The organism is Flavobacteriales bacterium (genome assembly GCA_016715895.1).
In the GTDB taxonomy this organism is placed as follows: Bacteria; Bacteroidota; Bacteroidia; order Flavobacteriales_F; family PHOS-HE28; genus PHOS-HE28.
The window spans coordinates 1308618-1407500 of record JADJXH010000003.1; the positions used below are offsets into that span (position 1 = coordinate 1308618).

Sequence of the window (98883 nt, forward strand, 5' to 3'; positions counted from 1 at the left end):
GCAGACCTACGCCACCAAGCCCGGCATCGTGGAGACCGACGGCGACATCGAAGGGGTGGTGGTGCGCGGACTGGGCGGAGACCTTGACCCCTCCTACCTCACGCGCCATCTGGTGGAAGGCCGGCTGCCTGTGCTGGGTGCCGCCGAACGCCCGAACGAGGTGCTCATCAGCGCCTACCTCGCCGAACGGCTGCGCATCGCCGTGGGCGACACGATCACCATCTACCTGGTGAAGGACCGCGACGACATCCGGCCGCGCAAGTTCACCGTCACCGGCACCTACCGCACCGGCCTCGAGCAGGTGGACCATCAGGTGGTGGTGGTGGACATCGGTCACCTCCAGCGCTTCGCCCAATGGGGACTGACCGCCGAGATCCTGCTGGACACCGTGAACGGCGTGCCGACCGTGGAAGGGCTCGGCTTCGGAGGCGACCGCGACCACCTCTTCGAATGGTCCGTGCCCGGCTGGGCCGGCAAAGGCCCGCATCCCGTGGACCCCGATCTGATGCACGAGCTGAAGGGACGGGTGATCTCGTTGGTCGTCTCCGATGCCAGTGGCACCCTTCCGGACACGGCCTGGCTGCGCTTTTCCCCGGTGGACGGCCTGGTGCAACGCGGCGGCGGACGTGGCAGCCACCACCGGTATGTGGGCGGCATCGAGGTGGACCTGACCTCGTTCGACCGGCTGGATGCACTGGAAGAGCAGGTGCACGCCCATGTGCTCGAGCCCGACCAACGGCTCACCACGGTGCGCGAGCGCAGCCCGGAGATCTTCGCCTGGCTGGAACTGCTGGACACCAACGTGGCCGTGGTGATCGTGCTGATGGTGGTGGTCGCCGTCATCAACATGACCAGCGCGCTGCTGCTCATCATCCTGGAGCGCACCACGATGATCGGGGTGCTGAAGGCCCTCGGCGCCACCAACGGCCAGGTGCGCCGCATCTTCCTGCTGGACGGCGCCTACATCCTGGGCCTCGGCATCCTGGGCGGCGATGCGCTGGGCGTTGCGCTGGCCCTGGTGCAGCGCTGGACCGGGTGGGTGCGGCTGCCCGTGGAGAGCTACTATGTGGACGTGGTGCCGGTCGACCTGGACCTGTGGCCCATGCTCCTGCTGAACCTGGGCACCCTTGGCGTCTGTGTCGCGGCCCTCGTGCTGCCCAGCATGCTGGTGACGCGCATCGCACCGGCCCGCGCCATCCGCTTCGACTAGACACACTGCGGGCCCGGAAGGCCGGGCTACCTTCGCAGGGCGATGCCTGCGCACAAGGCTGCGGCATCCGACCCATGCAGATCCACGAGAACATCCTGAGCACCATCGGCAACACGCCGCTCGTCAAGCTGAACCGCATCACCAAGGACGTCGCCGCCACCGTGCTCGCCAAGGTGGAAACCTTCAACCCCGGCAACTCCATCAAGGACCGCATGGCGATCAAGATGATCGAGGATGCGGAGAAGGCCGGCCTGCTGAAACCGGGCTACACCATCATCGAGGGCACCAGCGGCAACACCGGCATGGGCCTGGCCATCGGCGCCATCATCAAGGGCTACAAGTGCATCTTCACCACCACCGACAAGCAGAGCAAGGAGAAGGTGGACATCCTGCGCGCCTTCGGCGCCGAGGTGATCGTGTGCCCCACCAACGTGGACCCCGAGGACCCGCGCAGCTACTACAGCGTGAGCAGCCGCCTGGTGAAGGAGGTGCCCAACAGCTGGAAGGCCAACCAGTACGACAACCCCAGCAACGCGCAGGCGCACTACGAGACCACCGGCCCCGAGCTGTGGGAGCAGACCGGCGGCAAGATCGACCACCTGGTGGTGGGCGTGGGCACCGGCGGCACCACCTGCGGCACCGCCCGCTTCCTGAAGGAGAAGAACCCGAACCTGAAGGTCTGGGGCATCGACACCTACGGCTCCGTGTTCAAGAAGCTGAAGGAGACCGGCGAGTTCGACAAGAACGAGATCTACCCCTACATCACCGAGGGCATCGGCGAGGACTTCGTGCCCCAGAACGTGGACCTCGACCTCATCGACCATTTCGAGAAGGTCACCGACCGCGACGCCGCCATCTACACGCGGAAGATCGTGAAGGACGAGGCCATCTTCGTGGGCAACAGCGCCGGCGCGGCCATCGCGGGGCTCCTGCAGCTCAAGGACAACTTCAAGAAGGGCGAGGTGGTGGTGGTGATCTTCCACGACCACGGCAGCCGCTACGTGGGCAAGATGTTCAACGACGACTGGATGCGCGAGCGCGGCTTCCTCGTGGAGGAGAAGCCCACGGCCGGCGACCTATTGAAGGGCAAGGAGCTCGCGCTGCTGAGCGTGGAGGCCGAGGAGCCCGTGCTGGCCGCGATCGATAAGATGCGCAAGCACAACATCGACCAGCTGCCGGTGTTCGACGGCGGCAAGCCCGTGGGCACCATCACCGATGCCCGCCTGTTCGACGCGATCCTGGAGGACGCCGACGTGCGCACCCAGAAAGCCCGTGTGGTGATGGGTCCGGCCCTGCCCGTGCTGAAGGTGGACGCGACGCTGGACGAGGTGGCGGCCAAGCTGGGCAATGGTTCACCCGCCGTGTTGGTGGAACAGCCGAACGGGTTCGGGATCCTGACGAAACAGGACATCATCGGGAAATTGCGGTAGTCGCGACCTGGGCCATGCCTGAACTCTGCCGCTTCTATGGGATCATCATCCGGATGTATTTCATGGACCACAACCCGCCGCACTTCCACGCGGAATACCAGGGTCAACGCGCCGAGTTCGACATCCGCACCCTTGAGCTGATCGCCGGTTCCTTGCCGAGCCGTGCGCATGCGTTGGTGCTTGAATGGGCCGCGTTGCATCGGCAGGAACTGCTGGCCAATTGGAAACTCGCTGTTGAAGGAGAACTGCCTTCGCCCATCGATCCGCTACCTTAGTGGGCATGAACACCGTCGTCAAGGTCGAGGCACTGCCGTCGGAACGGTTGAAGTTGACCTTTGCAGATGGCTTCCAGGCCGAGGTGGACCTGAAACCACTGCTCACCAAGGGCATGGCCTTGCAGGTGGCCGCTCCAGACCTTTTTATGCAAGTGACCACGGAGCCTGGTGGCGGTATCGTATGGCCGAACGGGTTCGATCTGTGTCCGGAATTCCTTCGGGAATTGGCCGAGAAGCGGCAGGCGGCGGCGTGAAGGGCCATGTGGAAGGACATCATCGGGAGGCTGAAGTGGCAATGGGGTCTTGAATGAACCGCCGTGATCCTCGTTCGACCAGCCGCCTTCTTGCACAGGCGATACTGGTCGCTGGGTTGAGTAGTTGCACTCCCCCCGTAGAAGAGATCTCAGCCTTGCCTGAACCCAGTATCGATTCATCATTAATCGTCGGCGACTACCTGTTCGTTTCGAGAGATCAGGAAGCGCGAGTTCTTGGACCCTGCGATCACAGAATGATGCCGGTACTTGAGGTTGCAACCCCACTGGCACGCCGGATCGCATCAGGACAGGAATTCAGTCTTGCCAATGATACGGAGGCATTGGCACTGCTCGATAGCATGCTGCATGGCAGCGATGCCGATGTTCGGCGCTTCTATTTCTGGATCGTTACCAAGTCTTTAGCACGCTCCGATGGCTACTATTCGGAGGGTGTCGGATACTGGGGAACACAACACCTTTTCCATAACCCAGCAGAGTTCCTCACCGCATGGTCAGAGTGCATCTCCGAAGGTGAGCGTAAAAAATGGGCGTGGTACCTGGCCGCTGAAGAGCACATCGGTAGTGAGAACCAACCGACCGATGAGGTATTGGCAGAGTATCGACAACGTCTGGAGAGCGCTACATCGATGTTTCCTGAAGCTGTTGCGATCGGTCGGGAGCGGCTCCTTGTTATGGTGGACAGTATCTATCGCTCTTCTTGGGGTACAAAATCCACACAGCGTCAGTGAGACTATTTCTCGCCCCCCATGCGCTCCCTCACCGACCAAATGGGCCGAAAGGTCAGCGTGCCTGACGTCCCCCAACGCATCATCTCCCTCGTCCCCTCCCAGACCGAACTGCTGCATGACCTGGGCCTCGGCGACCGCGTGGTAGGCATCACCAAGTTCTGCATCCACCCGGAGGCTTGGTTCCGCAGCAAGGCGCGCGTGGGCGGCACCAAGCAGGTGGACCTGGAGAAGGTGCGGGCCCTTTCCCCCGACCTCATCATCGGGAACAAGGAGGAGAACAGTCAGGCCGACATCGAGACCCTGGAGCGCGAGTTCCCGGTGTGGATGAGCGATGTGCGCGACCTTAGTGGAGCCCTGGACATGATCCGCCGCGTAGGCGCCCTCACCGGCACCGACAGCATGGCCGTTCAGCTGAACTCCGACATCGAACAGGCCTTCTCTTCGCTCCGACCGCTCTCCCCTCCCCGCTCCGCCGCCTACCTCATCTGGCACGAGCCCATGTTGGTGGCCGGGACCGACACCTTCGTGAACGACATGCTCACGCGCTGCGGCCTCACCAACGCCTTCGCGCACCGCACCGAGCGCTACCCCGAGGTCTCCCCGGGGCAGCTCGCCGCCGCCGATCCGGATGTGATCCTGCTCTCCTCCGAGCCCTTCCCCTTCGCCGAAATGCACATCCTGCACTACACCATGCTCTGCCCGGGCACCCCCGTGCACCTGGTGGACGGTGAGCTCTTCAGTTGGTACGGCAGCCGCCTGCTGAAGGCCCCGGCCTATTTCAGCGGTCTGTTGGCCGGATGGCCGGCCTGAGCGCCGGTAACGGGCGGGCTACTTTTGCCCATCCACCATGCGCGCTCGGCTCCTGCACCTGCTTCTGCTGCTGCTGCCCTTCGGGGGCCAGGCCCAGACCGTGGGTGTGGTGCTCAGCGGTGGCGGTGCCTCGGCCATGACGCACATCGGCGTGCTGATGGCCTTGGAGGACCACGGCATCCCCATCGACTTCATCACCGGCAGCAGCATGGGGGCCCTGGTGGGCGCGATGTACGCCGCCGGCTATTCCCCGCACGAGATCGACAGCCTGTTCCGGACGGACCTCTACCGCACGATGGCGGAGGGCGGCGTGGAGGACCGCTATACCTACTTCTTCAAGCACGACCAGCCGGACGCCTCGGTGATCAACGTGAAGATCGACCTGGACACGCTGTTGCAGACCTCCCTGCCCACCAACCTCCGCAGCCCGGTGCTGATCGATTTCGAGCAGATGCGCGGCTTCGCCGGCGCCAGTGCGGCCAGTAGCCACGACATGGACAGCCTCTTCGTGCCCTTCCGCTGTGTGGCGAGCGACATCACCGCGCAGCGGCCGGTGCTGTTCCGCCGTGGCGACCTGGCGCGGGCCGTGCGCGCCAGCATGAGCTACCCGTTCTACTTCAAGCCGATCAGGGTGGACGGGCACCTGATGATGGACGGGGGCCTGTACAACAATTTCCCCAGCGACATCATGTACGAGGAGTTCCTGCCCGACGTGATCATCGGCAGCAACGTGGCCAGCAACTCCGCACCGCCCAGCGAGGACGACCTGTTGAGCCAGTTGAAGGCGATGTTGCAGGAACCGACCGATTACTCGGTGCGGTGCGATAACGGGCTCATCATCGAACCGCGCACCAGCACGGGCCTCTTCGATTTCAGCCGCATCGGTCCCACGATCGAGGAGGGCTACGCCGCGGCGATGGAGTGGATGCCGGAGATCGAGGCGCTGATCGCCCGGCGCACCGGTGCCGCGGAGGTGGCCGAGCGGCGCGCGGCCTTCCGGGCCCGCTGGCCGCAGCTCCGGTTCGGCGCCCTGGAGGTCACCGGCCTGCGCAAGGGGCGGGCCCGATATGTGGAACGCATGCTCACCGACCGCGACGGGGGCATCGACGAGCGCCGACTCAAGAGCCTGTACTTCCGGCTGCACGATGACGACAACATCGGGCGCCTTTACCCGTCCGCGCTCTACCGGCCCGAACGGGGCGACTTCGACCTGCGCGTGGACGTGGGCGCCGAAAAGGACCTGCACGCCCGGTTCGGGGGCATGTTCTCCTCACGGCCCATCAACACGGGCATGGTGGGGCTGCGCTACAACCTCTTCGGCCGCTGGAGCTCCTCGCTGCAGGCGCTCTCGTGGTTCGGCAAGTTCTATGCGGCCGGCCAGGTGCGCCTGCGCGCCGACCTGCCCACCGCGGCGCCCCTCTACCTCGAGCCGTTGTTCACGATCCACCGCATGGACCACTTCCGCAGTTTCGCCACCTTCTTCGACGAGGTGCGGCCCTCCTTCGTGGTGCTGCGTGAGACCTGGGGCGGAGTGAACGCCGGCCTGGGCCTGGGCAACAAGGGCCGCATGCGGGTGGATGTGAAATACGGCCAGACACGGGACAGTTACTACCAGCGTATCGATTTCAGCCCCACCGATACGGCGGACGTCACCGAGCTCTCCCACTGGACGGGCGGGCTCATCGCCGAGCGGAACTCGCTGAACCGCAAGCAGCACGCCAACGCGGGGGAGCAGCTGAAGTTCGAGGCCCGGTACGTCTCCGGACAGGAACGTACGGAGCCGGGCTCGACCAACTCCCAGCGTGACCTGGTGCGGGACCAGCACGATTGGTTCTTCCTGAAGGCCACGCTGGACAAGTACTTCCTGCCGCGCGGCATGTTCAAGTTCGGCGGACTGGTGGAGGCGCTCTACAGCAACTATCCCTTCTTCGCGAACTATACGGCCACGGTGGCCCGTGCCCCGGTGTTCCAACCCACACCGGAGAGCAGGACCTATTTCCTGGAGAACTTCCGGGCCCAGCAGTACATCGCGGGCGGTCTGCGCACCATCATCGCCGTGGCGCGCAACCGGTTCGATCTGCGGCTGGAGGGGTACGTGTTCCAACCCTACCGGGCCGTCCTGCGCACGGCGGACGATGAGCCCGAGGCGGGCCTTGCCGTGAGCGACCGGGCCTACCTGGCCTCCGGTTCGCTGATCTACCAGAGCCCGGTGGGCCCCATCTGGTTCAACACCAGCTACATCGACGGCCTGCCCGAGCCGTGGGCCTTCAGCCTCAATTTCGGCTACGTGATCTTCGCCCAGCGCAGCTGGGAATGACAAAGCCCCGGGTGACCGGGGCCTTGTCCACGGTGATCGCCGGGCTCAGGCCTGCGCCGTGGGCCCGCCGAAGTTCATGGGCACCTCCGGCATCTCGCTCTCGCGGATGGGGCCGTGCACCTGCTCGAACTTCTGCACGTTGTCCGCCAGGGCGCGCATGAGCCGCTTGGCGTGCTGCGGGGTCAGCAGGATCCGGGCCCGCACCTTGGCCTTGGGCACACCGGGCATCACGCGCACGAAATCGAGCACGAACTCCGAGTTGCTGTGGGTGATGATGGCGAGGTTGCTGTACACACCATCCGCCACTTCCTCGCTGATCTCGATGTTCAGTTGGTTGGGGCGGGGTTGGTCCTTGGGGTCTGACATGATCTTCCGGATGTGGACGCTGAGGGGGCTGAACGAGGAATGAGCTTCCTCGTTCAGCGCTCCCGGTTCAGCGTTCGGCGTTACTCATCGATCTCCTGGGCGGCCAGGTTGTCCGCCATCATGCGGGCATACTCCTCCTTGTTGTACACGGTGACCTCCTGGAAGCGGCGGGTGCCGGTACCGGCGGGGATGAGATGGCCCACGATGACGTTCTCCTTGAGGCCGTTGAGGTGATCCTCCTTGGCGTTCACGGCGGCCTCGTTCAGCACCTTGGTGGTCTCCTGGAAGGAGGCGGCACTGATGAAGCTGTCGGTCTGCAGGCTGGCGCGCGTGATGCCCTGGAGCAGGGTGCGGGCCGTGGCCGGGCGGGCGGCGCGGGCCTCCACCAGCTTCTGGTCCTTGCGCTTCAGCACGCTGTTCTCATCGCGCAGCCTGCGCATGGTCACCATCTGGCCCTCCTTCATGGTGCTGCTGTCGCCGGCGTCGGTCACCACCATCTTGTCGAACAGGTCGTCGTTCTCCTCCATGAACTCGGTCTTGTTCACGGCCTGTTTCTCCAGGAAGCGGGTGTCGCCGGGGTCCTCGATCTCCACCTTCCGCATCATCTGGCGCACGATCACCTCGAAGTGCTTGTCGTTGATCTTCACGCCCTGCATGCGGTACACCTCCTGCACCTCGTCCACAAGGTACTCCTGCACGCGGGTGGGGCCCTGGATGTCCAGGATGTCGGTGGGGCTGATGGAACCATCGCTCAGGGGCTGACCGGCCTTCACGAAGTCGTTCTCCTGCACCAGGATGTGCTTGCTCAGCGGCACCAGGTAGTACTTGCGCTCGCCGGTGCGGCTCTCCACGATGATCTCGCGGTTGCCGCGCTTGATCTTGCCGTAGGAGATGATGCCGTCGATCTCGCTGACGATGGCCGGGTTGCTCGGGTTGCGGGCCTCGAAAAGCTCCGTCACGCGCGGCAGACCGCCGGTGATGTCACCGCCCTTGCCGCTGGTCCGCGGGATCTTCACCAGCACGTCGCCGGCCTCGATCTTCTGGCCGTCCTCCACGATGATGTGGGCGCCCACCGGCAGGCTGTAGCTCTTCAGCTCCTCCTTGCCCTTGGGGTCCATGATGCGGATGGTCGGGTTCTTCTTCTTGTCGCGGCTCTCCACGATCACCTTCTCGGTGAAGCCCGTCTGCTCGTCGATCTCCTCGCGGTACGTCACGCTCTCCTCGATGCTCTCGAAGGACAGGCTGCCCGCCAGCTCGGAGATGATCACCGCGTTGTACGGGTCCCAGGTGCAGATCACGTCGCCCTTCTTCACCTTGCCCGGCTTGCCGTACAGGTAGGCGCCGTAGGGCACGTTGCTCGTGGTGAGCACGATGCCCGTGTTGCTGTCCACGATGCGCATCTCGGTGCTGCGGCTGATGACCACTTCGGCGTCGTCGCCCTTGCGGTCCTTCTTCTTCACGGTGCGCAGCTCGTCGATCTCCAGGATGCCGTCGTACTTGGCCGTGATCTGGCTCTCCTCGGTGATCTTGCCGGCCACACCACCCACGTGGAAGGTGCGCAGGGTGAGCTGCGTGCCGGGTTCGCCGATGGACTGCGCGGCGATGACGCCCACGGCCTCGCCCATCTGCACCTTGCGGCCCGTGGCCAGGTTGCGGCCGTAGCACTTGCCGCACACGCCCTGCTTCTGTTCGCAGGTGAGCACGCTGCGGATCTCCACCTCCTCGATGGGGCTCGCCCCGATGGCGGCCGCGATGTCCTCGGTGATCTGCTCACCGCCGGACACCAGCAGCTCCCCGGTCTGCGGATGATGGATGTCGTGCACCGCGGTGCGGCCCAGGATGCGGTCGTGCAGGGACTCCACCACCTCCTCGTTCTTCTTGAGGGCGGTGGCCACCAGGCCGCGCAGGGTGCCGCAGTCCTCGGTGGTGATCACCACGTCCTGCGCCACATCCACCAGACGGCGGGTGAGGTAGCCGGCATCGGCGGTCTTGAGGGCCGTATCGGCCAGGCCTTTCCGCGCACCGTGGGTGCTGATGAAGTACTCCAGGATGGAGAGGCCCTCCTTGAAGTTGGACAGGATGGGGTTCTCGATGATGTCCTGACCGCCGCCTCCGCCGCTCTTCTGGGGCTTGGCCATCAGGCCCCGCATGCCGCTGAGCTGACGGATCTGCTCCTTCGATCCGCGGGCGCCGCTGTCCATCATCATGTAGATGGAGTTGAAGCCCTGTTTGTCGCTCTTGATGCGCTCCATGAGGCTGAACGTCACCTTCGAGTTGGTGTGCGTCCAGATATCGATCGTCTGGTTGTACCGCTCGTTGTTGGTGATGAGGCCCATGTTGTAGTTGTTGGTCACCTCGTCCACCTCCTTCTGGGCGGCGCCGACCAGCTTGTCCTTCTCGTCGGGCACCACCACGTCCATCAGGTTGAAGCTGAGACCGCCGCGGAAGGCGCTCATGAAGCCCAGCTCCTTGATGTCGTCCAGGAACTGCGCCGCCTTGGCCGTGCCGCACTCCTTCAGCACCAGGCCGATGATGTCGCGCAGCGCCTTCTTGGTGAGCAGTTCGTTGATGAAGCCCACCTCGTCGGGCACCACCTCGTTGAAGAGCACACGGCCGCAGGTGGTCTCGATCATGCGCGACGTGCCCGTCTTGGGATCGGTCCAGCGCACCTTGATCCAGCTGTGCAGGTCCACCTGGCCCTCGTTGTAGGCGATGATGAGCTCCTCGGGGCTGTAGAAGCTGCGACCCTCGCCCTTCATGGTGCGCTCCTTGTCGCTCTTGCGGCCCTTGGTGATGTAGTACAGGCCGAGCACCATGTCCTGGCTGGGCACCGCGATGGGCGCGCCGTTGGCCGGGTTCAGGATGTTGTGGCTGGCCAGCATCAGCAGCTGCGCCTCCAGGATGGCGGCGTGGCCCAGGGGCACGTGCACGGCCATCTGGTCACCGTCGAAGTCGGCGTTGAAGGCCGTGCACACCAGCGGGTGCAGCTGGATGGCCTTGCCCTCGATCAGCTTGGGCTGGAAGGCCTGGATGCCGAGGCGGTGCAGCGTCGGAGCGCGGTTCAGCAGCACGGGGTGGCCCTTGAGCACGTTCTCCAGGATGTCCCACACCACGGGCTCCTTCTTGTCCACGATCTTCTTGGCGCTCTTCACCGTCTTCACGATCCCCCGCTCAATGAGCTTGCGGATGATGAACGGCTTGAAGAGCTCGGCGGCCATGTCCTTGGGCAGGCCGCACTCATGCAGCTTGAGCTCGGGGCCCACCACGATCACGGAACGGGCGCTGTAGTCCACGCGCTTGCCGAGGAGGTTCTGGCGGAAGCGGCCCTGCTTGCCCTTGAGCGAATCGCTCAGCGACTTCAGCGGGCGGTTGCTCTCGCTCTTCACGGCGCTGCTCTTGCGGCTGTTGTCGAACAGGCTGTCGACGGCCTCCTGGAGCATGCGCTTCTCGTTGCGCAGGATCACCTCGGGCGCCTTGATCTCCATCAGGCGCTTGAGGCGGTTGTTGCGGATGATCACACGGCGGTACAGGTCGTTCAGGTCGCTGGTAGCGAAACGGCCGCCGTCCAGGGGCACCAGGGGCCGCAGCTCGGGCGGGATCACGGGCACCACCTTCACGATCATCCACTCGGGCTTGTTCTCGCGGCGGCTGTTGGCGTCACGGAACGCCTCCACCACGTTCAGGCGCTTGAGGGCCTCGTTCTTCCGCTGCTGGCTCGTCTCGGTGTTGGCCTTGTGGCGCAGGTCGTAGCTCAAGCCGTCGAGGTCGAGGCGCTTGAGCAGTTCCTGCAGCGCGTCGGCGCCCATGCGGGCGATGAACTTGTTGGGGTCGGCATCGTCCAGGTACTGGTTCTCCTTGCCCAGCTGGTCCAGGATGTCCAGGTACTCCTCCTCGGTGAGGAAGTCCAGGTACTGCACGGGGTTGCCCTCCTTGTTCTTGGCCAGACCCGGTTGCACCACCACGTAACGCTCGTAGTAGATGATCTGGTCGAGCTTCTTGGTGGGCAGGCCCAGCAGGTAGCCGATCTTGTTGGGCAGGCTGCGGAAGTACCAGATGTGGGCCACGGGCACCACCAGCTGGATGTGGCCCATGCGCTCGCGGCGCACCTTCTTCTCGGTGACCTCCACGCCGCAGCGGTCGCACACGATCCCCTTGTAGCGGATGCGCTTGTACTTGCCGCAGTGGCATTCGAAGTCCTTGACGGGACCGAAGATGCGTTCGCAGAACAGGCCGTCGCGCTCGGGCTTGTAGGTGCGGTAGTTGATCGTCTCGGGCTTGATCACCTCCCCGTGGCTGCGCTCCAGGATCAGCTCCGGGCTGGCGAGGCTGATGACGATCTTGTTGAAGTTGCTGTTGAGCTTGACCTCCTTCTTCATGGTTGACTAGGCAAGGCGTTCGACGTTGGGTGACCGCATGGCGCTCCTCATTCGAGCGACACGTTGAGCGCGAGGCCGCGCAGTTCGTGAAGAAGCACGTTGAAGGACTCGGGGATGCCCGGGGTGGGCAGGGGTTCGCCCTTCACGATGCTCTCGTAGGCCTTGGCACGGCCCACCACGTCGTCGCTCTTCACGGTGAGGATCTCCTGCAGGATGTTGCTGGCGCCGAAGGCCTCCAGCGCCCACACCTCCATTTCGCCGAAGCGCTGGCCGCCGAACTGGGCCTTGCCACCGAGCGGCTGCTGGGTGATGAGGCTGTAGGGGCCGATGGAGCGTGCGTGCATCTTGTCGTCCACCATGTGGGCCAGCTTGATCATGTAGATCACGCCCACGGTGGCGGGCTGGTCGAAGCGCTGGCCGGTGCCGCCATCGTGCAGGAAGGTGCGGCCGAAGCGGGGCACGCCGGCCTCGTCCGTCTGCGCGTGGATCTCGTCCAGCGTGGCGCCGTCGAAGATGGGTGTGGCGTACTTGCGGCCCAGCCTCAGGCCGGCCCAGCCCAGCACGGTCTCATAGATCTGGCCGAGGTTCATGCGACTCGGCACGCCCAGCGGGTTCAGCACGATGTCCACCGGCGTTCCGTCCTCCAGGTAGGGCATGTCCGCGTCGCGCACGATGCGGGCCACGATGCCCTTGTTGCCGTGGCGGCCGGCCATCTTGTCGCCGATCGCCAGCTTGCGCTTGGCGGCCACGTACACCTTGGCCAGCTTCACGATGCCTGCGGGCAGCTCGTCGCCGATGCTCACCTGGAACTTCTTGCGCTTGTAAACGCCGCTGATGTCGTTGTGCTTGATGTTGTAGTTGTGGATGAGCTGACGGACCAGTTCGTTCACCTTCTTGTCCGCGGTCCAGTTGGTGGGGTCCACGGTGATGAAATCGATGGCCTGCAGGACCTTGGGGGTGAACTTGACGCCCTTCTTGATCTGCTCCTCCTTGTACTTGTTGTACACGCCGTTGGAGGCCTGGCCGTTCAGGAGCTGCATCATCTTGTCGATGAGCACGTTCTTCAGCTCGCCCAGCTCCTTCTCGTAGTCCTTGTCGATGGCCTCCAGCACGGCCTTCTCGTTGGTCTTGCCCTTCTTGTCCTTGATGGCACGGCTGAAGAGCTTCTTGTCGATGACCACGCCCTTGGTGCTCGGGGGCGCCTTCAGGGAGGCGTCCTTCACATCGCCGGCCTTGTCGCCGAAGATGGCGCGCAGGAGCTTCTCCTCGGGGCTGGGGTCGGTCTCGCCCTTCGGGGTGATCTTGCCGATGAGGATGTCACCCTCGTTGATCTCGGCGCCGATGCGGATCAGGCCGTGCTCGTCAAGGTCCTTCGTGGCCTCCTCGCTCACGTTGGGGATGTCCGCGGTGAGCTCCTCCAGGCCGCGCTTGGTGTCGCGCACCTCCATGATGTACTCATCGATGTGGATGGAGGTGAAGATGTCCTCGCGGGCCACGCGCTCGCTGATCACGATGGCGTCCTCGAAGTTGTAGCCCTTCCAGGGCATGAAGGCCACCAGCAGGTTGCGGCCGATGGCCAGTTCGCCATCCTGCGTGGCGTAACCCTCGCACAGCGTCTGCCCGGTGGTCACCTTCTCGCCCTTGCGCACGATGGGGCGCAGGTTGATGCAGGTGCTCTGGTTGGTCTTGAGGAACTTGGTGAGTTTGTACTCCTTCTCGTCGCCGTGGAAGCTCACGATGCGGTCCTCCTCGGTGCGTTTGTACTCGATCACGATGCGGTCGCTGTCCACGTACTTCACCACGCCCTCGCCCTCGGCGGTGAGCAGTACGCGGCTGTCGCGGGCCACGAGCTCCTCCAGGCCGGTGCCCACGATGGGGCTCTCGGGCCGCAGCAGCGGCACGGCCTGGCGCATCATGTTGGAGCCCATCAGCGCGCGGTTGGCGTCGTTGTGCTCCAGGAAGGGGATCAGGCTGGCGGCGATGGAGGCGATCTGGTTGGGCGCCACGTCCATGAGGTTGATCTCCTTGGGCGCCACCACCGGGAAGTCGCCCATCAGGCGGGCCTTCACCCGGTTGCTGTTGAACTCGCCTTCGGGGGTCACCTGGGCGTTGGCCTGGGCGATCATCTTGTTGTCCTCCTCCTCGGCGCTCAGGTACACCGGCTCGGCCTTCAGGTCCACCTTGCCCTCGGTCACCGGGCGGTAGGGTGTTTCGATGAAGCCCAGGCTGTTGATCTTGCTGTACACGCAGAGGCTGCTGATCAGACCGATGTTCGGGCCTTCAGGGGTCTCGATGGTGCACAGGCGGCCGTAGTGGGTGTAGTGCACGTCACGCACCTCGAAGCCGGCGCGCTCGCGGCTCAGACCGCCGGGGCCCAGGGCGCTCATGCGGCGCTTGTGGGTGATCTCGGCCAGCGGGTTGGTCTGGTCCATGAACTGGCTGAGCTGGTTCGTTCCGAAGAACGAGTTGATCACCGAGCTCAGGGTCTTGGCGTTGATCAGGTCGGTGGGCGTGAACACCTCGTTGTCGCGCACGTTCATGCGCTCGCGGATGGTGCGGGCCATGCGGGCCAGACCCACGCCGAACTGGGCGTGCAGCTGTTCGCCCACGGTGCGCACGCGGCGGTTGCTCAGGTGGTCGATGTCGTCCACATCGGCCTTGGAGTTCACCAGCTCGATCAGGTAGCGGATGATGCTGATGATGTCCTCCTTGGTGAGCACGCGCACGCTGAGCTCGCTCTCCAGGCCCAGCTTCTTGTTGATGCGGTAGCGGCCCACCTCGCCCAGGTCGTAGCGCTGCTCGCTGAAGAACAGCTTGTCGATCACCCCGCGGGCGGTCTCCAGATCGGGCGGTTCGGCGTTGCGGAGCTGGCGGTAGATCACCTCCACGGCCTCCTTCTCGGAGTTGGAGGTGTCCTTCTGCAGGGTGTTGTAGATGAGGGCGTAGTCGGCGGCGTTCACCCCGGCCTTGTGCAGGATGATGGTCTTGGCGCCGCTGTCCACGATCTGCTCCACATGGTGCTCCTCGATCACCGTCTCGCGGTCGATGAGCACCTCGTTGCGCTCGATGCTCACCACCTCGCCGGTGTCCTCGTCCACGAAGTCCTCCACCCAGGTCTTGAGCACACGGGCGGCGAGCTTGCGGCCCACGGCCTCCTTCATGGCGGCCTTGGTCACCTTCACCTCGTCGGCCAGGCCGAAGATGTTGAGGATGTCCTTGTCGCTCTCGAAGCCGATGGCGCGCAGCAGCGTGGTCACCGGCAGCTTCTTTTTGCGGTCGATGTAGGCGTACATCACCCCGTTGATGTCCGTGGCGAACTCGATCCACGAACCCTTGAACGGGATCACCCGGGCGCTGTAGAGCTTGGTGCCGTTGGCGTGGCGGCTCTGGCCGAAGAACACGCCGGGGCTGCGGTGCAGCTGGCTCACCACCACGCGCTCGGCCCCGTTCACCACGAAGCTGCCGCGCGGGGTCATGTAGGGGATCTGGCCCAGGTACACGTCCTGCACGATGGTCTCGAAATCCTCGTGCTCGGGGTCGGTGCAGTAGAGCTTCAGCTTGGCCTTGAGGGGCACGCTGTAGGTGAGGCCCCGTTCGATGCACTCATCGATGCTGTACCGCGGAGGGTCGATGAAGTAATCGAGGAACTCCAGCACGAACTGGTTGCGCGTGTCGGTGATCGGGAAGTTCTCCGAGAACACCTTGAAGAGGCCCTCGCTGACGCGGTTCTCGGGGAGGGTCTCGATCTGGAAGAACTCCTCGAAGCTCTTGAGCTGGATCTCGAGGAAGTCGGGATACGGGGTCGGCAGGGGGTTCGAGCCGAAGTCGATGCGCTTGCTCTTCTTGCTGATGGTCTTCGCCTGGGCCATGGGTTGCGATCGGGGAAAGGGAACGGGAAGGGACCGGGGAACTTCGGGTGCGGCCGGGCGCTGGGCGCCGGGCGGTGCACATCGGGGCGGGGAACGACGTGCGACCACGACGCATCCGATCAGGCCCCGCAAGGGGTCTGTCCGGAGCGCCGTGGTCGTTGCGTCGTCAGGGGCTTTACTTGACCTCGACCTCTGCGCCGGCCTCCGTCAGTTGCTGCTTGATGGACTCTGCCTCCTCCTTGGAGACGCCCTCCTTCAGCGGCTTGGGAGCGCCGTCCACCAGGTCCTTGGCCTCCTTCAGGCCGAGGCCCGAAAGTTCCTTCACCAGCTTCACCACGGCGAGCTTGTTCTGTCCGCCGGATTTCAGGATCACGTCGAAGCTGGTCTTGGCGGGGGCGGCCTCACCACCACCGGCGGCGGCGCCACCGGCGGCCACGGCCACGGCTGCGGCGGCGGGCTCGATCTTGTATTCGTCCTTCAGGTACTGGGCCAGGTCGTTCACCTCCTTCACGGTGAGGCTCACGAGCTGATCGCCCAGGGCTTTGATGTCTGCCATTGTTGCGGGTTGTTACTGAGTTGAGAGAAGGGAAGCTATCGGAAGTGCGTAACGCGTTCGTGGGGCGGCGGTCACACCGCCCTTGGTGTCTTGTTCTCAGGCGGCTCGCTCCTGCAGGGCCTTCACCAGGCCGGCGACCTTCTGGCCACCGGAGGCCTGGAGGCCGCCGAGCACGTTCTTGATCGGGCTTTGGAGCAGTGCGATGATGTCGCCGATGAGCTCCTCCTTGCCCTTGAGCGTGGCGAGCACGGCCACCTGGTCGTCGCCCACGAAGACGGCCTGGTCGATCCAGGCGCTCTTCAGCACGGGCTTCTTGTGGGTCCTGCGGAAATCCTGGATCAGCTTCGCGGGGGCGTTGCCCTTCTCGGCGAACAGGATCGACGTCTGGCCCTTGAGCGAGCCCACGAGCCCGCTGTAATCGCGGTCCTCGATGCGCTCCATCGCCTTCTGCAGCAGGGTGTTCTTCACCACCTTCATGCGGATGCCGGCCTTGTGGCAGCTGCGACGCAGGTTGCTGGTGGCCTCGGCCGTCAGTTCGCTCGTGTCAGCCAGGTACAGCACGTTGGTCGCCTTGATCTCCTCGATCAGGTCGGCGATCGCCTGGTCCTTTTCGGTACGGGTTGCCATGGTTCTCGGGGATCTGGGGTTACTGCACGGTACGGGTGTCCACCTTGACCCCCGGGCTCATCGTGCTGCTGATGGCGATGCTCTTGATGTACGCACCCTTCGCGGTGCTGGGCTTCAGCTTGATCAGGGTCTGGATCAGCTCGTGGGCGTTCTCGCTCAGCTTCTGGGCGTCGAAGGAGGCCTTGCCGATCACCGCATGGATGATGCCCGCCTTGTCCACCTTGAAATCGATCTTGCCCGCCTTCACCTCCTTCACGGCCTTGGCCACGTCCATGGTCACCGTGCCGGTCTTGGGGTTGGGCATCAGGCCGCGGGGACCGAGCACACGGCCCAGCGCACCCACCTTGGCCATCACGTTGGGCGTGCAGATGATCACGTCCACGTCCGTCCATCCGCCCTTGATCTTCTCCACGAACTCGTCGAGGCCGGCCATGTCGGCACCGGCGGCGGTGGCCTCCTCGCACTTGGCGGGGTCGGCCAGCACCAGCACGCGCACGTCGCGTCCCGTCCCGTGGGGCAGGCTCACCGTGCCACGCACCATCTCGGTGCTCTTCTTGGGGTCCACTCCGAGGCGCACGGCGATGTCCACCGTGGCGTCGAACTTGGTGCTGCTGATCTGCTTCACGATGGAGGCGGCCTCCTTGAGCTCGTAGCTCTTGGTGGCGTCGTACTTGGCCATCGCGGCCTTGCGTTTCTTGGTCAGGGTCGCCATGGCATCAAGCGTTCTCAAAGGGGTTCGTACCGGTCACCGTCACTCCCATGCTGCGGGCCGTTCCGGCCACCATGCTCATGGCGCTCTGCAGCGTGAAGCAGTTCAGGTCGGGCATCTTGTCCTCGGCGATGGCCTTCACCTGGTCCCAGGTGATGCTGCCCACCTTCTTGGTGTGCGGGACACCGCTGCCGCCCTTGATCTTGGCCTGCTCGATGATCTGCACGGCCGCGGGCGGGGTCTTGATGATGAAGTCGAAGCTCTTGTCGCTGTACACGGTGATCACCACGGGCAGCACCTTGCCGGCCTTGTCCTGCGTGCGCGCATTGAACTGCTTGCAGAACTCCATGATGTTCACGCCCTTGGCGCCGAGCGCCGGGCCGATGGGGGGCGAGGGGTTCGCCGCCCCTCCCTTCACCTGGAGCTTGATCAGCCCCGATACTTCCTTGGCCATTTCTCTGGTTTTGTGTCCTGATGGCGTCCCGCACAGGATGAGGGACTCGGACGGGTTTTGCTTCTATCGTTCGGGCGACGGTCCCGTCGCGTCTTCGTGTTCGTTCGTTCCTTGACCGGTGAGGGGTGAGGCATGCGCCTTCCCTACACCTCCTTTTCAACCTGCATGAAGCTCAGTTCCAGTGGGGTCTTCCTTCCGAAGATCTTCACCATCACCTTCAGCTTCTTCTTCTCCTCGTTGATCTCCTCGATCACGCCGTTGAAGCCGTTGAAGGGACCGTCGATCACCTTCACGCCTTCGCCCACATGATAGGGGTTGTGGATGGCCTCCTCGGTCTCGGCCAGCTCGTCCACGGTGCCCAGGATGCGGTTCACCTCGCTCTGGCGCAGGGGCACCGGATCGCCACCCTTCTCGGCGCCGAGGAAGCCGATCACATCGGGCAGGTTCTTGATGCTGTGGGCGATCTCGCCGGTGAGGTCGGCCTCCATCAGCACGTAGCCGGGGAAGAAGTTGCGCTCCTTGCTCACCTTCTTGCCGTCGCGGATCTGGTAGAACTTCTCGGTGGGGATGAGCACCTGGGTGATGTACGTGCCCATGTTGGAGCGCTTCACCTCGCTCTCGATCCGCTCCTTCACCTTCTTCTCCTTTCCGGAGATGGCGCGGATGACATACCACTTGCGGTTGGCGGTCGCTACGGCCATGGTCAGCTCATCAGTTTGTAGATGAAACCGAGGATCCCCTTCCAGAAGGAGGTGTTGGTCATGTTGTGCACGCCGAACACGTAGTCCATCACGAACACCACCAGGCTGATGATGAGCGCGGTGACGAGCACCACGATGGCGCTGCCCTGAAGCTCCTTCCAGGTGGGCCAGGAGACCTTGTTGACGAGCTCGTTGTAGCTCTCGCTCAGGTATGTCTTGAAGCTTGCCACGTTGTTCGCTTGCTTGGGCACGGGTGGCAGGAATCGAACCCGCAGCCTACGGTTTTGGAGACCGTCGCTCTACCAATTGAGCTACACCCGTTCGTTGTGTCCGTTTTCGGCGGCGAAGGCCGGTCCACCTTGCGGCGGACCGGCCCGGCCACCTGGGTCGTTGTGCTTACTTGACGATCTCCGTCACCTGACCGGCACCCACGGTACGGCCACCCTCGCGGATGGCGAAGCGCAGGCCCTTGTCCATGGCGATCGGCACGATCAGCTTCACGTTGATGCTCACGTTGTCGCCCGGCATCACCATCTCGCGACCGGCCTCGAGGGTGATCTCGCCGGTGACGTCGGTGGTGCGGAAGTAGAACTGCGGGCGGTACTTGTTGTGGAAGGGGGTGTGGCGTCCGCCCTCCTCCTTCTTCAACACGTAGATCTCGGCCTTGAACTCGGTGTGCGGGGTGATGCTGCCGGGGGCGGCGATCACCATGCCGCGGCGGATGTCCTTCTTCTCGATGCCGCGCAGCAGGATGCCGCAGTTGTCGCCGGCCTCACCGCGGTCGAGCAGCTTGCGGAACATCTCCACGCCGGTGCAGGTGCTGTTCATCTTCTCCTCCTGCATGCCGATGATCTCCACGTTGTCGCCCACCTTCACCACGCCGGTCTCGATGCGGCCGGTGGCCACGGTGCCACGACCGGTGATCGTGAACACGTCCTCCACGCTCATCAGGAAGGGCTTGTCGGTGTCGCGCGGCGGCACGGGGATCCAGTTGTCCACCGCGTCCATCAGGGCCATCACGGTGTCCACCCACTTGTCCTCACCGTTCAGGGCGCCCAGGGCGCTGCCGCGGATGATCGGGGTGTTGTCGCCGTCGTACTCATAGAAGGACAGCAGCTCGCGGATCTCCATCTCCACCAGGTCCAGCAGCTCGGCGTCGTCCACCATGTCCACCTTGTTCATGAACACGACGATCTTGGGCACGCCCACCTGACGGCCGAGCAGGATGTGCTCGCGGGTCTGGGGCATGGGTCCGTCGGTGGCGGCCACCACCAGGATGGCGCCGTCCATCTGCGCGGCACCCGTCACCATGTTCTTCACATAGTCGGCGTGGCCCGGACAGTCCACGTGGGCGTAGTGACGGTTGGCCGTCTGGTACTCCACGTGGGCGGTGTTGATGGTGATGCCGCGCTCCTTCTCCTCGGGGGCGTTGTCGATGGAATCGAAGCTGCGCTTCTCCGAGAGGCCCTTGGCGGCCAGTACGGAGGTGATCGCCGCGGTCAACGTGGTCTTGCCATGGTCAACGTGACCGATGGTGCCGATGTTGACGTGCGGCTTGGTACGTTGGAAGGTCTCCTTAGCCATTGTCGTTCGGTCGTTATGGGTGTTCTGTTGTCGATCTGTCCGTTCACCTGTCGCACGTGCCTCCCCGCTTGGGGCGGGATGGAGCCGCAGCCGGTCCGGCGGAGCCTTTGACGGGAATTGAACCCGTGACCTCTTCCTTACCAAGGAAGTGCTCTACCCCTGAGCTACAAAGGCCGATGTTCTGGTCGGAGGTGGTTCGGGGCCTTGCGGCGCCCTGACCTCCTCTGATCGTGGAAGAGCGGGAGACGAGACTCGAACCCGCGACATTCAGCTTGGAAGGCTGATGCTCTACCAACTGAGCTACTCCCGCTTGAAAGGAAGGCCGATCGGCGAGGCAGGCCGGCATCCGTGGCTCCGTGAGTGAGTGGTGGGGAGAGCAGGATTCGAACCTACGAAGCTGTGAAGCAGCAGATTTACAGTCTGCCCCCGTTGGCCACTTGGGTATCTCCCCTGTTCCGATCACGGAGCCAATGGACGGATTCGAACCCCCGACCTGCTGATTACAAATCAGCTGCTCTACCAGCTGAGCTACATTGGCACGTACAGCAAGCGAAAGAACGCCTTTCACCCGCCTCCCGGAGAGGCCTCCCCGGGAATTGGGCCTGCAAATGTAGGAAACTTCCCGGCACCTCCAAACATGCGCAGGGCCCCGCCTTCCGCGGAGCCCTGCTGCTGCGGTATGCCGACCGCGACTGGCGGCGTCGCCGGCCTATTTGGGGCGGGGCTTCGAGCGCTCCAGCTGGCGCCGGATCGCCTCGGCCACCTGATCGGTGGCCTCCTCGAAGCTCTTGCTGTTGCGCTTGGCGAAGAGCTCACGGCCGGGCACGGCCATCTTCACCTCCACCACCTTGTTGCGACGGTCGTCCCCGTCATGCTCAAGCCGGAGGAAGACCTCGCTGCTGAGGATGCGGTCGTGGAACTGGTTGAGCTTCTGCAGGCGTTCGCGGATGAAGCCGACCAGCTTGATGTCGGCGTCGAAATGGATGGAATGCACGTTCACGTTCATGGTCTGCTCAGGTCGTTTGTTCGGTTCCCTGCCCCCCGCCCCGCGGGTGGGCCTGCGCATGCACCTTGCGGAGCTTCTCCACCGTGTTGTGGGTGTACACCTGGGTGGCCGCCAGGTTGGCGTGGCCCAGCAGTTCCTTCACGGCGTTGAGGTCGGCCCCGTGCTCCAGGAGGTGCGTGGCGTAGGTGTGCCGCAGCACGTGGGGGCTTCGTTTCTGTTGTGTGGTGACGGTGGCGAGCACGCGGTGTACCAGTCGTTGTACGCTGCGCCGTGCCAGCGGTCCACCGTTGCCCCCCCTCAGCAGGGGGGCCGCCGGGTCCGTGGTCGGCCGCTGGGAAAGATACGCGCGAACGGCCTCCAGCGTTCCATCCGGCAGGGGCACGAGGCGCTCCTTGTTGCGCTTGCCCAGCACCCGGATGGTGCCCCGGTGCAGGTCCACCGCGCCCACCGTAAGGCCCAGCAGCTCTGCCAGGCGGATGCCGGTGCCGTACAGCAGCTCCAGCACCAACCGCTCCTCGGGGCGCAGCTCGGCCGCGGGTCCGGCGGCATCGAACAGGGGCGCCATACGGGCCTCCGGCACGAAGGTGGGCAGCCGCCTGGGCTGTTTGGGCGGCTCCACCAGCGCCGTGGGATCGCCCTCCACCGCGCCCACCGTCTGGGCGAAACGGTAATAGGCTCGCAGCGCGCTCAACTGCCGGTTCACCGTGCGCGCACCGGTGCCATCGCTCAGCCGCTGCATGATCCACTCCCGCACATCCCCGCCCTGCGCGGCATCGATCCCCCCGGCCCCCTGGGCGGCGAGGTGGTCGGCGAACTGCCGCAGGTCACGCCGATAGGCGGACAGGGTGTGGGGACTGCACCGTTTCTCGTAGGCCAGGTGCTCCAGGAAGCGGTCGATGGACATCCGGAAAGCAAGATAGGCGAAAGGTCCGGACGGACCCCTCGCCTATCGGTACGGCGAAGCGTGCGGGCTTATTGCTCGACGCTGTACGTCTTCAGCTTGTAGGCGGCGCGGATGATCTCCTTGCGGCGCTCCACGGAGGGCTTGGTGAAGCTCTGGCGCCTGCGCAGGGCACGCATGGTGCCGGTGCGCTCGAACTTCTTCTTGAACTTCTTGAGCGCCTTATCGATGCTCTCGCCTTCCTTGACGGGGATGATCAGCATGGGGTCCTTTTGTTCGAAGGGGGCGCAAAGATAGCGCCTTCGTTGATCCGTGCAAATGGGGTCACTTGAGCACCTCCCGGCTGATCACCAGTTTCTGGATCTCGCTGGTGCCCTCACCGATGGTGCAGAGCTTGCTGTCGCGGTAGAACTTCTCCACGGGGAAGTCCTTGGTGTAGCCGTAGCCGCCGAAGATCTGCACGGCCTCGTTGCTGGCCCACACGGCCACCTCGCTGGCGTAGTACTTGGCCATGGCGCTCTCCTTGGTCATCTTCTTGCCGCGGTTCTTGAGGTCGGCGGCCTGCTGGGTGAGCAGTTCGGCGGCCTCGATGCGGGTGGCCATGTCGGCCAGCTTGAAGGAGATGGCCTGGAAGCTGGCGATGGGCTGGCCGAACTGCTGGCGCTCCTTGGCGTACTTCACGCTGGCGTCGTAGGCGCCCTTGGCGATGCCCAGGCTGAGCGCCGCGATGCTGATGCGGCCGCCGTCCAGGATCTTCATGGCCTGCTGGAAGCCCTGCCCCACCTCGCCCAGCACGTTCTCCTGCGGCACGCGGCACTCCTCGAAGATCACCTCGGCCGTTTCGCTGGCGCGCATGCCCAGCTTGTTCTCCTTCTTGCCGGCCTTCAGGCCCTTGGTGCCCCGCTCGATCACGAAGGCGGTCATGCCCTTGCTGTCCAGCAGCTCGCCGGTGCGCACGATGGCCACCACCACATCGCTGCTGATGCCGTGGGTGATCCAGCACTTGGTGCCGTTCAGCACCCACTCGTTGCCCTCCTTGCGCGCCGTGCACTTCATGCGCATGGCGTCGCTGCCGGTGTTGGGCTCGGTGAGGGCCCAGGCGCCCAGCCACTGCCCGCTGGCCAGCTTGGGCAGCCACCGGCGCTTCTGCTCCTCGTTGCCGAAGGCCAGGATGTGGCCGGTGCACAGGCTGTTGTGCGCCGCCACGCTGAGGCCCACGCTGCCGCAGATCCGGGCGGTCTCCACGATGGTGTGGATGTACTCGAAATAGCCGAGCCCCGCACCGCCATAGGTTTCCGGCACCAGCACGCCCAGCATGCCGGCCGGACCGAAGTGCTGCTTGAACAGGTCGATGGGCATGTGCTGCCGCTCGTCCCAGTCCATCACGTGGGGGCGCAGTTCGCGTTCGCACAGGTCGCGCACGGCCTGCGCGATCATGGTCTGGTTCTCGGTGGTGGTGAATTCCATGCGGGTTCAGTAGGTCACCAGGCGGATGATGTCCGCGTCGTAGGGACGCAGGCGTTCAACACCCGCCAGGGCGGAGAGTTCAATGACGAAGGTGAAGGCGGCCACGCGGCCGCCCTGCATGCGCACCAGGTCGGCGGCGGCGGCGGCGGTGCCGCCGGTGGCCAGCAGGTCGTCGTGCACCAACACCTGCATGCCGGGCCGCACCACGTCCACATGCATCTCGATCTCGGCCGTGCCGTACTCGAGGGCGTAACTGGTGCTCACCGTGCGGTGGGGCAGCTTGCCCTTCTTGCGCACGGTGACGAAGGGGACGCCGAGCCTCAAGGCCAGCGGCATGCCGTAGAGGAAGCCGCGGCTCTCGATGCCGGCGATGGCATCGATGCGGCGGCCGTCCAGGCGTTCCATGAAGCCGTCCACCACCGCCTGGCTCAGGGCGGGGTCCTCCATCACCGGGGTGATGTCACGGAACAGGATGCCCGGCTTGGGAAAGTCAGGCACCGCGCGGATGGCGGCCTGCAACCGGTCCTGTAGAACCATTACTTCACGGAAAAATAGGGCGCGAAAGTACGGAGCGTCCCTTCATCCACCAGCGCACAGCCCCGGAGGTCGTCCAGGGTGCGGAACGGACCATGCTGGCGGCGGTAGGCCACCAGGGCCTTGGCCAGCTTCCACCGCAGGTAGGGGTGCGCGGCCAGTTCCTCCACCGTGCCGCTGTTCATGGGCACGCGGCGCACCAGGGCGGTGTCCACCGTCAACAAGGTACGCAGCTGCGCAAGGGCCTCGGGCTTGTCCTTCAGCACGTACACCTCGGCCAGTTGGTCCAGGCTGTGGTAGCCGCCCAGCTGGTCGCGGTAGCGCAGGATGCCCCGGGCGAAGGACGGCCCCACGCCCGGCAGGGCCACCAGCGCGGCGCTGTCGCAGCTGTTCACCTCGAGCGGCGCGCGCTCCGGGCGCGCCGGCCGCTCCGCGCGGGTCCAGGCGCGCGTGCTGTCCCTCGTCCATCGCCGCTCCGCACGCGCTGCTCCCCCACCCTCCGCCCGGTCGGGCAGTCGCACGTAGGGCAGCAGCCGCGCCACCTGGTCGGGATGCAGGCTGCGCAGGCGGGCCAGGTCCTGCCGATGCTCGAACGTGCCGCCATGCGCGATGTAGCTCAGCACGCCGCGCGCCTGCCGTTCGCTCAGGCCCAGGCGCCGCCAGTCCTGGGCCGTGGCCGTATTGGGATCGAAGGCGAAGAGGCTGTCTGCCGCGGCGTTGCGGTCCGTGGCGCCCCGGGTGCGCAGGCTGTCGGCGGCCCGCCGTTCGGCGAGCCACACGGCCAGTTGGGCTTCCGCAGCGGCCATCAGCGCAGGGTCGGGCGGACGCTGCCGTTCCCACGCGATCCAGCCCCCGAACGCGGCCATGGCCAGCACCAGCACAAAGAGGCCGCGCCGCTCGGCGCGGTGCATGCTGAAGGCATCCATCCAACGGGCGCGGCGCATGGATCTCGATGCGCACCAAGGTAGCCGATCGGCTCAACCGGCCAACTGGGCCTGCACCACGGCCAGTCCGGCCTCGAAACCGCGCGGTTCATACCCCAGGTCGCGGCGCGCCTTGTCCAGCACGAATCCCGTCCGGGGCGGGCGCCGGGCGGGCTGGCCCAGCGTGTGGCTCTTCACGGGCTGCACTCCGTCCAGCGGCAGGCCGAAGAACCGACCCACCCGGTGCACCAGCTCCAGGATGCTCATGCCGTCCGGGCCGCTGAGGTGATAGATCCCCGTGGCACCGCGCCGGGCGATGCGAATGCAGCCCTCGGCCAGGTCCTCCGCCAGGGTGGGCATGCGCCATTGGTCGTCCACCACCTTGATGGGCTCCCCCTTCGCCAGGGCGCTCCTGGCCCACAGCACCACGTTGCTGCGGCTCAGCCCCGGCGCCACGCCGTACACGATGATGGTGCGGGCGATCGCCCACTTCGCGAGACCGCCTTCGCGCACCACCCGCTCGCTGTCCAGCTTGCTGTGTCCGTACACGCTCAGCGGCGCGGGGACGTCGTCCTCGCGGTAGGGTCCCGCCGCTCCATCGAAGATGAAATCGGTGCTCAGGTGGATGAAGTGGCTGCCATGGCGGCGCGCTGCATGCACCAGGTGTTCGGTGGCCGTCACGTTCTGCAGCCGGCAGGCCACAGGGTCCAGCTCGCAGGCGTCCACATTGGTCATGGCCGCGGTGTGGATCACCGCCTCGGGGCGTACGGCATCGAACACGGTGTTCACCGCGGTGGCATCGGTGATGTCGAGGGACCTGTAGCGCTCGCCCAGGGGCTGCGGGCTGCGGTCGCCCCCCCGGCTGGTGGCGGTGAGCGTTACGGCCGGGTCGTTCCGCAGGGCGGCCACGAGCTTCTGGCCCAGCAGGCCATTGCTTCCGGTGATCAGGATGCGCATGCGCTGCGAAGAAAGCGCCTGGATGGGAATGGACCGCACGTGATGGCGCTCGGGCCTCGCCGGTGAAGTGTTTCCATGGACGGACCACCGATCGTCACCATGGGCTTATATTCGTCCGACGAATCTAAAGTGATCATGGAACATGGTCGGCTTGAAAAGACGTCCTGGGCCCGGGCGCTCAAACAGCCCTACGTGCACATCATCTTCGGAGCGCGGCAGACCGGCAAGAGCACGCTTCTGAAAGCACTCTGTCCGCACGCGGCGCTGTACCTGGACCTCTCGCGCCCGGCCCTGCGTGCGACCTACTTGCGCGACCCCGATCAGCTGGTGCGTGAATGCCTGGCCATGCCACGGGCGCGGCGCCCCTGGGTGGTCGTGATCGACGAGGCCCAGAACGTACCGGCCCTGTTCGACGCGGTACAGTACCTCTACGATGGCGACAAGGCGCGCTGGAGGTTCGTGCTGTGCGGTAGTTCGGCCCGGAAGCTTCGGATCACAGGAGCCAACCTGCTGCCCGGGCGGAGCATGATCCACCACCTGTATCCGCTGACGTTGGCCGAACGGCCCGCACCCGGCCGTCCGGCTCGTCCCCATCCCCCTCCGCACTGGCCGTGGACCCGCCCTGGATCGACCGTGGTGGCGCGGCCGTTCCCGATGGCGGACATCGAAGAGCGGCTGCTGTACGGCGAATTGCCCGGCATCGCCACGGCACCGATGGCAAGGCGGGCAGCCCTCCTGCGCACCTGCTCGCTGGTCTACCTGGAGGAAGAGCTCCGGCGAGAGGCCTTGGTGAAGGACTGGCCCGCCTTCGCACGCTTCCTGCGCCTGGCGGCCCTGGGGTCCGGCCAGATGATCAACTACACCGGCATCGCCAATGAGGCCGGGATGAGCCTGCCCACCGTGAAAGCATACTACCAGCTTCTGGAGGATCTGTTCATGGGGTTCACCGTGCCGGCCTTCAGCGGCAGCCCGCGGAAAAGCGCGCTGAGCACGGGGCGCTTCTTCTTCTTCGACCAGGGGGTGCGCAACGCCGCCGCCGAGCTTCCCCTGTCGCTGGACATGGTGCGCACCGCTCCGGGACCGCTGTTCGAGCAATGGGTCACCATCGAACTGTGGAAACGGTTGCGCTACCGGGCCGAAGGTTCGCTGCACTACCTGCGCACCAAGGCCGGTCTGGAGGTCGACCTCATCGTGTCCCTCGGCGGACAGCTGACCCCGATCGAGGTGAAGTGGACCGAGCGGCCCAGTACGAAGGACGCCCGGCACCTGCATGCGTTCTTGCAAGATCACCCGCACGAGGCCCGGCACGGGTTCATCGTCTGCCGCTGCGAGCGCCCCCAGGCCATCAGCGACACGGTGACCGCGATGCCGTGGTGGATGATGTGAGGGCCACCGCAGGACAGCCACCGGCCGCACCCTGCGCTTCCCAGGCGTTGCAACCGGCCGACACGTCCTATCTTCCCATCGCATGAGCCGGTGGTATCGCATCCTGGATCAGGAAGGGATCGGCGCAACCTTGGATGGGGCGAGGTCAGAGACTTCGCGAGCCGGGTTCGCGGATCCGCGACAGGTATCCAACGCACAAGTCTCCCCGCGCGAATCCAAGCGCGGGAAGAGGTGCGCGATATGGAGGCTGGACTCGTCAATGATGAAACTGCCTACATGTGGAGTAGCGCCAACGACCGATCGGGTGTCGATCTGGATGAGGCATGAAGACGGCTGGCAAGAATATTGCACGAGCGTGGATGCTCGCGCGAGGGGGGGATTTGACACACTTTAACGACGCAGACGCACACTAGTTATGGCAAGTCATGCGGCCAGATTCGTAATAATGGATTCAGCTCAAGTGAGTAAGATATTCGAATTGAATTCAGCAATTTCTGATTGGCTCTTTGTCTCTGGATTCTGGGAAAGACTTAATAAAAGGATGGGTGAACGATTTGACCACTTCGAACATGCCGAAGTCGCAATAAGCGAATTACCAATTGTGCGAGACGAAATTGCTATAGCCCAAGACGACCTTCGCAACAAGGATACGTCCTTTCAGTTTGTACGCGCGCAGATTCCGGACGGATCGCACGTGTATGAGCATATTAATCGGGATGAAGCAATTGAAAGACTGAAATCTTGGGATGATTTTCTGTTTTCAGCAGAGCGAACCGGACTATTGGTTGACTTTGAACTCTAAGGTATCAATGAGCCGCACGATCCCCCTCATCCATGCACCCCAGGCGTGCCGAAGATGGGACAGGGGGCTGGGACGGATGCCCCGCCTACCCACCAGCTGAGCCGAGCGAGAACATCCGCGTGGAAGGCGGGCCGGTGGCCCTATCGATCCCCCCACTCGGCACCCACGGCCTTCCCACGGGCTGAGCCGGGCGGGAACGACCCAACGGAGCGGCTGGGCGGTGCACCGGTCACTTCCGCAGGTCCTCGAAGTAGCCCTTGTTGCCGCCCAGGATGAAGAAGCTGATGAAGAGGGCGATGTAGCTGAGGTAGAAGAGCGATTGCAGCGCCACCACCAGCTTGCCCCAGCCGGTGACGGGGAAGTACTCGCCGAAGCCGATGGTGCTGGTGATCACGAAGCTGAGGTAGACCGCATCCGTCCACTGGTCGATGGGCCGGTTCATCGCCTGCATGGCCATGTGCAGCATGGCGAAGCTGAACACCACCTCCAGGTAGTTGAGGAAGATGAGGAGCTTGCTGCGGCGGTAACTGCGGGGCGAGCCGAAGGCATCCGAGGCGAAGATGAGCGTGGGGATGTACAGGATGGTCTCGGCCATGAGCCACAGCACCACGACGAGGGCCAGCGGGTGCCGCTCCCAGCCCAGGGCCAGCACCAGCAGCGGCAGCACGGTCTTCACCAGCACCAGCACCTCGATGGCGAAGTCCTGGTACAGCGGCCCCCTGCGCCAGAAGAGGTGCTTGATGTACATGCCCGGGAAGAGGAACTGGCTGGCGGCGAGCCCCAGCCTCACCAGCTTCTCCAGCCCGGCGTCCTCCTCGAAGGTGTTGTTCCAGACGGCGCGCAGATTGTCCCACCGCCTGGCGATGGTGGGTTGACGCTCACCGGGCCGCTGGCCCCGCCCGATGATGAGCTTGCGAACGGTGCTGCGCACGGCTCGAATGTAGGCGGCCGTTGCGGCCCGGGTGGGTGACGTGCGTCAGACGGGGTCCGCTAGAGCTCCCACACGGTGCTGCGCTTGGCGAAAGGCCGCTTGATGCGCTCCTTGTGGGCCAGCACGAAGGCCATCACCAGGTAGACCACCAGGTGCAGACCGGCGGTGACGAAGCTGAGGTAGATGAAGCTGAGCCGCACCTGCTCGGTCTTGATGTTGAGCTTCTCGCCCCACCACGCGCAGACCCCGAAGGCCTGGCGCTCGAAGGTGGTCTTGATGCGGTCGATCATGGTCTAAGGACGCGTGGCCCGCAAAAGGTGGCGTCCGAAGCCGCAAGATAAGCAGCGGCGGGGGGTGCAGTAGTGCCGCTGCAGTTCCAGCAGGGCCTGACCCCGGGCGGCGGAGTCGACGACCACGCCGCGGGCGGCCCATGGGGACAGCACGGCGTTGTGCTCGGGCGGCAGCTGTTCCAGCAGGGCGATGGCGCGGTCGCGCAAGGCCTGTTCACCGCGGGCGCGGCCCAGCACGAAGAGCAGGGGCACCACGGCATTGATGATGAGCTGATCCACCGTGGCGGCCCCGAGGGGCTTGGGCCGGGCGGGCGTGGCGTGGTCGAAGCGGTAGTGCGTGGACCAATAGGCCGAAGGGTCCGCCTGCAGCAGGCGGCGCAGCGCGGGCACATCGGGCGCGGCGGCCAGGTCGGTGAGGTCGCCCCGGATGCGGGCCACCAGGGCGGCGAGCTGGGCCAGGCGCACCGTGGGGAAGGCGGCGGGGCGCAGGCGCCCGAAGGTCCAGGCGGCCACAGGCGCGGGGCGCAGGCCGTGCAGGCGGGCCAGGGCGCGGTGCTCGGCCTGCAGGCGGCGGGGGTGCTCGTCCACGAAGTCCACCTGCAAGAGGCCGGCCTGGCCGAAGACGAGGGCCTCCACACGGAAGGCGTCGTCGCGCACGCGGCGCAGCACGCTCCAGGGCAGGGCATGGGCCAGCATGGCGAAGGGCTCGGCGTTGGCGCGCTGGCCGAAGGCGCGGCACAGCAGGTGCCAGGCGAGGGCGGTGCTGTCACGCTGCAGCAGGCCGTAGAGCTCCTCGGCGGCGGCGGTGCGGCGCACCAGGCGTTCCACGAGCACGCTCTCCAGCCAGGTGTGGAGGCGCTCCGGTTCGGCCGGGGGCAGGTGTGCGGCACAGGGCACATCGCCGCGTCCCCGCAACAGGCCGGCGAACACATTGAGGCTGGCGGTGCTCACGCGGGGCAGCAGCTCCACGGTGGGCAGCACGCGGCCGCCCACGGTGTGCACCTCGGCGTCGTGCTCGTACACCACGTGCAAGGCCACGTTCTCGTAGGCCGGGTCGTGCTGGTGCCCGTGCTGGGTCCATTCGCTGCTGCGCACATGCACCTCCACGGTGCCCGCCCACTCCTGGCCGTCGATGCGCACCCGGGCATCGCGCAGATCGGGCCCGGCGTCGCGCTGGATGCGGCCGGCATGGATCACCTCCACCGGCCGCCCGTCCACGGTGCGCAGGCCATGCCGGTCGAACAGCTGGGCCTCCCAGATGAACTGCAACAGGTCCTCGCCGTAGGGAAAGGCGGGGTCCAGCAGCAGGTCATGGACGCCCGGGGCCGCTGGATCGCGCACCACGTGCAGGGGGCCATGGTGCGGGGCGGACCGCCAGGCAAGGGGCGAAGGCTGCGGATGGAGGAACATGGCTTGACGTGTTTTTGATCATTTCGACGACGGATAAGATAACGACCGCGCGGGACTGACGGCCCATTGGTCCGCGGACCGTTCGGTGCGTCCGGCAGCGAACAGGGGGAGCTGCGTAGTTTGGCCCCATGCGGAGCTCCATCCTCTTGATCGGACTGGTGGCCGGCAGCGGGCTGATGGCGCAGCAGGTGGCCGACCCCGACTTCCGCCCGGTCTTTGCGGACGCGGCCTTTGCCGCCGGCCGGGGCCCGGTGGTGGCCATCGACCAGGCCCACGGCAACTTCCACACGCGCGATGGCCGCTACCAAGGCTGTACGCGGGTGCTGGAGGCGGACGGCTACCGGGTGCGTGCGTGGGAGGACGTGTTCGCGGAGGGGGCCCTGGACAGCGTGGACGTGCTGCTGATCGCCAACGCCCTGCACCCGTCCAACGCCGAACAATGGGCCCTGCCCACCCCGTCCGCGTTCACGGCCTGGGAGATCGCTGCGGTGCGGAGGTGGGTGGAGGATGGTGGCGCGCTGCTGCTGCTGGCGGACCATATGCCGTTCGCCGGCGCGGCCTCGGACCTGGCGTCCGCCTTCGGCTTCACCTTCAGCAACGGCTTCGCGCAGCGCCGTCGCCATCGGGGGCTGGATCACTTCACCGTGGGCGATGGCCTGGTGGCCGAGGGCTTCGCGGCCGGGCTGGACACGGTGACCACCTTCACGGGCAGCGCGTTCCGGCTCGCGCCCGGGGCGTCCCCGCTGCTGGAGCTGGGGCCTGACTGGACCTTGCTGGAGCCCGACACGGCCTGGCAGTTCACGGACGGCACGCCCGAGCGTTCCGGCGAAGGGTGGTTCCAAGGGGCGTGGATGGAGATCGGAAAAGGCCGGCTGGTCGTGCTCGGAGAGGCCGCGATGTTCAGCGCGCAGCTCGCCGGACCGGAGCGGTCGCCCATGGGCATGAACAGTCCCGGGGCCCGCGGCAACTTGGCGTTGTTGCGCCGGACCGTCGGCTGGCTCAGCGGGCGCTGAGCGCCTGGGCCATCACCTGTTGCAGGCGTGCGGCCTCGCGGCGGGCGGCAGGCAGCGCCTCCGCGCCTTCACCGGCGTACAGGATGCCGCGGCTGCTGTTGATCAGCAGGCCGCCCTCGGCGGTGAGCCCGGCGCGCAGCACGGCATCGAGGTCGCCGCCCTGGGCGCCCACACCGGGCACCAGAAAGAAGTGGTCCGGGGCGGTGCGTCGTGCTTCGGCCAGCACCTCGGGGCGCGTCGCCCCCACCACGAACATCAGCTCTTCGCGGGAGCCCCACGCGGCGCAGCGGTCCATCACCGTGCTCCAGAGCGGGCGCCCGCCGTCCACCGGCAGCAGCTGGAAGTCCTCGGCGCCGGGGTTGCTGGTGATGCCCAGGACCACGGCCCACTTGCCGGTCCGACCCAGGAAGGGCGTGATGCTGTCGCGGCCCATGTAGGGCGACAGGGTGATGGCGTCCACGTCCAGCCGGTCGAAGAAGGCCTCGGCGTACTTGCGGGCGGTGTTGCCGATGTCGCCGCGTTTGGCGTCGGCGATGATGAAGCTGGGTCCCGTACTGCGGATGTAGGCGATGGTGGCCTCCAGGTCGAGCCAGCCCTGGTCGCCCAAGGCTTCGTAGAAGGCCAGGTTGAGCTTGTAGGCCACGGCCAGGTGATGCGTCACCTCCACGATGGCCTCGTTGAAGGCGCGCACGGGGTGGCTCTCGGCGCGGAAATGGTCCGGCAGCAGATGAGCCTCGGTGTCGAGGCCCACGCAGAGCAGGCTCTGGCGCTGGTGGATGAGGTCGACGAGTTCGGCGCGGGTCATCGGGGGGCGAAGTTCGGCCGATCGGATGCTCACAGCCCCGCCTCGGCCTGCAGCTTCTCGGTGCGCTCGGCGAGCTGAAGGGCGTCGATGAGGGCCTGCAGGTCGCCGTTCATGATGGCGGGCAGGTTGTGCGCGGTGAACTCGATGCGGTGGTCGGTGACGCGGCTCTGGGGGTAGTTGTAGGTGCGGATCTTGGCGCTGCGGTCGCCGCTGCTCACCTGGCTCTTGCGCTGGGCGGCCACGGCGGCCTCCTGTTCGCGCACCTGGTCCTCGTACAGCTTGGTGCGCAGCATCTGCATCGCCTTGAGGCGGTTGCCCAGCTGGCTGCGCTCGGTCTGGCACATCACCACGAGGCCGGTGGGGATGTGGGTGAGGCGCACCTTGGTCTCCACCTTGTTCACGTTCTGGCCGCCGGCGCCGCCGCTGCGGGCGGTCTCCATCTTCACGTCGCTCTCCTTCAGCTCCACATCGGTCTCCTCGGCCTCGGGCAGCACGTTGACGGTGGCGGCGCTGGTGTGGATGCGGCCGCTGGCCTCGGTGGCGGGCACGCGCTGCACGCGGTGCACGCCGGCCTCGAACTTCAGGGTGCCGTAGGCGCCTTCGCCGATCACGTTGAAGATCACCTCCTTGTAGCCGCCCACGGTGCCTTCGCTCACGTCCACCACCTCCACCTTCCAGCCACGGCCCTCGCAGTAGCGGCTGTACATGCGGAACAGGTCGCCGGCGAAGAGGCTGGCCTCATCACCGCCGGTGCCGGCCCGCACCTCCACGGTGCAATGGCGGGCGTCGTTGGGGTCCTTGGGCACCAGCATCAGGCGCACCTCCTCCTCCATGGCGGCGATGGCGGCGCGGCTGTCGTCGCGCTCGGCGCGGGCCATCTCCAGCAGGTCGGGGTCCTTCTCGGTGCGGAGCATCTCTTCGGCTCCTGCCAGGTCGTCGTGCAGCTTGCGGAAGCGGAGGAAGGCGGTCTCGATGGGCTCCAGGTCGCGGTAGGTGCGGTTCAGCTCCACGAACTTCCGCTGGTCGGCGATCACGGCCGGGTCGGCGAGCTGCTTGCCGATCTCGCTGCGGCGGTCGTGCAGGGCGGAGAGCTTGGTGAGGAGGTCGGACATGAGGATGGGCCGCAAAGACGCAGAGGCGCAGGGAAGAGCGGTCAGTGTTGGTCGGGCTGGTCGGACATGAGGATGGGCCGCAGAGGCGCAGGGACGTCGGGTAACGTCCTCATGTGTAGGTGAAGGTGCCGTGGGGGCTCGTGAGCACCACTTCCTTGGCGGGGGCCGCCTCCACGCGTCCGATGACCTTCGCCTCGATGCCGAAGGCGGTGGAGATGCTGATGATCTCCCGCGCGCGGGCCTCGGGCACATAGACCTCCAGCCGGTGGCCCATGTTGAACACCTTGTACATCTCCTTCCAGTCGGTGCCGCTCATCCGCTGGATGGTGGCGAACAGGGGCGGGATCGGGAACAGGTCGTCCTTGATCACGCGCAGGCCCTCGACGAAGTGCAGCACCTTGGTCTGCGCGCCGCCGCTGCAGTGCACCATGCCGTGGATGTCCGCGCGCAGGGTCTCCAGCATGGTCTTCACCACGGGGGCGTAGGTGCGGGTGGGCGACAGCACGGCACGGCCCAGGTCGAGCGGGGTGCCTTCAAGCGGGTCGGTGAGCTGCGCCTGGCCGCAGTACACAAGCTCCGCAGGGGTGCCGGGGTCGTAGGTCTCGGGGTACTTCTCCCCCACCGCCCTGGCGAACACGTCGTGGCGGGCACTGGTGAGGCCGTTGCTGCCCATGCCGGCGTTGTAGCCGCTTTCGTAGGTGGCCTGCCCGGTGCTGGAAAGGCCCACGATGACGTCGCCGGCCTGGATGCGCGCGTTGTCGATGACGGCATCGCGCCGCATGCGGCAGGTCACCGTGCTGTCCACGATCACGGTGCGGACCAGGTCGCCCACATCGGCGGTCTCACCCCCCGTGCTGCGGATGTCGATGCCCCGTTCGCGCATCGCCTGCAGGAAGCGCTCGGTGCCTTCGATCAGTGCGGCGACCACCTCTCCGGGGATCAGGCGCTTGTTGCGCCCGATGGTGCTGCTGAGGAGGATGTGATCCGTGGCGCCCACGCAGAGCAGGTCGTCGAGGTTCATCACCACCGCGTCCTGCGCGATGCCGTGCCACACGGACAGGTCACCCGTCTCCCGCCAGTAAGCGTAGGCCAGGGCGCTCTTGGTGCCGGCGCCGTCGGCATGCATCACGATGCAGTGGTCGGGGCTGCCGGTGAGCGTGTCGGGCACCACCTTGCAGAAGGCCTTGGGGAAAAGCCCCTTGTCCAGGTGGGCGATGGCCGAGTGCACCTCCTCCTTGCCGGAGGAGACGCCGCGTCGGGCATAGCGGTCGGTGGTGCTCATGGCGGAAAAGAAGAACGCACCCACCGGATGGCGGATGCGTTCCGTGATCGATCGGGGCTAGTTGTTGGGGGCCGGGGCCGGTGCGGGCTGCTCCTTGGGCACGTGGTCGAAGCTGAGCACGCGGAACTCGGTGCGGCGGTTCATCTGGTGGGCGGCCTCCTGCTCCTCCTTGGTCTTCATCTTGGCGATCTCCGCGTCCGTGATGCGCAGCCGTGATTCGCCGTAGCCCACGGCCTGCATGCGCGCCGGGTCGATGCCCTTGCTCACCAGGTAGTTCACGCAGCTCTTGGCGCGGTTCTCGGAGAGCACCTGGTTGCGCTTGTCGGTGTCGCGCGAGTCGGTGTGGGCGGCCAGTTCGATCACGATGGTGGGGTTCTCCGTCAGCGTGGCGTAAAGGAACTCCAGGGAGTCCTTGCCGGCCTGGGTGAGGGCGAAGCTGCCCAGCTCGTACTGCACCTCGGGCATCTTGATCACCACGTCCTTGCGGGCGGGCTGCAGGAAGTACTCCTTCACGAAGGTGGTGCTCTCATCCAGTCCCACGGTGGTGATCTGGTCGTTCACCACCAGGTACTCGTCCTTGCTGACGCGGATGGTGTAGGTGGTGTTCTCCTTGATGAAGCGGTCGCGGCCGTTCTCGGCGAAGCTGAAGCCGCCGTTGTCATCCGCCAGGGCGTTGTAGCTGGTGCCGTCGGTGCCCACCACCTCGATCTTGGCGCCGGGCAGCGGGGTGCTGGTCTCCTTGTCGTACACGGTTCCCTGAAGGGCGAAGACGAGGTCGGGCATGTAGAAGCGCCAGATGTCGTCCTGGCCCTTGCCGCCGGGGCGGTTGCTGGTGAAGTAGCCGCGCTCCTCCTCACCGTCGAAGATGATCCCGAAGTCGTCCGAGGGGCTGTTGATCGGGTACTTCACGTTCTCCACCTGGCCCCAGGTGTTGTCACCGGTCTTCTCGGCGCGGTAGATGTCCATGCCGCCCATGCCGGGGTGGCCGTCGCTGCTGAAGTACAGGCTGCCGTCCTGCCGGTTGAAGGGGAACATCTCGTCCTTCTTCGTGTTGATCTCGGCGCCCAGGTTGGTGGGGGCGCCCACGGGCTTGCCGTCCTTGTCCAGCTTCACCATCCAGATGTCCTTGCCGCCCTTGCCGCCCTTCATGTTGCTGCTGAAGAACAGGGTCTGGTCGTCGGGGGACAGGGCCGGGTGGCCGAGGGTGACCACCGGGGTGTCCAGCTTGCTCTCCTTGCCGGCGTTGGCGGGGCGCAGGGCCAGGAGCTCCGGCTCGCTGTAGTTGCTGCCCACCTTCTTGGTCATCCAGATCTCGCAGCCGTGCACCTTGTTCTTCTCGAAGGCGCAGCGGGTGAAGTACATGATGCTGCGCTTGCTGTTGAAGGTGGGGGCGCCCTCGTTGCCCTCGGTGTTGATGCTGGGGGGCAGCTTCACCGGTTCGCTCCACTTGCCAAGCTTGTCGCGGCTGCTGGCGAACAGGTCGCTGAAGGCCTCGCCGATGATCTGGTCGGTGTTGGTGCCTGTGCTGGCGGCGCGGGTGCTGGTGAACACCACGTCCTCGTTCTTCTTGTCGCTGAAGGCGGGGGTGAAGTCGTACTGCTGGGAGTTGAGCAGCACCTCGGGGTCCACGCTGTAGCGGCTGGGGTTGTCCTTCCACTGCTGCGCCACCTGGCAGGCGTTGATGCCGGCATCGGCGCGGGTGTCGCCGGGGTTCTTCTCCTTGTACTTGTTGTAGGCGGCGATGGCCTCGGCGTACTTGCCCTGCTCTTTCAGGGCCTCACCCAGGTGGAAATAGGTGATGGGGTCGCTGTACTGGGCCTTGTTGGCCTTCTCGTACCACACGGCGGCCTGCTGGGCATCCCCGAGCACGCGGTAACACTCGCCCACCTTGAAGATGAGGGCGGCCTTGTCGCTGGCCTTCTTCTCGGTGGTGTAGGCCTTTTTGTAAAGCTCGATGGCGTTGAAGTAATACCCCTTGTTGAAGGCTGCATCGGCTTCCTCGGCGAGCTTGGTCTGGCCCATCGCCACAGTGGAGAACAGCAGGCCCGCGCTGAGGCAGGCCAGGAACATGCTTGTACGCATCGGATCGTGCAGGATAAGTCCGGTTGGTTCCGGGCGAAAGTAAACAAATGTTGGCACCCCCATGTGGAGGCATCAGGCCGGTGGGACGGCCCCACCGGCCTTTGCCGACGTCGGGATCTCAGCGGGTGAAGAGCAGTTCGCGGAGCTTGGGCAGCGGCCAGATCTCGTCGTCCACCAGCAGCTCCAGCTTGTTGCTGTGGTAGCGGATCAGGTCGAGGAAGGGCTTCACCGTATCGCAGTAAGCGATGGCCTTCTCCCGGGCGTCGTCGATGGCATTGGCCTTCTTGCGGGCCTCCACCATCTCGTCCACCAGGGCGATGATGCGGCCGATGTGCTCGCTGATCTCCTCGATGAGGGCGATCTGGGCCACGGTGGCCTTCCCGGCCTTCTCGGCACCGAGCACCTCACGCAGGCCCTTCACGTTCTCGATCAGGCGGTTCTGGTAGGTGATGGCGGTGGGCACGATGTGGTTCTGGGCCAGGTCGCCGGCCACGCGGCTCTCGATCTGCACCTTCAGCATGTAGCTGTGCAGCTCGATGTCGTGCCGGGCCTCGAGCTCCACCTCGGAGAGCACGCCCATGTTGGCGAAGAGCTTCTTGGTCTCCTTGCTCTCCCACACGTCCAGCGCGCGCGGCGTGTCGGGGATGTTGCTCAGGCCGCGCCGCTTGGCCTCGGCCTTCCATTCATCGCTGTAGCCGTTGCCCTCGAAGCGGATGCGCTTGCTGTCGGCGATCAGGTCGCGCAGCTCGCGCAGGATGGCCTCATCGCGCTTGGTGCCCTTCTCCACCAGGGCCTCCACCCGTCTGCGGAAGGTGGTGAGCTGCTGGGCCACGATGGTGTTCAGCACGGTCATGGGCCCGGCGCAGTTGGCGCTGCTGCCCACGGCGCGGAACTCGAACTTGTTGCCGGTGAAGGCGAAGGGGCTGGTGCGGTTGCGGTCGGTGTTGTCGAGCATCACCGGCGGGATGCGCCCGATGTCGAGCTTGAGCTCGGTCTTCAACGCCGGGCTCATGGTGCTCTTCACGTTACGCTCCAGTTCATCGAGCAGCTTGCTCAGGTGATCGCCGATGAAGACGCTGATGATGGCGGGCGGTGCCTCGTTGGCCCCGAGCCGATGGTCGTTGCTGGCGCTGGCGATGCTGGCGCGCAGCACGTCGGCGTGGGTGTTGATGGCCGCGATGGTGTTGACGAAGAAGGTGAGGAACTGCATGTTCTCCTTCGGCGTCTTCGCCGGGCGCAGCAGGTTCCTGCCCGTGTTGGTGCCCAGGCTCCAGTTGTTGTGCTTGCCGCTGCCGTTCACCCCGGCGTAGGGCTTCTCGTGGAAGAGCACCCGGAAGCGGTGCTTGCGCGCGATCTTTTCCATCACGTCCATCAGCAGCATGTTGTGGTCCACGGCCAGGTTGAGCTCCTCGAACACCGGGGCGCACTCGAACTGGTTGGGGGCCACCTCGTTGTGGCGGGTCTTCACCGGGATGCCCAGCTTGAGGGACTCGGTCTCGAAGTCGCGCATGAAGGCCTGCGCCCGCTCGGGGATGCTGCCGAAGTAGTGGTCCTCCAGCTGCTGGCCCTTGGCGGGGCTGTGGCCGAAGAGCGCGCGACCCGTCATCATGATGTCCGGACGGGCGTAGTAGTGGGCCTCATCGATCAGGAAGTACTCCTGTTCCCAGCCCAGGGTGCAGGTGACCTTGGTGACCTCCTTGTCGAACCACTGGCAGATGGGCGTGGCGGCCTCGTCCACCGCCTTGATGGCGCGGAGCAGGGGCATCTTGTGGTCGAGGGCCGCACCGGTGTAGCTGATGAAGATGCTCGGGATGCAGAGCGTGCGGCCGATGAGGAAGGCCGGGCTGCCGGGGTCCCACGCGCTGTAGCCGCGGGCCTCGAACGTGTTGCGGATGCCCCCGCTGGGGAAGCTGCTGGCATCGGGCTCCTGCTGCACCAGCATGCTGCCGTCGAAGCGCTCGATGCTGCGGCCGTTGCCGATGGGCTCGAAGAAGGCGTCGTGCTTTTCGGCGCTGGTGCCCGTGAGGGGCTGGAACCAGTGGGTGTAGTGCGTGGCCCCCTTGCTGGCGGCCCACTCCTTCATGCCGCTCGCCACCTGGTCGGCCAGCTTGCGGTCGATGCGGGTACCGTGGGTCATGGCCTGGCGCACCGCGAAATAGGCCTCCTCGGTGAGGAACATGCGCATGGCCTCCTCGCCGAAGACGTTGGCACCGAAGTACTCGCTGATGCGCAGGCTGGGCGGATCCACCGGGCGGGGCTCCCGGTTGAGCACATCCTCCTGGGCCTTTGAGCGCAAATGGGGGGTGGACATGAAAAATGGGGTGTTTTTGGCCGCGAAGGTATTCCAACAAGGGGGTATGAAGTCGGAAAGACGAATGTTTTCTTACGAACACCCTGTTCAAGGATGGGGGTCGCCCGGGAACAACGTTCTTCGTACAGACCCACGGCGAACCAAGGGCACACCTCGATGGGGCCTTCAGGGGAACGGAACGGAAAGCCTAGGTGGCGGCCGGCGGATCCGCCGGAGGGGCGGGCGGTGGCGGCGTGGCGGGCAAGGCGGGTTGCTGGGGGCTGCTGCCCTCGGCCGGCCGCGCCTCAAATGCCCGTTGCTGGGCCTCCACCTCGCGGCGCACCTCGTTGGCGCCCTTGCGGATCTCGCGCTGCACATCGTCCGTGGCGTCGCGCAGCTGGCGCATGGTACGCCCGGCGGTGCGGGCGATGTCGGGGATGCCCTTGGCGCCGAAGAAGAGCAGCACGAAGAGCAGGATGACGATCAGTTCGCCGCCGCTGACATCGAAGAACAGGAGCACGCCCATGGACCGCCCAAAAGTAGGAAGGTCCCGCAGCGTGCGCTGCGGGACCTTCCGGGAGCGCCTTGCTGATCAGGCGGCCACGCCGGCCGGGACGCCCTTGCGGGCCTTGTTCTTCAGCAGGTCGGCGGCCACGGCCGAGGCGACGAAGATGGAGCTGTACGTGCCCACCAGGATGCCCGCGAACAGACCGAACACGAAGCCCTTGATGCTGACCCCGCCGAAGAAGAAGATGATCAGCAGGACCAACATGGTGTTGAAGCCGGTGTTCAACGTACGGCTGAGGGTGGAGTTGATGGCCTTGTTGAAGACCGTGACGGTGTCCTCGCGCTTGTGCTCGCGCAGGTATTCGCGGATGCGGTCGAACACCACCACCGTGTCGTTGATGGAGTAGCCGATCACCGTCAGGATGACCGCGATGAAGGCCTCGTCGATCTCCAGGCTGAAGCCCACCACGCCCCACAGCAGGGAGTAGAGGCCGAGCACGATGAGCGTATCGTGCACCAGGGAGAGCAGAGCGCCCACACCGTACTGCCAGTTGTTGAATCGGATGCCGATGTAGATGAACATGAAGACGAGGGCGATCAGGACCGAGGTGATGGCCTTGGTCTTGATGTCGTCACTGATGGTGGCGTCCACCTTGCGGGTCTCGATGATGTCATAGGCACCGCCCACTTGGGCCAGGCCCTCGCTGAGCCGCTGCTCCACGCGGGCATCGGTGTCCTGCCCAAGGTCGTCGATCAGGTAGTTGGTGGTGATCTTCAACTGGCGGCTGCCGCCGTAGGTCTTCACGCCGGTGGAGTACTGGCGGCCGCCTTCACCCACCATCAGGGGTTCCAGCACACCGCGCACGCCCTCGGCGCTCACCTCGTTCTCGAACTTCACCACGTAGGTGCGGCCACCGCTGAAGTCGACGCCCCAGTTGAAACCGCGGGTGACCATGCTGAAGATGCCGATGCCGATGAGGACCGCGCTGATGCCGTAGAAGAGCTTGCGCTTGCCCATCCACTCGTAGTTGGCGTTCACGAAGATGTCCTTCGACCAGCTGCTCCAAAAGGAGATCGTCCGGCCCTTGTCCAGTCGCCAGGTCATGATCATGCGGGCGATGAAGATGGCCGTGAACATGGAAGTGAGGATGCCCAGGCCGGTGGTGGTGGCGAAGCCGCGGATGGGTCCCGAACCGAAGATGTAGAGGATGACGGCCGTGACGAACGTGGTGACGTTGGAGTCGATGATGGCCGATAGCGCACCCTGGTTGCTGAAGGCGGTCTGGATGGCCGACTTGAGCATCTTGCCCGCCCGCAGTTCCTCCCGCACCCGCTCGTTGACCAGCACGTTGGCGTCCACCGCCATGCCCACGGTGAGCACGATACCGGCGATGCCGGGCAGGGTGAGCGTGGCCTGCATGGAGGCCATGGTGCCCACCAAGAAGAACACGTTGGCCAGCAGGGCGATGTCGGCGATCCATCCGGCGCGGGCGTAATAGAGGCCCATGACGAGCAGTACACCGGCGAGGGCCACGGCGAAGGACAGCAGGCCGCTGGTGATGTTCTCCTCCCCAAGGGACGGACCCACGACGGTCTCGTCGATGATGCGGGCGGGGGCGGGCAGGGCGCCGGCCTTCAGGATGTTGGCCAGGTCGTCGGCCTCCTGGATCTGCTGGTTGAGGTCGCCCGAGCCCATGCTGATGCTGCTGCGGCCACCGGCGATCTCGCTGATGACGGTGGGGGCGCTGTACACCAGTTCGTCCAGCACGATGGCGATGGACTTGCCCACGTTGTCGCCGGTCATCACTTTCCAGGTCTGGGCGCCTTCGGCGTCCATCTGCATCATCACCTCCACATCGCCCTTCATGTCGAAATCCTGGGCGGCGTTCACGATGGAAGCGCCGTCCAGCTTGGGCTTGCCGCCACGGGGCACGCGCAGGGCGTAGAGGGTGAGCACGTCGGTGCCTTCGATGGGCTTGGCGCCCCAGGCGAAGCGCAGGTCGGCGGGGAACACCCCGGTCAGCGCCGGGCCGCGCAAGGTGGCGTTGACGGCGGCGGTGTCCACCGCCCGGGCATTGCCCACCGCGGCGCCCTTGGACAGCGAATAGCCGCCGGCCTGGGTGCCGAACACGCTGGGCGTGAGGATGGCGAAGAGGGGGTTCTCCTTCTGGAACTCGGCGCGTCCACCCGCGGTATCCACGGCGGCGGAGTCGTTATCGGCGCTGAGGGCGTCCAGCAGGTCCTGGCCGCTGGCGCTGTCGGCGGCGGTGCTGTCGGCGGCGACCACGGCGGGCGCTCCGGTCTCCAGGACCCGCAGGGCCATGCGGCGGTTCTTGGCGCGGCCCTCCTCGGTGGCGTTGCTGGCCACCGGATACTGGGAACCATAGCCCTCGGCCTCCAAGCGGCCCTTGGCCACACCCTTCTTCTCCAGCTCGGCCACCACCGCCTCGGCGCGCTGCTGGCTGAGCTTCTGGTTGGCGGCCGCGTTGCCGGTGCTGTCCGTGTATCCGCCGATCTTCAGGCGCACCTCGGGGTAGGCCTTCAGGATCTCCACCAGGTTGTTCAGCTGGGCATCGCTGCTGTCGGCGAGCAGTTCGGCGCTGCCGCTGCGGAACACCACCCGGTCGAAGTTGAACCAGGTGGTCTTGTCCACCGGGCGACCTGCCTCCAGGAAGCCGAGCAGGCCGCTCTCCACACCGCCGGCCAGGCCGTCGATGGTGACGCCGGTGGAGAGGGCCTTGTTGAACGCGCCTTCTCCGTCGGTCGCAGCGGTGACACCGCCCTTCGCATCGCGCAGGCGCTTGTTGGCCTCCTCCAGCAGCGGGTACACCTCGGTGTTGTCGTAGGTCTCCCAGAACTCGAGGTTGGCGGTGCTCTGCAGCACCTTGCGCACGCGCTCCTTGTCCTTCACACCGGGCAGTTCCACCTGGATGCGGCCGCTGAACTGTTGCTTCTGGATCCCGGGCTGGGCCACACCGAATTTGTCGATGCGGTTGCGCAGGATGTTCTCCGTGTTGTTGATCGCCGTGCGGGCCTCCCGACGAAGGGCCTCCACGATCTCATCATTGCCGGCTTCCCGGGGGAACATGTCCTTCTTGTCGGCCGAGTGGAAGACGGCGGCCATCTTGGCGTTGGGGGCCTGCTTGTTCCATTCGTCGGCGAAAAGGGTGATGAAGTCCTGGGTGCTGCTGCTTTGGCGGGTGCGGGCCGCGGCCATCACGGACTGGAAGGTGGCATCGGAGCTGTTCTCGCTGAGGTTGGCCACCAATTCGGGGATGCTCACCTCCAGGGTGACGGCCATGCCGCCCTTGAGGTCGAGGCCCAGGTTGATCTCCTTCTCCTTGCACTCGCGGTAGCTGTAGCCGAACACCGGGTAGATCTTCTCCTCGGCCCGGTCGCGCAGCACGCGGTTCTCCATGGCGATGAGCAGGGAGTCGCGGTCGGCCGAAGCGTTCCCCGGAACGGCCATCACCGAATCTGCCAGGTAGGCGGCCTGCTCGCGGGCCTCCCGCTCCACGCGCGAGGTGAACAGGGAGAAGGAAAGCTGCCACAGGCACGCGAGCGCCAGCAGGAGGGTGAAGATCCACAACGCGCCTCTGTTCTGCATGTCCGACGGGGTGTTTCGGGGGGTGGGGGACCACGCCCGGATGGGGCACGGCCTTTCAATGGGGCGGCAAATATAGAAAGGGCCTCGACGCGCCGGAACCGCTGGTCAGCCCCCTAGCTTTGCCATGGCCCGACCGGACAACGCGAGCATGACCACGCCCGTCCGACAGGCACCCTCCGCATGCACACCTCGCTCCTTCCCTTCGCCGCCGGGCTCCTCATGCTCGGCGCACCGGCCCACGCCCAGTTCGTCCTGCGCCACGACGGCAGCCTGCCCGTGACGCGGAACGGCAACGCCGTCCCGATGGCCTGGGCGGGCGGGCTCAACTGGTGCCAGGTGTCACAGGCCGATCTGGACCAGGATGGTACCAAGGACATCTTCATCTTCGACCGGGCCGGGGACGAGGTGGTGGTGGTGCTGCACGATGGCGTGCCGGGCAGTACGAACTACAGCTACGACCCCGTGCTGAGCAGCACCTGGCCGTTCAACGAGCTGGACAGCTGGGCCCTGCTGCGCGACTACAACTGCGATGGCAAGGAGGACCTCTTCGGCTATGTGCCGGGCCAGGGCGGCTTCGGGGTGTACAAGAACGTGAGCGATGGCAACGGGCTGGAGTTCGAGCTCGCCTTCAACCTGGTGGGCAGCAACTACGTGCCCACCTGGAGCCCCAACCTGTACGTGACGCAGGTGGACGTTCCGGCCATCGACGACATCGACGCCGACGGTGACCTGGACGTGCTCACCTTCAGCATCTTCGGGTCGTACGTGGAGTACCACAAGAACCTCAGCATGGAGCTGTACGGCACCTGCGACAGCCTGGTGTACGAGGTGCGCAACCGGTGCTGGGGCTACTTCAGCGAGAACGTGAACAACAACTCCACCCAACTGAACCACCCCTGCGGCTTCAACGTGCCGAACCCGGAGTTCCCCCTGGAGCCGGGTGTGATCGCCGAAGCGGTGGAGGCCCTGCAGCAACGCGGTCACCAGGCCGTGCGCACCCGGGGCGACGAGGTGGTCGACGGGCGATCCGCAGCGCACGTGGGCAGCACCCTGCTGAGCCTCGACCTCGATGGCGACACCGTGAAGGAGCTGATCCTGGGCGACATCTCCTTCAACACCCTGAACGCCCTGTTCAACGGAGGCGGCCTGAACGACGCGCTGATGGTGGCCCAGGATAGCACCTACCCCGTGCAGGACGTGCCGGTGTCCCTGCCGGTGTTCCCCGGTGCCTACCACGTGGACGTGAACAACGATGGCAAGCGCGACCTGGTGGTGAGCCCCAACGCCACCAGCCTGACGCACAACTTCCAGAGCGTTTGGTACTACCTGAACACGGGCACCGATGCGGTGCCGGTGTTCGATCAACAGAGCACCTCCCTCTGGCAGGGTGACATGCTGGACTTCGGCGAAGGGGCCTATCCGGTGCCCTTCGACCACAACGGCGACGGGCTGATGGACCTGATCGTGGCCAACTACGGCTACTACAACCCTGGCGGCGACTACCCCGGCAAGCTGGCGCTGCTGGAGAACACGGGCAGCGCCACGGCACCGGCGTTCACCCTGGTGACGGACGACTACATGAGCTTGAGCACGAGCGGCATCGGCGCGGCCATGTACCCGGCCTTCGGTGACCTGGACGGCGACGGGGACAAGGACCTGATCATCGGCGACCTTCAGGGGCGGATGCACTTCTTCCGCAACACCACCACGGGACCGGTGGCCGCTTTCACGCTGGAGACCCCGAACATCACGGACAACAACGGGGATGTGATGGACGTGGGCCAGTTCGCGACGCCGCAGCTCGTCCAGGTGGACAACGACGCCCTGTTGGACCTGATCGTGGGCGAACGCAACGGCAACATCAACTACTTCCGCAATACCGGCACCTCCGCAGCGCCCATCTGGACCGCCACGGAGGACTCGCTGGGCGGCGTGGTGGTGAACGAGTGGTGGAACGTGACGGGTTACAGCGTGCCCTGGATGTTCCTCAACAGCGACGGTGAGCGCGAGCTGGTGGTGGGCTCCGAATCGGGCTGGATCCACCAGTACAAGAACATCGACGGCAACCTGAACGGGGTGTTCACCCTGGTGGACAGCACCTTCCAGGAGATCCGCGAGGGCATGCGGAGCAGCATGACGCTGGTGGACATCAACGGCGACGGGCACCTGGATGCGTTCACCGGCAATTACCGGGGCGGCATCGGCTTCTGGCGCAACGACGCGGGCGTGGGCATCAATGGTCCGATGGCCGGTGCCGCGGCCACGCTGACCCTGCGGCCCAACCCGGCCGGCGACCGTGTGGAGCTGCTGCTCGGCGACGACTTCACCAACGGCATGACGTACCGCGTGGTGGGGCCCACCGGTCAGCTGGTGCTGAGCGGGCGGGTGGAACAGGCCCGGCAGGGCATCGACATCAGCCGGCTGAGCCCGGGCGCCTATGCGGTGTGGGTGGAAGGCGGTGCCGTGGCGCAGCGTGGACGCCTGATGGTGCTGCGGTAGGCACCACCGGGTCGGGAACGGAAGCGCCCGCCTTGCGCGCCGATCGGCGTCAAGGCGGGCGCTCCGCGTTCGGACCGGGACCGGCTCAGGCCGGCACGTTGTTCATCTTGTCCAGCACGTCCATCACCTCCTTCACGGCTTTGGCGCTGGCGTTGCAGAGCGCCTGTTCGTCCTTGGTGAGCTTGAGCTCGATGATGCGCTCGATGCCGTTGCGACCCAGCACCACGGGCACGCCCATGTACACGTCCTTCAGGCCGTACTCACCGGTGAGCCAGGCGCACACGGGGAACACGCGCTTCTGGTCGCGCACGATGGCCTCCACCATCTGGGCCGCGGCCGTACCGGGGGCGTACCAGGCGCTGGTGCCGAGCAGGTTCACGATCTCGCCGCCGCCCTTCTTGGTCCGTTCCACGATGGCGTTGAGCTTGTCCTCGGCGATCAGCTCGGTGACCGGGATGCCGCCCACGGTGGTGTAGCGCGGCAGAGGCACCATGGTGTCGCCGTGGCCGCCCATGAGCACCGCCTGGATGTCCTTGGGGCTCACGTTCAGTTCGGTGGCCAGGAAGGCGCGGTACCGGGCCGTGTCCAGGATGCCGGCCATGCCGAACACGCGCTGGGCGGGGAACTTGCTGGTGAGGAAGGCGCAATAGGTCATCACATCGAGCGGGTTGCTCACCACGATGATGATCGCCTCGGGGCTGTGCTTCACCACCTGCTCGGTGACGCTCTTGACGATGTTGGCGTTGGTGGCGATGAGGTCATCGCGGCTCATCCCCGGCTTGCGCGGCAGGCCGCTGGTGATCACCACCACATCGCTGCCCGCGGTCTTGGCATAGTCGTTCGTGCTGCCGGTGATGCGGCTGTCGAACAGGCTGATGGGCGCGGTCTGCCACAGGTCGAGCGCCTTGCCCTCGGCAAAGCCTTCCTTGATGTCGAGCAGCACCACTTCATTGGCGAGCTCCCAACGGGCACAGGCATCGGCGCACGTGGCGCCCACGTTGCCCGCTCCCACGACGGTGATCTTCATGTGTTGACGGTTTGGACGGTTAGGATGAACGCCCGGCCGGGCCGGAGCGGGGGCGAAATTAACCGAGCCAGGCCGGAGCAGGGTGAGCCCGGTCACCCGGCGGCCTGGAACCCGGCACCGGCGGGAAAAAAGTGACGGGCGGGGGTCGGGCCAGGCATCCTTTTCGGACGCCTTGCGTCTGTTCATCGTACATGGCTACCTTGGCATCCACCCAACGTGCCACCATGCCTCCCGGCCTGGCAACCGACCCCATCGAGCATCGTCTGCCTACCGTGCAGCACGTGGAGGGAGGGCTTGAGCCCGGCTTCGAGCCCATCATCGATGGATGCATCGCAGGCGAACACCGCAGCCAGCAGCGGGTGTATGAGCTTTTCTACGGGAAGATGCTGGCCGTATGCCTGCGCTACACCAAGAACACCGACCAGGCGAAGGACATCCTGCAGGACGGCTTCATCAAGGTGTTCCGCAGCATGGACCGGTTCAACCGGAGCGGCAGTTTCGAGGGCTGGATCCGGCGGATCATGGTGAACACGGCCATCGACCATTTCCGGCGCACGAAGAACGCCTACCTGCTGCTGGGCGAGGAGCGCAGCATCGAGGATTTCGGCGACCAGGATGAAGAGGACGTGCTGGAGGACAACAGCGGCGAGGAGGAGATGGACCTGAAGCCGGCGGACGTGATCAATGCCATGCAGAAGCTGACACCGGCCTACCGGACGGTGTTCAACCTGTACGTGTTCGAGGAGATGACCCACAAGGAGATCGCCGACATGCTCGGCATCAACGTGGGCACCTCCAAGAGCAATCTGGCGAAGGCGAAGAACAACCTGAAAAAGATGCTCAGGAAGGAGCGCAAGCTGCTCTGAGCGTGGAGAACTTGACATGAACAAGAACACGTTGGATCCATTCGAGAGGCGGCTGAAGGACTCCCTGGAGGAGTTCGAGGTGCCGTACAACTCGGCCGATTGGGCGCAGTTGCAGCGGGCGATGGCGGGTGGCACCGCGCGTTCGCGCCTGAGCAAGGGTGGGCTTCTGGCCCTGCTGCTCACCGGTGGCATGGTCGCCGCTGGTACCGCGTACTGGCTGACGAGCGATGAGCAGATCGCCGACATGGGGACCTCCCCTGCGGTCACCGTCCGGTCCGATGCGTCCCCCGAGAGTCCCTCTGCGACGCAAGGCACGGTCGACGGGGAGCCCGAGGGCGGGAAGGTCGATGGTCCGGTCGCCGGGGTCTCCGGTACAGCGGAGGCCGCTTTGCCTGCCATGCCGGCCCGCTCCACGACCCCGACAAGCGCGGTGGCCGCGCGCATCGAACGCGGCACGACGACCGGCGCGACGGTGGCGGCCGCTGTGCCCCCCACTGCCCCGAGCGCCAAGGACGACGGCACCATGGCCTTCAGTGCCAGTGTTTCAGAGGGCTGCCCGGGCACCGCCATCCAATTCACCGCCAACGGCACACCGGACGATGCCATCTACCTGTGGAACTTCGGGGACGGCAGCTTCAGCAACCAGGCCCGCCCGGACCACACCTTCGCCAAGTCGGGCAAGTTCGAGGTGATGCTGTCGGTGTCCAACCCCGGCGGGGGAACGATCCTCAGCAAACCGAGCAGCGACCTCATCGTGATCCACGAAGCACCGGAAGCCTCCTTCAACGCACAGAAAGTGGAGTACGAGGGGCACATCCCTTCGGTGCACTTCGAGAACCGCTCGATCGGCGGCAAGCACTACGCCTGGGACTTCGGTGACGGCAGCAGTTCGGCCGTGGCCCATCCGGACCATATCTACCTGAAGAAGGGCGTCTATTCCGTGAAGCTGACGGTGACCAACGAGAACGGATGCATGGACACCCGGGAGCGCGAGATCCGCATCGAGCGCGACTACAACCTGGACGCACCGCAGAGCTTCTCCCCCAATGGCGACGGCAACGACGACCTGTTCATGCCGGAGGCCCTGCGCACCCTGGGTGTGCGCTTCAACCTGGTGATCCAGGACGCCGGATCAGGCCGCAAGGTGTATGAGACCGCCGACGCCACCAGGCCCTGGACCGGTCGCGTGGACAACCGCGGCGAGCTCTGCGCCGCCGGCGAATACGTGTGGATGGCCACCATCAAGGAAGGCGCGCATCTTGGCGATGTGGTCTTCAATGGCAAGGTGAGCCTGGTGCGCTGAACCGAACGACCGACATGAAAGACCCCGCCCCGGCGGGGTCTTTTTCTTGGAACCCAAGGGTGCCCCGGCATGGGCCGTACCGTGAGGCCGCGAGGTGCGATCTTTGGCCGCCCGGGCGACGGACCGATCCTCTTCCACGTCACTTGCGCGGATGCCCGACCAGAGAACCCACGTGAAGCGGCTGCGTCATTCCCTGCTTGTCCTGTGCGGCTCGCTCCTGATGAGCAGCGTCGCGTTCGCGCAGCCGGTGGTGCTGATGAACGATGGCGTGGACAGCCTGTGCAATGCCCTGTTCTACGATAGCGGGTACAACGGTGATCACGGCAACGGCGAGTACAGTGTGCTGACGTTCTGCCCGGGGATCCCCGGCGCCTTGTCACAGGTGGCCTTCCTCCAGTTCCAAGTGGGTCCCGGCGATGTGTTGAACGTGTACGATGGGCCCAACACGGGCTCTCCCCTGCTCGCCTCGGGCACCGGCGGCACCCTTTCGGGGCTTGTCGTGGCCGCCACAGGGGCCTCGGGATGCCTCACCTTCGAGTTCACGTCGGATGGGGCGGGCGTGGCCCTCGGCTGGGAAGCGCAGATCCTGTGCGATCAGCCATGCGATGAACCCACGGTCGTGATCGCGCCGCTGGCCGCCGACCCCCTGAAGATCTGTCCTGGCGAAGCCGTGACCTTCGACGCCGGCGGCTCGTTCGCAGCCCCCGGCCGCATCATCACCTCCTACCTCTGGGATTTTGACGATGGTGCCACCGGCACCTCCGCGCAGGAGGTGCATGTGTTCCCCGCCCCGGGTGAATACACGGTGACCTTGACCGTCACGGACGACATCGGTTGTGTGAGCGTGAACTACGAGGACGTCAGGGTGCGTGTGGGGACCGTGCCCGAGCTTGACGTGAGCCTGGGGCCGACCACCATCTGCGATGGTGAAACGGCCACCTTGGTGGGCGCCACGGAGGGTACGGTGTGGACGAACGTACCCCAGCCGTTCGTGGATGGCCTCACCGTGCTGCCGGACGGAAGCGGGGTCTCGTACTCGGCCGGGGTGAACATCAGCGGCTTTCCCGCCGGCACCCAGATCACCACCGGTACGGACATCACCCAGGTATGCCTGGTGATGGAGCACTCCTACATCGGCGACCTGTCGGTGACGCTGACCTGCCCGAACGGCACGCAGGTGACGCTCTTCGACGAGTATAACCTGGGGACGGGGGCGGGCAACACCTTCCTGGGCGATCCGATCGATCCGGGCACCGGCACTCCGGGCAACGGCTGGCAATACTGCTTCAGCACCACCGGTGTGTTCGGCCCGTTCTCCCTGGAGAACGCCGCCGGCAATCACACCCTCTCCACGATCAATCCGGGGAACAGCATGACGCCGGGCAGCTACACCTCGGAGGATCCCTTCACCGACTTCGTGGGTTGCGACCTCAACGGAACGTGGACCCTGACCATCACGGACAACCTGCTGGCCGACGATGGGTTCATCTTCAGCTGGTGGATCGATGTGGACCCCTCGCTCTACCCCGCTGTGGTGGAGTTCACCCCGAGCTACGGGGCGGGCTGTGACAGCACCTATTGGTCGGGCCCGGACATCGTGTGGAACGGTCCGGGCTGCGACTCGGTGGAAGTGGCGCCGAGCCTTCCCGGCACATACGACTACACGTACACGGTGACCGACGACCACGGCTGCACCTACGACACGACGCTCACGCTGACCGTGACGCCCTCTCCCACCATCGACGCCACGGCCACCCAGAGCGCCTCATGCAGCGATCCGGTGCAGTTGGATGTGGACCTGCTGCCACCGCTGGCGCCGGGCGTACTGGTCTATCAATGGTCCCCGCCGGCCGGGCTCACCAACCCCAACATCCGCGATCCGCTGGCGTCCCCGGCCCTGCCCACGTGGTACGTGGTGAACGTCTTCATCGCCGGTCACCCGCTCTGCGCAGCGGTGGACAGTGTTCTGGTGAACCCCATCACGGTGCTCGGGAACGACAGCGTGGTGACCGATGCGGTGTGCAACGCCGATCCCGGGACGATCCAGGTGATCACCACGGGGACCGGCGGGCCTTGGGACTACACGTGGACGGATGCGGCGAACGACACCGTCCTTGCCGTGACAGGCGCGAACGGCAGCAGCTTCACCGGCCCCGCCGGCACCTACACGGTGGTGATCGCCGAAGGCCCCAACGGCAACGGCTGCACGGACACCCTGACGGCCACGATCAATGAACCACCGCCGGTGACCCTCGCGCTGATCGGAAGCGACACCACGATATGCCGCACGGGTACCGCCATCCTGAACGCCGTCTCCGGCGGGGGATCCGGAGGCGTTCAGCAGCAATGGTCGAACGGGCTTATCGGCAATGGCCCCCATTTGGTGAGCCCTGCGTCCAACACCACCTACAGCGTGTATGCCCTGGATGTGAACGGGTGCAGCTCGGACACCCTGGAGGTGGCGGTGACCCTGTTGCCCTTCCTGAACTTCAGCCTTCCGGATACCGTGGTCACCTGTCCGGAGGTCCCGGTCGGCCTGGTGGCGGCCGGCGTGCTGGGCGGCGATGGGGCCTACACCTACGACTGGGGCATGGGCCCGGGTCCGCTTCCCACGGACACCGTGATCCTCACCAGCACGCAGACCATCTGCATGACGCTGCGCGATGGATGCGAGACCCCGGCGCTGACGCGGTGCACGGTGGTGGAGGTGACGCCCATCCCGCCATTGGTGCTCTCGGCGGACAGCACGCTGGGGTGCGAGCCCTTCGCGGTGTGGTTCACCGTGGAGGACACCACCGGCGGCGCGCTGGTGGAGTGGGACTTCGGCGATGGCGTCACGGTGGATGGTCCGCCGCAGGTGGGCCATGCCTATGGCGATCCGGGCGGGTTCGACGTGACGGCGATCGTCACCTGGCCGAACGGCTGCACGGACACCACCACCATCGTGGACATGATCACGGTGATCGCGCTTCCACAGGCCCTGTTCAGCTGGACACCGCAACCGCCCACCATCCTCTGGCCGCATGTGCAGTTCCATGAGGAGAGCGCCGACAATGCCGTCACCTTCGACTGGAACTTCGGCGGGCTGGGCAGCTCCACGGACCCCGATCCACTGTTCACCTTCCCCGACCAGTTCGGCGGTACCTATCCGGTGACGCTGCTGGTGACCAACATCCTGGGCTGCCCCGACAGCACCACGCGCTGGGTGGAGGTGCGCGACGAGCTCCTGGTCTACGTGCCGAACACCTTCACACCCGATGGCGACGGCCTGAACGAGACCTTCCGGGTGATCGGGAACGACATCGATCCCGACGAGTTCGAACTCACCATCTTCGACCGGTGGGGGGCGGTGCTCTTCAGCACCACCGACCCGGCCGAGGCCTGGAACGGCACGGCCAACAACGCCGGGGGGCCGCTGGTCACCGGTGTGTATCCCTACCTGCTGCGTGTCCGCTCCCTGTACAGCACGGAGTCCCGTGAATACCGCGGCTCCGTGAACCTGTTGAAATAAGGGCGCTCCACGGGTCGTGCAGTGCCGTTGGATCAACGGCATCGGATCGGCGGCCCACGCGTTCGTCGACCACAACAGCGGGCTCGTCCAGATCCCGAGGCGCATGTGAGGAAGGCGGTTAGCTTCACGCGGCGCGCCCGAGCGCAGCAACCGCCCGCATGCATTGACCGCTACCCGGCCCGCATTCCCCTCGACGATCCAGCGCCCGGCGCAGCCCGTGACCCACGGGACGCGCGGACGGTGCGCTGCGCTGCTGCTCGTGGTGGCCGCGGCGTGGCCCGCGTCCGCATGGTCCCAGGCCTTCGAGATCTCCAACGGCACGGACAACACCTGCGCGGGCGCCTTTCTGGACAGTGGCGGACAGGGTGGCACGGGCTACGGCAACAACGAGAACTATACCTACACGCTATGCCCGGACAATCCGGGGGATGCGATCTCGGTGGACTTCATCACGTTCCAGCTGTCGACGGCCGGACCTGCGCCGATCGACAACCTGGTGATCCATGACGGGAACAGCACATCGGCCCCGCTGATCGGCACGTACACCGGCACCCAACTGCAGGGCCAGGTGGTGTCGGCGAGCCCGGGCAACAGCAGCGGCTGCCTCACCTTCGTGTGGACCTCGAACTCCACGGGCACGGGGGTCTTCGCCGGTTCCATCACCTGCTATGTGCCCTGCGTGCGGCCTGTAGCGGCGGCCTCGATGGTGCCCGCAGCGCCGGCGATGATCTGTCCCGGTGAGAGCGTCAGCTTCAACGGCAGCGCGTCCACCGCAGCAGCGGGTTTCAGCATCGCGAGCCATACCTGGGACTGGGACGATGGCACCACATCCACCTCGGCCGGCCCGAACGCCACGCACACGTTCAACGCACCGGGTGAATACGTGGTGCAGCTGGTGGTGGAGGACAACAACGGGTGCGCCAGCGTGAACCTGTTGGACCTGCAGGTGCTGGTGGGCACCGAGCCGACCTTCACGGGCACGCTCGCCGACCCGGGCACCTGCGTGGGCACGCCGGTCTGCCTGGAGGGCGTGGTGAACGCCACCACCTGGAACGCCCAGCCGACGGTGGACTTCGGCGGTGGAGTGGCGCTTCCGGACAACGTGGGAAGCTGCTTCACCTCGCAGCTGCAGTTCAGCGGCTTCGCGCCGGGCGCCACGCTCACGAACGTCAATCAGCTGCAGAGCATCTGCATCGACATCGAGCACTCCTTCCTGGGCGACCTGGTGATCAGCATCATCAGCCCGAGCGGCGAGACGGTGGTGCTCCACCAGCAGGGTGGACTGGGGACCTACCTGGGAGTGCCGGTGGACAACGAGCTGACGCCGAACGCCGTGGGCACCTGCTGGACCTACTGCTTCAGCCCCTCGGCGACCAACGGCACCATGGCGGCCAACGCGGGCGTGACCCTGCCCGCCGGCACCTACGAGAGCGTCGACCCCTTGAGCGGCCTGCTCGGTGCACAGCTGAACGGGATGTGGACGATCGAGATCTGCGACCTGTGGACCTTCGACAACGGCTTCCTCTGCGGCTGGAGCATGGCCTTCGACCCGGGGCTCTTCGGCACGCTCACCGAGTTCACCCCCACCTACGGCGCGGCCTGCGACAGCACGTGGTGGACCGGTCCGGACATCGTGAGCAGCACAGGCGACTGCGAGGAGATCTGCGTGCAACCGCCCGCCCCGGGCAGCTACGACTACGTCTACCACGCCACGGACAACTTCGGCTGCACCTACGACACCACTGTGTCCATCACCGTGCATCCCCCGCCCACGGTGAACGCCGGAGCGGATGCCACCATCTGCGCGGGCCAGGGCCCCGTGCAGCTCGGCGCCACCGCCAGCGGAGGTGCACCCACCTCGGCATGCACCTATGTGCTGCAGATGCTGGACAGCTTCGGGGATGGATGGAACGGTGCATCCGTGACGATCACGATCAACGGCGTGCCAGCAACGTACACGTTGAACAACGGCGCCAACGGCACGGTGAACCTGCCGGTGCAGACCGGCGATGTGATCACGATCGCATTCAGTTCGGGCACCTACGACAACGAGATCACCTACCGGCTGCGCAACGGCTCCAACGCCATCGTGTTCCAGGATGGGCCCTCCCCCACCATCGGACCGGCGTGGACCGGTGTGGTGGACTGCGGCAGCGTACCGGTGACCTACAGCTACAGTTGGAGCCCGACCACCGGGCTGAGCGACCCGAACATCGCCAACCCCACGGCGAACCCCGGGTCCACGACCACCTACACCGTGACCGTGACGCAGAACGGCCAGCCCGGCTGCGTGGGCACCGATCAGGTCACCGTCACCGTGGCCACGCCCAATGGCGCCGGGACGGATGGATCGATCACGGTGTGCAGCGATGCGCCGCCGTTCGACCTGTACACCCTGCTGACCGGAGCCACGTCAGGCGGCACCTGGACCGCCCCCGGAGGAGCGACGGTGGGGGCCACCTTCACGCCGGGCTCGGATCCGCCAGGCATCTACACCTACACGGTGACCACGGGCGCTCCCTGTCCCGGGAACGACCAATCGACGGTCACCGTCACCGTGGTCGACCTGCCCGATCCCGGCACCGACGGCAACCTCACGCTCTGCAGCACCGACGCACCCGCTGACCTCTTCGCGCTGCTTGGCGGCACACCCGATGCGGGCAGTGCGTGGAGCGGACCCAGCACGCTCAACGGCAGCAGCTTCGATCCTGGCAGCATGCTCGCCGGCGTCTACACCTACACGGTGAACGGGGTGGCGCCCTGCCCCAGCGCGAGCGCGGATGTGACGGTGGCCGTCAACACGCCACCCGATCCCGGTACCACCGGCAACATCACGCTCTGCAGCACCGACGCACCCGCTGACCTCTTCGCGCTGCTTGGCGGCACACCCGATGCGGGCGGTGCGTGGAGCGGACCCAGCACGCTCAACGGCAGCAGCTTCGATCCCGGCACCATGCTCGCCGGCGTCTACACCTACACGGTGAACGGTGTGGCACCCTGCCCCAGCGCGAGCGCGGATGTGACCGTGGCCGTCAACACGCCACCCGATCCCGGTACCACCGGCAACATCACGCTCTGCAGCACCGACGCACCCGCTGACCTCTTCGCGCTGCTTGGCGGCACACCCGATGCGGGCGGTGCGTGGAGCGGTCCCGGCACGCTCAACGGCAGCAGCTTCGATCCTGGCAGCATGCTCGCCGGCGTCTACACCTACACGGTGAACGGGGTGGCGCCCTGCCCCAGCGCGAGCGCGGATGTCACGGTGGCCATCAACACGCCGCCCGATCCCGGCACCACCGGCAGCATCACGCTCTGCAGCACCGACCTACCCGCTGACCTCTTCGCGCTGCTCGGCGGCACACCCGATGCGGGCGGCGCGTGGAGCGGACCCAGCACCCTGGCCGGAAGCAGCTTCGATCCCGGCAGCATGCTCGCCGGGGTGTACACCTACACGGTGGCCGGTGCGGCACCCTGCCCCAGCGCGAGCGCGGATGTCACGGTGGCCGTCAACACACCGCCCGATCCCGGCACCACCGGCAGCATCACGCTCTGCAGCACCGACGCACCCACTGACCTCTTCACGCTGCTCGGCGGCACACCCGATGCGGGCGGTGCGTGGAGCGGACCCAGCACGCTCAACGGCAGCAGCTTCGATCCCGGCACCATGCTCGCCGGCGTCTACACCTACACGGTGAACGGAGTGGCACCCTGCCCCAGCGCGAGCGCGGATGTGACCGTGGCCGTCAACACGCCACCCGATCCCGGCACCACCGGCAGCATCACGCTCTGCAGCTCCGACCTACCCGCTGACCTCTTCGCGCTGCTCGGCGGCACACCCGATGCGGGCGGTGCGTGGAGCGGACCCAGCGTCCTGGCCGCAAGCAGCTTCGATCCCGGCAGCATGCTCGCCGGCATCTACACCTACACGGTGAACGGTGTGGCACCCTGCCCCAGCGCGAGCGCGGATGTGACCGTGGCCGTCAACACGCCACCCGATCCCGGTACCACCGGCAGCATCACGCTCTGCAGCACCGACGCACCCGCTGACCTCTTCGCGCTGCTCGGCGGCACACCCGATGCCGGCGGCGCATGGAGCGGACCCAGCACCCTGGCCGGAAGCAGCTTCGATCCCGGCAGCATGCTCGCCGGCATCTACACCTACACGGTGAACGGTGTGGCACCCTGCCCCAGCGCGAGCGCGGATGTGACCGTGGCCGTCAACACGCCACCCGATCCCGGTACCACCGGCAGCATCACGCTCTGCAGCACCGACGCACCCGCTGACCTCTTCGCGCTGCTCGGCGGCACACCCGATGCGGGCGGTGCGTGGAGCGGGCCCAGCACGCTCAACGGCAGCAGCTTCGATCCCGGCAGCATGCTCGCCGGCGGCTACACCTACACGGTGAACGGTGTGGCACCCTGCCCCAGCGCGAGCGCAGATGTGACGGTGGTGGTGAACACCCTTCCTGATGCCGGACTTGATGGAGGGTTGACGCTGTGCGCATCGAGCGCCGCAGTTCCGCTGCTCAGCGGACTCAACGGAACGCCAGATGCCGGGGGGAGTTGGACCGGTCCAGGAGGGGCGGTGATCGGGGGCCTGTTCACTCCAGGGCTGGATCCCACGGGCACGTATACCTACACGGTGAACGGTCTCGCCCCGTGTCCATCCGCAAGCGCGACCGTGGATGTCATCGTGGCCACGGACCCGGACCCCGGCACGCCGGGCGCGATCACCCTGTGCACCAACGATGCCGCTGCTCTGCTGTTCACGCATCTCGGAGGTACACCGGATGCCGGAGGAAGCTGGTCAGGCCCGAGCCCTGTGCTCGGCGGACTGTTCGATCCCGGCACCATGCTCGGCGGGGTGTACACCTACACCATCACCGTACCGCCGCCGTGCACCAGCGCCAGCAGCACCGTGACCGTCACCCTCAGCACGCCGCCTGATCCGGGGTCCGATGGCGCGCTGCTGCTCTGCGCCACCAGCCCGGCCACCGCGCTGCTCAGCGGCCTGGGTGGCTCGCCTGATGCGGGTGGCGCGTGGAGCGGACCCAGCCCGGTGGTCGGCGGCCTTTTCGATCCGGCGGGCATGACGCCCGGTACCTACACCTACACGGTGAACGGTGTGGCGCCCTGCCCGGCGGAATCCGCGGTGGTGGAGGTCACCGTGGTGGCCAACCCCGATGCCGGCACGCCCGGCGCGATCACCCTGTGCACCAGCGATGCACCGGCCGACCTCTTCGCACTGCTCGGTGGCACGCCTGATGCGGGCGGTGCGTGGAGCGGTCCCAGCACGCTCAACGGCAGCAGCTTCGATCCAGGCACCATGCTCGCCGGGGTCTATACCTACACCATCACCGTTCCGCCGCCGTGCACCAGCGCCAACAGCACCGTGACCGTCACCCTCAGCACGCCGCCCGATCCGGGGACCGATGGCGCCCTGTTGCTCTGCGCCACCAGCCCGGCGACCGCACTTGTCAGCGGCCTGGGTGGAAGCCCCGATGCGGGCGGTGCGTGGAGCGGGCCCAGCCCCGTGGTCAGTGGCCTCTTCGATCCGGCGGGCATGACGCCCGGCACGTATTCCTACACGGTGGCCGGCACGGCGCCATGCCTGGCGGAGTTCGCGGTCGTGGAGGTCACGGTGGTGGCCAACCCCGATGCCGGCACGCCGGGCGCGATCACCCTGTGCACGAGCGATGCCCCTGTCGATCTCTTCGCACAGCTCGGTGGCACGGCGGATGCCGGCGGCACGTGGAGCGGGCCCAGCACGCTCAACGGCAGCAGCTTCGATCCCGGCAGCATGCTCGCCGGCGGCTACACCTACACCATCACTGTTCCGCCGCCGTGCACCAGCGCCAGCAGCACGGTGACCGTGGCACTCAGCACGCCGCCTGATCCGGGGACCGACGGCGCGCTGCTGCTCTGCGCCACCAGCCCGGCCACCGCGCTGCTCAGCGGCCTTGGAGGAAGCCCCGATGCGGGTGGTGCGTGGAGCGGGCCCAGCCCCGTGGTCGGCGGCCTCTTCGATCCGGCGGGCATGGCGCCCGGCACGTATTCCTACACCGTGGCCGGCACGGCGCCTTGCCCGGCAGCCTCTGCACTCGTCGATGTCACTGTGGTGGCCAACCCCGATGCGGGCTCTCCCGGCGCGATCACGCTCTGCACCAGCGATGCCCCCGTTGATCTCTTCGCACAGGTCGGTGGCACGCCGGATGCCGGCGGCACGTGGAGCGGTCCCAGCACGCTCAACGGCAGCAGCTTCGATCCCGGCACCATGCTCGCCGGGGTCTACACCTACACCATCACCGTGCCGCCGCCGTGCACCAGCGCCAGCAGCACGGTGACCGTCGCGCTCAACACCCCGCCGGATCCGGGGACCGATGGCGCCCTGCTGCTCTGCGCCACCAGCCCGGCGACCGCACTTGTCAGCGGCCTGGGTGGAAGCCCCGATGCGGGCGGTGCGTGGAGCGGGCCCAGCCCCGTGGTCGGCGGCCTCTTCGATCCGGCGGGCATGACGCCTGGCACCTACACCTACACGGTGGCCGGCACGGCGCCTTGCCCGGCAGCCTCTGCACTCGTCGATGTCACTGTGGTGGCCAACCCCAACGCAGGCACGCCGGGCGCGATCACCCTGTGCACGAGCGATGCCCCTGTCGATCTCTTCGCACAGCTCGGTGGCACGGCGGATGCCGGCGGCACGTGGAGCGGTCCCAGCACGCTCAATGGCAGCGGCTTCGATCCCGGCACCATGCTCGCCGGGGTCTACACCTACACCATCACCGTTCCGCCGCCTTGCAGCAACGCCTCAAGCACGGTGACGGTCGCGCTCAACACCCCTCCTGATCCGGGGACCGATGGCGTGTTGACCGTGTGTGCGATCAGTGGCCCTGCCTCGTTGATCGCGGCATTGGGCGGAAGCCCCGACCCGGGCGGCAGCTGGACCGACCCCAACGGCGATCCGCACAGTGGCCTGTTCGACCCGCAGCTGGACCCCATTGGTGCGTACACCTACACGGTCGGGGGCATCGCCCCCTGCCCGGCGTTGTCGGCCTCGGCCACGGTGATGGTGCAGGCGGCTCCGTTCGCCGGCACACCTGCGGTCCTCAACCTATGCGCGAGCGGATCGCCGGTGGACCTGTTCCCCACGCTTGGTGGGGCCGACCCGGGCGGAACGTGGACCGATCCCAACGGCACCGTCTTCACCGATCCGTTCGACCCAACGGCCGACCTCCCCGGCACCTATACCTACACGCTGGCCGGAACGCCGCCTTGCCCGTCCGCCGCCGCCGCGGTGGAGGTCCATGTGCTCACCGATCCCGATGCGGGAAGTGACGCCTCGATCACGCTCTGCTCCACCGGTGTTCCGCTGGATCTCTTCGGACAGCTGGGTGGAGCGCCGGATGCAGGCGGGCTCTGGCTCGATCCCCAAGGTCAGCCGGTCGGCTCCACCTTCGATCCGGCCACGGCAACGGTGGGTGCGTACACCTACGTGCTCGTGGTCCCCGCCCCGTGCGTGAACGACACCGCACAGGTGTTGGTCGCCGTTGTGCAAGCCGTGGATGCCGGGCTCGACGGCGCGTTGCTCGTATGCGCCAATGACGCACCCACGCCCCTGTTCAACCAGCTGGGCGGCACACCCGATGCGGGCGGCACCTGGACGGACCCCATGAACCAGCCGTGGACCGGCCCGTTCGACCCGGCCAGCCATCCGGCCGGCACCTATACCTATCAGGTCAACGGCACCGCACCCTGCCCGAACGACGCCGCCACTGTACTTGTCACCGTGGAGGCGCTGCCGGATGCGGGCACGGACGGATCCACGACGATCTGCCCTGAGGCGGCACCGGTGGATCTGTTCAGCCTCCTGGGTGGGTCACCGGACGCGGGCGGAACCTGGGCGGACCCGTACGGCCAACCGAGCAATGGCTGGTTCGACCCGGCCTCCGACCCGCAGGGAGGGTACACGTACACCGTGTTCGGCCAGGGCGCCTGCCCCAACGCCAGCTCCAGTGCCATGGTGAGCCTCTTCGTGCTGGCACCGCCGGACGCGGGACCGGACCTGGTGGTCTGCGACCTGATGGCCCCGCTGAACGCCTCCGGATCGTGGAGCACCGGGCAATGGCTCGTGGAGGACAGTGCGGAGGTGCTCGATGCGACCGCTGCGGCGACGATGGCCAAAGCCCCCGGTTCCGGAGCCTACGCCTTCATCTGGTCGGTGCTGTCCACCGACGGCTGTGCGATGGCCGACACGGTCGTCATCACCTTCACCACACCGATCAGCGCGCTGGCGCAGACCACCGATGCGATCTGCCACGGCGCATGCGACGGGACCGCGGTGGTTCAGGCCTCCGGCGGCAACGGACCGCTCACCTTTCAATGGACGCCGGCCGTGAGCGGAACGGCCGCGGCGGAAAGCTTCAACGCGCAAGGGCTCTGTGCCGGCCCGTACACGGTATTCGTGCTGGACACGAACGCCTGCTCCATGCCGCTCACGCTCAGCATCAGCGAGCCACCGCCGCTGGTGATCGACGCGGTCCTGGCAACGCCGGAGACCTGCCCGGGCACCTGTGACGGCGCGCTGCAGGTGGTCGATCCGGAAGGCGCGCTGTTCAGCTTCGACGGCGGGGTCACCTGGCAGCCGGTGGCGACCCTGGGTGGGCTGTGCTCCGGTCCTTACGTCGTGATGATGATGAGCGCGAACGGCTGCCTCGCCGCCTCACCCGCGGCGCTCATCCCACCGGCACCCGTGGTGGCCGACTTCGTGGCCCAGCCGGACACGGTGCTCGTCTCCGACCCGACCGTGGTGTTCACCAACCAGAGCGACAACGCCAGCTGGTTCACCTGGGACTTCGCCGGGCTGGGCACCAGCACGCTGCACGCCCCCTCCTTCACCTTCCCCGATGTGCTGGGCGGCACCTACACCGTGTGCCTCACCGCAGTGAACGGCAATGGTTGCGTGGACAGCGTCTGCCATCCCCTAGTGGTGCTCGACCTGCTCGCCGTGCACGTGCCCAACGCCTTCACCCCGAACGGCGACGGCATCAACGACGACTTCATGCCGGTGTTCAACGAGCCCTCGCTGCTCACCGAGTACAGCTTCATGGTCTTCGATCGGTGGGGCGAACTGATCTGGGAGAGCACGGTGCCGCACGAGCCTTGGAACGGGGACTACCACGGCGAGGCCGTGCAGCAGGAGGTGTACACCTGGCGCTTGATCTACAAGGACGGACGTTCCTTCAGGAAGGAGGCGGTGATGGGGCATGTGACTGTGCTGAAGTGATCCACGGGAAAAGTGGAACGAGAAAGCCCGGCTCATCGCCGGGCTTTCTCGTTCCGTGGTGGCACAGGCACGATGCCTGTGCGACATCACACGTCCAGCTTCGCGTACACCGCGTTCTTCTCGATGAACTCGCGGCGGGGCGGCACATCGTCGCCCATGAGCATGCTGAAGATGCGGTCGGCCTCGGCGCCGTTCTCAATGGTCACCTGGCGGAGGGTGCGGCGGGTGGGGTCCATGGTGGTCTCCCAGAGCTGCTCGGCGTTCATCTCACCGAGGCCCTTGTAGCGCTGCACGTTCACGCTGGCGTCCTTGCCGGCGGCCTTCATGCGCTCGATCACGGCGTCGCGCTCGGCCTCGGTCCAGCAGTACACCTGCTCCTTGCCCTTCTTCACCATGTACAGCGGCGGGGTGGCGATGTACAGGCAGCCGCGCTCGATCAGCGGTTGCATGTGGCGGTAGAAGAAGGTCATGATCAGCGTCTGGATGTGGCTGCCGTCCACGTCGGCATCGCACATGATGATGATCTTGTGGTAGCGGAGCTTCTCCATGTTCAGCGCCTTGGAGTCCTCCTCGGTGCCGATGTGCACGCCCAGCGCGGTGTAGATGTTCCGGATCTCCTCGTTGTCGAGGATCTTGTGCTGCATGGCCTTCTCCACGTTCAGGATCTTGCCGCGCAGCGGCAGGATGGCCTGGAACTCGCGGTTGCGGCCCTGCTTGGCGGTGCCGCCGGCCGAGTCGCCCTCCACCAGGAAGAGCTCGCTCTGGCTGGCATCCTTGCTCTGGCAGTCGGCGAGCTTGCCGGGGAGGCCGCCGCCGGTGAAGGCGCCCTTGCGCTGCACCATCTCGCGCGCCTTGCGGGCGGCGTGGCGGGCCTGGGCGGCCAGGATCACCTTGTCCACGATGTTCTTGGCGTCGCGCGGATGCTCCTCGAGGTAGTTCTCGAGCATCTCGCTCACGGCGATGTTCACCGCGCCGCTCACCTCGTTGTTGCCCAGCTTGGTCTTGGTCTGCCCTTCGAACTGGGGCTCGGCCACCTTCACGCTGATCACGGCGGTGAGGCCCTCGCGGAAGTCGTCGCCGGCGATCTCGAACTTGAGCTTGCCGGTGGCGCCGCTGCTGTCCGCGTACTTCTTCAGCGTGCGGGTGAGGCCGCTGCGGAAGCCGGCCAGGTGCGTGCCGCCCTCGTGGGTGTTGATGTTGTTGACGTAGGAGTGCAGGTTCTCGTTGAACGAGTCGTTGTACACCATGGCGATCTCCACGGGGATGCCCTGCTTCTCGCCTTCCATGTAGATCACGTCCTCGATCAGCGGCTGCCGGTTGCCGTCGAGGTACTTCACGAACTCCACCAGGCCCTTCTCGCTGTAAAAGGTCTCGCTCACGAAGCTGCCGTCCTCGTTGGTGCGACGCTCGTCGGTGAGGGAGAGCTTGATGCCCTTGTTGAGGTAGGCCAGCTCACGCAGGCGGGCGGCCAGGGTGTCGAAGTTGTACTCGCTGACCTGGAAGATGCTGAGGTCGGGCTGGAAGGTGACGATGGTGCCGCGGTAGTCGGTGGTGCCCACCTCCTTCACGGGGTACTTCGGCTTGCCCTCGCTGTACTCCTGCTGGTACATCTTGCCCCCGCGATGCACCTCCGCGAGCAGCATGGTGCTGAGCGCGTTCACGCAGCTCACGCCCACGCCGTGCAGACCGCCGGACACCTTGTAGCTGTCCTTGTCGAACTTGCCGCCGGCGTGCAGCACGGTCATCACCACCTCCAGGGCGCTGCGGCCCTCCTTGGCGTGCATGTCCACGGGAATGCCGCGGCCGTTGTCCTTCACCCGGATGCCGTTGGTGGGGGTGATGCTCACCTCCACGGTGTCGCAGTGGCCGGCCAGGGCCTCATCGATGGAGTTGTCCACCACTTCGTACACCAGGTGGTGAAGGCCCTTCACCCCGATGTCACCGATGTACATGGCGGGGCGTTTGCGCACCGCTTCCAGGCCTTCCAGCACCTGGATGCTGTCCGCCGAATAGCTGGCGGCGGCCTTCTTCTTTTCGCTCATTTCTACGACGGTCTCGGACATGTTCCTTGAGGTTCTGCCTCCCCGGATGGGAAGGGCTCGCGAAGATACCGGATCGGCGGGTGCCGAAGGGGGCCTTTTCCCAACAGCGACGCGGGTTTTGTTGATATTTAACAGAGCCTTCCGGCTTGCCCATGTCCGGGGGATCGCTATGCGGTGCTGAATGGGGCGTCATGGTGGTCCGGGAACGGGCCCCGGCACGGCCCCTTGGTCCAGCGCCCCCCTTTCCGGCTCCTGAAGTTCTCCACCACCCTGTCGAATGAACATGACGGCTGATTAGCTTCGGGGCAAACTCATCACACCATGAGAACGCCCTTCCGCCCTTCCGCCCTTCCGCCCTTCCGCCAACCGCTAAGCTGCTGATGCTCGTGGGCCTGCTCGCCCTGCCCAGTGGGCTGCTCACGGCCTTCCGATCGGGCCGACCCATCGCCCCCATGGCCGGGGCCACGTTCACCATTGACAACTCCACGGACTGTGCATACACAGCCGTCATCCACCATAGTGACGCTTGCCCAGCGGTAAGCATTCCAAGCACTTCGAACTTAAGCATCCCGGCGTCCACCAACGGCTCCTCGATCACGGTCAGCGGGAGCCGCATCAATAAGGTTGAACTTAAGTCGGGGAGCACCATCTTCGCCACCTGGACATGCACCTCTGGCACATCGGGTTCCTGGGCGGCGAACGCCGATGTTTGTCTACTCAGCGGAACTCCCAACAAATATGCGCGCGCTCAGGGTAATGGATATAACTCAAATAAGATCGAATGGCAGCCTTGAGAACACTCATTGCCACGGCCGCCACCCTACTGCTCGTCAGCGAGTGTATCGGTCAAGCCCGTAACTACAACATCATCTTCGGCTCAACGAACTGGCTGAACTTCTACAACGAGCAACTGACGATCATTCCAAGCACCTTCGCAGTCACCGCCCGCAACGCTGCCATGAGCGAGCCGGATGGAGCGCTCAGCTTGGTGGTGGATGAGACCGGCATCCACAACGCCAACTTCGATCTGGTGCAAGGCGGCAGCGCACAGGACCTCGGCTGGCCCGCGCGCCTGGCCAGCCTGCTCATCCTGCCAAAGCCCGAAGCTCCCTTGCACTACTTCGTTTTTATTAACACGCCGGAGCTCGACAAGCAGGCGGGTTACGTGGAGGTCGATATGTCGCTGAACCTTGGCGCCGGGGGTGTGGCGGGTTCAGGAACCACTTGGTACATGAACAATACCACCGCCAAGATGGCCGCGACAGCACACGGGAATGGAACGGACTATTGGGTGCTGCAACACGCGGACGGAACGGATACCTTCCATGCGTTCCAATTCGGGCCTGGTGGATTGAACCCAGTACCGATCATCTCGGCCACTGGTCCAGTGCTCAGCGCAACATCAGTTCCCGACCGCCTCTCGTCGGATTTCTGGGGACCGATGAAGTTCTCGGTTTCCGGTGATCAACTCGCGTTCGGATTTGACCACGCCCCGGATTCCGCCGGCGCTGCCGTTTTCTGGTTCAACAGTTCCACAGGAACAGTTACCGTGCGCAATTCATCCCTCGCGTACACTGCGTACGACCTGGACGACTTGACAGGAGACACGATCGCGGTGACCCTGCCGATGGACTTCACAAGCGGAACGGACTTCCTGGCGACCGAAGACTTCCTGTACGTGGCCTATTTGGATACGAGCACCACGGATGGGGATGGAGGCTTCTTCGGCACGCAGTATGACCTCACCGTATGCGACGGATGCATACCCCTCACATCCCTGGCATCCAACACTTCGTCCGTTGGTTCAGGAACAGAATGGGGTGCCGATACGACCGGTGGGAGCCTCATCCTCGGGCCTGATGGTAGACTCTACCTGCGTAACGCCAGATCCAACGAAGGCTTTCTCTTGAGGTTTGACAATGTGCCACACGAGTTCAATACGTCCGTCGGTGGTCTCACAGTGATCTCATCACCTGACCTTCATGAAACGTGGGGGGTCCCTTTGTTCTGCAAACGCTACCACGACAGCGATCCGGCGTGGTTGGGCCTGCACGAGGAGGGCGGCCGTGATCCGGCGTTCCGTACCGTGCCCAACCCGATCACCGAGCGGGGTGCCTTGGTGTGGGGGAACAGCCCGCCACCGGACCACTTGATCTGGCGTGACGCCAGGGGGCGCCTGGTGCGATCGGAGCCTGCCCTGAACAACGGCCCGACCACGGTGCTCGCGCGCAAGGAACTCCCTGCCGGCCTTTACGTGCTGGAGGTATTCCGCAAGGGCAAGCCCTTGGGCAGCACCCGGGTGATGATCGAGTAGTCACGCCCATCCGGGAAAGCGAACCCCGCCACGCGCGGGGTTCGTCCGTTCAAAAGGCTCCACGGCTAGAACGCGTAGCTGGCACCACGGATCCACAAGGCATCCGTACCTCCATGAGAAGTTCTCCACAACCCTGTCGAATGAAGGTGACGGATGATTAGATTCGGGGCAAACTCATCACACCATGAGAACGCCCTTCCGCCCTTCCGCCCTTCCGCCCTTCCGCCAACCGCTAAGCTGCTGATGCTCGTGGGCCTGCTCGCCCTGCCCAGCGCGCTGCTCACGGCCTTCCGCTCGGGCCGCCCCATCTCCCCCATGGCCGGGGCCACGTTCACGATATCAAATGGCACTTGGTGTCCCTATGCTGCGATCATCCATCACAGCAGTGCTTGTCCTGCCACGACGATACCAGCAACCAGTACCCTCAGCATCCCACAGTATGCATCGGCCGCTACGATCACCGTAGCCGGGTCATTCATTAATAAAGTAGAGATCTGGGACGGTTCGGTGATCATTGCACGCTGGACGTGCACAAGCGGAACCAGTGGGAGTTGGGCAGAACTGGCCGATCGATGCGAATACTACAGTTCCGGACTATTCGCTCGGCTGCAAGGGGATGGCTACACCAATAACAAGATCGAATGGGAGCCCTGAGGTATGGAGCGCTCGCGATCACCTTGGTGACCGGTCAGCAAGTGGCGAGTGCACAAGCCCGCAACTACAATGTCCTCTTCGGCACGGGTCACTGGCTGAACTTCTACAATGAGCAAGTCACGGCAATACCGTGCATTTGGCCCATCACCAAGCGGAGCGCCAGCATCAGCGAACCGGACGGCGCCCTGAGCCTGGTGGTGGATGAAACCGGCATCCACAACGCCAACTTCGACCTGGTGCAGGGCGGTGGCGCACAGGATCTGGGCTGGCCGGCCGAGCTGGCCAGCCTGCTCATCCTGCCCAAGCCCGGTGCCCCGCAGCACTACGTCGTGTTCGTCAACACCACGGAGGCCACCAAGCAGGCCGGCCTTGTGGAGGTGGACATGAGCGCCAACGGCGGGGCCGGGGCCGTGGTGGGGACGGGCACCACTTGGTATATGACCGGATGCACGGGCAAGCTGGCGGCCACCCTGCATGCCAACGGCACCGACTACTGGCTGCTTCAGCACGCCGATGGGTCCAACGAGTTCCACGCCTACCCGTTCGATGCATCGGGGCTCGCGCTAAGCCCGGTGGTTTCAAGTACCGGACCGGTGTTGGGCCCGACCACATTGAATGCTCCATACTCCTCGGACTATCATGCCTCGATGAAGTTCTCGGTGAGCGGTGAGCAATTGCTCATGGGCTACGACGTGGCACCGGACACCATGGCAGCGGCTCTGTTCTGGTTCAATGCGGCCACGGGGTCCGTTGCATTACGCACCGATGCGCTCCGAGATATCAATCGATACGTGCATCCTTTCACCGGTGATACAATGCAGGTGAACGGCATTTCTGCGGCAGTCGCAGGTCTGGACTTTATCAATACGGATGATTTCGCCTACGTTGCCTTCCTGGACACGACAACTTGGGATGGATCAGGGGAATCACACATCGTCCAGTATGACCTATCCCTTGCCACCACAGAGATCCCGTATGAGACCGTTTCGATCAATGGTCAGGAGCCCGGTGCATCCCCGTGGGGACTCGATACATTGGGAGAGAGCTTGTTGTTAGCCCCTGACGGTTTCCTATACTTACGGAGACCACATCTCGACCTTGGGGACGTTGAACAATTCGACTCGCTGCCAGCTCAATTGGACGGAACTGGGCAGGACGGAGTATCCGTACCCGTCACTGTGAATAGTTCCACCTGGGGCCTCCCCCTCTTCTGCAAGCGCTACCACGACAGTGAGCCGGCGTGGTTGGGCCAGCGTGAGGAGGATGGCCGGGAACCAGCGTTCCGGGCCGTGCCCAACCCGATCACCGAGCGGGGTGCCTTGGTGTGGGGGAACAGCCCGCCACCGGACCGCTTGATCTGGCGTGACGCCATGGGGCGCTTGGTGCGCTCTGAGCCTGCCCTGAACAACGGACCTACAACGGTGCTCACGCGCAAGGAACTCCCTGCCGGCCTTTACGTGCTGGAGGTATTCCGCAAGGGCAAGCCCTTGGGCAGCACCCGGGTGATGATCGAGTAGTCACGCCCATCCGGGAAAGCGAACCCCGCCACGCGCGGGGTTCGTCCGTTCATCGGGCTCGACGGCTAGAACGCGTAGCTGGCCCCGCCGATCCACAAGGCATCCGTACCTCCATGAGAAGTTCTCCACAACCCTGTCGAATGAACATGACGGAGATTAGCTTCGGGGCGAACTCTTCACACCATGAGAACGCCCTTCCGCCCTTCCGCCAACCGCTAGGCTGCTAGTGCTCGTGGGCCTGCTCGCCCTGCCCAGCGCGCTGCTCACGGCCTTCCGCTCGGGCCGCCCCATCGCCCCCATGGCCGGGGCCACCTTTACGATCTCGAACGGAACGGACTGTCCGTACGCGGCAATTGTCCATCACAGCAATGTCTGCCCTGCCACCACGATCCCAGCGACAAGCACGCTGAGCATACCCCAGTATGCAACGGGGGCAACGATAACCGTTACAGGTTCGATCATCAATAAAGTGGAGATCTGGGACGGCTCGGTGGTCATCGCGCGCTGGACCTGCACAAGCGGCACAAATGGTAGCTGGGCGGACCTGGCCGATCGATGTGAATACATCCCTCCCTCCAATCTCTTCGCCCGCTTGCAAGGTGATGGCTATACCAACAATAAGATCGAATGGGAGCCTTGAGGTGGTGGGTGGTCACGGCCACCTTGGCGACCGTGCAGCATGTGGTGCATGCACAAGCCCGCAACTACAACGTCCTCTTTGGCACGGGTCACTGGTTGAACTTCTACAACGAGGTAGCCACCGTGATCCCGTGCTCCTGGCCGATCTCGAAGCGCAGCGCCAGCATCAGCGAGCCGGACGGTGCGCTGAGCGTGGTGGTGGATGAGACCGGCATCCACAACGCCAACTTCGATCTGGTGCAGGGCGGCGGTGCGCAGGACCTGGGCTGGCCGACCGAGCTGGCTAGCCTCCTGATCCTACCCAAGCCCGATGCCCCGCAGCATTATGTGGTCTTCCTAAACACCACCGAGGCCACCAAGCAGGCCGGATATGTGGAGGTGGACATGAGCGCCAACGGCGGGTCCGGTGCCGTCGTGGGCTCGGGCACCACGTGGTACCTCACCGACTGCACGGCGAAGCTGGCGGCCACCCTGCACGCCAACGGCACCGACTATTGGCTGCTGCAGCACACCGATGGGACCGATACGTTCCATGCCTATCTCTTCACCGCGTCCGGACTGGCTCAGTCCCCTGTCATTTCCAATGTGGGACCCATGCTTGGCCCGACCGGTTCGAACGCGCCCTACTCCTCGGATCACCAGTCGTCCATGAAATTTTCGGTGAGCGGTGAACAATTGCTCATGGGCTATGACTTGGCACCGGACACCATGGCCGCAGCCCTGTTCTGGTTCAGCACGGCGAACGGTGGGGTGACCTTGCGAACGGATGCACTGCGGGATCGCAACCGCTACGTTGATCCGTTCACTGGGGACACGCTGATCGTATATGGAGTTTCCGCAGGGGTGGCCGGGCTGGACTTCCTGAACACGGACGATTTCGCCTATGTCGTCTATGTGGACACCAGCAGCGTGGGTGGCTCTGGCGATACACATATTGTCCAATATGACCTAGGGTTGGAGGAAAGTACGCTCCCTGATCATCCCTACGCCTTCAATGGGCATAACCTAGGAGGTAATCCTTGGGGAGCGGATACGCTCGGAGAGAGCCTGCTTTTAGCTGCGGATGGCGAACTATACCTCCGAACACCCCACTTGAACACGGGATACCTGCGGCAGCTGAATGATCTCCCCGGTCTGCTGGGAGGTCCAGACCCAAGCTGGACCTCGATCCTTTTTCCAGGAGATCCACCGACCTGGGGCCTCCCACTCTTCTGCAAGCGCTACCACGACAGCGATCCGGCGTGGTTGGGCCAGCGCGAGGAGGATGGCCGGGAACCAGCGTTCAGGGCCGTGCCCAACCCGATCGCCGAGCGGGGTGCCTTGGTGTGGGGTAATAGCCCACCACCGGACCACTTGATCTGGCGTGACGCCATGGGGCGCTTGGTGCGCTCTGAGCCTGCCCTGAACAACGGCCCGACCACGGTGCTCGCGCGCAAGGAACTCCCTGCCGGCCTTTACGTGCTGGAGGTTTTCCGCAAGGGCAAGCCCTTGGGCAGCACCCGGGTGATGATCGAGTAGTCACGCCCATCCGGGCAAGCGAACCCCGCCACGCGCGGGGTTCGTCCGTTCAAAGGGCTCCACGGCTAGAACGCGTAGCTGGCCCCGCCGATCAGCAGGGTGCGCTGCACGGGGTAGCGGTACCAGCGCTCGTAGCGGCTGGCGCTGAGGTTGCTGGCCTGCAGGAACACGCTGAGGCGCTTGGTGTAGCGGTACTCCGCCCCCAGGTGCAGGTCCACGAAGCCGCTGAGGTCCACCACCTCGGTGCGGTCGGGGTCGGGGTCCTGCACGCTGCTCCACACCGGGCTGAAGGCCTTTCGCTTGCCCATCAGCACGGCGTCCAGCTTCACGATCAGCTTGTCGCGCAGGCTGTACTGGCCGCCCAGGGTCAGCTGATAGGGCGGCAGGTTCCAGGGTTCGGCCTGGTCGCCCATGGTGTAGTTGAAGATGTCCAGCCGGGCGTGGGCGCGGGTGCCGTGCCCGGCGTCGTAGGTGATGTCGCCGCTCACGTCCAGCACCTGCATGTCGTCGTACACCGGGGTGAACTGGTTGCCGAAGCTGGTGAACGCGTCGGTGACGTAGAGCAGGCGGTCCTTCCAGCCGCCGTAGCTCACGCGCACATCGAAGCCCAGGGTGCTGCTGAGGCTGCCGCGCAGGCCGCCGTACAGGTCGTAGAGCAGGCTGCTGTTCACCAGCACGGGAGCGGCCTCGGTCCACGGGTTCTCCTGGGTGATGCTGCGCAGGCTGTTGCGCCGGCGCTGGCCGTCCACCCCGATGTAGGGCACCAGGATGTCGTCGAACAGGCTGTAGCTGAGGTAGGCCTGCGGGAACACGTGGAAGCTGGTCTTTGTGAGGGCGTCCACCGTGATGCCGGCGCCGACCCGCACCACGTAGCGCTCTCCGCGCGTGCTCACCGAGGGCGTCAGGGTCACCAGGGTGCCGTTCTGGCGGAAGCTGGGCACCGTGTCGCTCGCCAGACCCGTGTAGGCGTTGTTGTCGATCAGGAGCTGGCCGGCGTAGGTCTCCGTGCCCACCTGCTTGCCGGCCTCGGCCACGAAGCGGATGTTGGTCTCCTTGCTCCCGGTCTTGTTCGTGTAGTACCGGGCGTCCAGCCGCACGTCGTGGGCCAGGGCGGCGCTGTCGGCGTAGAGGCTGCGCACGCGGGCCGTGAAGCCCAGGTCGTTGTACACCTGGCGGGGATTGGGCACCTCCAGCCCGAGCGTGTCGAAGCCCTCCGTGCGGAAGCCGTAGTAGCCCACGCCGCGCCGGACGTAGTCGCCGCGCACCTGGATGGCATGGTGGCGCAGCATGCGGGTGTAGAAGGCGTCGACCGTGTTGAAGCTGTAGTCGCTGGGGCCCACGTCCTGCAATCCGCCGGCGCTGCTGAAGTGCTTCAGGTGGATGCCGTAGGCGTCCTTCTTGCTGCGCCCCTGGTCGTAGTACAGTTCGCCCAGCGGGGTGTTGTACAGGCCGAAGCCCAGCTTGACGAAGCCCTTGTACAGGCGCTCGTTGGCCTGGCTGACGCTGAGCCTGGCCGGGGCGATGCTGTCCACCTTCACCGGCAGCCGGGCCTGCACGGGTTGCACCGTGTAGGTGATCGTGCGCTCGGGCACCACCGTGTCCAGCAGCGTGGGCCGCTGGTCGATCTTCTGCACGTCGGCGATGGTGGGGTTGTAGATGCCGTGGATGTAGTACTGACCACCGGGGGCGTTGCCGTCCTGCGCGTTCGCACAGAGCGGCAGGGCCAGGACCAGCGGGAACAGGGTGTGGCGGGCGCTCATTCCTCTTCGGCGTTGGGGTGGCTCTCGTTCACCGGCACCTCGATGTCGTCCTGCGGGGCGGGCGTGGTCTGCTGCACTTCGCTGGCCAGGATGGCCTCCAGGCGGGTGCGGGCCTGCTGCACTAGGACGGGATCGGTGACGTGGTCGATCACGCTCTGCAGGGTGGCCTTGGCCTGGAAGGGGTCGTTGAGCTGCATGTACACATCGCCCAGCAGGATGAAGCCCCGGGCCTTCCAGTGCTCATAGCTCGGGTACTTCTGCACCAGCTGGAAGACCTCCTGCTCGGCGTCGCGCCCCCGCTGCTGCATGTAGCGCACGTAGGCCATGTGGTAGCGGGCCTCGGCGCCGAAGGCGTTGGTGCTGGCCTGGGCCACCGCCTTGTACGCGGTGTAGGCCTTGTCCAGCTCGTTGGCGTTCAGCGCACGCGCGGCGGCCAGCAGACCGGCCTCGGCCTTCAGGTCGCCGCTGATGCCGGGCTCCAGAAGCACCTTTTCGGCGGCCTGTGCGGCCTCGTCCGGACGGCCCAGTTCGCGCAGGCAGCGCATGCGGCCCACTTTGGCCGCCAGCACGTTCTGCGGGATGGCCGCCACCTCTTCCAGGCGGGTGAAGTGCTGCAACGCGCCCTCCCACCGCTGCTCACGGAACAGGATGTCGCTGGCGCCGAAGAGGGCGCTCTCCAGCAGATCGGGCGTGCCGGCGGCGGCCACGGCCTCCAGGTCGGGCAGGGCCTCGGTGTAGCGCTTGGCCCGGTAGGCGCAGTCGCCGCGGTAGTAGCGGGCGTTGATGGCGAAGGCGCCCTGCGGGTACTTGGCCAGGTAGTCGCCGAAGGCGCCGATGGCCTGGTCGCACTTGTCGTCGAAGTAGAGCGCCTCCGCGCTGCGGTAGTACTTCTCGTCCAGGTCCAGGCTCGCCGGGTCCACGAAGCTCAGCGAGCGCAGGTAGGCCTCGTACTCGCCCACCCTGCCCTGCTCTACGTAGATGCTCTCGATGCCGGCCAGCGCATCCCGGGAGCCTTCCACCGTGGGATACTGGGCCACGATCGCCTTGAACTCCTCCAGGGCCCGGGCCGCATCACCCTGCCGCTTGTGCACCAGCGCGCTCTGCAGCATGCTCTGCCGCATGTGCGGGCTGTTGGGGTGCTGCTTCACCACCTGCTCGTAGTAGCCCAGGGCCTCGGCATCCTTGTCCAGGTTGATGTAGGTCTCGGCCAGCTGGAACTTGGCATCGGCGGCGAAGCGGGAGTTCGGCCGGTCCGTGAGCAGGGACCTCAGCACCGCGATCTTCTCGGTGAACTTCTGGTCCAGGCCCAGGCACACGCCCTTCTGGTAGAGCGCGTAATCCTTGTCCGCCGTGCCGGCCTTGATGGCCTGGTCGTAGTACGCCACGGCCTGCTCCTCGTCCTTGGCCAGGTAGTACAGGTCGCCGATGCGCAGCAGGGCGTCGGCACGCAGCTTCGCTACGCTGCCCGGTGCGGCCGTGTAGCGGCGGAAGGCGGTGAGCGATTCGTCGTACTGCTTCAGCTTGAAGTAGGCGTAGCCCATGCTATAGCTCGCCTGTTCGTACAGGTCGGTGGCGTAGGCCCCGGGGCTGTTGCGCAGGTCGTCGTACTTGCGCAGGGCCGGCTCGTGCTCACCGGCCCCGTAGTACGACTCGCCCATCCAGTAGTGGCAGCGGGCGTTCACCTCGGGGTCCATCGGGAACTTGAGCGCGCGCTGGAAGGCCTTGGCGGCATCGGCGTAGCGGCGGCCGTCGTAGAGCTCCACCCCGCGGTCGTGCGCCAGACGCTGATAGGTGGACTTCAGCCGCACGTCCTTGTCGCGGATCTCGTCCAGCGCCTCCAGGGCCGCTTCGTAGTTGCGCGACTTCAGGAACACGTCCACCAGGAAGCCGTAGGCCTCGTCGCGGCGCGGCGTGTCCGGGTACTTCTTCAGGTAGTCGCGCAGGGCGATGATGGCCTCGCTGTACGGGTCGAAGCTCAGCTCGTAGGCCAGCTTGGCGTAGTTGAACAGGGCGTCCTCGGTGATGCGGGCGTCGAAACCGAGCTGGTAGGCGCGCTTGAAGGCGTTGCGGGCGTAGTTCTTCTCCTTCAGGGCCAGGTAGCAGTCGGCCATGTGATACACGGCGAGCTGGCTCAGGCTGTCGTCCTCCGAGGTGACCAGGGTGAACTGCGACAGGGCCTTCTGGTGGTCGCCGGCCTTGTAGTAGGCATGGCCCAGCTGGTAGCGTTCGGTGCGGCCCACCCCGGCGCCGCGGGCGATGGCCTTCTCCAGGTAGGGCACGGCCTCGGCATAGCGCCCCGTACGGTAGTGCGCCTCACCGGCCAGGCGGTTGATCTCGCCGATGCGCTTGGTGCCCTCGGGATCCTCCAGCAAGGGCTTGGTGTAGGAGATCACCTCCTCGTAGTGGCCCTGCATGAAGTGGATCTCGGCGATGTAGAAGGGCACGATGCGCCCGAAGGCGGGATCGTCGCGCAGCTGCTCGAACACGGGCAGGGCCGTGGCGTAGCGCCCGCGCTCGTAGTCGATGTGGGCGGTGTAGTAGCGGGCGGGCACGGCGTAGGGGCCGGTGCCATCCTTCACTCGGCCGAAGGCGGTGAGGGCGTGCTCGGTGTGGCCCTCCTGGAAGTGGGCGTAGCCGTGCTTGAAGTGGAACTCCTCGGCGTCGGCGGCGGACAGCCCGGCCACATCCACCTGGGCGGCCCAGGCCAGGCAGTCCTTCCAACGCTTGCCGCTGAAGTAGTGGCGGAAGAGCTCGAAGCGGACGGCGGCCACGTGCGGGTCCTCGGGGTGCTCGTCCATGAAGCGCAGCAGCCGCACGGGCGCATCCTGGTGGAAGAGGCGCACGGCGCAGAGCGCGCTGAGGAACTCGGCCTCGATGCGCACGGGCGCCTTGGCGTCGCGGGTGGCCTCGGCGATGCGGTCCAGTTCGTACTGCGCAGCGGTGTACTGGGCCTTGTCGAAGAGGTCGCGGGCGTGGTCGATGGCGGCGCGCGGACGCTCGTAATGGGCGGGCCGCTGGGCATCGGCGGCACCCGCCAGCAACAGGCCCAGGGCCAGGGCGGCGGAGCGGACGGTGCAGTGGGTCCTCATCAAGCGACCAAAGATCCTGGGCGGGCCAGGGAGGCAAGGCGTGTGCCGTTCGGACTTATCCACGCGGAACTGTTCATGCGGCACCAGGGGCCGCCCAGGAGCAACGCGGTGATCCGCCTGGAAATTTTCCACCTTTGGGGCCCCGCGTCCCGCACGGGTTCCACGCGGTATCCGGCATGAGCGACGCCCCTGTGATCGAGCTGCGCGCAGCGCGCATCTTCCAGCGAGAGAACCTGGTGCTGAACCTGGTGGACCTCACGGTGTCCAAGGGCGAGTTCATCTACCTGATCGGCCGCACCGGCACGGGCAAGAGCAGCCTGATGCGCACGCTGTACGGCGATCTGCCGCTGCGCGAGGGCGACGGACGTTGCTGCGGGTTCGACCTGCGCGCGCTCAAGCGCGGCCAGGTGCCCTACCTCCGCCGCAAGATCGGCATCGTGTTCCAGGACTTCCAGCTGCTGGGCGACCGCACGGTGAACGACAACCTGCTCTTCGTGATGAAGGCCACGGGCTGGACCGACCGCAAGCGGATGGAGCAGCGGGTGGCCGAAGTGCTGGAGAAGGTGGGCCTGAGCACCAAGGGCTACAAGATGCCGCATGAGCTCAGCGGCGGCGAACAACAGCGCGTCAGCATCGCCCGGGCCCTGGTGAACGACCCGGAGCTGATCCTGGCGGACGAGCCCACCGGCAACCTGGACCCCGAGACCACCGGCGGCATCCTGGACCTGCTGTACACGATCAGCCAGAGCGGGAGCTGCGTGCTGATGGCCACGCACGACTACACCCACATGAAGAAGCTCAACGCCCGGGTGGTGCGCTGCCAGGACGGCAAGCTGCTCGAGGAGCGGATCAACGATTGAGCCCTGAGCTGCGCAAGGAGAGCGCTGAAGCTTCCGGCCGCCAGCCTCAAGCTTCCAGCCTCCAGCTTCCGGCATCCGCGCCCTCTGCCCCTCTGCGTGAGGTCAAGTCCACTGCTGCCATCAGGTCCCCTCAGACTCCTGACTCAGTGGACGCACTCGAGCTCCCGACTCCCTCTGCCCCTCTGCGTGAGGTCAAGTCCATTACTGCCGTCAGGTCCCCTCAGACTCCTGACTCAGTGGACGCACTCGAGCTCCCGACTCCCATTGCCCCTCTGCGCGAGCTTCGGTCAGACCTCGTGCACTTCTCCACCTACCAGCCGCCAGCCTCAAGCCACCAGCCTCCAGCTCCCAGCCACAGGCTTCCGGCCTCCGCGCCCTCTGCCCCTCTGCGTGAGGTCAAGTCCATTGCTGCCGTCAGGTCCCCTCAGACTCCTGACTCAGTGGACGCACTCGAGCTCCCGACTCCCTCTGCCTGAGCTTCGGTCGCGCCGCGAGCTCCTCTCCCACCACGCGCTCAGCGCAGGAGGTCCACGATGGCCTGGGCGTTGCGGCGGTTGCTGAAGCGCTCCTCCAGGACAGCGATGCGGCGTTCCAGCGTGCTGCCGTTGGCGGGCTTGGCCATGCAGGCCTGGATGCTCAAGCGCAGATGCTCCGGGTCGTCGTGCACCAGGCAGAGGTCCTCCAGGCCGGTGTCCTTCACCATGCGGCTGGTGCACACCACGTGGCGGCCGGTGAAGAGGCAGAGCAGCAGCTTCAGCTTGATGCCCGTGGCCTGGAAGGTGGGCAGCACGTTCACCTGGGCCTGACGGACCAGCGCCGTGATCTCCTCGGTGGGGATGTTCTCGCGCAGCTTCACGTTGGTGGAACGGGCCACGGCGGCGCGCAACTCCTTGCTGGCCCCGCTGCCGGCGATCACCAGGGGCACGGGCAGCTCGTTGAAGACCTCGTTCACCAGGAAGAGGGCGGCCTGGTCGTTCTCGGGCACGCTCAGCGCACCGTGGTACAGGCAGAAGCGGCCCAGTCCGTCGGGCACGTCCACCCGTGCGCTGGGATGGAAGGCGGGCAGATGCAGCACCCGTGGGAAGTGCGCGGCGAAATAGGCCTGGTCGTTCGGGGAGATGGCCAGCAGGGCATCGGCCTCGCTCAGCACGGGTTCGAAGCGCTTCAGCTTGCGGGCCTCCTGGGTGAAGTAGGTGCGCTTGAAGGTGCCGCGTTCGGCCCTGGCCAGGGCGTCGTAATAGTCGTGCTCCACGTTGTGGGTGCGCACCAGCCGCTGGCGGCCGGCCAGGCGGGGGTCGCCCAGGAAGTAGCAGGCGTGCAGGCCCTCGAACAGGATGGGGTGCTCGTCCTGCGCCAACCGGTCGAGCAGCTCGTCGCTGCGCCGGCTCACCACCACATAGGGCAGGCTGCTGAGCAGCAGGTGCTTGCTGGTGCTGCGCGGGTAGTAGTGCACGCTGGCGCAGAACCGGTCCAGGTCGTCGCTGGGCTTGCGGCCGTAGGTGTAGCAGTGCAGGTGCACCTTCACCCCCAGTTCGGCCAGGGCGGAGGCCTTGTAGTACACGTCGATCACGCCGCCATAGTCGGGCGGGGCGGGCACGTCGAAACTGACGATATGCAGGTGGCGTTCAGCCAAGGTCGGAGAGCAGGCGGCGGAGGAGGTCGCGCTCCCGGGCGCCGTCGAACGTTCGGGCCGCGAAAGTAGCGTTCGTCCGCAAGGCGGAAAGGCGGGCCGGATCCGTGCGCAGGGACTCCACCGCCCCGGCGATGGCCTCCGGCGTGGGCGTTGGCAGCAGCACGCCGCAGTCGTGGCCCCGCACCACCGCCGCCACCTCGGGCAGGTCGGTGGCCAGCACGGGCACACCGGCGTGCAGGTAGTCGAAGAGCTTGTTGGGCAGGCTGTAGCGGTAGTTCAGGTTGCTGTCCTTGTCCAGCGAAAGGCCCAGGTCGGCGGCCCGGGTGAAGTCCATGAGCCGCTCGTAGGGCATGCGCCCCATCAGCCGCACCCGGTCGTGCAGGCCGTGCTCCTGCACCAGCCGCTCCAGCACGGGCCAGGCGTCGCCGCTGCCGATGATCAGCAGCAGGGCCTGCGGCAGGTGCCGCATCGCCAGCACGGCCTCCTCCCCGCCCCGGTCCACATTGATGCCCGCACCTTGCAGCACCAGGATGAACCGGTCGGCCGGCAGGCCCAGCCCGGCGCGGCCAGGCGGTGGACCCAGGGGACGCGGCACGGGGATGTTGCGCACCACCTGCACCGGCACCCCGTGGCGCTGGCGGTAGACGGTGGCGATGCTCTCATTCACGGTGATCACGTGCTTCAGGCGGGGGAAGATCCAGCCTTCGATGGTGCGCCACACGCGTTGCACGCCGGGCCGGCCCACCAGTTCGGGCACCTCGGTGTACAGTTCGTGGCTGTCGTACACCAGCGGTGTGCCGGTGATCCGCGAGGCGAGGAAGTTGGCGGGCAGGGTGTCCAGGTCGTTGCTCACCAGCAGCGCCGCGCGCCGGAAAAGCAGCAGCAGGAAAAGGCGCACGTTGTAGGCGGCGTAGAAGAGCGGCCCCTTGGTGAAGGGCAGCCGTATGCGGCGCGTGGCGTAGGGGCGGTCCACCGGCGGGCTCTGCGGCAGCCTGCGCCCCACCAGCAGCACGTCGTAGCCCAGGTCCTGCAGCACGGTGCAGGTGCGGTGCACGCGGTTGTCCGTGGCCAGGTCGTTGGTCACCGAAACGATGGCGCGCCGCATGGCGCAAAGGAACGGCGGAGGAGGATGGGCGGGTGATCATCCCAACACGTCTTCGCGAGGCGGGCTTTGGCGCCGAAGCGATCTCCCATCCCCACGTCGTCATCGCGACTCTAGACTTGGCCGGGCAGAGGGCATGAGCACGTGAACACCCCTCCTGCGCGTGGAACGCTCCACGCGCCGGGCAAGGAGGGGTCTGCCGTCGCTTCGCTATGGCGGACACTGCTGGGGGAGGCTTCAACTCAGTCAGGCCGCATACTTGATGAAAGCAGAAACCTCCCCTGACCCCTCCTTGTGCGGAGCAGCGAGCGATCGCTGCTCAGGAGGGGGCTTGAACACGTGAACGCCCCTCCTGCGCGTGGAACGCTTCACGCGCCGGGCAAGGAGGGGTCAGGGGAGGTTTCACCGCAGTCAAGCCGCATTCTTCATGAAAGCGGAAACCACCCGTACCCCTCCTTGATTGGAGCAGCGAGCGATCGCTGCTCAGGAGGGGGCTCGAGCCGAGTGCCCATGTGCCCCCACACCAAGGGCCGCCCCGCGAACGCGAAGCGGCCCCTGACCCATCTTGTGCACAAGCCTATCGCGCCACCTTCACCGCCTTCTTCACCACGTAGCTGTCGTTGAGGTACAGGGTGACGTGGTAGGTGCCGGGCGCCAGATTCGTGGTGGTCCAGTCGTGGGTGTAGGCACCGGCTTCCCGCACGGCCTCCTCCAGCAGCTCCAGCCGCTTGCCACTGGCATCGCTCACCTCCAGCCGCGTGCGGCCTGGTGTGGCCACCGTGTAGCGCAGCTGCGTGTGGTCCGCCACCGGGTTGGGCACGATGAACAGGTCGGTGCGCAGGGCCTCTCCTGCCCGTGCACCTGCGCCCGCCCCTGGGCTCATGCTGCGCCCATCCGTGCTGCCGTGGTCCGCGCAGCAGGTGGCCAGGTCCTGTTGGAGGGTGCTGATCTGATCCTGTAGGGTATTGATGGTAGTTTGCTGTGCCTCCGTGATCCCTGCCAGTTCCTGTCCAGCACTGATCAGGTAGGGGGTGAAGCCCACGTAGTTCACGGCCTTGTAGTCGAATGCGGCCGTGATCACATTACCCAAGCTGTCCCTTTGTTCGGGGAAGGTCACATCGGTCACGAGCTGCGGGAGCACCTGCTGGAGCTCCTGGGCTACAACCCCGGGTTGAACGCCTGTCGGTAGCTCGAACATGCGGAACTGGTTCGTGAGGTATTCGAAGGTGCGTGGTTGCACGAGATCGAGCGCGGCCAGGCCTCCCTGTAACGGCTGCACATTCGTCTTGAACTGGGCGTCGCTGTTCTGCCAAAGGCCTCCCGGAATGAAGCCCTTGCCGGTCACATTCACCCGACCCTTGAAGAAGCCGGCCCAGTCCAAGGTGTCATTCACCTCGCCCATCACACCATAGTCGGTACCGGCATTCTCAGCAATGCCGTAAACCCCAACATTGTAGGTCACCGAGGGTGATCCACCAAGGACCGCTCGTCCGTACACCCCGGCATTCCATGTGGCAGTCCCTCCCGTCATGGACGCCTCACCAGTCAGGCCGCAGGTGCTATAGGTGGTGCCCCCAGTTTGGATAGATTCCCCACGTTGGCCATGATTGTGCAGGAATAAGCCCGATTGGGTCACATCCAATTCCGCCTTGCTGCGTGAGCCGTAGTTCTGGTCTGTACCGTTGCGGCTGATCGACAACGTTCCGATACGATAGGTTCCAGAAGAGCCCGACACACCTGTGGTGATCTTGGCTCCGATGCACTCATCCGTTGCACCCTGTACGATGCTGAAGGCCTATGATATCGTTGCTTGCCGGGGTATCGTCGAAGACATCGAGCTTGGCGATCGGCGTGCTCACCCCGATCCCGACGTTCTCGGCCGCATCCGGGCATGCATTGTTCGCCGCACCGACCGCGGTGATCACGTGGTTCGGCGATGTGCCGCTCATCGTCCATTCGCAATTGTCGGGCAGGTTGGCCAGGCTGCGCCAGTGCAGACGCCCGTCGTTGTCGGTCACCACAAAGCGGTCCAGCTCCTGGTTCTCGTAGTCCGGCACCAGCCTGCGGATCATCACGGTGCGGTCCAATACGTCCAGCCGTTCATCTGGCGTGGCGCTTTGGCCGAACCAGTCGCCGATGCCCACGAACACCTCCGACCCGCTGTCGTGCGGGTAGAGCTGCATGGCCTCAAGGCTCTCCATGGAGTTGCTGCCCGTGGGGTTGGTGCTGATGTACTCCGAGGTGAAGATGAAGCGCATCCGATCACTCAGCCAGGTGCCCGGGTTGTCACTCCACTGCACAATGGCGTCGGTGTAGTCGTTCAGTTCGCCGGACTCCGGCTCCTCGGGGTTGTCGTAGGTGTACTTCTGCCCGATGTACATCTGGTCGCTGTTGCCCGTGAAGGTGACCCCGTTGCGCATCCACGGCCGGTAGCCGATGCCCTGGAACCCGTTGGCACCGGGCTCCGCCAAATGCAACCGGCTGAAGGGGCCCGGACCGTTGTCCCAGAAGTAGCTGCTGGGACTGATGCCCACAAAGCCCGCCGTAGGCATCAGGCTGAAGCTCTCGATGTCGTAGTTGTCCTCCTGGTTCACCACCAAGCGGACCTTGTCGTAAGTCCGAAGAGCAAGCCGCTCGGCATCGGTGGTGCCCAGGAAGTCAAGCGTGTAGTCTGTACCACCATTCCCGGCTAGTAGCCACGGATTCTGGGCCACGGCGGCAATGGAACCAAGTATCAACGTTCCTGCGAAAACTGTCGTTCTCATGGTCTTGGGGTTGCGCCCAAGGCCCCTTCTCACTTGATGAACCTGACGACCCTTCGTTGCCCACCCATGTGCGCGATGACCGTGTACAGGCCTTGCGCCAAGCTGCTTGGAACCAGTACGCCACCCTCTCGGCTCTCGGATACGCGCGGCTGCCAGACCAACCGGCCGGCCGCATCAATGACCAACAAGGAGCGCAAGGGATCGCTGCTGATCCATCGGATCATCTCGGACGTCGCCGATAGCTCTGCATACCCAGCCAGCTGCTCCTCAACCGCCTCAGCATCTAGCGGTACCACGGACACCGCATCAATGTAATAGTAGGCCTTGGGCTGTGGGAACAAGGGGGGCAGGTCGATGCCGTTCACTTGTGGGTCGTCCAGAAAGGTGCCAATCACCAGCCAGCGCTCGTTGCCCTGCGCCATAAGGGTGTCAGCCAGTTCGACCCAATTCGTATCCAGCAGATAGGCGCTGTTCGGATCGCGGAGCTGTATCTGCGGGCTGAACGGTAGTACTGTGGTGTGCTGTTCGTGAATACTATCCGGGCCGAAGTACACGCCAATGTGGTCAATAGCGCGTCGGTGCCCTTTTGGTCGTGCACAGTACAGGCTCACACGGTAGCTTCTTCCGACTTCGAGCCCGGCGAGCAGCTTGGCGCTCAGGTACTCTCGCGTGCTGCCAGTACTGTCCGTCCCATACCAATGAAATCCGCCGGCCAATCGGTTCCCGTCGTATGCCGTCCTGTATCCCTTTGCCTGTATTCCAGTGTCCGTGGGGTCCATGAAGGTGCCGCAAGGATCCACAGTATCGCAGTCGTAGATGTCCGGTGTGGCCAGGTTGGCGCTATACCAGCCGACCGCCTCCTCGTACGGCGGTTGATACAGGGAGCAATGGGTGGTATCCTCGAAGCTCGGGTTGGGCACGAGGTTCTGCGCCGTCGCCATCGCGGCGAGGGCCAGGTTCATCAAGTGAAGAAGGAGTGCTCTGGGCATATACGTTCTCCTTACTTGTTGCGGCGCTCCTGGTCACCAGGAAGACAGCACACCCGATGGATGCGCTGCCTTCCCGCACGGATCGGCCTTGGGCCCTCCGTTGCGACCGGCACCATTGGGGCCATGCACCTGCTCCCCAAGGGTCTGTACCTTTGCGCTAGCTCGTGTTCATCTTTCGTCGTAGTTAGGTGGGACATGAGTGGCAGAGCCCTCGGTGTGTCAAGCGCCGGGGGCTTCTTCGTGGGGGCAGGGGAAGTCCCGCCTACCTTCATTGATCCGTGTTGTGTCGGCCGCCAGCCGCCAGCCTCCAGCCGCCAGCTTCCAGCTTCCGGCCACCAGCCGCACGCTTGCGATGCACGCCGATATGGGGATCCATGCGATCCGCGTTCAATTGGAAAGGGGTTCACGGCAGGCATCGCAGGTCGAAACTAGTCGACGACGAGCCAGTTGGTGCTGCTGGTTGAAAACTTCACGTGGGCTTTACAGGGGGGGACGCAACTGAAGGGATCTCCTTCAATCGTCTTCGCGAGCAAGGCTCTGCAGGCGAAGCGAACTCCCCGGTAGAGATCGGATCACTGGCCAGGGAGATCGCCACGCCGGCCCTGCGGGACCGGCTCGCGATGACGGTGAGAGGGAGATCACCACGCATCCCTTCGGGCTGCTCGTGATGACGTTGAGGATGGAGATCGCCACACCGGCCCTGCGGGACCGGTTCGCGATGACGAGCTGGGAAGGAGGTCGCCACGCATCCCTTCGGGCTGCTCGCGAGAAAGGTTTGAAATTCCTCTGCGTCCTCTGCCCCTCTGCGTGAAGGACGCGATCGCTGTTCGAAGCTGCTCCGCGCCCTCTGCTCCTCTGCGTGAGGGACGCCATCGCGCTCCCCTGCGCGCTCGCTCCCGCTCCGTTCCTTTGCGCCATGACCGTGGAGCACGACGCCGACCTGGCCCCGCACACCACCTTCCGGGTGCCGGCCCGCGCCAAGGCCCTGGCCCGGTTCAGCGCGGTGGACGACCTCCGGCAGCTGCTGGCCGCGCCCGAGCTGCAGCCCCTCCCCCGCCTGGTGCTGGGCGGTGGCAGCAACGTGCTCTTCACGCACGACTGGCCCGGGGTGGTGCTGCTGAACGAACTGCCCGGCGTGGCCGTGGTGCACGAGGACGAGGCGCACGTGTGGCTGAAGGCGGGCGCCGGTGTGCCCTGGCACGAACTGGTGATGCACACCGTGGAACGCGGCTGGGGCGGCCTGGAGAACCTGAGCCTGATCCCCGGCAAGGTGGGCGCCGCCCCCATGCAGAACATCGGCGCCTACGGTGTGGAGCTCAAGGACCACTTCGCCGCGCTGGAGGCCTTGAAGATCGACGACGGCGCGGTGGTGACCTTCCGCCCGGACGACTGCCGCTTCGGCTATCGCGAAAGTTTTTTCAAGCGCGAGGGGCGCGACCGGTTCGTGATCCTCAACGTCACCTTCCGCCTGCACAAGCACCCCGTGCTCAGCACCAGCTACGGCGCCATCCGCGAGGTGCTGGCCGAACGCGGCATCGCCACGCCCAGCGTGCGCGACATCAGCGACGCGGTGGTGCACATCCGCCGCAGCAAGCTGCCGGATCCGGCGGTGCTGGGCAACGCGGGCAGCTTCTTCAAGAACCCCGTGGTGCCCGTGGCGGTGGCCGACAAGATCCGGGCGGCGCATCCCGGAGCGCCCGTGTACCCGGCCGGCGACGGCCAGGCGAAGCTGGCGGCCGGCTGGCTGATCGAGCAGGCGGGCTGGAAGGGGCACCGCGCCGGCGCCTGCGGCGTGCACGATCGTCAGGCCCTGGTGCTGGTGAACCACGGCGGAGCCACCGGACGTGCGGTGTTCGACCTCAGCGAGCGCATCCTGCGCGATGTGCAGGCCCGCTTCGGCGTGGAACTGGAGCGCGAGGTGAACATCCTCTGACTCCGCGCGCCCCGACCGTCCCACGGCACGGCCCACCGTCGGCACGGGATCCGCATCTTCGGGGCCCGATCCCCGAACCATGGCCCACCTCCGCACCCGCGCGGCCCTGCCGCTGCTGCTCCTCGTCGCCACCGCCACGGCCCAACTGCAGGAGCTCACCCTGCGCGACGCCATGCAGAAGGCTGGCACCGACCTGGGCCCCGAGCGCCTTCCGCAGCTGGCCTGGGTGGAAGGCGCCGCCACCTACAGCTTCGTCCGCCGCGACACGCTGTGGGAGAACGGCATCGGCAAGATGACCGACCAGGTGGCGGCCACGCTCACCGACCTCAACCGTGACCTGCCGGACAGCGCCAAGCTGAAGGCCTTCCCCCCCATCACCTGGGAATCGCCGGCGCGCTTCCGGTTCCAGCACAACGGGCATGTGTACGCGTGGGACCGCGGCCGCCGGGTGCTCCAAGCCCGCGTGCGGCTGCTGCCGGACGCCGCACATGAGGACATGGGCGAAGGGGGCCGCGTGGCCTACACGGTGGAGAACGACCTCTACATCGGTCTGCCGAACGAGCAGCAGGCGGTGCGGGTGACGAGCGATGGCGCGGACGGCATCGTGAACGGCCAGAGCGTGCACCGCAACGAATACGGCATCGAGAAGGGCACCTTCTGGAGCCCGGGTGGCGGCAAGCTGGCCTTCTACCGCATGGATGAGCGGATGGTGACCACCTACCAACTGGAGGACATCGGCAGCAAGCCGAGCAGCTTCAAGGCCATCCGCTACCCCATGGCCGGGCAGGCCAGCCACCACGTCACCATCGGCGTGTTCGACCTGGCCACGCGCCGCACCCTGTTCCTCAACACCGGCGGACCGGAGGATCAGTACCTCACCAACATCGCCTGGGGCCCCGATGAGCGTCACCTGTACGTGGTGCACCTGGACCGGGCCACCACCACCGCCCGCATGGTGCAGTACGACCTGGCCACCGGCAACCCGGTGCGCACCGTGCTGGAGGAGCGGAACGACCGCTACGTGGAACCGCTGGTGCCCATGCGCTTCCTGAAGCGGCAGCCCCAGCAGTTCATCTGGACCAGCACCCGCGACGGTTGGACGCACCTGTACCTGTACGACCTGCGGACCGGGCTGGTGCGGCAGCTCACCTCCGGGGCGTGGAACGTGAAGCGCATCGTGGGGCTGGACGCGCGTGAAACGGCCGTGATCGTGGAGGGCACCGAGGTGGGCACGGGCTTCACCGGCGCCGGCGCCATCCGCACGCAGCTCCATCGCGTGGAACTGAACAACGGCCGGAGCACGGCCCTCACCCACGCACCCGGCACGCATCACGGCGAGCTCAGCGGCGACGGGCAGTACCTGCTGGACCAGTGGAGCAGCACCACGGTGCCCGCGCGCATCGAACTGCTGGACGCCCGCACCGGCCAGGGCCTGAAGGTGCTGCTGAACAGCAGGGACCCGCTGGCCGGGGTCCGGCATGGCGCGGTGGAGCTGCTCGACATCGCGGGGCAGGACGGCGACCGGCTGCACGCGCGCCTGATCAAGCCAAGCCACTTCGACAGCCGGCAGCGCTACCCGGTGATCGTCTATGTGTACAACGGTCCCCACGTGCAGCTGGTCACCGACAGCTGGCTGGGCGGCGCACCGCTGTGGATGCTGCACGCGGCCGAGCGCGGCTACCTGGTGTTCACGGTGGACGGCCGCGGCAGCCAGGGTCGGGGCCGGGTCTTCGAACAGGCCGTGCACCGCCGCCTGGGCGAGGCGGAACTGCAGGACCAGCTGCACGGCGTGGCCTACCTGAAGAGCCTGCCCTTCGTGGATCCCGAGCGCATGGCCGTGCATGGCTGGAGCTTCGGCGGCTTCATGACCACCAGCCTGATGCTGAAGGCCCCCGGCACCTTCAAGCTCGGCGTGGCCGGCGGTCCGGTGATGGACTGGGCCATGTACGAGGTGATGTACACCGAGCGCTACATGGACACGCCGCAGGAGAACCCCGAGGGCTATGCGGCCAGCCAGCTGGTGGGCAAGTGCGATCAGCTCCAGGGCGAACTGCTGCTCATCCACGGCCTGCAGGACGATGTGGTGCTGCCCGAGCACAGCTACGCCTTCCTGAAGGACTGCATCGGCAAGGGGGAGCAGGTGGAGTTCTTCGTGTATCCCGGCCATGCCCACAACGTGCGGGGCCGCGACCGGCTGCATCTGATGACCATGGTGCTGGACCGCATCGACCGCAGCCTGCGACCCGGGAAGTGACGGACCGTGTCCTTGGGATCACGGGAAAGGTCCCGCAAAGGGTGGTCGAAAACCGGGGTGAGTTTCCTTTGAGCAAAATCCCACCGCATGCGCAGGACCCTGACGCTACTTGCCCTCTGCCCCACCGTGCTCCTTGCCCAGACCGTCTGGACCGTGGACGTGGGCGGCAGCACCATCGGCACCACCGACCCGTACTATGCACCGCAGAACCTGGTGATCGAGGTCGGCGACATCGTGGAATGGGAGGAAAGCTCCGGCACCCACAACGTCAACGGCAGCACCAGCACCTTCCCGAACAACCCGGTGAGCTTCTACTCCGGCACGCCGCAGAACACGCAATGGCCGTGGACCTTCACCTTCACGGTGCCGGGCTTCTACGAGTACCACTGCGACCAGCAGGGGCACGCGGCCACCCAGTTCGGCACCATCACGGTGATCGACCCCACCAACGTGCAGGAGTACAGGCAGCCCGACGCGGTGATGCTCTTCCCGGTGCCCGTACAGGACCGCCTGATGGTGTCCATCAACGGATGCACCGGTGCGCAGACCGGGCAGGTGCTCAACGCCGACGGCCGCGTGGTGCGCAGCCAGGCGCTGATGGATTCCAAGCTGAACGCCGTGGACCTGACGGGCCTGCCCGCGGGCAACTACTACCTGATGGTGCTCGGCACCGGCCGCAAGCCCATCATGAAGCCCTTCGTGAAGGAGTAAGGCGCTCAGCGCACCAGCACCAGGGGCGAGGTCACCACCTCGCCCTTCGTGTTGATGGCCCGCACCAGGTAGTGCCCGGGGGTGGCCCCGCGCAGATCGGCCTGGACCAGCGGTCGCCCGGTGGGCAGGACACCCTGGTGGAGCTGACGCACCACCCGACCGGTGAGGTCGAGCAGGTCGATGCGCCACTCCCGGTCGACCGCACCGTTCACCTGCACGTTCACCGGACCGTCCGTGGGTACAGGCCAGATGCGCAGCCCGGCGGACGGGGCCGCACCGGAGGAACCCACGCCGGTCCCGGGATCGAGCGGGATGGCCAGATGCGCCGTGGTGGCCAGGCTGAGCTTGGCCAGCTGCTCGAAGTAGGGCACGTCCATGAACTGCACCCGGTCGTTCGGCGTGTGGTATTGTGGGTTGGGGTCGTTGTCGAAATCCTCGATCACCAGGATGGCGCCGTAGTTCTCCGCCCAGAAAGAGGCGTGGTCGCTGTAGAGCGCGCCCGGTGTGTTGATGGCGATGTTGGCCCCGAGCCCGTAGAGGGTGTTCACCAGCAGGGCCGTGTCCTTGATGGCGAGCGAATTGGCCACGGCCCGCGTGTGGATGCGCATCAGCCCGTCGCCGTTGCCGTCGTAGGCGATGGCGTCCATGTTCACCGCTCCGGTGATGGTGTCGTCGTTGGCTGCGGCCACCCCGGCGTAGAAGATGCTGCCCAGCTTGCCCTGCTCCTCCTCATCCCAGAAGGCGAAGACCACGGTGTGGTCGAAGGCCATGTCGGCGAACAGGCGCGCGGCCTCCAGGGTGGCGGCCGTTCCGCTGCCATCGTCATCGGCGGCGGGCGCCGCCACAGGGCCGCCGGGCATGGCGTCGTAGTGGCTGCAGATGATCACCTTGCGGTCGGGATGCACCAACCCGGGCTTCACCGCCAGGATGTTCTCGCCCGTGCCGCCGCTGAACACCTGCACGGTGGGGGTATAGCCCCAGGCGCTCAGCTTCTGCTGCAGGTAGTCCGCCGCGATCGGGTTGCCCGTCGCGTTCTTGTGCCGGCTCACGATGGTCACCGGTCCGTTGCCCACGTCCACCGGCACCTCGCCGCTGAGCTCCTCCACATACCGCATCATGCTGTCGATGCTCGCGGCCGCGAGCATGTCGGCCACCGCGGTGTTCTGGGCCACGGCGGTCGGGAGCACCGGAAGGGCAACGGCTAGGACGAGGTATCGGAAGTGCAACATGGGCTGGGTCATTGCACGACCACGCGTTCCACGAAGGTGCGCTCGTCCGTGCGGATGGCCACCAGGTAGGTGCCCGGCCGCCCGTGCATCGGTATGACCAGCGTGCCGGAGGTCGGCAGCGGACGGGCCACCTCGCGGCCACTGGCATCGTACACCACCACTTCGCGCACACGACCCGTGAGGCCGGCCACGCGGAGCACGCCGTCGCGCACGGGGTTCGGGAACACCCGCACACCCAGGTCGGACAACCCGTCGATGCCCACCGAGAAGTCGGTGAGCTGCACCTCCTTCACCAACACCGGCTTGCGGTCGGCATTGTTGTACATGGTCTCGAAGCTGTCGATCGGCGCACTGCTGTAGCTGAACAGTTCCTGGTTCCAGCGGGCCGGCGCCGTCTGGTACCAGAAGCGCGCCACCACGTTGATGAGGCCGGTGTAGCCCGCCATGGGCACGTGGTAGTGAACGATGTCGCCACCGTTGCCCTCCACGCCCAGCGCGTCGCGGTTGAAATCGACGTCCGTGACCGGCACCCCGGCCACCACGCAGGTGTCGTAGGCGAAATGGCTGGTGGTGAAGCCCTCGGGCACCAGGCGGTTGTCCTTCAGGTGCTGGTCCGCACGCAGCAGCACGGTGGTCTTGTCGCCGTTCACATCGCCCATCACATGCTCGTAGATCTGGGCCTGGTCGGCGCTGGTGATCACATCGTGGTGCGGCTCCCAGTCGGCATCGTGGCCCACCACCTCGTAGGTGTCGTCGAAGCCCCCACTGCGGAAGAGCGTGTCCTGTCCGGTGGCATCCAGCACCAGCAGCTCCATGAAGGCGCGGCGGCTGGGATACCCGCTGGGGAACTTGTGGCCGACCAGGTTCAGCAGCGACACATCGATGAAGGCGGTGTCCGCCGTGCGGTCCACCACCGTGGCGTCCATCAGCAGGCTCTGATCCTGCAGCAGCCGCAGCGTGCGGGCGATGGTGCTGTCGAACTGGGTCTCGTTGGCCGTGAGTTCGAGCGGGCCGATGTTGTCCTTCAGCAGGCCGAGCATGAAGCTGTTGGCCCCGGCGAAGTGGTGCATGCCGAAGGGGAACCGCCGTTGAAGGAAGAGGTAGAGCGAGGAGATGACGACCGCATCATCGTTGCGTGGCACGTGGCAGCCCTGGCAGCTGATGCCGTTGGGATCGCCGATGAGGTCGTTGAAGCGGCTGTTCAGCCACTCGTGGTAGGTGGCCTGCTCCACGAACGAGCCCCCGGTGAGGTTGCCCTGCAGGTCCACCGTTTCGGTGATCAGGGTGTGGCAACCGGCGCACAGGGCGGCGCTGTTGATGTGCTCACCGAACTGCGGCTCGTAGCCCACGAAGGAGGTCATCGGCGCGCCGAACAAGGGCAGCGGGTCGTCCGGGCCGCCGTAGGGGCCGTAGAGCGGGCTGCCCAGGGTGTCGAAGCGCAGGTTCCCGCTGAAGAGCAGGCCCAGGCTGTCGGCGCTCTGGATGTGGCACCCCACGCAGCTCACCCCGTCCAGCCCGATGGGGTCCTGCTCCAGTTCGGTGATGGAATAGTGGCCGCCTCCGGTGAGGGCCTTGTCATGCCGGCCCATCGGGGCGTGGCAGCTGGTGCATTTGTCCTCGATGACCCCCTGCAGGGCGGGATTCACCAGGCCTTCATGGCTCACCTTGGCACGCCAGAAGGGGTCGCGGGCGCTGTTGGCCATCATGGAGCTGCGCCAGTCGTCCACCACGTTCACGTCCACCCCGTTGGAATCGACGCTGGCGAACTGCATGGGGTCGTGGCCATGGCAGCCCTCGCAGTTGCCGCTGGCCATGAAGTAGGTGTTCTGGCCCACGGCCAGGCCCAGGCCACCGCGGTCGGCCCCGAAGGCCGCCAATTCCTCGGCGGTGTGGTAGGCCTTGGCCACCGGCGGTCCGCCGTCGTTCCAGGCGATCAACACGGCGACGATCGCGCCCAGCGCGAGCATCACGCCAAGGCGCATCAGGGGTAGGCTTCGCATCATGTACAGGGTCCTTGCAGGTGGCCCAAGGTAGCAGGTCCCCGGGCGGTGAGGCATGACCGTGGTGGGGTCACGCTTGAGGTCCTGAGCGGATCGCGATCAGCTGCCGCGCTGGCTGCCCTTGCGCACGGTGGTGCCGGCGCTCTTGGCCTTGGTGCCGCTGCCCGGCTTGGGGGCGTTGGCCTTCTTCACCGCCACATCGGCCTTGACCGGACCCTTGCTCTTCTTGTCGCCGGCCTTCGCCTCGGCGGGCTTGTCGCCGTCCTTGGACTCTTCCTTGGCGTCGAGGGCACCGGACCTGGCGAGCTGCTCATACCAGGCGAACAACTTGCGCACGTCGCTCGGGTAGATGCGGTTGCGGTCGTGCTCCGGCAGCACCTCCCCCAGTTTCTTCCAGAGGGTCTCTTCGTCACCCTTGGGGTCCACGCTCAACTTGCCCTTCTCCTGGGCGTGCAGCTTGGCCAGCACGTCCTTCAGGGGCACATCATCGCCGGTGGTGAACATGCTGATCTCCTCCAAGGAGCTCACGCGCATGGAGGTCGGCACCGGCACCCGCTTGCCGTCGATGAGGCTTTCGGCGATGATGGCCTGGCGGGCCTGCGCCACCACGCGGAACAGACCGGACTTGCCGGCCACGGAGATGATCTTGCTGAGGTCCATGGGAAGGGTGCAAAGCTAGCCGCCCCGGATCAATAGGGGCAGGTCTCGCCGGGGAGGAAGCGGTCCCAGCGTTTGATGGTCAACAGGGTCACGGTGCCCTGATCGTCGGTGAGCGGGGTGGGTTGCATCACGCCGCCCAGTTCCACCACCAGGCCAGCGGCCGGGTCGCCCCCGGCCTTGCGGAAGCCCTCCTCGATGTCGGCCGCCTCCGGATCGAAGCGCACCAGCATCAGGCGGCCACTGTGGCACTCGCGGAAGTTCCACACGTTGGGACGGCCCTGGAAGAAGGAGCCTTTCAGCGCCTCGCCGACCGTTGGTGTCAGGTCGGCAGCCTCGCGGTGCAGGGCATAGGCCACGGTGTCCAGGGCGTCCCCACCCGCGCCATCCTGCGCCACCAACGAACCATCCGTCCGTATGGTGTAGTGCTCGACCTGTTCACCACCTGCAAGCGTGAGCTCCAGCCGGCCCTGCTCGTCCATGCGCCAACGGCCCCAGGAGCACGTGGCCTCCTCAAGTTCCCCGTTGCGTCGCTGTTGCCGCTGCACCACGCAGCCCCCGAAGGACCAGAGCTGGACATCCGTGCGGATGCCCTCACAATCGGCACAGGGAAGCACGGCCGCATAGTGGCCGGGCGCGGCGGTCGGGGCCGGGGTGGCGGCCGGCGTGGCCGAGGGCTCCTGCTTTCCGGCAGGTCCGTGGGAACAGGAGGCAAGAACGAGCACGGCGGTCAACAGGGCCGCAGGTCCATGGCGATGCATCAGGTCTTCTGCTTGCGTTTGCGGGCGGCCGGGAACAGGATGTTGTTCAGGATCAACCGGTAGCCGCTGCTGTTGGGGTGCAGGCTCAGGTCCGTCGGCGGGTCGCCCACCATGTGCTGGTAGTCCTCCGGATCGTGGCCGCCATAATAGGTCCACTGGCCCAGCGCGTATTCGCCGTGGATGTACTTCACGGTGCCCTGCGCCTTGTTCTCACCCATCACGGTGACACCGGGCTTCACCAGGCCCTTCCGGAAGGCCGTGGTCTGGCCCATGAAGCCGCGCACCACCTGCTCGTGGCTCTGGCACAGCATGGTGGGCACGATGTCCCACTTCGCGCTGAAGTCGAACAGGGTGAAGAAATCGCGCTCCTGTCCGATGCTGCCGTGGATGTCCGTGGCGTCGATGTTGCTGAACTCGTACACCATCGGGTCCACCACCAGGCGGAAGTCCTTGAAGGCGAAGCTGCGGTTGAAGTCGATCTTCTGCTGGGCCGCCGGGTCGATGGGGTCGTGGTCGAACTCCGGGGTGCAGATGTCGACGCCTTCGGCGGCCAGGGCGATGTCGTAGCTGTCCGTACCGCTGCACATGGTGAAGAGGTAGCCGCCGCCGGCCACGTAGTCGCGGATGCGGGTGGCCACGGCCAGCTTCATCTGGCTCACCTTGGCGAAGCCGAGGGAGGCGGCCATCTCCTCGCTCTCCTTCACCTGGGCGATGTACCACGGCGCGTTGCGGTAGTTGCGGTAGAACTTGCCGTACTGGCCGGTGAAGTCCTCGTGGTGCAGGTGCAGCCAGTCGTACTGCGGCAATACGCCGGCGATCACCTCGGGGTCGTAGATGCGTTCGTAGGGGATCTCCGCGTAGGTCATCACCAGGGCGACGGCATCATCCCAGGGCTGGAAGCTGGCGGGGGCGTACACGGCGATGCGGGGGGCCTTCTCCAGCTTCACCACCTCCATGTTCACCTCGGGGTCGGCGATCTCGGCCAGGATGGCGGCGGCCTGCGCGTCGGCGATCACCTGGTGGGTGACCCCGCGGATGCTGCACTCCTGCTCGATGGCGGGGATGTGGTCGATCAGGAAGCTGCCGCCGCGGTAGTTCAGCAGCCACTCCACGGTCACATCGCGCTGCAGCGTCCAATAGGCGATGCCGTAAGCCTTCAGGTGGTCGCGCTGGCTGCCGTCCATGGGGATCAACAGCCGCGAGGCCTGCAGCCCCAGGCCCGCGAAGAGGGCCAGGGCGAGGAGGAGGATCCGCGCGGGGCGGGGGTCAGAAGGGCGCTTCGTCGGCATCGTCGTTCATCCGGCTGGGTCGGGTGATGGTGCGCATGCCATCGGATCCCGTGCCACCGGCATCGAAGGCCACCGGTGTCGTCTCCAGGTCAGCGAATTTAGCCAGCTCGGGGATGAAGCGCAGCAGCACGGTGTCCAGGGCGCCGTTCCGGTGCTTGGCGATGATGCACTCGCCGATGCCGAGGGTGCTGCCGTAGTGGTCCTCGTAGATCTTGTAGTACTCCGGGCGGTACAGGAAGCAGACCAGGTCGGCGTCCTGTTCGATGGCGCCCGATTCGCGCAGGTCGCTGAGCTGCGGTCTCTTGTCGCCGCCGCGGGTCTCCACCGCACGGCTCAGCTGGCTCAGGGCGATGATGGGCACGTCCAGTTCCTTGGCGATGCTCTTGATGCTGCGGCTGATGCTGCTGATCTCCTGCTCGCGGTTGCCGCCCTTGTTGTCGGTGCCCGAGGTCATCAGCTGCAGGTAGTCGATGATGATCAGCTCCACGTTGTGCTGGCTCTTCAGGCGGCGGCATTTGGCGCGCAGTTCGAAGATGTTCAGCGCGGGCGTGTCGTCGATGAAGATGGGCGCCTTGTCCAGGCGGCTGATGTGCTGGTGCAGAAGGGCGAACTCCTGGTCGTTGAGGTCGCCCTTGCGCAGCTTCTCGGAGCTGATGCCGGCCTCGCTGGCGATCAGGCGGGTCACCAGCTGGGTGCTGCTCATCTCCAGGCTGAACACGGCCACCGCGCGCTTCTGCTCCACGGCGATGTTGCGGGCCATGCTGAGCACGAAGGCGGTGTTGTGCGTCACCGTCATATCCTCCAGCAGGAAGAGCCGGTTGCCGTCGATCTCGAAACCGTAGTAGTCGTCCTCCCGGTCGAACTCCACCCGGATGCCGGTGTGTTGATGATCCCTGGTGGGTGCGGCGACCCGGGGCTTCTTCCGCTCCACCCGGACGGGGATGCGCTGAAGGTCGCCTCCGATACGGACGCGCCAGACCTGCGAGGAGAAGCCGCGTTCCTTGATGCTGGCCGTCTTGGCCGTGATGCTGGTCTTGAACCCGAGCGAATCGGCCAGGAACTTGATCTGCCGCGCCAACCCTTCGTTCTTCTGGGTGATCTCGAAGACGTTGAACTCCTGGGCATAGTGGCCGTCGCTGTCCAGCAGACCCGCGAGCAACCTGAGGCGGTTGTCGGACGAGTTGATCAGGTACGCCTGCGGGATGTGCTTGTTCTCCAGCAGGTCCAGCGCGCGCAGGTCGGCCTGCACGCTCGGCAGATCGCGACCGCCCCGGCGGCCCTGGGTCACGGCGTCGTTGTTCGTGCGGCCCTCCTGCACATATTCCACCAGCTCGAGCTCACGATCCCGGGCCATTCCGCCCAGGTAGGCGATCACCTCCGGCTCGGTGGTGGTGATCCGCGAGCTGTAGCTGTGGCCGTCGCCCAGCCAAAGGCCCAGGAAATAGGGGTCGATGGGAAGCGCGCGCTCGGGGAACTCCACAGCCACCTTGTAGCCCTTGTAATTGCTGCGGAACTTCTCCGAACGGGAAAGCCAGTCGCGCACCTCGATGTTCAGCACCTCACCATGCACATGCCCGCCCTCGTTGCGGCTGCGCTTCAGGGAGAGGATGTGCGACTCGTTGACGCGGTAACTGATGCCGCTGTTCTGGTGCACCCAGTACATCCGTTCCCGGCCGCGCGCGAGGCTCAACACCATTCTCGGCGTGGAATCGTCGCCCATCAGCAGCTCGCCGACCAGCACATCCTCCACATTGCGCAACGAACCGTCGTACATCAGCACCTTGGTGCCCTTGCCCAGGCATTTCCCCATGCCGGGCCGCGCCGCCACGATCACCATGTCGCTGCGCTGCCAGCCCGCGGTCAGCTTGTCCAGCTTCACGAAGCCCGTGGGCACGCCGCTCACCCCGCCGGTGTTGTGCTTGGCGCTCTCGATCTGCGCGATGGCGTCCCGGATCAGGTCGCTCATCGGCTCGTAGTTGCGCTTCAGGTTGCCGCTGGTGATGCCGTAGAGGTCCTGCTCGGTCTTGTCCAGCAGGTCGAACACGTCCGCCGTCTCGTCGAAGGCGTCGCGCATCGTCTCGGCACTGATGCGGATCAGCTCGCGCAGGATGTGCTTCTGGCTGATGATGCGCGCGTGGTACTGCACGTTCGCGCTGCTCGCCACCTTGTTGGTGAGCTGGCTGATGTAGAAGGGCCCGCCCACCACGTCCAGCTCGCCGCGCTTGCGCAGCTCTTCGGTCACCGTCAGGATGTCGATGGGCTGGTCGCTGCGGAAGAGGCCCTGCACCGCGTCGAAGATGCGCTTGTGCGCCTCCACGTAGAAGCTGTCGGGGCTCAGGATGTCGATGGCCTCGTTCACCGCGTTGCGCTCCAGCATCAGCGCGCCCAGCACGGCCTGCTCCAGCTCGGGCGCCTGCGGCGGCAGTTTGCCGGCCTCCAGGGCGGGGTCGAGCAGGGACGGAGCGGTGCGGCGCCGGCGGTCGGCGCGGATCGGCGGGGTGTCGGCCATCAGGGAGCGAAGGGAAGCAGCGTGGAAGGGGGCCAAAAATAGCCGCACCGATCACCGGTCCCGTCCCGATCATCAACAACTCATCAGCCACGCACTAACATTGTGGATGTGGATGACGCGCACCGCCCATCGAACGCCTTCCGCGGGCGCGCGTGCCCGCATGCCGCCGCGCTTACGATGAAGCTGGCCGCGGTCCTGCTGCTGCTCGTCGTCACCAGCTGCCGCAAGGACGAGGACCGCGAGGGACCCTCCGTCTCCATCCTCACGCCGGGTGCGGGCGCCCAGCTGCAGATCCCCGGCGAGGTGACTGTGCGCGCGGCCGTCAGCGACGACCGGCAGGTGGCCACCGTACGCTTCGCCGTGCTCGATCCCCAGGGCATTCCGGTGGCCACCAGCCCGGCGGTCACCGTCGGTGCCGCTACCGGCGAGGTGGAACGCACCCTGGCCCTGTCCGACGAGTCCTTGCGCTCAGGCACCTACGCGATCATGGTCACCGCCAGCGACGGGGCCAACGAAAGCCGCGCCTACCGGAACCTCGCGGTGGTCGAAGCGCCGCTGCGGCTTCGGGCCCTGCACGTGGTGAGCGCCGTCGGCGGGCAGACGGCTGTGCTGCGCATCGACAGCACCGGTGCCGCGGCGCCCTTCGCCACGCTGGACCAGGACGTGCGCCACGCGGTGCTCAGCTCCCGCTCGCGTGCCCTGGTGATCGCCGGCGACGTCAGCGGACCCGTCACGGCCCTCGATGCGGAGCTGGGGACCGTCCGCTGGCAGCTGCCCAACACCAACGCGCTCGGTGGCACCTTCTTCACCGGCCTCGACCGGATCGACGACGACCGTGTGCTGGTGGCCCGCGCGGATGGCCTGCTCAGCGCCCATGCGGCCTTCAGTGGCAGCGGGTTCTTCACCGCCTCGGCGCTGGACGGCCGCTATCCGCGCCGGCACACCGTGGTCGGTGGGCGCTTGCTGAGCGAACAACCCTTAGTGGCCGGCAGCGGCCGTCGGCTGGTGCTCTACACCCCGTACACCGGCGAACTGCTCGCCGAACGTCCGCTGGACCTGGTGCTCGCCGGCTTTGCCGCGCTGGACGACGACCGCGTGCTGCTGTTCGGGGAACGCAACGGCGATGGGGTGGTGCAGGAGCTCAACGTGGAGCTCGGTGGTGGATGGGAGCCGCAGGCGCTCGTCGGACAGCCCATCCGGGCGGTGGCCTCGGCGCCGGGACAGGTGCATGCCCTGGCCACGCCCACCGGGCTGCTGCGCTACACGTACGCCAGCAACACCGTGGAGACCCTGATCGCCGGTCAGGCGGTGGATGCGGTGGCGCGCGATGCCGTGTCCGGAGCGCTGTACATCGCGGTGGCCGGGCAGGTGCAGCGGGTGGACGCCGGCAACGGGGCGGTGCTGCAAAGCTGGCCGCTCACGGGAGCGGCGGTGGCGCTCCTGCCCTTCTACAACCGGGAGCCCTGATCAGGCCTTCGCCTTGGTCCTGGAGGTGGGCCTCGCTTTCTCCACCACGCCCATGTCGCAGAACTTCTTGATGCGCCGCTCCACCAGCTTGTCGGGGTCGGTCTTGGCCAGCTTGTCCAGCCACTTCACCACCTCGGCCTTCACGGTGCGGCAGGCGCCGTCGATGTCGGCATGGGCGCCGCCCACGGGTTCGGGGATGATGCCGTCGATGAGCTTGTTGGCCAGCATGTCCTGCGCGGTGAGCTTCAGGGCCGCGGCGGCCTGCGCCTTGTAGTCCCAGCTGCGCCACAGGATGGAGCTGCACGACTCGGGCGAGATCACGCTGTACCAAGTGTTCTCCAGCATCAGCACCTTGTCGCCGATGCCGATGCCGAGCGCACCGCCGCTGGCGCCCTCGCCGATCACGATGCAGATCACGGGCACCCGCAGCCGCATCATCTCGAAGAGGTTGCGTGCGATGGCCTCGCCCTGCCCGCGCTCCTCGGCTTCCAGGCCCGGGTAGGCGCCCGGCGTGTCGATGATGGTCACCACCGGCTTGTTGAACTTCTCGGCGAGCTTCATCAGGCGCAGCGCCTTGCGGTAGCCCTCCGGGTTGGCCATGCCGAAGTTGCGGTACTGGCGCATCTTGGTGTTGATGCCCTTCTGCTGACCCACGAACATCACCGACCGGCCGTTCAGCAGGCCGAAACCGCCCACCATCGCCTTGTCGTCCTTCACGGTGCGGTCGCCGTGCAGCTCCACGAAGCTGCCGTCGGTGATCACGTCGATGTACTTCAGCGTGTAGGGCCGGTCCGGATGGCGGCTCACCTGCACCCGCTCCCACGGGCTCAGGTTGGCGTAGATCTCCCGCCGGGTGTCGGCGAGCTTCTTCTCCAGGTCGCGCAGGGTGGGCTGCACGTCCACCGCGCTCTGCGCCGCCACCTCCTTCAACTTCTCGATCTGCTCGATGATGTTCTGGATGGGCTTCTCGAACTCCAGGAAGGTCTGCATACCGATGGCTTGAAGGGGCGAAAATAGGTGGAGCGCGCGGCGGTGGTGCGGAAGGCCCGCCGACCGGGAAATCGGACCTTTGCGGCCATGCTGGTCTTCCCCTGCGCCAAGATCAACCTGGGC

The 98883-nt window shown here is 65.9% G+C and carries 68 protein-coding genes and 5 tRNA genes (2 of these 73 running past the window's edge); 25 read left to right on the top strand and 48 right to left on the bottom strand.

Annotated features, from left to right (window positions below; genetic code table 11):
* The 7 genes from IPM49_05935 to IPM49_05965 all read left to right on the top strand — a co-directional run.
* On the top strand, positions 1-1210 hold the 3' portion of the coding sequence (locus IPM49_05935) for an ABC transporter permease (protein ID MBK9274069.1). Its footprint begins 299 nt before the window's first position; only the last 1210 of its 1509 coding nucleotides appear in the window; its start codon lies beyond the left edge, outside the window; the stop codon is at positions 1208-1210.
* A 74-nt stretch (positions 1211-1284) separates the two neighbouring features.
* Positions 1285-2640, top strand: a complete 1356-nt coding sequence (locus IPM49_05940; GenBank protein ID MBK9274070.1) for a pyridoxal-phosphate dependent enzyme — start codon at positions 1285-1287, stop codon at positions 2638-2640.
* A gap of 14 nt (positions 2641-2654) precedes the next feature.
* Positions 2655-2915: a DUF4160 domain-containing protein gene (locus tag IPM49_05945; protein ID MBK9274071.1), complete on the top strand. Its 261-nt coding sequence runs from the start codon at positions 2655-2657 to the stop codon at positions 2913-2915.
* A gap of 5 nt (positions 2916-2920) precedes the next feature.
* A complete protein-coding gene (locus IPM49_05950) occupies positions 2921-3169 on the top strand; it encodes a DUF2442 domain-containing protein (GenBank protein MBK9274072.1) in 249 nt (82 codons plus the stop codon).
* Positions 3170-3222: 53 nt separating this feature from the next.
* On the top strand, positions 3223-3918 hold the full coding sequence (locus IPM49_05955; GenBank protein MBK9274073.1) for a hypothetical protein: 696 nt from the start codon (positions 3223-3225) through the stop codon (positions 3916-3918).
* Between the two features lie 18 nt (positions 3919-3936).
* Positions 3937-4728 (top strand): ABC transporter substrate-binding protein, encoded by a 792-nt coding sequence (locus IPM49_05960; GenBank protein MBK9274074.1) that lies wholly within the window; start codon positions 3937-3939, stop codon positions 4726-4728.
* Between the two features lie 37 nt (positions 4729-4765).
* Positions 4766-7045: a patatin-like phospholipase family protein gene (locus IPM49_05965; protein MBK9274075.1), complete on the top strand. Its 2280-nt coding sequence runs from the start codon at positions 4766-4768 to the stop codon at positions 7043-7045.
* 45 nt (positions 7046-7090) lie between these two features.
* Here IPM49_05965 and IPM49_05970 read toward each other — a convergent pair whose 3' ends face one another.
* From IPM49_05970 to IPM49_06075, 22 genes are all read right to left on the bottom strand, one after another.
* Positions 7091-7411, bottom strand: a complete 321-nt coding sequence (locus tag IPM49_05970; protein MBK9274076.1) for a DUF3467 domain-containing protein — start codon at positions 7409-7411, stop codon at positions 7091-7093.
* 80 nt (positions 7412-7491) lie between these two features.
* A complete protein-coding gene (gene rpoC / locus IPM49_05975; protein MBK9274077.1) occupies positions 7492-11787 on the bottom strand; it encodes a DNA-directed RNA polymerase subunit beta' in 4296 nt (1431 codons plus the stop codon).
* Positions 11788-11834: 47 nt separating this feature from the next.
* Positions 11835-15656: a DNA-directed RNA polymerase subunit beta gene (gene rpoB, locus IPM49_05980; GenBank protein MBK9274078.1), complete on the bottom strand. Its 3822-nt coding sequence runs from the start codon at positions 15654-15656 to the stop codon at positions 11835-11837.
* A 175-nt stretch (positions 15657-15831) separates the two neighbouring features.
* Positions 15832-16212 (bottom strand): 50S ribosomal protein L7/L12, encoded by a 381-nt coding sequence (rplL, locus tag IPM49_05985; protein ID MBK9274079.1) that lies wholly within the window; start codon positions 16210-16212, stop codon positions 15832-15834.
* Positions 16213-16308: 96 nt separating this feature from the next.
* Positions 16309-16839 carry a 50S ribosomal protein L10 gene (locus tag IPM49_05990; protein ID MBK9274080.1) on the bottom strand — a complete coding sequence of 177 codons (531 nt, stop codon included), beginning with the start codon at positions 16837-16839 and terminating at the stop codon, positions 16309-16311.
* Between the two features lie 19 nt (positions 16840-16858).
* Positions 16859-17551, bottom strand: coding sequence for a 50S ribosomal protein L1 (locus IPM49_05995; GenBank protein ID MBK9274081.1), 693 nt, complete (start codon positions 17549-17551; stop codon positions 16859-16861).
* 4 nt (positions 17552-17555) lie between these two features.
* Positions 17556-18002, bottom strand: a complete 447-nt coding sequence (rplK, locus tag IPM49_06000) for a 50S ribosomal protein L11 (GenBank protein MBK9274082.1) — start codon at positions 18000-18002, stop codon at positions 17556-17558.
* Between the two features lie 143 nt (positions 18003-18145).
* Complete coding sequence (nusG, locus tag IPM49_06005; GenBank protein MBK9274083.1) at positions 18146-18703, bottom strand: transcription termination/antitermination factor NusG; 558 nt, start codon at positions 18701-18703, stop codon at positions 18146-18148.
* Positions 18704-18705: 2 nt separating this feature from the next.
* Positions 18706-18933 carry a preprotein translocase subunit SecE gene (gene secE / locus IPM49_06010; GenBank protein ID MBK9274084.1) on the bottom strand — a complete coding sequence of 76 codons (228 nt, stop codon included), beginning with the start codon at positions 18931-18933 and terminating at the stop codon, positions 18706-18708.
* Between the two features lie 18 nt (positions 18934-18951).
* A tRNA-Trp gene (locus IPM49_06015) sits at positions 18952-19024 on the bottom strand.
* Between the two features lie 75 nt (positions 19025-19099).
* Complete coding sequence (tuf, locus tag IPM49_06020) at positions 19100-20287, bottom strand: elongation factor Tu (GenBank protein MBK9274085.1); 1188 nt, start codon at positions 20285-20287, stop codon at positions 19100-19102.
* A gap of 102 nt (positions 20288-20389) precedes the next feature.
* A tRNA-Thr gene (locus tag IPM49_06025) sits at positions 20390-20461 on the bottom strand.
* 63 nt (positions 20462-20524) lie between these two features.
* Positions 20525-20597: transfer RNA gene (locus tag IPM49_06030), tRNA-Gly, on the bottom strand.
* A 55-nt stretch (positions 20598-20652) separates the two neighbouring features.
* Positions 20653-20738 (bottom strand) — tRNA-Tyr (locus tag IPM49_06035).
* 14 nt (positions 20739-20752) lie between these two features.
* Positions 20753-20825, bottom strand: a tRNA-Thr gene (locus tag IPM49_06040).
* Between the two features lie 171 nt (positions 20826-20996).
* Positions 20997-21293, bottom strand: coding sequence for a ribosome-associated translation inhibitor RaiA (gene raiA / locus IPM49_06045; GenBank protein ID MBK9274086.1), 297 nt, complete (start codon positions 21291-21293; stop codon positions 20997-20999).
* 7 nt (positions 21294-21300) lie between these two features.
* Positions 21301-22197, bottom strand: a complete 897-nt coding sequence (locus tag IPM49_06050) for a tyrosine-type recombinase/integrase (GenBank protein MBK9274087.1) — start codon at positions 22195-22197, stop codon at positions 21301-21303.
* A gap of 68 nt (positions 22198-22265) precedes the next feature.
* Complete coding sequence (locus IPM49_06055; GenBank protein MBK9274088.1) at positions 22266-22457, bottom strand: 30S ribosomal protein S21; 192 nt, start codon at positions 22455-22457, stop codon at positions 22266-22268.
* Between the two features lie 61 nt (positions 22458-22518).
* Complete coding sequence (locus tag IPM49_06060; protein MBK9274089.1) at positions 22519-23661, bottom strand: acyl-CoA dehydrogenase family protein; 1143 nt, start codon at positions 23659-23661, stop codon at positions 22519-22521.
* Positions 23662-23667: 6 nt separating this feature from the next.
* Entirely contained in the window at positions 23668-24198 is a 531-nt protein-coding gene (locus IPM49_06065; GenBank protein MBK9274090.1) for an adenine phosphoribosyltransferase, read from the bottom strand.
* Positions 24198-25139, bottom strand: a complete 942-nt coding sequence (locus IPM49_06070; GenBank protein MBK9274091.1) for a helix-hairpin-helix domain-containing protein — start codon at positions 25137-25139, stop codon at positions 24198-24200. The genes IPM49_06065 and IPM49_06070 overlap by 1 nt, the downstream gene beginning before the upstream one ends.
* Before the next feature lie 33 nt (positions 25140-25172).
* Positions 25173-26075 carry an SDR family oxidoreductase gene (locus IPM49_06075; protein ID MBK9274092.1) on the bottom strand — a complete coding sequence of 301 codons (903 nt, stop codon included), beginning with the start codon at positions 26073-26075 and terminating at the stop codon, positions 25173-25175.
* Between the two features lie 135 nt (positions 26076-26210).
* On the opposite strand from IPM49_06075, the gene IPM49_06080 reads away from it, so the two are divergent.
* Together IPM49_06080 and IPM49_06085 are read left to right on the top strand one after the other, a co-directional pair.
* Positions 26211-27461, top strand: a complete 1251-nt coding sequence (locus IPM49_06080; protein MBK9274093.1) for an ATP-binding protein — start codon at positions 26211-26213, stop codon at positions 27459-27461.
* Between the two features lie 445 nt (positions 27462-27906).
* Positions 27907-28263, top strand: a complete 357-nt coding sequence (locus IPM49_06085) for a hypothetical protein (GenBank protein MBK9274094.1) — start codon at positions 27907-27909, stop codon at positions 28261-28263.
* A gap of 229 nt (positions 28264-28492) precedes the next feature.
* On the opposite strand, the gene IPM49_06090 is transcribed toward IPM49_06085, so the two are convergent.
* Genes IPM49_06090 through IPM49_06100 form a run of 3 tightly spaced genes read right to left on the bottom strand, consistent with a single transcriptional unit; the run spans position 28493 to position 30894 of the window.
* Positions 28493-29194 (bottom strand): two pore domain potassium channel family protein, encoded by a 702-nt coding sequence (locus IPM49_06090; protein MBK9274095.1) that lies wholly within the window; start codon positions 29192-29194, stop codon positions 28493-28495.
* 59 nt (positions 29195-29253) lie between these two features.
* The gene (locus IPM49_06095; protein MBK9274096.1) at positions 29254-29484 is read right to left on the bottom strand and encodes a PspC domain-containing protein; all 231 of its coding nucleotides are present in this window, start codon (positions 29482-29484) and stop codon (positions 29254-29256) included.
* A 3-nt stretch (positions 29485-29487) separates the two neighbouring features.
* On the bottom strand, positions 29488-30894 hold the full coding sequence (locus IPM49_06100; GenBank protein ID MBK9274097.1) for a DUF2851 family protein: 1407 nt from the start codon (positions 30892-30894) through the stop codon (positions 29488-29490).
* A 128-nt stretch (positions 30895-31022) separates the two neighbouring features.
* Between IPM49_06100 and IPM49_06105 the strand changes: the two genes are divergently transcribed.
* A complete protein-coding gene (locus tag IPM49_06105) occupies positions 31023-31907 on the top strand; it encodes a DUF4350 domain-containing protein (GenBank protein MBK9274098.1) in 885 nt (294 codons plus the stop codon).
* Here IPM49_06105 and pyrF read toward each other — a convergent pair.
* The 7 genes from pyrF to secD form a co-directional block, all read right to left on the bottom strand.
* Positions 31894-32712, bottom strand: coding sequence for an orotidine-5'-phosphate decarboxylase (gene pyrF / locus IPM49_06110; protein ID MBK9274099.1), 819 nt, complete (start codon positions 32710-32712; stop codon positions 31894-31896). The genes IPM49_06105 and pyrF overlap by 14 nt on opposite strands.
* Positions 32713-32741: 29 nt before the next feature.
* Positions 32742-33830, bottom strand: coding sequence for a peptide chain release factor 1 (gene prfA / locus IPM49_06115; protein MBK9274100.1), 1089 nt, complete (start codon positions 33828-33830; stop codon positions 32742-32744).
* A gap of 103 nt (positions 33831-33933) precedes the next feature.
* On the bottom strand, positions 33934-35106 hold the full coding sequence (locus IPM49_06120) for a phosphoribosylformylglycinamidine cyclo-ligase (GenBank protein ID MBK9274101.1): 1173 nt from the start codon (positions 35104-35106) through the stop codon (positions 33934-33936).
* A 57-nt stretch (positions 35107-35163) separates the two neighbouring features.
* Positions 35164-37188: an OmpA family protein gene (locus IPM49_06125; GenBank protein ID MBK9274102.1), complete on the bottom strand. Its 2025-nt coding sequence runs from the start codon at positions 37186-37188 to the stop codon at positions 35164-35166.
* Positions 37189-37306: 118 nt separating this feature from the next.
* Positions 37307-39499 carry a glutamine synthetase III gene (locus tag IPM49_06130; GenBank protein ID MBK9274103.1) on the bottom strand — a complete coding sequence of 731 codons (2193 nt, stop codon included), beginning with the start codon at positions 39497-39499 and terminating at the stop codon, positions 37307-37309.
* Between the two features lie 187 nt (positions 39500-39686).
* Positions 39687-40004 (bottom strand): twin-arginine translocase TatA/TatE family subunit, encoded by a 318-nt coding sequence (locus tag IPM49_06135; GenBank protein MBK9274104.1) that lies wholly within the window; start codon positions 40002-40004, stop codon positions 39687-39689.
* Between the two features lie 66 nt (positions 40005-40070).
* Positions 40071-43592: a protein translocase subunit SecD gene (gene secD / locus IPM49_06140; protein ID MBK9274105.1), complete on the bottom strand. Its 3522-nt coding sequence runs from the start codon at positions 43590-43592 to the stop codon at positions 40071-40073.
* 180 nt (positions 43593-43772) lie between these two features.
* On the opposite strand from secD, the gene IPM49_06145 reads away from it, so the two are divergent.
* The gene (locus tag IPM49_06145) at positions 43773-46091 is read left to right on the top strand and encodes a VCBS repeat-containing protein (protein ID MBK9274106.1); all 2319 of its coding nucleotides are present in this window, start codon (positions 43773-43775) and stop codon (positions 46089-46091) included.
* Between the two features lie 85 nt (positions 46092-46176).
* Here IPM49_06145 and mdh read toward each other — a convergent pair whose 3' ends face one another.
* Positions 46177-47118, bottom strand: coding sequence for a malate dehydrogenase (gene mdh / locus IPM49_06150; GenBank protein MBK9274107.1), 942 nt, complete (start codon positions 47116-47118; stop codon positions 46177-46179).
* Between the two features lie 224 nt (positions 47119-47342).
* Here mdh and IPM49_06155 point away from each other — a divergent pair, with 224 nt between their 5' ends.
* From IPM49_06155 to IPM49_06170, 4 genes are all read left to right on the top strand, one after another.
* Complete coding sequence (locus IPM49_06155) at positions 47343-47984, top strand: sigma-70 family RNA polymerase sigma factor (protein ID MBK9274108.1); 642 nt, start codon at positions 47343-47345, stop codon at positions 47982-47984.
* 16 nt (positions 47985-48000) lie between these two features.
* A complete protein-coding gene (locus IPM49_06160; GenBank protein MBK9274109.1) occupies positions 48001-49287 on the top strand; it encodes a PKD domain-containing protein in 1287 nt (428 codons plus the stop codon).
* Between the two features lie 151 nt (positions 49288-49438).
* On the top strand, positions 49439-52798 hold the full coding sequence (locus IPM49_06165) for a PKD domain-containing protein (protein MBK9274110.1): 3360 nt from the start codon (positions 49439-49441) through the stop codon (positions 52796-52798).
* Positions 52799-53015: 217 nt separating this feature from the next.
* Positions 53016-62078, top strand: coding sequence for a gliding motility-associated C-terminal domain-containing protein (locus IPM49_06170; GenBank protein ID MBK9274111.1), 9063 nt, complete (start codon positions 53016-53018; stop codon positions 62076-62078).
* A gap of 86 nt (positions 62079-62164) precedes the next feature.
* Here the strand turns inward: IPM49_06170 and gyrB are convergent, their stop codons facing one another.
* Positions 62165-64120 carry a DNA topoisomerase (ATP-hydrolyzing) subunit B gene (gyrB, locus tag IPM49_06175; GenBank protein ID MBK9274112.1) on the bottom strand — a complete coding sequence of 652 codons (1956 nt, stop codon included), beginning with the start codon at positions 64118-64120 and terminating at the stop codon, positions 62165-62167.
* A gap of 781 nt (positions 64121-64901) precedes the next feature.
* Between gyrB and IPM49_06180 the strand changes: the two genes are divergently transcribed.
* The 4 genes from IPM49_06180 (at position 64902) to IPM49_06195 (ending at position 70762) form a co-directional block, all read left to right on the top strand.
* Entirely contained in the window at positions 64902-66434 is a 1533-nt protein-coding gene (locus tag IPM49_06180; GenBank protein ID MBK9274113.1) for a hypothetical protein, read from the top strand.
* Between the two features lie 641 nt (positions 66435-67075).
* The gene (locus IPM49_06185) at positions 67076-68605 is read left to right on the top strand and encodes a hypothetical protein (GenBank protein MBK9274114.1); all 1530 of its coding nucleotides are present in this window, start codon (positions 67076-67078) and stop codon (positions 68603-68605) included.
* A gap of 232 nt (positions 68606-68837) precedes the next feature.
* Positions 68838-69245: a hypothetical protein gene (locus tag IPM49_06190; GenBank protein MBK9274115.1), complete on the top strand. Its 408-nt coding sequence runs from the start codon at positions 68838-68840 to the stop codon at positions 69243-69245.
* Positions 69233-70762: a hypothetical protein gene (locus IPM49_06195; protein MBK9274116.1), complete on the top strand. Its 1530-nt coding sequence runs from the start codon at positions 69233-69235 to the stop codon at positions 70760-70762. Before IPM49_06190 ends, IPM49_06195 begins: the two co-directional genes overlap by 13 nt.
* Positions 70763-70827: 65 nt before the next feature.
* On the opposite strand, the gene IPM49_06200 is transcribed toward IPM49_06195, so the two are convergent.
* Both IPM49_06200 and IPM49_06205 read right to left on the bottom strand, forming a co-directional pair.
* Positions 70828-72522, bottom strand: a complete 1695-nt coding sequence (locus tag IPM49_06200) for a hypothetical protein (GenBank protein MBK9274117.1) — start codon at positions 72520-72522, stop codon at positions 70828-70830.
* A complete protein-coding gene (locus tag IPM49_06205) occupies positions 72519-75611 on the bottom strand; it encodes a tetratricopeptide repeat protein (GenBank protein ID MBK9274118.1) in 3093 nt (1030 codons plus the stop codon). Before IPM49_06205 ends, IPM49_06200 begins: the two co-directional genes overlap by 4 nt.
* A 176-nt stretch (positions 75612-75787) precedes the next feature.
* Here IPM49_06205 and IPM49_06210 point away from each other — a divergent pair, with 176 nt between their 5' ends.
* Positions 75788-76471: an ATP-binding cassette domain-containing protein gene (locus tag IPM49_06210; protein MBK9274119.1), complete on the top strand. Its 684-nt coding sequence runs from the start codon at positions 75788-75790 to the stop codon at positions 76469-76471.
* 514 nt (positions 76472-76985) lie between these two features.
* Here IPM49_06210 and IPM49_06215 read toward each other — a convergent pair.
* The 5 genes from IPM49_06215 to IPM49_06235 form a co-directional block, all read right to left on the bottom strand.
* Positions 76986-78068, bottom strand: a complete 1083-nt coding sequence (locus IPM49_06215; protein MBK9274120.1) for a glycosyltransferase — start codon at positions 78066-78068, stop codon at positions 76986-76988.
* 28 nt (positions 78069-78096) lie between these two features.
* A complete protein-coding gene (locus IPM49_06220) occupies positions 78097-79209 on the bottom strand; it encodes a glycosyltransferase (protein ID MBK9274121.1) in 1113 nt (370 codons plus the stop codon).
* A gap of 574 nt (positions 79210-79783) precedes the next feature.
* The gene (locus IPM49_06225; GenBank protein MBK9274122.1) at positions 79784-80608 is read right to left on the bottom strand and encodes a tail fiber domain-containing protein; all 825 of its coding nucleotides are present in this window, start codon (positions 80606-80608) and stop codon (positions 79784-79786) included.
* Positions 80609-80969: 361 nt separating this feature from the next.
* Positions 80970-81920: a hypothetical protein gene (locus IPM49_06230; protein ID MBK9274123.1), complete on the bottom strand. Its 951-nt coding sequence runs from the start codon at positions 81918-81920 to the stop codon at positions 80970-80972.
* Positions 81921-82000: 80 nt separating this feature from the next.
* Entirely contained in the window at positions 82001-82933 is a 933-nt protein-coding gene (locus tag IPM49_06235; GenBank protein ID MBK9274124.1) for a hypothetical protein, read from the bottom strand.
* 943 nt (positions 82934-83876) lie between these two features.
* Between IPM49_06235 and murB the strand changes: the two genes are divergently transcribed.
* The 3 genes from murB to IPM49_06250 all read left to right on the top strand — a co-directional run bounded on the left by murB (position 83877) and on the right by IPM49_06250 (position 87858).
* Positions 83877-84893, top strand: coding sequence for a UDP-N-acetylmuramate dehydrogenase (gene murB / locus IPM49_06240; GenBank protein ID MBK9274125.1), 1017 nt, complete (start codon positions 83877-83879; stop codon positions 84891-84893).
* 79 nt (positions 84894-84972) lie between these two features.
* Positions 84973-87147 (top strand): DPP IV N-terminal domain-containing protein, encoded by a 2175-nt coding sequence (locus tag IPM49_06245; protein ID MBK9274126.1) that lies wholly within the window; start codon positions 84973-84975, stop codon positions 87145-87147.
* Positions 87148-87234: 87 nt separating this feature from the next.
* Positions 87235-87858 carry a hypothetical protein gene (locus IPM49_06250; protein MBK9274127.1) on the top strand — a complete coding sequence of 208 codons (624 nt, stop codon included), beginning with the start codon at positions 87235-87237 and terminating at the stop codon, positions 87856-87858.
* 5 nt (positions 87859-87863) lie between these two features.
* Here the strand turns inward: IPM49_06250 and IPM49_06255 are convergent, their stop codons facing one another.
* The 6 genes from IPM49_06255 to dnaB all read right to left on the bottom strand — a co-directional run bounded on the left by IPM49_06255 (position 87864) and on the right by dnaB (position 96303).
* Positions 87864-89087 carry a M20/M25/M40 family metallo-hydrolase gene (locus IPM49_06255; protein ID MBK9274128.1) on the bottom strand — a complete coding sequence of 408 codons (1224 nt, stop codon included), beginning with the start codon at positions 89085-89087 and terminating at the stop codon, positions 87864-87866.
* Between the two features lie 8 nt (positions 89088-89095).
* Positions 89096-91090, bottom strand: a complete 1995-nt coding sequence (locus IPM49_06260) for a T9SS type A sorting domain-containing protein (protein MBK9274129.1) — start codon at positions 91088-91090, stop codon at positions 89096-89098.
* A 96-nt stretch (positions 91091-91186) separates the two neighbouring features.
* Positions 91187-91747 carry a DUF5606 domain-containing protein gene (locus IPM49_06265; GenBank protein ID MBK9274130.1) on the bottom strand — a complete coding sequence of 187 codons (561 nt, stop codon included), beginning with the start codon at positions 91745-91747 and terminating at the stop codon, positions 91187-91189.
* 29 nt (positions 91748-91776) lie between these two features.
* Positions 91777-92505: a copper resistance protein NlpE N-terminal domain-containing protein gene (locus IPM49_06270; GenBank protein MBK9274131.1), complete on the bottom strand. Its 729-nt coding sequence runs from the start codon at positions 92503-92505 to the stop codon at positions 91777-91779.
* Complete coding sequence (locus tag IPM49_06275; protein MBK9274132.1) at positions 92505-93755, bottom strand: asparagine synthetase B; 1251 nt, start codon at positions 93753-93755, stop codon at positions 92505-92507. Before IPM49_06275 ends, IPM49_06270 begins: the two co-directional genes overlap by 1 nt.
* A gap of 16 nt (positions 93756-93771) precedes the next feature.
* Positions 93772-96303: a replicative DNA helicase gene (gene dnaB, locus IPM49_06280; GenBank protein MBK9274133.1), complete on the bottom strand. Its 2532-nt coding sequence runs from the start codon at positions 96301-96303 to the stop codon at positions 93772-93774.
* A 108-nt stretch (positions 96304-96411) separates the two neighbouring features.
* On the opposite strand from dnaB, the gene IPM49_06285 reads away from it, so the two are divergent.
* Complete coding sequence (locus IPM49_06285; protein MBK9274134.1) at positions 96412-97770, top strand: PQQ-binding-like beta-propeller repeat protein; 1359 nt, start codon at positions 96412-96414, stop codon at positions 97768-97770.
* On the opposite strand, the gene IPM49_06290 is transcribed toward IPM49_06285, so the two are convergent.
* Positions 97771-98760, bottom strand: coding sequence for an acetyl-CoA carboxylase carboxyltransferase subunit alpha (locus IPM49_06290; GenBank protein ID MBK9274135.1), 990 nt, complete (start codon positions 98758-98760; stop codon positions 97771-97773). It lies immediately after the preceding gene.
* An 87-nt stretch (positions 98761-98847) separates the two neighbouring features.
* Between IPM49_06290 and ispE the strand changes: the two genes are divergently transcribed.
* A protein-coding gene (gene ispE, locus IPM49_06295; protein MBK9274136.1) for a 4-(cytidine 5'-diphospho)-2-C-methyl-D-erythritol kinase crosses the window boundary here: on the top strand, positions 98848-98883 show its 5' end (the start). The gene runs 804 nt beyond the window's last position; the window shows 36 of its 840 coding nt (coding positions 1-36); the start codon lies at positions 98848-98850; the stop codon falls past the right edge of the window.

Coding starts and splice junctions, on each gene's coding strand:
- IPM49_06260 (MBK9274129.1), bottom strand. CDS start 91,090: ATGATGCGAAGCCTACCCCTGATGCGCCTTGGCGTGATGCTCGCGCTG.
- IPM49_06100 (MBK9274097.1), bottom strand. CDS start 30,894: ATGTTCCTCCATCCGCAGCCTTCGCCCCTTGCCTGGCGGTCCGCCCCG.
- IPM49_06065 (MBK9274090.1), bottom strand. CDS start 24,198: ATGGTTCTACAGGACCGGTTGCAGGCCGCCATCCGCGCGGTGCCTGAC.
- IPM49_06145 (MBK9274106.1), top strand. CDS start 43,773: ATGCACACCTCGCTCCTTCCCTTCGCCGCCGGGCTCCTCATGCTCGGC.
- IPM49_06195 (MBK9274116.1), top strand. CDS start 69,233: ATGGGAGCCTTGAGGTGGTGGGTGGTCACGGCCACCTTGGCGACCGTG.
- IPM49_06205 (MBK9274118.1), bottom strand. CDS start 75,611: ATGAGGACCCACTGCACCGTCCGCTCCGCCGCCCTGGCCCTGGGCCTG.
- IPM49_06225 (MBK9274122.1), bottom strand. CDS start 80,608: ATGGGCGAGGTGAATGACACCTTGGACTGGGCCGGCTTCTTCAAGGGT.
- rplL (MBK9274079.1), bottom strand. CDS start 16,212: ATGGCAGACATCAAAGCCCTGGGCGATCAGCTCGTGAGCCTCACCGTG.
- IPM49_06155 (MBK9274108.1), top strand. CDS start 47,343: ATGCCTCCCGGCCTGGCAACCGACCCCATCGAGCATCGTCTGCCTACC.
- IPM49_06120 (MBK9274101.1), bottom strand. CDS start 35,106: ATGAGCACCACCGACCGCTATGCCCGACGCGGCGTCTCCTCCGGCAAG.
- secD (MBK9274105.1), bottom strand. CDS start 43,592: ATGCAGAACAGAGGCGCGTTGTGGATCTTCACCCTCCTGCTGGCGCTC.
- IPM49_05970 (MBK9274076.1), bottom strand. CDS start 7,411: ATGTCAGACCCCAAGGACCAACCCCGCCCCAACCAACTGAACATCGAG.
- IPM49_05990 (MBK9274080.1), bottom strand. CDS start 16,839: ATGGCAACCCGTACCGAAAAGGACCAGGCGATCGCCGACCTGATCGAG.
- IPM49_06270 (MBK9274131.1), bottom strand. CDS start 92,505: ATGCATCGCCATGGACCTGCGGCCCTGTTGACCGCCGTGCTCGTTCTT.
- rpoB (MBK9274078.1), bottom strand. CDS start 15,656: ATGGCCCAGGCGAAGACCATCAGCAAGAAGAGCAAGCGCATCGACTTC.
- IPM49_06210 (MBK9274119.1), top strand. CDS start 75,788: ATGAGCGACGCCCCTGTGATCGAGCTGCGCGCAGCGCGCATCTTCCAG.
- dnaB (MBK9274133.1), bottom strand. CDS start 96,303: ATGGCCGACACCCCGCCGATCCGCGCCGACCGCCGGCGCCGCACCGCT.
- IPM49_06180 (MBK9274113.1), top strand. CDS start 64,902: ATGGCAGCCTTGAGAACACTCATTGCCACGGCCGCCACCCTACTGCTC.
- nusG (MBK9274083.1), bottom strand. CDS start 18,703: ATGGCCGTAGCGACCGCCAACCGCAAGTGGTATGTCATCCGCGCCATC.
- IPM49_05960 (MBK9274074.1), top strand. CDS start 3,937: ATGCGCTCCCTCACCGACCAAATGGGCCGAAAGGTCAGCGTGCCTGAC.
- IPM49_06060 (MBK9274089.1), bottom strand. CDS start 23,661: ATGGAATTCACCACCACCGAGAACCAGACCATGATCGCGCAGGCCGTG.
- IPM49_05940 (MBK9274070.1), top strand. CDS start 1,285: ATGCAGATCCACGAGAACATCCTGAGCACCATCGGCAACACGCCGCTC.
- IPM49_05995 (MBK9274081.1), bottom strand. CDS start 17,551: ATGGCGACCCTGACCAAGAAACGCAAGGCCGCGATGGCCAAGTACGAC.
- IPM49_06055 (MBK9274088.1), bottom strand. CDS start 22,457: ATGCTGATCATCCCCGTCAAGGAAGGCGAGAGCATCGATAAGGCGCTC.
- IPM49_06250 (MBK9274127.1), top strand. CDS start 87,235: ATGCGCAGGACCCTGACGCTACTTGCCCTCTGCCCCACCGTGCTCCTT.
- IPM49_06160 (MBK9274109.1), top strand. CDS start 48,001: ATGAACAAGAACACGTTGGATCCATTCGAGAGGCGGCTGAAGGACTCC.
- IPM49_05965 (MBK9274075.1), top strand. CDS start 4,766: ATGCGCGCTCGGCTCCTGCACCTGCTTCTGCTGCTGCTGCCCTTCGGG.
- rpoC (MBK9274077.1), bottom strand. CDS start 11,787: ATGAAGAAGGAGGTCAAGCTCAACAGCAACTTCAACAAGATCGTCATC.
- IPM49_06075 (MBK9274092.1), bottom strand. CDS start 26,075: ATGCGCATCCTGATCACCGGAAGCAATGGCCTGCTGGGCCAGAAGCTC.
- IPM49_06085 (MBK9274094.1), top strand. CDS start 27,907: ATGGATTCAGCTCAAGTGAGTAAGATATTCGAATTGAATTCAGCAATT.
- IPM49_06095 (MBK9274096.1), bottom strand. CDS start 29,484: ATGATCGACCGCATCAAGACCACCTTCGAGCGCCAGGCCTTCGGGGTC.
- IPM49_06235 (MBK9274124.1), bottom strand. CDS start 82,933: ATGAACCTGGCCCTCGCCGCGATGGCGACGGCGCAGAACCTCGTGCCC.
- IPM49_06265 (MBK9274130.1), bottom strand. CDS start 91,747: ATGGACCTCAGCAAGATCATCTCCGTGGCCGGCAAGTCCGGTCTGTTC.
- IPM49_06185 (MBK9274114.1), top strand. CDS start 67,076: ATGGGAGCCCTGAGGTATGGAGCGCTCGCGATCACCTTGGTGACCGGT.
- raiA (MBK9274086.1), bottom strand. CDS start 21,293: ATGAACGTGAACGTGCATTCCATCCATTTCGACGCCGACATCAAGCTG.
- IPM49_06070 (MBK9274091.1), bottom strand. CDS start 25,139: ATGCGCCGCGCCCGTTGGATGGATGCCTTCAGCATGCACCGCGCCGAG.
- pyrF (MBK9274099.1), bottom strand. CDS start 32,712: ATGACCCGCGCCGAACTCGTCGACCTCATCCACCAGCGCCAGAGCCTG.
- IPM49_06290 (MBK9274135.1), bottom strand. CDS start 98,760: ATGCAGACCTTCCTGGAGTTCGAGAAGCCCATCCAGAACATCATCGAG.
- rplK (MBK9274082.1), bottom strand. CDS start 18,002: ATGGCCAAGGAAGTATCGGGGCTGATCAAGCTCCAGGTGAAGGGAGGG.
- IPM49_06255 (MBK9274128.1), bottom strand. CDS start 89,087: ATGTTGCACTTCCGATACCTCGTCCTAGCCGTTGCCCTTCCGGTGCTC.
- IPM49_06125 (MBK9274102.1), bottom strand. CDS start 37,188: ATGCGTACAAGCATGTTCCTGGCCTGCCTCAGCGCGGGCCTGCTGTTC.
- IPM49_06135 (MBK9274104.1), bottom strand. CDS start 40,004: ATGGGCGTGCTCCTGTTCTTCGATGTCAGCGGCGGCGAACTGATCGTC.
- IPM49_05945 (MBK9274071.1), top strand. CDS start 2,655: ATGCCTGAACTCTGCCGCTTCTATGGGATCATCATCCGGATGTATTTC.
- tuf (MBK9274085.1), bottom strand. CDS start 20,287: ATGGCTAAGGAGACCTTCCAACGTACCAAGCCGCACGTCAACATCGGC.
- IPM49_06245 (MBK9274126.1), top strand. CDS start 84,973: ATGGCCCACCTCCGCACCCGCGCGGCCCTGCCGCTGCTGCTCCTCGTC.
- IPM49_06220 (MBK9274121.1), bottom strand. CDS start 79,209: ATGCGGCGCGCCATCGTTTCGGTGACCAACGACCTGGCCACGGACAAC.
- murB (MBK9274125.1), top strand. CDS start 83,877: ATGACCGTGGAGCACGACGCCGACCTGGCCCCGCACACCACCTTCCGG.
- IPM49_06105 (MBK9274098.1), top strand. CDS start 31,023: ATGCGGAGCTCCATCCTCTTGATCGGACTGGTGGCCGGCAGCGGGCTG.
- gyrB (MBK9274112.1), bottom strand. CDS start 64,120: ATGAGCGAAAAGAAGAAGGCCGCCGCCAGCTATTCGGCGGACAGCATC.
- IPM49_05950 (MBK9274072.1), top strand. CDS start 2,921: ATGAACACCGTCGTCAAGGTCGAGGCACTGCCGTCGGAACGGTTGAAG.
- IPM49_06200 (MBK9274117.1), bottom strand. CDS start 72,522: ATGAGCGCCCGCCACACCCTGTTCCCGCTGGTCCTGGCCCTGCCGCTC.
- IPM49_06130 (MBK9274103.1), bottom strand. CDS start 39,499: ATGTCCACCCCCCATTTGCGCTCAAAGGCCCAGGAGGATGTGCTCAAC.
- IPM49_06080 (MBK9274093.1), top strand. CDS start 26,211: ATGGAACATGGTCGGCTTGAAAAGACGTCCTGGGCCCGGGCGCTCAAA.
- IPM49_05955 (MBK9274073.1), top strand. CDS start 3,223: ATGAACCGCCGTGATCCTCGTTCGACCAGCCGCCTTCTTGCACAGGCG.
- IPM49_06165 (MBK9274110.1), top strand. CDS start 49,439: ATGCCCGACCAGAGAACCCACGTGAAGCGGCTGCGTCATTCCCTGCTT.
- IPM49_06050 (MBK9274087.1), bottom strand. CDS start 22,197: ATGTCCATCGACCGCTTCCTGGAGCACCTGGCCTACGAGAAACGGTGC.
- mdh (MBK9274107.1), bottom strand. CDS start 47,118: ATGAAGATCACCGTCGTGGGAGCGGGCAACGTGGGCGCCACGTGCGCC.